This is a genomic window from Azospirillum sp. B510 (genome assembly GCF_000010725.1).
Classification (GTDB): domain Bacteria; phylum Pseudomonadota; class Alphaproteobacteria; order Azospirillales; family Azospirillaceae; genus Azospirillum; species Azospirillum lipoferum_B.
The window spans coordinates 135,344-247,332 of record NC_013859.1; the positions used below are offsets into that span (position 1 = coordinate 135,344).

Below are 111,989 nucleotides of genomic sequence, written 5' to 3' on the forward strand. Positions count from 1 at the left end.
CAGGAGATGGGCGTGCCGGTCAATGCCGGCTTCGACGGCACGACGATCAGCGTGCCGCAGGCCGACGTCTCCCGCGTCCGCATGGCGCTGGCGGAAAAGGGCCTGCCGTCGCGCGGCGGCGTCGGCTACGAGCTGTTCGATACCGACAAGCCGCTGGGCATCACCAGCTTCATGCAGCGCATCAACCGCCTGCGCGCCATGGAGGGGGAACTCGGCCGCACCATCGAGACGCTGTCCGGCGTCGAGGCCGCCCGCGTCCATATCGTTCTGCCCGAGCGCGAGGAGTTCTCGCGCAGCGCGCCCAAGCCGACCGCCTCGGTGGTGGTGCGCATGCGCGGCCGCGCCGCGATGGACCGCAAGCAGGCTTTGTCGATCCGCCATCTGGTGTCCGCCGCCGTACCCAACCTGAAGCCGAGCGCGGTGACGGTGATGGACTCCTCCGGCGAGCTGCTGCTGACCGAGGATGACGGGCCGGGGCTGGCGTCGGCGCGCACCGACGGTCTGCGTGTCGCGGCGGAAACCCGTGTCGCCCGCGCGGTGGAGCAGATGCTGACCGCCCGTCTCGGCGCCGGCAATGTCCGCGTCCAGGTCGCCGCCGAGGTGGAGACCAAGCGCGAGGTGGTGCGCAGCCAGAGCTTCGATCCCAACAGCCAGGTCGTCCGCTCCACCCAGACCGTGCAGGAGCAGGAGCGCAGCCAGGACAGCAACGGCGAGCCGCCGGTCACCGCCGAGCAGAATCTGCCGCAACGCGACGTGCGCGCCCAATCCCAGGGGCCGCAATCCTCCAACGACACCAAGCGGCAGGAGGAGACGGTCAATTACGAGATCTCCAACGTCAGCCGCGAAACGGTGATCGAGCCGGGCGACGTCCGCCGCCTCAGCGTCGCCGTGCTGGTCAACGGCACCTGGAAGACCGCTCCCGACGGCACCCGCCAGTATGAGCCGCGTTCGACCGAGGAGTTGCGGCGCCTGGGTGAGCTGGTCCGTTCCGCCATGGGCTTCAGCGAGGCGCGCGGCGACCGGGTGACGGTCGACAATCTGGAATTCGTCGATCTGGCGCCCGACCTGACGCCGCGCCCGCTGGGCGACGAGATCGCCGAGACGCTGACCCGCAACATCATGACGCTGATCCAGTGGGTGATCCTGCTGGTGCTGTCGGCCCTGGTGATCCTGGTCGGCCTGCGGCCGCTGATCCGCCGCGTCTTCCCGGCCCCCGGGCCGGTGGCGGCGGAGGCGTCCGCCCCGGCGCTGGCCGCCCCGGCCGGCGGGCCGATGCCGCAGCTGACCGGTCCGGCCATCGCGGGCGCCGGTGCCGCCGGTCTGGCGCCGGCCGATGCCGGGGAGGCGGAGGCCGCCGCCTTCGGGGCCGCGCCGATGGCGCCGCAGCTTGGCATCGAGGAGACGATGGACCAGCTGATCGAGTTGCGCACGGTGGAGGGCCGCGTCCGCGCCTCCTCCATCCGCCGGCTGGGCGAGCTGGTCGACCAGTATCCCGACGAGGCCATCGATATCCTGCGCTCCTGGCTCTATGAGGAGGTGGCGTGATGGCCGCCTACCCGCGCTACCGCTTCGACCACAGCTTCGGCGCCCCCGCCGCCGCGGTGGAGCCCGAGGAGGCCGCCGCCGTCGATCCGCTCGACCTGCCGAGCCTGTCCGAACGCGATCATCTCGCCGCGCTGGCGCGGACCCGCGAGGCCGCACTCGCCGAAGGGGCGGCCCAGGGCCGGCGCGAGGGCGAACTCTCCGCCGCCCGCCGGATCGAGGCGGAGCTTTCCGCCACGCTCGCCCTGTTGGCGCAGCGGATGGCGGCACTCGACACCGACCATGCCGCCCTGATGGAGCGGCTGGAGGCCCAGGGCGCGCTTGTGTTGGTGGCGCTGGTGCGCCGCATGGCGCCGCGCCTGCTCGATCAGGCCGCGCGGGCGGAGGTGGAGCGGCTGGCCGCCGACGCGCTGCGCGCCGCCGGGCGGGCCCCTCTCCTGACCTTGCGCCTGCACCCCTCGCTCCGCCGCCCGCTGGAGGAGCGGCTGGCCGGGCAGGGCCTGTTCCAGGGCCGTCTCGACATCCAGGGCGACCCGACGCTGGCCGTCGGTGCGCTGGAGGCGAGCTGGGGCGCCGGCTCCGTCCGCCGCGATCCCGCCGCCTTCGAGGCGATCATCGCCGACCTGACCGACCGCGCCGTCGCCGCCCTGGCGCCGGCGCTGTCCGCCGACCCGACTTAACCGATCCGGAGCGAGAACCCTCATGCCTCCCTTGAACCTCGACATCCTCGACGACGATTCCAAGCAGGCGGAAAAGGCCCCGGACAGGATTGGCGACAAGCCTTACGACGGGCCGATGAACGCCATCTACAACGTGCCGGTCGATGTGCAGGTCGTGCTCGGCCGCACCAGCATGCTGGTGGCGCAGTTGCTGAAGCTCGGCCGTGGCGCCGTGCTGGAGCTGGAGCGCAAGGTTGACGAGCCGGTCGAGGTGCTGGTCAACCATCGGCTGGTCGCCAGGGGCGAGGTGGTGATCGTCGAGGACCAGCGCCTGGGCGTCACCCTGACCGAGATCGTGCGGACGGAGCTGGAGATCGATTGAGGGGAGCGGTCGCCGCTGGAACCCCCACCCCATCCCTCCCCCGCCCGGCGAGGGAGGGATGGGGTGGGGCATTCGAAGCCGACATTCCTAGCCTCCCCGAAAGCCCCCCGCATGCGCCTGCGCACCCTCGCGATCCTCCTCGCCCTGACCCTTGCCGCCGGCCCCGCTGCGGCGGCGCCGCTCGACCTCAACCTCGGCGCCCTGGGCTCGCTGGCCGACGGGGCGAGCCTGTCCGGGCGCATCGTCCAGGGCATCGTGCTGCTGACGGTGCTGAGCGTGGCGCCGGGCCTGCTGATCATGGTGACCTGCTTCACCCGCATCATCGTCGTGCTGTCGCTGCTGCGCTCGGCGCTGGGGCTCCAGCAGTCGCCGCCGAACATGGTGCTGGTCAGCCTCGCCATGTTCCTGACCTTCCACATCATGGGACCGGTGATCGACAGCGCCTGGCAGGACGGCCTGCGCCCGCTGCTGAACGAGCAGGTGACGCAGGAACAGGGGCTGGAGCGCATGATCGAGCCCTTTCGCGGCTTCATGGCCTCCCATGTCCGCGAGCGCGATCTGGCCGCCTTCGCCGCCTTCACCGCCAAGCCGAAGCCGGCCGGCGAAGAGGCGGCGCAGCCTCCGGAGAAGGACGGGCGGCCGGTGACGGCGGAGAGCGTCGATCTGCGCCTGCTGATGCCGGCCTTCCTGCTGTCGGAGCTGCGCCGCGCCTTCGAGATCGGCTTCCTGCTGTTCCTGCCCTTCCTGGTGATCGACATGGTGGTCGCGGCGATCCTGATGGCGATGGGCATGATGATGCTGCCGCCCGTGATGATCGCGCTGCCCTTCAAGATCATCTTCTTCGTGCTGACCGACGGCTGGTTCCTGATCGCCGGCAGCCTGATCCGCTCCTATGGGGTGTGAGGCGATGGAGGATGCGCCCGCCGCCACCCTGGCCGCCGGTTTGGCCGACAGCCTGCTGGCGCTGGCCCGCCGCCGTGGGGTGGTGGTGGCGGAGGATGGCTCGGTCGCCGGCCTGCTGGCCGCCATCGACACCAACCCGCTGATCCCGCATCCGCTGCTGCTGGTGGCCGGCGCGGTGATGGCGGTGGCCTTCCGCCATGACCGCGCGCTGGGCCTGCCGCCGGCCGATGCCCCGCATGGCGGGGACAATGTCGCCCCGTCCTCCGCCCCCTCCGCCGATTTCTCCTTCTGAAGGTGCCGCCATGGGAACGCCGATCAAGATCCGCGAGAATTACAAGAGCCTGACCGGGGTGGAGAAGAGCGCCGTCATCTTCCTGGCGCTCGGCGAGGAACGCGGTTCGCGGCTGATGGAACGGCTGGACGAGGACGAGATCCGGCTGGTCAGCCGGGCGATGGCGACGCTCGGCAACGTCACCTCCAATCTGGTGGAGACGCTGATGCGCATCTTCACCGAACGCTTCGCCAATGCCGGCTCGGTCGTCGGCTCCTATGACAGCACGGAGCGGATGCTGAACCGTTTCCTGCCGGCCGACCGGGTGACGGAGATCATGGGCGAGATCCGCGGCCCCGCCGGCCGCACCATGTGGGAGAAGATGTCCAACGTGAACGAGGGGGTGCTCGCCAGCTATCTCGCCGGTGAATATCCCCAGACGGCGGCGGTCATCCTGTCCAAGATGCGGCCCGACCATGCGGCCAAGGTGCTGGTTCTGGTGCCCGCCGCCATCCGCATCGAGGTGATCGAGCGCATGATCCAGATCGAATCGGTCCAGCGCGAGGTGCTGCTGGACATCGAATCGATCCTGCACAACGAGTTCATGGCGAATTACGCCCGCACCCACGGCAATGATTCGCTGGAGCGGATGGCCGACATCTTCAATCGCATCGACCGCGAGACCCTGACCGAGATCTTCAGCGATCTCGAAACGGTGATGCCGGAGCCGACCCAGCGCATCAAGCAGCTGATGTTCACCTTCGAGGATCTGATGCGGCTGGACCGCGTGTCGTTGCAGTCGGTGATCCGCCGTTGCGACACCGGCCAGCTCGCCATCGCGCTGAAGGGGGCGGCGGCGGCCCAGCGCGATCATTTCCTGTCGGTGCTGTCGGAGCGGGCCCGCCTGATCCTGCTGGACGAGATCGAGAACATGGGGCCGCTGCGCATGCGCGACGTCAACGATGCCCAGGCGGAGATCGTCCGCGTCGCCAAGGCGATGGCGGAGGACGGCACCATCATCATCCCGCAGTCCGATGACGCCGACAGCGTCGTCTATTGAGCGGGACCGCGCCGAACGGGGACATCCTTTATGGGAACCATCCAAGAATGGCCGGGCGAATGACCGGGCGCGACCTCATCCCCCGGCATGTGCCGCCGCCGGAGCTGCTGGCGGCGCGGTTTTCCGCGACACCCCCGCCCGCCGCGCGGTCGCCGGAAAACACGTCGGAAAGCATGGAGGGGAGCGAGGCGGGGCGACTCGTCCATCGGCTGCTCGACCTTTTGGACTCGCTGTCGCCGGCCGAGGCGGCGCTGGCGCGGGGCTGCCTGCCGCGCTGCGATTCGACCTTCGGCGCCGCGCTCGCCCTGTTCCTGGCGGCGACGGCCGGCGGCTGCCGCGGCTGGCTGGGGCCGGATGCCGGGGCGAGGCTGGCGGATCTGGACGGTGGGCTGCTGCTCGACGAGTGCGACCGGGCGCTGGCCTCGCGCTTCCAGCCGGTCGATGGGCGGCTGTGGCGCCTGTCGCGCGTGCCGCTGCTGGACAGCGACGACGGGCTGCTCTGTGCCGTCGGGATCGAGGATGGCCTGTCCGACAGCGTCACGCTGGTGCTCCAGGCCCGTCCGCCGCGGCTTGGGCCGGTGCAGTTGATGGCGACGTTCGCCGGCCGCCGCCTGGATGTGACTTTGCGTCTGGCGATGGGGCTGCCGTCGTCCGCCCTGGCCGATCTGCATGACAGTTTCCTCGCCGTGCTGGGCGACTGCCGGCTTGACGGCGCGCTGACCGTCGGTCCGCTGGCCGACGCCTGGCTCGGGCTGGACCAGCCCCTCTCCTCCGATCTGGCGCTGTAGCGGCAGGCCTCGGCCCCCACCCTCAACTGTTTGAAATCGGCCAGACCGGAGTCGGCTGTCCTGGCGGCGGTGGTGGCGGCGGCGGTGGTGGCGGCAGCGAGCGCAGCGATGCGCCGGCCGCCTCGCGCAGCGGGGCGAAGCCGGTCTCAGGAAAACGGCGGATCAGCGTCTGGTAGGACGCCCGCGCCACTTCCGTGCAGTTCAAAATGCGGAACTGGTCGCCCTGGCGCAGCAGGGCCGCGGCCTCGTCGGTCTTCACATGGCCGGTGATGGTGGACGCCACGGCATACCACCGGTCATAGGCCGTCCACATGCCGCGCACCGCCGCACCATCGCACCGGCCGGCGGTCAGCGCATTTTCAAGAGCTTGGCGGTAATCGCCGTCGGGCGCTTGTGACATTTGCGCGCAGCCTTGCAGGACGAGCAGGCAAGCAGCGATTGCGGCCGTTGCAAGGACGGGCGCCTTCGTTCCGGACATGGAACCTCCTGAAACGCTCATGCCCGGCGACCCTAGGCCATCAAGGTTAAACCAGCGTTCATGTTTGTAAGCGCAGGCTTTCACCATTTTCACTGCCGTTAACCATAGATGGCAAACGAATTAATGGTAGTCCGGAGCGATCACTCAAGAATCGCTGCGATATTCTAAGTAAAACCCCACATGAATAAAAATTTATCCAGTCTTTAGTCGAACGAAACCATTAAAACCACGTAAAACGGCATGTCTGGCTATGTCTATCCGGGTAGCCCAATCTGTTGACATGCCACCTTTCGATAGGTTCTTTTGAGGCTGTGATAAGCATGAGACATGAGCGCAATTGCGTAAAAAACGATGCTTTATCTAAGCTTGCTCGATAATGGAGAATCCAATGCAGGCCCTGCTGATTGAGCCAGCCGACCTGATCGCCGAAGCCATCGGCAAGCAACTGGCCCTGAGTAAGGTTAACCATGATCGCCTTGACCTGAATGGTCTGCGCGATCTGGTGGGCGGTCATGGCGCGGTCGACCTCCCCCATGACGCGATCATCATCGGCGATGTCGGCGATACCGAAGCCTGCGTCGCCATGCTCCGCGCCCGCAACGTGACCGCCGCGATCATCTGCCTGATCGAACGCCGCTGCGCCAACACCACCGCCGGCATCCTGCGGGCGGGGGCGGACGACGTGCTGGTCAAGCCGATCGTCAGCACCGAAATCCGCGCCCGGCTGGAAGCGATCCGCCGCCGCTCCTACGGGCTGACCAGCAACGCGGTGACGGTCGGCCGCCTCACCGTCTTCCTCGACGGCCGCGATCCGGAGGTCGATGGCGAACGCCTGCGCCTCAGCCAGCGGGAACATGCGATCCTGTCGGTCCTGGCCCTCAACCACCGCCGCGTGGTGTCGAAGGAGCATATCTACGAGGAGGTCTACGGCCTGTCCGGCTCCGATCCGCTCGACAAGGTGATCGACGTCTATATCTGCAAGCTGCGCAAGAAGATCGACACGGCGACCGGCGGCGGCCGCTACATCGAGACCGTCTATGGCCGCGGCTACAAGTTCGAGGCGCCTCCCGATCACATCGCCGCCGACCGCGCCCAGCTGATGCTGGACCGCTGGTCCGCCGTCGGCGGGCTGGCGGCCGGCCGTGTCCCTTTCATCCCGCCGGTGGTGCCGAGCGCCGCCGCCCGTGCCACCGTCCGCGCCGTCGGCCGGTAAAGGCCGGGGAATGTTGAAAGCCGACCGCTGATCCCGTCCGCCCACCCCGTTTTTTCCGTCCCTCCCGAACGCCCGCGATTTTTTACCCCGGCTTAAACCGGCTCCGTCATCTTCGAATTTGCCGCTCGCGCCCCCGCAAACTCAGATCGGGAAGGCCGGCGCGAAGGGCCCCGGCGTCAGAAAGGCGCCATGCATCTCACGAATGGAGATACCCATGGCCTCGATTCTGACCAACGCCTCGGCGATGACCGCGTTGCAGACCCTGCGTCACGTCACCGGTGACCTGGCGACCACGCAGGACCGCATCTCGACCGGCCTGAAGGTCAACAACGCCAAGGACAACGCCGCCTACTGGTCGATCGCCACCACCATGAAGGCCGACGTCGCCGGCTTCAAGGCGGTCAAGGAGTCGCTGGAACTCGGCTCCGGCACCACCAACACCGCATCGGTGGCCGCCAAGAACATCGTCGAGAACCTGCAGACGCTGAAGGCCCGCGTCATCGCCGGCCAGACCAACGGCGTCGACAAGTCGCTGATCCAGAACGACGTCGACCAGCTGGTGAAGCTGATCAAGGGTGCCGCCGCCGACGCGTCCTTCAACGGCGACAACCTGCTGCGCGTCACCTATTCCAACGACGGCACGGCCAAGGACCAGAACGTCTCGATCCTGGCCTCGCTCAGCCGCGGCAACGGCACGGTCGATCCCAGCTACATCGATTTCCAGCGCCAGGACCTGCGCGTCGAATCGATCGTCGGCAAGGCCACCATCGAGCAGCAGATCAATTCGACGAACGCCAAGAAGGCGTCGGTCGACATCAAGTTCGGCGCCCCTGGCGACACCTTCATCAACGGCCAGAATCTCGGCCTCGGCGCCCTGTCGCTGACGGTCACCAAGGAGGACGGCACCAAGGTCGACGTGTCGGTCGATCTGTCGGCGCAGAAGTACGACACCAACCTCGCCACCACCCAGGGCAACATCGCCACGGCGGTCAACACCGCCCTGACCGCCGCCGGCGGCGACTTCCAGGTCGCCTTCACCGGCGACACGCTTTCCTTCACCGACCAGGACAAGAACGCCGACGGCAACTTCACCGCCCAGGTGTCCGGCCTGTGGGTCGGCTCGAAGGAAAGCGACGCGTTCGGCGGCCTCGCCGACCTGACCCAGGTCGATGTCGTCAACAACTCGAAGAAGTCGCTCGAGGTCATCAACAAGCTGCTCGACACCGCCATCGGCAAGGCGTCGGTCATCGGCTCGATCGAGAACCGCGTGTCGGTGCAGAACGACTTCGTCTCCAAGCTGACCGACTCGATGAACAAGGGCATCGGCGCGCTGGTCGACGCCGACATGAACGAGGAATCGAGCCGTTTGCAGGCCCTCCAGGTCCAGCAGCAGCTCGCCACCCAGGCCCTGTCGATCGCCAACCAGGGTCCGCAGAACATCCTGTCGCTGTTCCGCTAAGCCGCCCGCGCGGGCGGCGTCATCGTCCGGGGCGGTGCCAGCCCCTCCCGGACGGTGGCGCCGCCCCGTCGGCCATGCCCGCTCCGGTCACGCCCGTTCGCGCCGGCCGGAGCGGGCATCGCCGACGGATCGCCGGCCCGGCGCCGGCCCATCCTCCGTCTTCAAGACCCATCGCAGGGGTGCGCCCATGAGCATCGCCGCCTATCACCAGACCATTGCCGAGTGCGACGATCCGCGAAAGATCGAATACCGGGTGTTCCTGCGCATCACCCTGGCGCTGGAGCAGAACCGCGACGCCGACTGGCGCTCCGCCGCGCTGAAGGACGCGCTGTGGCGGAACCTGGAGCTGTGGAACGCCCTGCGCGCCGACCTGCTGGAGGACGGCAACGCCCTGCCGGAGGCGTTGCGCGCCGGCCTGGTCTCGCTGTCCTTCGCGGTGAACCGCAACACCCAGCGGGTGCTGCGCGGCGAGGGCGGCATCGACCTGCTGCTGCACATCAACCGGTCGGTGATGCAGGGGCTTCAAGGCCCGGCCGCACCGGCGGCGCGCGAGCTGGTGACGGAGGAGCTGTCCTATGGCACTTAAGCTGCGCCTGAAGCCGTGCGAGCGGGTGGTGATCAACGGCTGCGTCGTCCAGAACGAGAACCGCCGCTACACCCTGACGATCTCCAATTTCGCCCAGATCATCCGTGGCAGCGACATCCTCCAGGAGGAGGACGCGGTCACCCCGGTGCGCCGCGCCTATTTCCTGATCCAGAGCATGCTGCTCGACCCGGCCGTCGCCGCCGGCGGCGGCGGCACGGTCGCGGAGATGATGGCCCAGCTCTACACCACCTTCAACCGGCCCGACATCCAGGACCGCATCGCCCGCGCCATGGGCCATATCGGCGAACGCGACTATTACAAGGCGCTGTCCGCCCTGCGTCCGGTGATGGAGTATGAGGGCACGCTGCTGTCGGCGGTGTCCCCGGCTCCTGCGGCGGCTGCGGCCCGCTCCAGCGACGGCATCGGCCACCACGCGGGAGGGTGACGCCATGCCCACTCCCGTCACCGGCGTGACCGGTCCGACCGGCGAGCGCTCCACCGCCAGCGCCGACATCATCGCCGAGGCGCGCCAGCGTCAGGCCGACCGTCTTCGCGCCGCCCAGGCCGAAACCACCAAACCGACGGAGGTGGTGGAGCGGACCGCCAAGACCGACGCCGCCGAGACGGAGGCGAAGCACGCCTCCCAGCCCTACCGCGTCAATCTCGCCCCAGGCAGCTGCCGGCTCTACACCGAGGTGCTCGACACCGCGACGGGCGAGGTCATCATGCGCATCCCCGCCGGTTATGGCGCCGAAACCGACGCCGTGGACGAGAACCCCGCCATCCCGCCCGAGGGCAAGGGGACGGACGGGACAGGCGGTGTGGTGAAGGGCGGTGAGGTGAAGGCATGACGACGCTCGTCGATCTGCGGGTCGCCAACAAGAATCATGACCGCTATGACCAGGCGGTGCGCAGCCGGCCGGCGGTGCAGCGCGCCATCTCCTACTTCCAGGACAATATCGGTAAGATCACCAGCACCGAGGATTTCATGAAGGACGACAAGCTCTACCGCTTCGTCCTCGACGCCTTCGACCTCGGCAGCCAGGCCAGGTCGCGCGGCCTGATCCGCAAGGTGCTGGAGGAGGGGGTGGGCGACAAATCCTCCACCGCCAACCGGATGAGCGACAGCAAGTTCCGGGAAATGGCCACCATCCTGGGCTTTGCCGAGAACCAGGGCGACAATCTGAAGAAGCCGGCGGTCGTCCAGGCCATCATCGACCGCTACGTCGCGGTGACGCTGGAGGTCGAATCGGAGGACAGGAACCCGGCGGTGCGCCTCGGCCTTTATTTCCAGAGGCGGTCGGCCAACATCTCCAACTGGTATCAGGTGATGGCCGACAACGCCCTGCGCAAGGTGGTCTACACCGCGCTGGGGCTGCCGGAGCAGACGGCGCTTCTGGATGTCGACAAGCAGAAGGCCCTGTTGGAAAAGCGGATGGACATCGCCGACCTGAAGAAGCCGGACAAGGTCGCCAAGCTGCTCGACCGCTTCGCCGCGATGTACGACATGCGGAATGGCGATGCCGCCGCGGCCGCGGCCATCCCGTCGATCGGCCCGGTCTCCCGCCGTGGGCGGGCGTCGATCATCTCCATCGATCCATCCATCACCATGACGCTGATGCGATTCCCGCGCTTCTGATCGGCCGCGGGGCTCGGCCTAGCGGGAGGAGTGCCGCCGTGCAGCCCCCAGCCGGCACCCCGCCGGATTCCCCCCCTCCACAGGACCGCAGGCCGCGCGACCGCATCCGGCCGCCGGCCACCACCGGCGCCGCCGCGGTCCACCTCGCCCGTCTCCTGCCGATGGAGGAGGAGGATGGGCGCGACGCGCTGCATATCCTGCCCCTGTCGATCCTGCCGCTGGAAACGCCGGGACTGCGCCGCGCCCGGCTGATCAAGAATGTCCGGCTGCAAACGGTGGCGGAGCTGTTCAACGACGCCCAGACCGGCAGCGGCCAGATCGGCCTCAACCAGCTGCCGAAATGCTTTTCCGCCGATGGGCCGGGCTTCCGCCGCGACCTGCGCAAGATCTTGCGGATCGGCGAGGCCGCCAGCTTCGACGTCTACAGCCTGCGGCTGGAGCTGCGCCGCCTGAACATCGATGTCGAGGAGGCGGGCGCCCTGCGCCTGTCGGCGGCCAAGCGGGCGGAGCTGACCAGCTACATGCGCGTCTTCACCCGCCCTCTGGTCGAGCATGTCTATGGCGGGCAGGGGGCGGACATCGCCAGCATGGACGATCTGGTGCGCCTGTTCGCCCAGCCCGACGTGGAGGAGGCGCGGCGCCGGCTGCAACTGACCGCCGACCGGCTCGACATTCCCTTGCAGGAGATCCCGGCCTTCCTGGAGGAATATGCCGACATCTTCCTGTCCCTGGCCTATTTCAAGCGCTGCCTGGACGACATCGTGCCGGACGTGCAGGGCTTCCTCGGCTGGATGGCGGAGCTGTTCCAGGTCAGCGAGGTGCGCCGTGACGCCCGCCAGCGCCGCATGCTGGACGAGATCGGCCATGACCTGACCGACATCGCCACCTCGATCACCGGCCGCTTCGAGAGCTTCGACAACCGTTCCCGCGATTTCTGGCGCGACATCAACCCGGAGAGCTTCCGCAGCATCCGCGACCTGATCGTCACCCATCACCTGACCATCGGCGGGGTGCTGTGCGGTCTGGCGGTGAAGATGAATCTGTGGAAGCACCGCTTCGCCCGCGGCGGCGGCCCGGTGCGCCGGCTGGAATTCATCCGTTCGGAGATCCTGCCCGGCCTCGCCCACATCAAGACCATCGAGCAGGCGTCCCGCAACAATATGGGTCTGTGAGGAGCAGCTTGAGAGCGTGCCGGGCAACTCAGGCGAAGCGCCTCGCCCCGGCGACGCACAGCACGACGATGCCGGCGGCGGCCACCATCGTCCAGGCCACCGGCTCGTTCAGCAGCAGCCCGGCCAGCGCCAGTCCGAAGAAGGGTTGCAGCAGTTGCAATTGTCCGACCCCGGCGATGCCGCCCAGGGCCAGCCCGCGATACCAGAAGATGAAGCCGACCAGCATGCTGAAGACCGACACATAGGCCAGCCCCATCCAGGCCGTTCCGTCGATGCCGCTCCAGTCGGCGGGCATCGTCATCAGCGCTACCCCGGCCATTGGCGGCAGCGCCAGCAGCAGGGCCCAGGAGATCACCTGCCAGCCGCCGAGCCGGCGCGACAATGCCGCCCCCTCGGCATAGCCGAGGCCGCAGAGCAGGATCGCCGCCAGCATCAGCAGGTCGCCGGCCAGAGTCCCGCCGCCGCCGTTCAACAGCGCGAAACCGCCGATGCAGGCCGCCCCCAGACCGGAGAACAGCCAGAAGGCAGGCTTCGGCCTTTCACCGCCGCGCAGCACCGCGAAGATCGCGGTGGACAGCGGCAGCAGTCCGATGAAGACCATGGAATGCGCCGAGGTGACATGACGCAGCGCCAGCGCCGTCAGCAGCGGAAAGCCGACCACCACCCCCAGCGCCACGATGGCGAGCGGGCGGAGATCGGCGCGCGCCGGCCTGCTTTGGCGCAGGGCCCACAGAAGGGCCGCGCCGAGCAGGGCGGCGATCAGGGCGCGGGCCGAGGTCAGGAACAGCGGGGCGAATCCGCCGACGGCGACCCGCGTCGCCGGCAGCGACCCGCTGAAGATGATCACGCCGAGCAGTCCGCTTCCAAAGCCCCGTCCCATTCCCGTCTTCCCGTTCCTGTCTGTTTTACCGTCCGCTGGTGCCGCGATCCTAAGGAACGTCGGCCGCGGCCGACAGGGACAGTCCAATACAATCCGGCCAAACTGTATGGTAACGATGACCAATACGGATTGGGGGCAGGGCATGGAGACCGGCGGGAGGGATGGCGGGGCGACGCGCACCGGTGCGGTGATGGCGGCCATCCGGGCGAAGATGGCGGCCGGCGCCCTGGCCCCCGGCGACCGCCTGCCGTCGATCCGCCGCCTGGCTGGAACCATGGGGGTGTCGCCATCCACGGTGGTGGAGGCCTATGACCGCCTTGCCGCCGAGGGGCTGATCCGGGCCCGGCGGGGATCGGGCTTCTACGCGGTCGGCGGCGGCCTGCCGGCTGCGGCACTGGTTCCGGCCGGGCCGCAGCGCGACCGGGCGATCGACCCCTTCTGGGTGTCGCGCCAGTCGCTCGACGCCGCCGCGTCCGTTTTGAAGCCGGGCTGCGGCTGGCTGCCGGAGGATTGGATGCCGGTTCCGGCCCTGCGCCGTGGCTTGCGGTCGCTGGCCCGCGCCGCCGATGCCCTGCTCGTCGATTATGGCGGTACCCGTGGCTCGCCTGCATTGTGCCGCCTGCTGCTCGGCCGCTTCGCCGAGGAGGGGATCGAGGCGTCGCCCGATCACCTGCTGCTGACCGGATCGGGAACGCAGTCGGCCGATCTGGTCTGCCGCCTGCTGCTGCGGCCGGGCGACACCGTGCTGATCGACGATCCCTGCTATTTCAATTTCCAGGCCCTGCTGCGGGTCCATCGGGTGCGGGTCGTCGGCGTGCCCTACACGCCGTCCGGTCCCGATCCGGCGGCCTTCGCCGCGGTGCTGGCGGCGGAGCGGCCACGCCTCTACCTGACCAATTCCGCCCTGCACAACCCGACCGGGGCCAGCCTGTCGCCGCAGACCGCGCACCGGGTCCTCAGCCTCGCGGCGGCCCATGACCTGATCATCGTCGAGGATGATATCTTCGCCGATTTCGAACCGGAGCCGTCGCCGTGCCTAGCCGTGCTCGACGGCTTTGACCGGGTGGTCCGCATCGGCAGCTTTTCCAAGACGCTGTCCGCCTCGGTCCGCTGCGGCTACATCGCGGCAAGGGCCGACTGGATCGAGGCGTTGCTTGATCTCCAGGTCGCCATCGGCTTCGGCGGGCCCAGTCCGCTGGCGGCCGAACTGATTGCCGGCGTGCTGGCGGAAGGGGCCTATCGCCGGCATATGGCCGGACTGCGCCACCGTCTGGAGCGGGCACGGCGGGAGACGGCGAACCGTCTGGCGCCGCTCGGGATCCAGCCCTGGCTGATGCCGCGGGGCGGCTTCTATCTCTGGTGCCGCCTGCCGGACGGGGTGGATTCCGCCGACCTCGCCCGTGCCGCCGTGGCGGAGGACATCGTGCTGGCGCCCGGCAACGTGTTCAGCCTGTCCCGCAGCGCCGGGAACTTCCTGCGCTTCAACGTGACGCAATCGGGCGATCCGCGTGTCATCGACCTGCTGCGCCGGTCGCTCCCGACCACGGCATAAGGTGGTTTCGGGTGCGTGCCGCCTCATCCCGCCTTGCGCACCGTCCCCGCGGCGCCGGCCTTGGCCGTCGCCTCCAGGCTGTAGAGCTTCGCCAGCAGCTGCGGCGCCGGCTGTTCGCCCGCCGTCGCGGTGACGGGTGCCGCCGCCGCCCTCTCCGCCACCGGAGCGGCCTTGCGGCGCAGCGCCTCCGCCAGCGCCTGGGGGGAGGGCGGGGACGGATCGGCGCCGTCTCCGCCGCCGGCCATCCAGGGCAGCGCTGGCGTTGCCGAGCCGTCCGCCATCGCCGTTCCTTTGGCGTCGTCGCCCTCCTCCAGCAGGCTGCCGATATGGCCCAGCACGGTGTCGCCGGTGATCTCCTCGAAGGCGACCATGGCGGCGCTGCCGATCAGGCCGGGCAGGCCGCCGAACAGGAAACCGCCGGCCAGCCGGGCGGGAATCGAGATGGTCTCCCCCGTCGCCTCGCGATAGACCGATCCGACCACCGGCAATTGCTGGAGCGGGTTGACCACGTCGATCAGGTCGTCGAAGCCGACGCTCATCCTGTCAGCCAGCGTTTCCTCCGGCTCGGCGGGCGGTTTGCGCTGGGTGGTCGGCGGGGTGACGGCCTGGGCGGCCAGCCGTTTGTCGATGGCTGGGGAATTGACGCTCATGCAGGATCTCCGATGGCGGCGAGCAGCGACTCCAGCCGCGTGAAGCTGTCGGCGGAGGGGGAGGGATCGTCCTTGCCCTGGCGCAGGAACTCCTCCAACCGCGGGTGCAGGTCGATGGCGGCGTCGGTCTCCGGATCGGTGCCGCGCTTGTAGGCGCCGAGCCGGATCATCTCCTTCATGCCGTCATAGGTGGCGGCCAGCGCGCGGGTGCGGCCGACGATGCGGTTCTCTTCCACCCCATGGCAGCCGGGCAGGCTGCGCGACACGCTGCGCAGCAGGTTGACGGCGGGATAGCGCCCCTGCTCGGCGATCCCGCGGTCGAGCACCAGATGCCCGTCGAGGATGCCGCGCACCGCGTCGGCGATCGGTTCGTCATGGTCGTCGCCATCGACCAGGACGGTGAAGATGGCGGTGATGTCACCCTCTCCAACACCTTCCGGACCAGGTCCGGCGCGCTCCAGCAGGCGGGGCAGCTCGGCGAAGACGCTGGGCGGATAGCTCTTGGCGGTCGGCGGCTCGCCGGCGGCCAGCCCGATCTCGCGCTGGGCCATGGCGAAGCGGGTGACGCTGTCCATCAGGCAGAGGACATGTTTACCCTGATCGCGCATCTCCTCGGCCACCGTCATGGTGAGGAGCGCCGCCTGCCGGCGCATCAGCGGCGGCTCGTCCGAGGTGGCGACGATGACGACGGAGCGCGCCAACCCCTCCGGTCCCAGATCGTCCTGGATGAATTCGCGCACTTCGCGCCCGCGCTCGCCGATCAGGCCGATGACGATGGTGTCGGCCTCGGCATGGCGGGCGACCATCGCCAGCAGGGTCGATTTGCCGACCCCCGACCCGGCGAAGACGCCCAGCCGCTGGCCGCGGCAGAGCGGTACGAAACCGTCGATCACCCGGATGCCGCTGTCGATCCGCCGGCCCACCCGGCGCCGGGCGCAGGCGGCCGGCGGCGGCTGGCGCAAGGCCCGTGGATGCTCGCCATTCGCCAACGGACCCTTGCCGTCGATCGGCTCGCCCAGCGCGTTCACCACCCGGCCGAGCCAGCCCTGACCGGGCCTGAGCGTGAAGGCGCTGTCGTCGGTGACGGCGGCGCAGCCCTCCGCCACGCCGTCGAGACTGTCGAAGGCCATCAGCAGCGAGCGGCCGTTGCGGAAGCCGATGGTCTCGCACAGCACGCGGCCGCCGCGCAGCGTCTCCGCATGGCATTTGTCGCCGACCGACAGCACGCGTTGCAGCCCGTCCACCTCCAGCGTCATGCCGGCGGCGGAGCGGACTTCCCCGCGCCACTGGCGCGTCGGCAGCCGGTCGAGTTCGGCCGCCAGTGTGGCGAGTGCCGGCATCGGCGTCGTCTCCCTCATGCCCATCGATGAAGACAGCCTAGAGCAGGGAATTTAAATCCGGTTTTAAACGGCCCGCCTCATCGTCCCGTCCTGTGTCCTGCGGGAATTTGGTGGAACGAGGCCGCAATGGATTTGAGCAAAATCGGGTTCTTTCAGCTTGCCGGAACGCGCCTGGACTATCTGGCGCAGCGGCAGAAGCTGATCGCCGAGAATGTCGTGAACGCCAACACGCCCGACTACCAGGCGCGCGACCTGAAATCCTTCGACAGCCTGATGGACGGCATCCGCCCGGTGGAGGCCGCCCGCACCTCCGGCCTGCATCTGGCGAGCAGCCGCTCGACCGCCGGTTTCCGCGAGGAGGGCAAGGCCGCCCTGTGGGAATCGACGCCGTCGGGCAACGCGGTGTCGCTGGAGCAGGAGATGATCAAGGGCGGCGAGACCCGCGACGCCTTCGCGCTGACCACCAGCCTGTTCCAGCGCAATGTGCAGATGCTGCGCATGGCCTGGAAGAATGGTTAAGGACGGAGACCAGCCATGATGAACGATGTCCTCGGCGCCACGCTGAAGATCGCCGGAGCCGGGCTTCAGGCGCAATCGACCCGCCTGCGGGTGGTGGCGGAAAACCTCGCCAATGCCGACAGCACCGCCACCGCCAAGGGTGGCGACCCCTACCGCCGCAAGACGGTGTCCTTCGACAGCGTGATGGACCGCGGCGTCGGGGCGGAGCTGGTGCGGGTCAAGCAGATCGGCCGCGACCGCAGCGACTTCCAGCTGGCCTACGACCCCTCCCACCCGGCGGCCGATGACAAGGGCTATGTCAAGAAGCCGAACGTCCAGCCACTGGTCGAGATGATGGACATGCGCGAGGCCGGCCGCGCCTTCGAGGCCAGCATGAACGTCATCGAACAATCCCGCGCGATGATGACCCGCGTCGTCGACCTGCTGCGCAGCTGAGGAGCCGTTCCATGATCGAGATGTCCGTCGGCCGCGTCGCCGCCGCCTATGCCGCCAACCGCAGCCCCATCGCCAGCGGCGTCGCCGAGGCCCAGGCGGCGACCTCGCCGCTCTCCGCCGCCGGGCGGACCGACGCGGTGGCGGCCGGCGCTGAGAGCGACTTCGGCGGCTTCCTCGACAAGTCGATCTCCCAGGCGGTCGATACGCTGAAGGAGAGCGAACGCGTGTCGCTCGCCGCCGTGTCGGGCAAGGCCAGCGCCCAGGATGTGGTGCGCTCCGTCCTCGCCGCCGAGATGACGGTGCAGAGCGTCGTCGCCATCCGCGACAAGATGGTCCAGGCCTATCAGGAAATCATGCGCATCGCGGTGTGAGCGGGTGCGCATAAGGGCTTAAGGAGGAACCCCGCTCCATGAACCAGGCCGATGTGCTGGAAGTGCTGCGCGGCGGCATCTGGACGACGCTGCTGGTCGCCGCCCCGCCGCTGATCGTCGCGGTGGTGGTGGGTGTCGGCATCTCGCTGGTGCAGGCGCTGACCCAGGTGCAGGAGATGACGCTGACCTTCGTGCCGAAGATCGTCGCGATCCTGGTGGTGACGGTGCTGGCGCTGCCCTTCATGTATGGCGCGCTCGCCACCTACGCCGACCGTCTCAGCGACCTGATCGTCGCCATCGACTGACGCGCTCCCTTGGCGATCCGGCCCCCCCTGTCGCGAACGCTCCCTCTTCTCGTTGGGCTGCTCGCGGGTCCGGCCGGCGCCATGGCGGCCGGAGGTTCCCAGATCGGCGTCTGGAGCACGGCGCTCTACGCCGCCCCCAAGGCCCCGCCCCAGCCCGCGCGCAAGGCGTTGCCGGCGGAAGCGCAATGCATCGCCGCCATCCTCGACGCGGAGAAGGCGGCCGGCATCTCCGACCATCTGCTGCTGGCGATGGGCTTCACCGAATCCGGGCGGCGGACGGAGGACCGGCTGTTCACCGCCTGGCCCTGGACGGTCAACACCGAAGGGCAATCCCATTATTTCCCGACGCGCGACGACGCCATCGCCTTCGTGCGCGAGACCCAGGCGCGCGGCGTCCAGTCCATCGACGTCGGCTGTCTCCAGGTCAATCTGCGCTGGCACCCCGACGCCTTTCCCGACCTCGCCACCGCCTTCGATCCGGTCGCCAACGCCCGCTATGCCGCGTCCTTCCTGTCGGTCCTGCGGCGCGACCATGGATCGCTGGAGACCGCCATCGCCCGCTACCACTCCGCCCAGTCCGAGCGCGGCGAGGCCTATCGCCAGCGGGTGGTCGGCAACCTGCGCTGGGTCGCCGGCGCGCTCGGCTATCTGGAGACGCTGGCGGCGGGGCCGGGCAACGCCGCTCCGGTATGGAGTGCGGCGGAACGCGGGCGGCTGAGCTTCCTGTCCGGCCTGTTCGCCGACGGTCCGGCCCGGCCGCTGCTGCCGGTGGGGCAGAACTGATACGCGGTCAGAAAAGTTCTGACCGCTCCGCTCAAACAGTCGGGGGCCCGGCCCCGTGATGGTGGGCGCGGTGCTGGGCGAGGCTCACGTCGAAATGCGGGGCGCCGCCGCCGGCGACCTCGATGAAACGCCCCCGCACCCGGAACACTGTTTCGATCAGACCGCTGGCGGCGAGCGCCGCGGGCGGACCGTCGAACATCAGCGTCCCCTGCCGCAGCAGGGAAATCGCGTCGCACACCGCCATCGCCTGATTGATGTCGTGGATCGCCATGACGATGGCGACGCCGCGCTCCCGGCTCAGCCGGTGGACGAGGTCGAGCACCTCGACCTGATGGCCGATGTCGAGGAAGGAGGTCGGCTCGTCCAGCAGCAGGACCCGGGCCTGCTGGGCCAGCGCCGCCGCGATCCAGGCGCGCTGGCGCTCGCCGCCCGACAGCTCGCGCAGGCCGCGATCCGCCAGCGCGGTCAGGCCGGTGCTGCCCAGCGCCCAGCCGATCGCCTCCTCATCCTCGGGGGCGTAGCGGCGGAACAGCCCGACATGGGCGAAGCGGCCCTGGCGGACCAGTTGCCCGACGGTCATGTCCTCCGGTGCGGCGGGCTGCTGCGGCAGATAGGCCAGCCTCCGGGCCAGCGCGCGGCGGGGCAGGGCGTGGATGGGTCGTCCATCGATCTCCACCCGCCCGGCGGTCGGGCGGATCAGTCCGGCGATGCTTTGCAGCGCCGTGCTTTTGCCCGAGCCGTTCGGTCCGATCAGGCCGCGGATCTCGCCGGGCCGCAGCGACAGGCGGAAATCCGTCAGCGCCCGGCGGTTGCCATAGACGACGGACAGGTCGGAACAGAGAACCGGCATGGCACCCTCAGGGAGTTTTCCGAAGCAGGACGATCAGGACGGGAACGCCCAGCAGGGCGGTGACCACGCCGATGGGAATCTCGTCGGGACCACCGACCAGCCGTCCGGCCAGATCCCCGGCGGTGACCACCACCGCCCCCAGCAGGATCGTCACCGGCAGTAGAAGCCGCTGCCGCCGCCCCACCATATGGCGGGCCAGATGCGGCGTCAGCAACCCGACGAAGGCGATCGGCCCGACCGCCCCCACCGCGCTGGCGGCAAGGCCGCAGGCCAGGCAAAGAACCAGCGTGAAGTGCCGACGGTAGGACAGACCGAAGGATTGGGCGACGGCGGCGTCGAGGCTCAACAGGTCGAGCGGGCGCAGGATCGCCGGCAGCAACGCCAGCCCGGCCAGCGTGAAGGGGGTGAGGAAGGCGGCATGCTCCCAACTGCGGGCATAGAGGCTGCCCGCCAGCCATTCCAGCAGGATTTCGATCCGGGTGGAGCCCCAGCCGGCGATGATGCCCATCGCCAGCGCGTGCAGCAGCGCGCCGATGGCGACCCCGCACAGGGTGATGCGCATCGGGCCGAGATCATGGCGCAGCGCCAGAAGATGGACCAGCGCCGCGGCCCCCAGCCCGCCCAGCATGCCGACCGCCGGCAGCCAGGCGACCGGCAGTTCCGGCAGGGTGTTGCCGCCCGGCGCATGGCTGTAGACGCTGGCCAGCAGGAAGACCGCCACCGCCAGGGTGGCCCCCTGCGAAATGCCCAGGATCGACGGATCGGCCAGCGGATTGCGGGTGATCCGTTGCAGCAGCAGGCCGGCGACGGCGAAATTGATTCCGGCAAGGACGCCGGTGGCGACGCGCGGCAGGCGGAAATCGAGCAGGATGGAGCGCGCCATGGCGCTGCCCCCGCCACTCAGCGTGGCGAGGCTGTCGGACAGCGGAATGTCGGCGACGCCCAGCAGGACCGCCAGCGGCAGCGACAGGGCGACCGCCAGCAGGCAGCCGCCCATGACCAGCCACCCAGAGCCGGCGCGGGCGGAGGGGGAGCGGTGGAGCGCGGTCGTGGTGCCGTCCATTCTCAGACCCCGGTCCCGGAGGAGAAGCGGTGGCGGCGGACCAGATGGAGGAAGACCGGTCCGCCGATCAGCGCCGCGACGATGCTGACCGGGATTTCCCGCGGCAGGACGATGGTGCGCGCCACCAGATCGGCGGCCACCACCATGGTGCCGCCCAGGGCGGCGGTCAGCCCGATCAGCCAGCCGGGACCGGGGGGCTTCAGCAGCCGGGCGATGTGGGGTGCCGCCAGTCCGACGAAGGCGACATGCCCGGCGACCGGGGCGACCCCGGCGACCGGCAGAACCGCCAGCAGCAGCAGGACCGGCTTCCACAGGGCGAGGTTCAGGCCCATCCCGGCGGCGGCCTGCTCGCTGAGCGTGAACAGGGCGACGACGCGCAGGCAGGCGAGCGCGCCGACAAGCCCAATGGCGACCCAGGGCGTCATCGCCAGCAACTGCGGCCAGGATCCGCCTTGGAAACCGCCGGACAGCCAGAAGAACAGCGAGGTCGATTGCGGGCCGCTGAGCAGGATCAGATAGGTGGTGACGGCACCCAGGAACAGCGCCACGCTGATGCCGCCCAGCGCCAGGCGCATCGGGCCGCCACCCCCGCCGCCGCCCCGCGCGATCCAGGCGGTCGCTGCGGCGGCGGAAAGCCCGCCCACCAGCCCGACCAGCGGGTAATAGGCCGAGGAGAAGCCGGGCAGCAGCACGAAGCACAGCAGGATGGCGGTCACAGCACCCGAGGTGACACCGGTCAGCCCCGGCCCGGCCAGCGGATTGCGCGTCAGGATTTGCAGCAGCAGGCCGGACACCGCCAGCCCGACCCCGCCGACGAAGGCGCACAGGCTGCGCGGCAGCCGCAGGGTCCACACCAGGATGGAGTCGATGGCGTCGTTCGGGTGGAGCAGGACCGGCAGCAGCGCGTCGGGCCGCAGGGGCCGGCTGCCAAGCAGCAACCCCCAGACGCCGAGCAGCGCCGACGTCAGCAGCAGGAAGGCCGTCAGCATGGCGGGCGACGACAGGACGGACGGCGGGCGGCTCGCCATCGCGCTTACTTCTGGACGGCGGCGGGGATCAGCGTCGCCGCCTCCGCCTTGACGTCGATGGCCGGGAAGCGGTCGGGATAGAGGAAATGGGCGGCCTCGCGCAGAACCAGCTCGCGGGCGATCGGGCCGTTCGGCTCCACCCACTCGTCGCCGACATAATGGACCCGGCCATTCTTCACCGCCGACAGGCGGTTCCAGATCGGGTTGGACTGGTGCGGGCGTTCCGGGCCGGAATCATACACGAAGATCACCTCCGGATCCTTTTCCAGCATGGCCTCCAGGCTCATCTCCAGCCCGAAGCGGCCGCCCTGGACCATCGGGCCGGCGATGTTCTCGCCGCCGAGCTTGGTGACGATCCAGGCGGCCATGTTCTCGGTGTGGAAGGTGAAGGGGGTGTTTCCCGCCCACATGATCTGGAAGCGCGGATGCCTGTCTTTCGGCGCCTTGGCTGCATACTCCTCCAGACGCTTGCTGAAGGCGTCGTTCAGCTCCCCGCCGCGCTGCGGCTGGCCGAACAGGGCGGCGAGATCCGCCACCTCTTTGAAGCTCTCGCTGTACAGCTCCATGTTGTAGGCGAGGTAGGGGGCGATCTTGTCGAACTGGCCGGCGTTGCCCTGGGTGTAGCGCCGCATGGCGACGATCAGGTCGGGTTTGGCCTCGGCCAGCAGTTCCAGATTGGGCTTGGCCCGCTGCCCGATCTTCCTCATGCCGGCGGTCAGGCCCAGCAGATAATCCGGCTCGCGCCCGGCGGTCATGTAGGTGGTGGCGACCGGCATCACCCCGACCGCCAGCGCCACATCGACGCCGAGATAGGAGACCGCGGCGATGCGCTGTGGCCTGGCGGGAACCTGGACGGTGACGCCGCGGTCATCGACCACGCCGCGGATCGCGGCATCCTGCGCAAGCGCTGATCCGGCGGTCAGGGCGGCGACCATTCCCAGGGCGAGGCGGAGTTTCGGCAGGGTCCGGGTCATCTCAGCGTGCTTCCTTTGAAACGAGGGGCGGGGTCGCGATGCCCGTCAGGGGGCGAAGGTCGAGGAGAAAGCGCCGCCACAGCAGCAGGCTGGTGGCGCCGAAGCCGAGGCAGAGGCCGAACCAGACGCCATGGCCGCCCAGCCCCAGCGGATAGGCGCACAGCGCCATGGCGGGAATGCCGATCAGCCAATATCCGATCAGCGTGCCGGTCAGACCGGCCCTGGTGTTGCCCAGGCCGCGCAGCAGCCCGACGCAGACATTCTGCGATCCCTTGAAATATTGATGCGCGATGGCGAACCACAGCAGGGTGGTCGCGGTGGCGATCACGGCGGGATCGGCCTGCCCGCCGAGGAAGGGACGCAGCACGGCCGAGGGAGCCAGCGCGTAGAGCAGCCCGACCGCCGTCATGATCGACAGGGCGACGGTCATGGCGCGGCGGGCGATGCCGGCCACTTCATGGCCCAACCCCTTGCCGATGGCGCGGCTGACCAGGATGGAGGAGCCCTGCGACAGGCCGATGTTGACCTGATAGACGATGTAGGCCAGCTGGTTGACGATGTTGGAGGCGGCGAGCGCCACCGCGCCGAAGCTGCCCATCAACAGGCTGGCGATCGAGGTGATGGCGGCCTCCGACCCATAGGTCAGGGCGATCGGGGTTCCCATCCCGGCGATGGTCCTCACCGCCGCCCGATCGGCCCGCCAGGCGTCGAGCGCCAGCAGCGGACCCAGCAGCGGATCCCGCCCGACCGTGCGCAGATAGACCAGGAAGGTCCAGAGCTGTACCAGCGTGGTGGACAGGCCGACGCCGGCCAGTCCGAGCCGCGGCAGCCCCAGCCAGCCATAGATGAACACCGCGTTCAGCAGGGCGTTGACCGCGATGGAGACCAGCGTCACCCGCAGCAGCGATCCGGCCCGGCGCATGCCGACCGCGAATTGCCGCAGCACGTTCAGCCACAGCATCGGCAGCAGGCCGGGGGCCAGCGTCAGCATGATGCCCTGCGCCTGGGCTGCGACCTCCGGCGTCTGGCCGAGCAGTGGCAGCAACCGGCTGGCCAGCGCCAGCAGCAGGGCCGCCGCCGTCGCGGTCAGGGTGGCGACCAGCAGGGCGGCGCGCAGCAGGGCGCGGACCTCGGCATTCGCGTCGTCGTCGAGGTCCTTGACGCCGCTCCGCTTCTCCCCGCGCCCGACGGCACCGGCGACGAGGTTGCCGACGCCCGTCACCATGCCGACGGACATGGTGCGCAACTGGTTGTAGAGCAGCATGGCCAGCCCGCCGGCGGCCACCGCCTGGACCCCGAGAAGCCCCATCATCAGCAGGTCGGTGCTGGTCAGGGCGACCTGGGCGAATTGGATTCCGGCGATCGGGGCCGAGAGCGCGATGATGTCCCGGTAGGGATGCAGACGGGTATTCATGGTTCGATCAGGCCCGAAGCCCGGTATCGCCTGAGGCGGCCGGACGGATTGAGTCCCGACGGTGTCCGGCCTCTTTCGCCCGGATTCCCTCGGTCAGCGGATGGGTGGTGTCGCCAGGATCAATTCCGGATTGGACGCGCTCTCTGCATCCCGACCTCGGCGGCTATCTACAGCAGGGGCAAAATGGGAGTCAATGAGATTAATTATCAGTTTCATAAATTCCGGCTTTGCCGGCCGGCTTGAAGCGCCCCGCCCTTAAATCCCGGTTTTACCGCGGCCCCCTATCGTTGCCGGACCATCCCTCCTCCACAAACCCGCCGGGACCCCCATGACCCTCACGGATCACGTCCGCAGCCGGTTCGGCCTGATCGGCGACATCGGGCTGGCGAACCGCGACGTGCTGTTCGCGGTCGGCATCCTGCTGGTGCTGGCGGTGCTGTTCCTGCCGGTGCCGTCCTGGTTCCTCGATCTCGGGCTGGCGCTGTCCTTCTCGGTCGCGGTGCTGGTGCTCATGGTGTCGCTGTGGATCCCGCGTCCGCTCGACTTCTCCTCCTTCCCCACCGTGCTGCTGGTGGTGACGATGCTGCGGCTGGCGCTGAACATCGCCTCGACCCGGCTGATCCTTGCCGAGGGGCACAACGGCCAGGCCGCCGCCGGCCATGTGATCCAGGGCTTCAGCCAGTTCGTGATGGGCGGCAACTTCGTCATCGGCGTGGTGATCTTCTGCATCCTGGTGGTGATCAACTTCGTCGTCATCACCAAGGGCGCCACCCGCATCGCCGAGGTCGGCGCCCGCTTCACGCTCGACGCCATTCCCGGCAAGCAGATGGCGATCGACGCCGACCTTTCCGCCGGCATGATCGACGACAGCGAGGCGCGCCGCCGCCGCAAGGAGCTCGAGGACGAGAGCACCTTCTATGGCGCCATGGACGGCGCCTCGAAATTCGTGCGCGGCGACGCGGTGGCCGGTCTGGTCATCACCGTCATCAATGTGCTGGGCGGCATGGCCATCGGCATCGTCCAGAAGGGGATGAGCTTCGAGCATGCCGCGTCCATCTACACCACGCTGACGGTGGGCGACGGGCTGGCGACGCAGATCCCGGCGCTGGTGGTGTCGCTGGCCGCCGGCCTGCTGGTGACCAAGGGCGGCAACATCGGCTCGGCGGAAAAGGCGGTGATCGACCAGCTCGGCGCCTATCCCAAGGCGCTGCTGGTGGCGTCCGGTCTGCTGGTGGCGCTGGCGATCACCCCCGGCCTGCCGATGGCGCCCTTCCTCGCCATGGGGGCCGCCTTCGCCGCTCTCGGCTGGTACGCGCCGCGCCGCAAGGCCCGCGCCGCCGCACTCGCCAAGCTGGAGGAAAGCCGCAAGGCGCCCCCCGCCGCACCCGAGGAGGCGGTGGAGGACATGCTGAAGGTCGACGAGGTGAAGGTGGAGGTCGGCAACCACCTCGTCCCGCTGATCCTCAACAAGAACGGCCCGCTGACGACCAAGGTGAAGACTTTGCGCAAGCGCTTCGCCACCGAATTCGGCTTCGTCCTGCCCTCGGTCCGCATCAAGGATTCCAGCTTCTTGGCCCCCAAGAGCTATGTCATCAGCATCATGGGGGTGGAGGCGGCGAAGGGGGAGGTGCGGCCGAAGCATCTGCTCGCCATCGACCCGACCGGCGGCGCCGTTCCCGACATCGCCGGGGACGCGACGCGCGAGCCGACCTTCGGCCTGCAAGCCAAATGGATCGACCCGGCCCGCCATGAGGAGGCGGTGGCGAAGGGCTACACCGTCGTCGATCCGGAAAGCGTCATCACCACCCACCTGACCGAGGTCATCAAGGACAACCTCGCCACCCTGCTGACCTTCGCCGCCTTGCAGAAGCTGATCGACGGGCTGGGCCGCGAATACCAGAAGCTGATCAGCGACATGGTGCCGAGCCAGATCTCGCTGGTGGTGCTCCAGCGGGTGTTGCAGCAGCTTCTCTCCGAACGGGTGTCGATCCGCAACCTGCCGGCCATCGTCGAGGCGGTGGCCGAGGCGGTCGGCTGGACCCGCCACATCACCCTGATCACCGAACATGTCCGGATGCGGCTGGGCCAGCAGATCCATCAGGGGCTGGCCGGACCCGACGGCTTCGTCTCGGTGATCGCGCTCAGTCCGCGCTGGGAGCAGGCGCTGCTCGACAACATCGTCGTCGAGGGCGACGACCGCCGTTTCGTCATGCCGCCCAGCCTGGTCCAGGAGTTCCTGACCGCCGTGCGGCTGAAGATCCAGAAGCACGCCACCGCGCAGATATGGCCCGCCCTGCTGGTGGGGGCGGAGGCGCGCCCCTTCGTCCGTTCCCTGCTGGAGCGGGTCAGCCCGATGACGCCGGTGCTGAGCCATGCCGAGCTGCACCGCAAGGCGTCGCTCAAGACCATCGATCAGGTCTAGACGCCGATGGATGGCGCGATGGGGGATCTGAGCCAGTTCCTGACCCTGGAGATCTACCGCGGCTTCGTCGTGCTGGCGCGGGTGGCGGCGGCCATCGGGCTGCTGCCCGGCTTCGGCGAGGCGGCGGTGCCGATGCGGGTGCGCGCGGCGCTGGCCATCATCGTCACGCTGGTGCTGCTGCCGGGGGTGGACGGCCTGCCGGACCGCATGCCGGAACAGCCGGTGGAGATGTTGCGGATCCTGGCCGGGGAGACGCTGGTCGGCGCCTATCTCGGGCTCGGCGCCCGGCTGTTCATGGCGGCCTTGCAGACCACCGGCGCCCTGGCGGCGCAGGTGGTGGGGCTGAGCAACCCCTTCTCGATGGCGGCGGCGGGGTTCGAGGGCGGGTCGGTGCTGTCGGGCGTGCTGCTGATCGGCGGGCTGGCGCTGCTGTTCGCATCCGACGTGCATTACCTGATGATCGGGGCGCTGGCGCGCTCCTACGGCTCCTGGCCGGCGGCGGAGTTTCCGGATTTGGGTATGGTCGCCCAGCGTTTCGCCGAGCTGCTGGCGACCACCTTCCGCTTGGGCGTCGGGCTGGCGGCGCCCTTCATCCTCTATGGGCTGGTGATGAATCTGGCGCTGGGGCTGGTCAACCGGGTGATGCCGGCGATGCCGGTCTATTTCGTCGCGACGCCGGGCGTGCTGATGCTGGGGCTCGGCCTGTTCATGGCGACCGCCGGCGCCATGCTGACCGCCTTCGTCGCGGCACTCGGCGGCTGGCTTTCGGGTTCCTGAGCCATGGCGGAGCAGGACGACGAGCAGAAGACCGAGGAACCGACCGAGAAACGCCTGCGCGAGGCGGCGGAGAAGGGCGACGTCCCGCGCGCCCGCGACGTCGGCCTGCTGTCGGCGATGGTCGCCGCCTGGATGATCGTGCTGATGGCGGCCCCCGGAGTCGCCTCGAACCTGTCGGCCCTGCTGCTGCCGCTGATCGAGAATCCCGACGACATCCGCATCGACGGCGGCGCCATCGACGTCATCCACAGCCTCGCTTGGCTGATCGGCGGCGTCGCGGTGGCCCTGCTGCCGGTGCTGGGCATCCTGCTGGTCGGGGCGGTGGTGTCGGCGCTGGGGCAGGGGCCGTTCGTGGTGGCATCCGACCGCATCCGGCCGAAATGGTCGCATTTGTCGCCGGCCGCGGGCTGGAAGCGGATGGCCGGGCGGCCGGCGCTGGTCGAATTCGCCAAGAGCCTGGTCAAGCTCGCCATCATCAGCGCCGCCGCCTGGCGGGCGCTGGCGCCCTACATCGCATGGACGGAGGATACAGTGGGCATGGACGTCGCCGGATTGCCCAACCTGCTGCGGGACGTGACCTTGCGGCTGCTGCTGGCGGTCCTGCTGGCGACCGTGCTGATGGCGGCGGTGGATGTGCTGTGGAACCGCCTGGAATGGCGCCGCCGCCTGCGCATGAGTCCCCAGGAGATCAAGGACGAGTTCAAGCAGATCGAGGGCGACCCCAACGCCAAGGCCCGTCTGCGCGACATCCGCCGCTCGCGCTCGAAGAAGCGGATGATGGCGAACGTCCCGCGCGCCACGGTGGTCATCACCAACCCCACCCATTTCGCCGTGGCATTGGAATACGAGCGGGGACGGACCGCCGCCCCGATCTGCCTCGCCAAGGGGGCGGACCTGATCGCGCTGCGCATCCGCGCGCTGGCCCAGGAGCATGGCATCCCCATCGTCGAGAATCCGCCGCTGGCCCGTGCCCTCCACGCCCAGGCGGAGGTCGATGCCGCCATCCCGCTCCAGCATTATCAGGCGGTGGCGGAGGTCATCACCTATGTGCTGAAGCTGAAGGGCGGCCTGGCGCGGCGGTAACCCACCCCCTTGCCATCCCGCCGGGGGCGTGCCAGGAACGGTATCGTCAGCCCGTGACGTGAAGGGGATTCCCGATGCCGCCGCTCTCCGCAAGGCCCGCCGCCAAAGCCGCACCCAAATCGGCCGCCGGGTCGCTGGCCGGCTTCTGCCCCTGGGCGGGCGAGGACGGGGTGCGGGTCTATCTGCGGCCCACCGGGCTGATGCCCATCGCCGCCTGGGCCAAGGGGGCGGCGGTGCCGCTGGCCGGTGGGCGCTTCGCCTTCTCCACCGCCGAGCTGATCGTCCGCGACGGCGGCAGCCGCATCGACCGCGCCTTCGCTCCCCTGGCGGAGATCATGGCCTGGGGCTGGGAGCGCTCCCGCGCGGTGGCGGAGGCGCTGGACCGCCAGCTCGGCGCCCTGACCCGCGCCCGCGCTCCCTTCGCCGGGCTGGCGCTCGACCGGCCGCTGATCATGGGCATCGTCAATGTGACGCCGGACAGCTTCTCCGACGGCGGCGATTTCCTCGACCCCGCCGCCGCCATCGCCCATGGCGAGGCGATGCTGGCCGCCGGGGCCGACATCCTCGACATCGGCGGCGAATCCACCCGTCCCGGCGCCGACCCGGTCCCGCCGGCCGAGGAGGAGCGGCGCGTGCTGCCGGTCATCCGCCATTTCGCGGAGAGGGGGGCCGCCGTTTCGGTCGATACCCGCCATGCCCGGGTCATGGCGTCGGCGGCGATGGCCGGCGCCCGCATCGTCAACGACATCGCCGGGCTGGCCGATCCGCAGGCCCTGCCGGTGGTGGCGCGCGCCGGCATCCCGGTGGTGGTCATGCACATGCAGGGCGAACCCGGCACCATGCAGGCCAGCCCGGTCTACCGTGACGCCGCCCTCGACGTCTTCGACTGGCTGGAGGAACGGATCGCCCGCTGCGCCGCCGCCGGCTTGGCCCCGGAACGCATCGCCGTCGATCCCGGCATCGGCTTCGGCAAGACGATGGAGCATAATCTGGAGATCCTGCGCCACACCGCGCTGTATCACGCGCTGGGCTGCACCGTCCTGATCGGCCTGTCGCGCAAGACCTTCATCGGCCGCCTGTCGCGCGGGGAGCCGCCGAAGGAGCGGCTGGCCGGCTCGCTCGCCGCCGGGCTGGAGACGCTGAACCAGGGCGCCCAGATCCTGCGCGTCCACGATGTCGCCGAGACGGTCCAGGCCCGCGCCGTCTGGGAAGGGCTGCATCCCCGCCCGTAACCCTTTCGCGCAGCCGCCGATGGGGTCTTGACCCCGCCGGGCTGGCGGGCGAAGAAACATCCTGCGCTTGTGCTTACAGCCCCGCGCTCCGACATCCCGGGCTGGAGACGGTTTCCGTACGAGGTTCTCATGACGCGACATCTGTTTGGGACAGACGGCATCCGTGGCACCGCCAACATCGATCCGATGACCGCCGAAACGGCTCTGCGCGTGGCGATGGCGACCGCGCTCCAGTTCCGCCGCGGCGACCACCGCCACCGGGTGGTGATCGGCAAGGATACCCGCCTGTCCGGCTATCTGCTGGAACCGGCGCTGACCGCCGGCTTCATCTCGATGGGCATGGACGTGGTGCTGGTCGGGCCGCTGCCGACCCCGGCGGTCGCCATGCTGACCCGCTCGCTCCGCGCCGACATGGGCGTCGTGATCTCCGCCTCGCACAACCCCTATCAGGACAACGGCATCAAGCTGTTCGGCCCCGACGGCTACAAGCTGTCCGACAAGGTCGAGGCGGCGATCGAGGCGCGCATGGCGCTGCCCTTTGGCCCCGACCTCGCGGCGCCGGCGGCGCTTGGCCGCGCCAGCCGCCTCGACGACGCCACCGGCCGCTACATCGAATATGTGAAGAACACCTTCCCGCGCGGATTGCGGCTGGACGGGCTGAAGATCGTCGTCGATTGCGCCAACGGCGCCGCCTACAAGGTCGCGCCCAAGGTGCTGTACGAATTGGGGGCCGACGTGGTCCCGGTCGGCGTCACCCCGGACGGCACCAACATCAACAAGGGCTGCGGCGCCACCGCGACCCAGACCTTGCAGGAACAGGTCGTCGCCCATGGCGCCCATCTCGGCGTCGCGCTGGACGGCGACGCCGACCGCCTGATCATGGTGGACGAGGCCGGGCGGCCGATCGACGGCGACCAGCTGATGAGCCTGATCGCCACTTCCTGGGCGCACGCGCAGACCCTGCGTGGCGGCGGCGTCGTCGCCACCGTCATGTCCAACCTCGGCATGGAGCGCCATCTCGGCGGCCTCGGCCTGCATCTGGCCCGCACGCCGGTCGGCGACCGCTATGTCGTCGAGATGATGCGCGAGCGCGGCTACAATGTCGGCGGCGAGCAGTCGGGCCATGTCGTGCTGTCCGACTATTCCACCACCGGTGACGGGCTGATCGCGGCGTTGCAGGTGCTGGCGGTGCTGATCCAGGCCGATGGCCGGTCGGCCAGCGAGGTCTGCCGGGTGTTCGATCCGGTGCCGCAGAAGCTGACCAATGTCCGTTTCGCCACCGGAACGAAGCCGCTGGAGGATGTCGCCGTCCAGCAGGCGATCAAGGAGGGCGAGGGGCGTCTGGCGTCTGGCGGCCGCCTGCTGATCCGCAAGTCCGGCACCGAACCGCTCATCCGCGTGATGGCGGAGGGTGACGACGAGGTGCTGGTGCACAGCGTGGTCGGCGACATCGCCGACGCCATCCGGGCCAGCGCCGCCCGCAGCCTGGAGGCCGCGCAATGACTGAGAGCACCATCAACGGGCGTGTCCTGATCGTCGCCGGCTCCGATTCCGGTGGCGGCGCCGGCATCCAGGCTGACATCAAGGCGGTCAGCGCGCTCGGCGCCTACGCCATGACCGCCATCGCGGCGTTGACGGCGCAGAACACCACCGGCGTCTATGGCGTGGTGGCGGTCGACCCCGCCTTCGTCGCCTTGCAGATGAAGCTGGTGCTGGAGGATATCGGCGCCGACGCGGTGAAGATCGGCATGCTCGCCAACGCCCCGGTGATCGAGGCGGTGGCGGCGGAGTATGAGGCCCGCGCCGTCAATGTGCCGCTGGTGCTCGATCCCGTGATGATCGCCAAGAGCGGCCATCACCTGCTCGACCCCGACGCCGTGCTGACCCTGCGCCGGCGCCTGCTGCCGCTGGCCGAGGTGGTGACGCCCAACCTGCCGGAGGCGGAGGCGCTGACCGACCTGCCGATCCGCGACCTGGATGACATGCGCCGTGCCGCCGAACTGCTGCTCAGCTTCGGCCCGAAATCGGTGCTGCTGAAGGGCGGCCATCTCGAGGACGACACCCTCTACGACCTCCTGCTGACCGAGGAGGGCGAGACGGTTTTCCAGGGCCGGCGCGTCCACACCCCGCACACCCACGGCACCGGCTGCACCCTGTCCTCGGCCATCGCCGCCGGTCTGGCCCAGGGGCTGACCACCGGTGAGGCGGTGGCGCGGGCGCGCCGCTATGTCGAAACGGCGATCCTGACCGCGCCCGGCTTCGGCCACGGCCACGGCCCGCTCAACCACCTGCACACGGTGCGCGAGTTTTCGTGAGAAGGCACAGAAGCGGATGCCCGGTCACGGCACCCGCTTCTTCTCCAGCTTGCGGGCCAGCGTGCGCCGGTGCATGCCGAGCCGCCTTGCCGTCTCGGAAATGTTGAAGTTGGTCTCCACCAGCGTCTCGTGGATGCGCTCCCATTCCAGATTCTTGATCGAGGTGCTGCGGGCGGTGGGGGCGATGGAGGTGTCGCCCTCGATGCGGTCGAAGGCGGCCTCGATGTCGTCGGTGTTGGACGGCTTGGCCAGATAATGGCAGGCGCCCAGCTTGATCGCCTCCACTGCGGTGGCGATGCTGGCGAAGCCGGTCAGCACGACGATGCGGGTCTCCTCGTCCGCCTCGTGCAGTTCCTTCACGCATTCGAGGCCCGACCCGGTGGCCAGCTTCAGGTCGATCACCGCATAGTCCGGGTCCACCGTCCGCAGGATCTCCCGCATCTCCTCCAGCCCGGCGCAGACATGGACCTCGTAGCGGCGGCGCTCGAAGGACCGGCGCAGCGCGCGGGCGAAGGAGGCGTCATCCTCGACGATCAGCAGGGTGCGGACGACGTCCTCTTCCAACTCAGTCGTCTCCATCGGCGCCTCCCGGCGACAGGGCGGACAGCGGCAGGGTCAGCGTCACGGTGGCGCCGCCGCCGGGGCGGTTCTTGGCCGAGACGGTTCCGCCCAGCTTGCGCAGCACGTTCATCACCAGGAACAGGCCGAGCCCGCTGCCCGGCCGTTTCTTGGTCGAGCGGTAGGGCTTGCCCAGCTCCTCCAGGATGGCGGGGTCGAAGCCGGGGCCGGCATCATTGACCGCCACCACCAGATTGTCCCCCTGCCGCAATGCCGCGACGCCGATCCAGCCCGGCGACGCCTCCAGCGCGTTGTCCAGCACGTTGAACAGAACCTGCTTCAGGGCGAGGTCGGCGATCATCCGTTCCTGCGGGCCGACGGCATTGTCATAGTCGAAGCGGGCCGGCGAGCGGCTGGACAGCCAATCCTCGACCAGACCGTCGAGGAAGCTCTTCACCGTCGTGCGCACCGTCCCCTCGCCGCGCGCCTCGCCCGACGACATCAGGATGCCAGAGACGATGGTCTTGCAGCGGTCGATCTGGTTCTGCATCTCCGCCACCTCCTCCGACAGGTCGGGGTCGGCCATCAGCGTCGGCATATGGCGCCAGTCGTTGAGGATCACTGACAAGGTGGCGAGCGGCGTTCCCAGCTCATGCGCCGCGCCGGAGGCCAGCAGTCCCATGCGGACGATGTGCGCCTCCTCCATCGAACGCTGGCGCAACTCGGCCAGATAGGCGTCGCGGGCGCGCAGGTTGCGGTTGATCTGGGTGAGGAAGGGAACCAGCAGGCTCGCCGCCAGGACGAAGCAGATGAACATCCCCTGGATGTGCAGGCTGAACAGCTCGCCTTCATAGCCATGGGGAAGGGGAAGCGGCTGGTTGTTGCCGATCAGCCAGGTGAAGCCGGCGGTCGCCACCAGCACCAGCGCCCAGGCCGACCATGCCTCCAGCAGCACCGCCCCCAGCGCCACCTGGAGCAGATAGAGTGAGATGAACGGATTGGCGGCGCCGCCGCTGAGATAGAGCTGAAGGGTCAGCGCCCAGACATCGATCAGCAGTTCCAGGAACAGCTGGGTGTTGGAGATGGTGGAACTGCGGCGGATCTGGATCAGGCTGGCGATGTTCAGCGCGACCAGCACGAAGATCACCGCCGTCATCGGCAGCAGCGGCAACCGGATTCCCATCTGCGCATGGACGATCAGGATCGTCACGATCTGCCCGACGACGGCGAGCCAACGCAGTTGGACGAGCAGGAACAGGTTTTTGCGGTCGGTGGAATCACGCACGAAGGACGTCCTGTTCCTCACCCGGTTCATCAGTTCACCAACTTATATAGAGAGTTGGCGGCAGGTGGGGAGTTTTAGGAAGGTCTGTTTCAAGCCACCCGGCCCTTCAAACCGCCCGGCGGCGCCATTCGCTGCGGATCAGGACCAGCACCGCGCCGATCAGCATCACATCCAGCGCGAACCAGGTCAGCGCATAGCCGAGATGGCTGTTGGGGAAGCTGACCACCGTCAGGCCGCCGACCGGCCAGCCGCCGGGATTGCGGGTGGAATCGGCGTCCACAAAATAGGGTGCGGTCCGCCCCACCCCCGCCGATGCGGCGATGGCGGCGACGTCGCGGGAATACCAGCGGCCGGCGGCGGGATCGTTGCCGCGCAGGAAACCGCCCTTCGGCTCGCTGATGCGCAGAAGGCCGGTGACCGTCACCACCCCTTGCGGCTGCCCTTCGGCCCGGCTGGCGGGATCGCGTCTGTCGGGTGGAACGAAGCCGCGGTTGACCAGGACGGTGAAGCCGCCGTCGGTGACGAGGGGCGTCATCACCCAGAACCCGCCGCCGAGATCGGTGACGGCCTGGACCAGGGATTCGCGGTCGTTGAGGAGCCGGCCGGTCACGCTGACCCGGCGGTATTCGTCCGAGGCCGCCGTCACCGCCGGCCAGAACTCCGGACCCGGAGCGGGAGCGGGGGCGGCATGGATGCGGGCATCCACCCGCTCGATCAGATCGAGTTTCCACACCCGGCGTTCGAGCTGCCAGATGCCGAGGGCGGTCAGGCCGGCAATACCGGCCAGGGCCAGAAGGCCGAAGAGGGCCAGCACCCACAGCGGGCGGGCCCTCCCGGCGGTGCCGCCCGCGATGGGCGCGGACGGCAGTCCGGTCACGGCATCTTGCTCATGTCGTTGGTCATGCCCGGCATCATGTTGTGGTTCAGGTGATACATCACCCAGAGCGAACCGGAGAACATGATGACGACGACGATGATGGTGAAGATCATCGCGAGCATCGACCAGCCGCCTTCGGCCCGGCCGTTCATGTGCAGGAAATACACCATGTGGACGATGATCTGGACCACGGCCAGGGCCAGGACCACGACCGTGGTGGTCACATTGTCCAGCGTGCCGTTCATCACCAGCCAGAACGGAATCACCGTCAGGATCACCGACAGGACGAACCCGATCATGTAGCTGCCGAAGGTGCCGTGGGCGCCCGCGGGGTGACCGTGATCGCCGTGACCGCCATGGTGATGGTCATCATGGCCGTGATGGGCGTGGTGGTCGCTATGCGCGTGGGTGCTCATCGCAGCGCTCCCATCAGATAGACGTAGGTGAAGACGCCGATCCAGATGACGTCCAGGAAGTGCCAGAACATGCTGAGGCACATCAGGCGGCGGCGGTTGGCCGGGATCAGCCCGCGGCGGGCGACCTGGATCATCAGCGTCACCAGCCACACGCTGCCGAAGGTGACGTGCAGCCCGTGGGTGCCGACCAGCGTGAAGAAGGACGACAGGAAGGCGCTGCGCCAGGGGCCGGCGCCCTCATGGATCAGGTGGGCGAACTCGAACAGCTCGATGCCCAGGAAGGCGAGGCCGAACAGCAGGGTGATGAAGAGCCAGCCCTGGGTCTGTCCGGTGCGGCCCTTCTCCATCGCCAGCATGGCGAAGCCATAGGTGATGGAGGAGAACAGCAGCATCGAGGTGTTCAGCGCGACCAGCTTCAGGTCGAACAGCTCCTTCGGCGTCGGGCCGCCGGCATAGCTGGTGCCGAGAACCCCGTAGGTGGCGAACAGGACCGCGAAGATGAGGCAGTCGCTCATCAGGTAGATCCAGAAGCCGAGCGCGGTGCTGGCTCCCTCGTGGGCGTGCTCGTCCTTCACATGGAAGACGGGCGGGGCGGCGTCGCGCGGGGCATCATGCCCTGCGTGACGGCCGTGCATGGCATCAACGGTCGTCGTCATGCTTACACCTGTCCGGAGAGCAGACGGGTCCGCTCGGTCTCGGTCCGCACCACTTCATCCACCGGGATGTGGAAGTCGCGGTTGTAGTTGAAGGTATGGTTGATGGCGACCGCCAGCAGCCCGACGAAGCTCAGCGCCGCCAGCCACCAGATGTGCCAGATCATCCCAAAGCCCAGCGCCGTGCTGATGCCGGCCAGGATGATGCCGGTGCCGGTGTTGCTCGGCATGTGGATCGGGCGGAAGCCGTCGAGCGGACGGGCATAGCCGCGCTTCTTCATGTCCCACCACGCGTCATTGTCGTGGATGACCGGCGTGAAGGCGAAGTTGTAGTCCGGCGGCGGCGAGGAGGTCGCCCATTCCAGGGTGCGGCCACCCCAGGGGTCGCCGCTGACGTCGACCAGTTGGCGGCGCTTCAGGATGCTGACGGCGATCTGGATCAGGAAGGACCCGATGCCGAGCGCGATCAGGACGGCGCCGAAGGCGGCGATCTGGAACCAGATCTGAAGCGACGGATCCTCGAACACGCGCAGGCGGCGGGTGACGCCCATCAGGCCCAGGACATAGAGCGGCATGAAGGCGAAATAGAAGCCGATCACCCAGAACCAGAAGGACATCTTGCCCCAGAACGGATCCAGGCGGAAGCCGAAGGCCTTCGGCCACCAGTAATAGATGCCGGCGAACAGGCCGAACAGCACGCCGCCGATGATCACGTTGTGGAAGTGGGCGATCAGGAACAGGCTGTTGTGCAGGACGAAGTCGGCCGGCGGAACCGCCAGCAGCACGCCGGTCATGCCGCCGATGACGAAGGTCAGCATGAAGGCCACCGTCCACATCATCGGCAGCTCGAACCGGATGCGGCCGCGGTACATGGTGAACAGCCAGTTGAAGATCTTCGCGCCCGTCGGGATCGAGATGATCATCGTCGTGATGCCGAAGAAGGAGTTCACGCTGGCGCCGGAGCCCATGGTGAAGAAATGGTGCAGCCACACCAGATAGGACAGGATGGTGATGACGACGGTCGCATAGACCATCGAGGTGTAGCCGAACAGCTTCTTGCCGCAGAAGGTGGCCGTCACTTCGGAGAAGATGCCGAAGCACGGCAGGATCAGGATGTAGACTTCCGGATGGCCCCAGATCCAGATCAGGTTCACGTACATCATGGGGTTGCCGCCCATGTCGTTCGTGAAGAAATGCGTGCCGACATAACGGTCCAGCGACAGCAGGACCAGCACGGCGGTCAGGATCGGGAAGGAGGCGACGATCAGGACGTTGGTGCAGAGCGAGGTCCAGGTGAAGACCGGCATCTTCATCATGGTCATGCCGGGGGCGCGCATCTTGATGATCGTGCAGATCAGGTTGATGCCCGACAGCGTCGTTCCGACGCCGGCCACCTGCAAGGCCCAGATGTAATAGTCGACGCCGACGTCCGGGCTGGCCTCCAGCCCCGACAGCGGCGGGTAGGCCAGCCAGCCGGTGCGCGCGAACTCGCCGATGAACAGCGAGGCCATGATCAGCACGGCGCCGCCGACGGTCATCCAGAAGCTGAAATTGTTCAGGAACGGGAAGGACACGTCGCGGGCGCCGATCTGAAGCGGCACCACATAGTTCATCAGCCCCGTCACGAAGGGCATCGCGACGAAGAAGATCATGATCACACCGTGGGCGGTGAAGACCTGATCGAAATGGTGGGAATTGAGGTAGCCCTCGCTCCCGTTGAAGGCCATCGCCTGCTGGGCGCGCATCATGATGGCGTCGGCGAAGCCGCGCAGCAGCATGATCAGGCCCAGGATCATGTACATGATGCCGATGCGCTTGTGGTCGACGGTGGTGAACCACTCCTTCCACAAATAGCCCCACAGCTTGAAATAGCTGAGGGCGGCGACCAGCGCGATGCCGCCCAGCATCACCGCGAAGAAGGTCGCGACGACGATGGGCTCGTGATAGGGGAAGGACTCCAGGCTGAGGCGCCCGAAGAGGAAGGTCGTCAGTGTCTCAAGCATGCCGGTGTGCCCGATCAGGGATTGGCCAGCCGCTGCGGTCCGGCCAGGGTGGCGGACGCGCTGATCGGCGTGACGGTGGGGCGCCGCACGGCGCCCGCGTTTGCGGCGGCGTCCGACGTCGCGGCCTGGACGGCCTCGGCGACGGTGCACAGGCCGGTCTGCTGGGTGTCCGGGAAACCGGCCAGCGTGTTGGCCCGCAGGATCGCGTCGGCGGCGGCCTTGCCGCCGGCGTTCAGTCCGCCCGCGCGGTCGATGGCGGCCATGTCGCTCATGCAGATGGTGCCGGGACGCACGCACATGTTGACGACGGCCTGGAACAGCTTCGGATCGATGGTGCCGAAATGCTGGACCGGAACCGCTTCGCTCGGCTTCTCCAGCGCCATGTAGGCGTTGCGGTCGAGCGGGGCGCCGGCCGACTTCACCTTGGCGACCCAGCCGTCGAAATCCTGGTTCGACAGGCCGAGGAAGGCGAAGCGCATGTGCGAGAAGCCCGCACCGCTGTAGTTGGACGAGAAGCCCTTGTAGGTTCCCGGCTGATTGATCACGGCGTGGAGTTTCGTCTCCATGCCCGGCATGGTGTAGATCATGCCGGCCAGCGCCGGGACGTAGAAGGCGTTCATCACCGTCGAGGCGGTCAGGCTGAAGCGGATCGGCCGGTCGACCGGGGCCGCCATCTCGTTCACCGAGGCGATGCCGTATTCCGGATAGACGAACAGCCACTTCCAGTCGAGCGCCACCACCTGCACCTCCAGCGGCTTGGCGCCGGCGGGCAGCGGCTTGTCGGCCGCGATGCGGTCGAGCGGCCGGAAGGGGTCGAGCTTGTGGGTGGTCACCCAGGTGATGGCACCCAGGCAGATGATGATCAGCAGCGGGGCGGCCCAGATCACCAGTTCAAGCTGCGTCGAATGGTCCCAGTCCGGTTCGTAGCGGGCCGTGTTATTGGACTGACGGTAACGCCAGGCGAACAGCACGGTAAGCGCCATGACGGGGACGATGATCAGCAGCATCAGCAGGGTGGAGATGACCACAAGGTCACCCTGCTGGCTGGCAACGTCGCCGGCCGGGTTCAGCACGACCAGGTTGCAGCCACTCAACGCCGCCATGAATGGCAGCAGGGCGATTGCGCGATAACGGCTCAAGGCAGGACCTGTATCAAAGGTTTGCTTTGGGGAGACAGCTAGCGTCCATGCCCCAGCGGCGACATTGGACAATTTGTCCAATGCCCCACTCCTGCGCGCTTGACAGATCACCGACTATTGAGGTGACATATTGTATGATCCACGGATCATCGCAAGCGAAATTACGCAGCCGGAGCCGACATGATGACTTCATCGATCGCGGCGGTTGAACGGGATGCGAGGCTGGTGAACGCGCGGCATCACGGGGTGAACCCCGGAGAGATCGCCATCGGCGTGATCATCGGCAGGACGTCCGAATTCTTTGACTTTTTCGTCTACGCCATTGCTTCCGTGATCGTCTTCCCGAAGCTGGTGTTTCCCTATGTCGATCCGTTGACCGGGACGCTCTGGTCCTTCGCGATCTTCGCGCTGGCCTTCGTCGCGCGACCGATCGGCACCTTCATCTTCATGGCCGTCGACGACCGCTACGGGCGCAGCGCCAAGCTGACCATCGCCCTGTTCCTGCTGGGCGGGTCGACGGTGTCGCTGGCCTTCCTGCCGGGATACGAGACCATCGGCGTGGCGTCGGCCTGGCTGCTGGCGCTGTCGCGCGTCGGGCAGGGTGTGGCGCTGGGCGGCACCTGGGACGGGCTGGCCTCGCTTCTGGCGATGAACGCGCCGGAGAACCGGCGCGGCTGGTACGCGATGATCCCGCAGCTGGGCGCGCCCATCGGCCTGATCGTGGCCAGCGGCCTGTTCGCCTACATGGTCAACAGCCTGTCGGCGGAGGATTTCTTCGACTGGGGCTGGCGCTATCCCTTCTTCGTGGCCTTCGCCATCAATGTGGTCGCCCTGTTCTCCCGCCTGCGGCTGGTGCAGACGCCGGAGTTCGAACGCCTGTTCCTGAACCGCGAACTCCAGCCGGCGCCGGTGCTGGAAACCTTGCAGATGGAAGGCAGGCGCGTGGTGATCGGGGCCTTCGCCCCGCTGGCGAGCTTCGCCCTGTTCCACATGGTGACCGTCTTCCCGCTGTCCTGGATCTTCCTCTATGCCCGACAGGAGACCGGGGTCTTCCTGATGATCGAGGTGATCGCCGCCGTCTTCGGTACGTTCGCCATCATCGCCTCGGGCTTCATCGCCGACCGGGTCGGGCGGCGGACGCTTCTCGGCACCTGCGCCGCGGCGATCGCGGTGTTCAGCGGCTTCGCCCCGATGCTGCTCGACGCCGGCAAGATCGGCGAACTGGTGTTCATGGTGCTGGGCTTCGTCATCCTCGGCCTGTCCTTCGGCCAGTCTTCGGGGTCGGTGGCGTCGGGTTTCAGCCAGCAATACCGCTACACCGGGTCGGCGATGACGTCCGATCTGGCCTGGCTGTTCGGGGCCGGCTTCGCCCCCTTCGTCGCCTTGTTCCTGTCCAGCCATTTCGGGCTGATCGCGTCCGGCCTCTATCTGCTGTCGGGCGCGGTCTGCACGCTGGTGGCGCTCAGGATCAACAAGACGTTGTCCTCCTGACGGCTCCCGCCGCCCGCCCGCCATGCTTACGGCGGGCGGGCGGCGGTCAGGAAGCCGGGGACTGGAACCGCAGACACTGGGCCGCGGCCTGCCAGCCGGTGGGGAAGATGTCGCCCAGGAACAGGACCTGTTCGTCGGTCAACCCGTCGGGAATCTTGATATGGGTGCGGTCGGCGAAGGGCACCCGCACATAGTCGGCCTGCCCGCCGGCATAGCCGCCGGTCAGGTGGGTATAGCCGAACAGCCCGGCGGTGGTGTGGCCGAAGACCTTGTCGGCCAGCGCCTTGTTGCGGTTGGTGCGTTCGCAGACCGAATAGTTGCCGCGCCGGCACTGGTCGCAGTCGCCGCACCAGATGGTGAAGGGAACCACCACCCGCTCGCCGGTCCTCAGCGCGCTTCTGGCCTCGGCCCCGACCTCCACCACCTCGCCCATGAATTCATGGCCGATGATGTCGCCCTTCTCCATGCCCGGCATGACATGGTCGTGCAGATGCAGGTCGGACCCGCAGATGGCGCAGGTCGTCACCTTGACGATGGCGTCGCGCGGATGCTCGATCACCGGATCCGGAACCGTGTCGTAGCGGATGTCATTGGCGCCATGCCAGACCAGTGCTCTCATCGATGCGTTTCCCTGTCAGCCGTGTGTATGGTGATCTTCGGCAACAGGGCCGGCGGCCGGAGCGTTCCGCCTCACTCCAGCCCCTGGTCGGAAGGGGGGAGGGGTCAGAGGATCAGCGCCTTTTCGCGGGCGACGCCGCCGGACATGCGGGCGGTCTGGCCGTCGTCGAGGCTGTTGCGCAGGGCGGGGAAGTCGATCTCCTCCTCCTGCCGGACATGGCCGTCGATGATGCGCTTGAGGTCCAGCGCCACGGCGAGCCAGCGCGGATCGTCCTTCGGCGTCTGTTCCAGGGCGAACAGATGCATCTTGATCTCGGCATGCTCGCCATAGAGATGCCTGGCGTCCTCCTCCTTCCGCGCCTGGTCGTGCAGCAGCGGATAGACGACGTCCTCCTCCGCCATGGCGTGGGCGGCGAGCCGGCGCTTCAGGCGCAGCAGCAGCTGGGTGCGGCGGCCCGGCGCATCCATCGGGGTCTGCACCATCTCGGCCAGCAGGGACTGGATGTTGCGGTGGTCGTCGATCAGCGCGTCGATGCCGTCGCGGCCGGCGGCATGGCGGGCGGTCCCCGCCAATTGCGCAACCACCGGCGGCAGCAGCCGGCTCGCCACCAGCGCCAGCGCCGCTCCGCCGGCCATCATCGCCAGCCCGCGCGCCGACAGCCAGCCCGTATCCTCTTCATTCCAATGGTCTGCTTCAGAACCGCGTGCCATTTCGTGGGTCCTTCCCGTTGGTTGGCTTCTCCGGCTCCCCAACAGGCGCGCAGGACCGGCGTTCCGGCCGCGGGCGGACGGTCGTCACCAGCAGGTGGAGCCGCATCAGGGCGATGAAGAACAGGCGCGATCGCGGGATTTTGCGGGAGCCGTCGGCAAGCGCGCCCAAGGGAGGAGGAAATCGTCGCTCGGCATCGCACCGTTGACGAACGCATGGAGGTTATGCGTTTTGGGAATCCCTCGGTTCCGCCAGGATTATTGTTCTGGAGGCGGAGAGTATTCTAAGGTCAGGCTACCCCTATTGCGGGCATGGCGCAGGCGCCATCCCGGCAGAGACCAGCTTCAGGCCCCCCGGTGACCCGACGGTGATGGCGTCCTCTCACATAATCGTCGGTGGCGCCACCTGGTTCTACCTGTCGAGCCGGTATGGGATGACCTTCGACGCGGTCGCCTTCGGCGCGGCGATTCTGGGAGCGCTGGCGCCGGACATCGACCACCCGAAATCGACGCTGGGACAGATGGTTAGGCCACTGTCCACCGCGATCTCCGGCATCTTCGGCCATCGCGGCGTCACCCATTCCGCCCTTGCCATCGCCGGCTGCCTGTGGATCCTGCACGAGCATGCGGCCTATCAGCGTCTGCTGATCCCCTTCATCGTCGGCTATCTCACCCATCTGGCCGGCGATCTGCTGACCCCGGCCGGCTTGCCGCTGCTGTGGCCGATCAAGCGGCGGCGCAATTTCGCGCTGCCGATCCTGAAGACCGGCGGTTTTTCCGAACAGCTGGCGGTCACGCTGATGGCGGGCTGGATGATCTCCGGACTGTTCGCCGGAGGCTGGTCGGACCTGCCGTTGCAGAAGTCCCTGAGTTCGGTCGTCGCCGCCGCCCAGACCTATCTGGGGGAGGGCGGCACGGAAAAGGCGGCCCCGCCGGTCCCCTTGCGCAAGCCGTCGGAAGGCGGCCGGACGAAGCCGTTGAAGGGTTGAATCCCGGCTTTTCGGGCCGCTGGCCCGCCCTTCCGTAAATCCGTTGGAAGATGGCGCTCCATCCTTGGAGATCATCGGCGATTGCCCAGGATTTCCGTTTTTCATTCCGGAAATCCGGGATCGATGAATCCGCGCGGCCAGAAACCGGCCGTAAGTTCTGAAATCATGCTGTATGACCAGTATAATATTCGATAAAACTGTTATTCATAAGAATAATATTCCGTAAAATCGTAGAAATACCAGATGGAAAAGATCCGGGACTATCGGTTAGCCTGACAGGCGTCGGAGCGGCCCGCCAGACCGCCGGACACCGCTTTCCAAAGCCTCCGACCCCGCCCCCCGACCGGAGCCAGCCGCCATGAGCCAGATGGCCATCCCCCCGATGATCGACCCGAGCGTCTCCCCCGCTGCCGAATTTTCTCCGGACAGCGGGACCGGCCCCTTCGCCGCCTTCGCTCCCGTCGTTCGCCCGGCCAGCCCGTTGCGTCAGGCGATCACCGCCGCCTATCGCCGGCCGGAGCCGGACTGCGTGGCCTGGCTGGTGGAACAGGCGGCGTTGCCGGCCGAGGTGACCGCTGCCGCGGCCCGGACCGCGCGTTCACTGATCGCGGCCTTGCGCGCCAGGCCGCAGGGGCGTGGGGTCGAGGGGCTGATCCACGAATACAGCCTGTCCAGCCAGGAGGGCGTGGCGCTGATGTGCCTGGCGGAGGCGCTGCTGCGCATCCCCGATCGCGCCACCCGCGACGCGCTGATCCGCGACAAGATCGCCGGCGGCGACTGGCGCGCCCATCTCGGCAACAGCCCGTCGCTGTTCGTCAACGCCGCGACCTGGGGGCTGCTGGTCACCGGCAAGGTCACCGGTGTGCTGGGCGACCATTTCGGCGGCGAACAGGCGCTGTCCTCGGCGCTGACCAAGCTGATCCTGCGCGGTGGCGAGCCGCTGATCCGCCGTGGCGTCGATTTCGCCATGCGGATGATGGGCGAGCAGTTCGTTACCGGCCAGACCATCGACGAGGCGCTGGCCAACAGCCGCGGGATGGAGGCCGAGGGTTTCCGCTATTCCTACGACATGCTGGGCGAGGCGGCGACCACCGCCGCCGATGCCGACCGCTATTACGCCGATTATGAAAAGGCCATCCACGCCATCGGCAAGGCGTCGGCCGGGCGCGGCATCCATGACGGCCCCGGCATCTCGATCAAGCTGTCGGCCCTGCACCCGCGCTATTCCCGCGCTCAAGGACAGCGCGTGATGGCGGAGCTGCTGCCGCGCGTCACCGAACTGGCCCGGCTGGCCCGCCGCTACGACATCGGCCTGAACATCGACGCCGAGGAGGCCGACCGGCTGGAGCTGTCGCTCGACCTTCTGGAATCGCTCTGTTTCGATCCGGATCTGGCGGGCTGGAACGGCATCGGCTTCGTCGTCCAGGCCTATGGCAAGCGCTGCCCCTACGTCATCGACTTCGTCGTCGATCTCGCCCGGCGCAGCGGCCATCGTCTGATGATCCGGCTGGTCAAGGGCGCCTATTGGGACAGCGAGATCAAGCGCGCCCAGGTCGACGGGCTGGAGGATTTCCCGGTCTACACCCGCAAGCTGCACACCGACGTGTCCTATGTCGCCTGCGCCCGCCGGCTGCTCGGCGCCCCCGACGCGGTGTTCCCGCAATTCGCCACCCACAACGCCCAGACGCTGGCGACCATCCACCGCATGGCCGAGCATCTGAATCCCGCCGGTTTCCAGGTCGGCCAGTACGAGTTCCAGTGCCTGCACGGCATGGGCGAGCCGCTCTACAAGGAAGTCGTCGGCCCGTTGAAGCGGCCCTGCCGCGTCTATGCCCCGGTCGGTACCCATGAGACGCTGCTGGCCTATCTGGTCCGCCGCCTGCTGGAGAACGGCGCCAACAGCTCCTTCGTCAACCGCATCGCCGACAAGAGCGTGTCGATCGACGATCTGGTCGCCGATCCCGTGGCGCAGGCGAGCGCCACCCTGCCGCTGGGCGAACGGAATCCGCTGATCGCCCTGCCGAAGGATCTCTTCGGGGCGGAGCGGGCGAACTCCGCCGGGCTCGACCTGTCGAACGAGACCACGCTGGCCGGGCTGTCCGCCGCGTTGCGCGACAGTGCCGCCATCGCCTGGACCGCCGCCCCGCTGCTGGCGGACGGCGAGCGCCGAGGGGAGCATCCCGGCAAGGCCCGGCCGGTGCTGAACCCGGCCGACCGTCGCGACATCGTCGGCCGCCGCGTCGATGCCGGCCCGGCCGACATCGCCGACGCCTTCCTGTTCGCCGAGGCGGCGGCGCCGGTCTGGGCTGCAACCCCGCCGGCCGAACGCGCCGCCTGCCTGTTCCGCGCCGCCGACGCGATGCAGGCGCGCCTGCCGACCCTGCTCGGCCTGATCATCCGCGAGGCCGGCAAATCCACCGCCAACGCCATCGCCGAGCTGCGCGAGGCCATCGACTTCCTGCGCTATTACGGCGCCCAGGTCCGCGACCGCTTCGCCAACGACACCCATCTGCCGCTGGGGCCGGTGGTCTGCATCAGCCCGTGGAACTTCCCGCTCGCCATCTTCACCGGTCAGGTCGCCGCGGCGCTGGCCGCCGGCAATCCGGTGCTGGCCAAGCCGGCGGAGGAAACCCCGCTGGTCGCGACGGAGGCCGTGCGCATCCTGCGCGCCGCCGGGGTGCCCGCCGGCGCGGTGCAGCTTCTGCCCGGTGCCGGGGAGGTCGGTGCCGCCCTGGTCGGCCATGCCGGCACCCGCGCGGTGATGTTCACCGGTTCCACCGAGGTCGCCCGCCTGATCCAGCGCCAACTGGCCGAGCGGCTGTCGCCCGACGGCGCGCCGATCCCGCTGATCGCCGAGACCGGCGGCCAGAACGCCATGATCGTCGACAGCTCGGCCCTGGCCGAGCAGGTGGTGGCCGACGTCATCGCCTCGGCCTTCGACAGCGCCGGCCAGCGCTGCTCCGCCCTGCGCATCCTCTGCCTACAGGAGGATGTCGCGGACCGCACCCTGACCATGCTGAAGGGCGCGATGCGCGAGCTGGGCATCGGCAGCCCCGACCGTCTGGCGGTCGATGTCGGCCCGGTGATCACGGCGGAGGCGCGCGACGGCATCCTGCGCCATATCGAGGCGATGCGGGCCAAGGGCCGCCGGGTGGAGTCGCTGCCGCTGCCGGCGGAGACCGGCCATGGCACCTTCGTCGCGCCGACCATCATCGAGATCGACCGCATCGCCGATCTGGAGCGCGAGGTGTTCGGGCCGGTCCTGCATGTGCTGCGCTTCCGCCGTGACGATCTCGACCGGCTGGTCGACGCCATCAACGGCACCGGTTATGGCCTGACCTTCGGCCTGCACACCCGCATCGACGCCACCATCGACCGGGTGACCAGCCGGATCGAGGCCGGCAACCTGTATGTCAACCGCAACACCATCGGTGCGGTGGTGGGCGTCCAGCCCTTCGGCGGCCATGGCCTGTCCGGCACCGGACCGAAGGCCGGCGGCCCGCTGTACCTGTCGCGCCTGCTGTCCGTCCGTCCGCTTCCTGATCTCGGCGTTCGCGGCGGCACCGAGCGAGCGCTCGCTCACAATTTCGCCGGCTGGCTCGCCGACCAGGGCAAGGCGGCGATCGCCACCGAGGTCCGGGCGCTGGCGAAGCACTCCCCCGTCGGCGGCCGCACCGAACTGGCCGGTCCGGTGGGGGAAAGCAATGTCTACAGCCTGATGCCGCGTGGCCGCATCCTGCTGCTGCCGCGGACGGAGGACGGGCTGTACCGCCTGTTGGGAGCGGCACTCGCAACCGGCAACGAGGTGGTGGTGGATGGCGACACCGCCGTCACCGCCGGGTTGACGCGCCTGCCGCCGGAGGTCGCCGCCCGTGTCCGGGTGAGCCCGAGCTGGACATCGTTCGGACCGCTGGCCGGCGCGCTGGTGGAAGGCGAGTCCGAGCGTCTGCTCGCCGCCAATCGCCGCATCGCCGAGCTGCCCGGCCCCATCGTCCTGACCCAGGGGGTACCCACCGGCGGCAAGGGGGTGGAGATCGCCTGGCTGATGAACGAGCGCTCCGTCAGCACCAACACCACGGCGGCCGGTGGCAACGCCAGCCTGGTGGCGATGAGCTGAACGGGCTGCGCCAGAGGAGCTGAACCGGCCATGCGCGTGCGGCGGCAAGAGCGCCCGCTCCACGCGCATGCCTGCCATCCTCGCCGCCGTGCGGTACGCCTACGGACGATGCGGTTAAGGTTCCGAACCGTCACCGTTGCCGTTCGGATTCCCGATGCGCCTGATCTTCCTGCTTGGCCTCGCCGGCTTCGCCAGCGCCTTCTCCCTGCGCACCACCGATCCGATGCTGACACTGATCGCCGATGATCTCGACGTGACGGTGCGGCAGGCGGCCCTGCTCGCCTCCGCCTACACGCTGCCCTATGCCCTGATGCAGGTCGTGCTGGGGCCGGTGGGCGACGCCATCGGCAAGTCGCGGCTGGTCCGGCTGGCCCTGTCGGTGCTGACCGTCGGTCTGGTGCTGTCCACCATCGCGCCGAGCTACGGCACGGTGATGGCCGGGCGTATCCTGGCCGGCGCCTTCGCCGGCGGCATCATCCCGGCCTCCATGGCGCTGATCGGCGACCGCGTGCCCTATGAGGAGCGCCAGATCGCCATCAGCCGTTTCCTGCTGGCGGTGATCTTCGGGCAGATGTCGGGTTCCGCCGTGTCGGGGGCGCTGGCCGAGGCCTTCGGCTGGCGGGCGGTGTTCGGCCTGTCCGCCGGCGTGACGGCGCTGATCTGCGCCGCCGCCCTGATCGGGCTGGCGCGCGAGGTGGAACCCCGCTCCCCCCTGTCGGTCGCCGACGCGCGGCGGCGCTATGCCACCGTGCTGACGAACCCGGCCTCGCTGTTCGTCTTCGCCACCGTGGCGGGGGAGGGGTTGCTGATCTTCGGCGTCTTCCCCTTCGTGGCCCCGGTGCTGATCGAACATGGCGCCGCCGGCGCCTTCCAGGCCGGGCTGACCATCGCCGCCTTCGCCATCGGCGGCGTGGTCTACAGCACGGTGGTCCGGCGGCTGATCGCCTCGCTCGGCCAATGGGGCATGATGAAGGCCGGCGGTCTGGCCGCCGGCCTGGCCTATCTGGTCATCGCCTTCCCGGTGCCCTGGCCGGTGGTGAGCCTCGCCTTCCTGGTCGCCGGCTTCGGCTTCTACATGCTGCACAACACCATGCAGACCCAGGCGACGGAGCTGGCCCCGACCGCCCGCGGCTCGGCGCTGGCCCTGTTCGCGTCGAGCTTCTTCCTGGGGCAGGGGATCGGGCCGGTGCTCTATGGATACATCTCCACCCACACCGGCTTCGGCCCGCTGTTCCTCGGCGTCGGCCTGCTCACCGCCGGGCTGGGCTTCGCCTCGGTCCGGCTGATCCGGCGGGGGCGGGCATAGCGACGGTCACAGGCAGGCCCGGATGTAGGGCCGGTTCGCCTCCCACAGCTCATCCAGGATGGCGGCGGCGGCGGCGCTGGAATTCACGACGGGATCGATCAGCAGCGCCTGCAAGGCCAGCTCCTTCGATCCGCGCAGCGCCGCCTCCACCGACAGTTGCTGCACGTTGGCCTGGACCGACAGCAGCTTCAGGATGCCGTCGGGCAGCCGTCCGAGCGAGACCGGATGGACACCGGCGGCGTCGGCCACCAGCGGCACCTCCACCGCCAGCTCGTCGGGCAGGCCGGGGATGACGCCGCGGTTGATGACGATGCCGCTTTCGATGAAGCGCTTCTGGTTGTGCAGCTGGCCCGCGATCACCGCCACCGCCCGCTCGCCCCAGGACGGTCTGGTCCAATCATCTGGGATCGGCCTGCTGCCGTCGATGACGCCATCCATCAGGTCGCGCAAGATGACGCGCCCCTCCTCGTCATGTTTGAAGTCGAAGCCGTGTTCCCCGGCCTCCCAGCCATAGGGCAGGAATTCGCCGGTGTGGTCGTCGCTGGGGGTGACCCACAGGCCGAAGGCATGGAACAGGCGGCGCGCCAGCGGAGTGAAGGACGGATCGTGCGTCGCCTCCCTCTCGCGAAGCAGGGGATAGAGGTCGCGGCCCGTCGCCTTCTCGCGGATCGCGGTCAGCCATTGGAAATGGTTCAGCCCGGCGCCCCAGACATCGACCTCCTTCTCCGCCATGCCCAGGATCTGGCAGATGAACCAGCGCGCCAGGAAGATGCCGTGGCAGAGCCCGAGCGTCCGCACATTGGTGCAGCGCGACAGGCCCAGCACGATGCGGCTTTCCGGATTCGACAGGTTGATGAACAGGGCGTCGGGGCAGATCGCTTCGACGTCGCGGGCGATGTCGACGATCAGCGGCAGGGTGCGGAGCGTGAAGAACAGCCCGCCGGGGCCGCCATTCTCGCCCAGCGTGTGGCGGATGCCATGCTTCCTCGGCACCTCGAAATCCAGCTTCCACAGCCGGTTGCGGTCGATGGCGATGGCGCACAGCACGAAACCGGCGCCCTGGAGGGCGGCCTTGCGGTCGGTGGTCTTCTCGATGGTGAGGCCGGCATTCCCGTGGCGGTTCAGCACATCCGCCAGCGCCGCCATGCGGTCGAGCGCTTCCACATTGGTGTCGACCAGCGTCAGGGTGCTGCCGGCCAGCTCCGTGGTGGAGAACAGATCCTGGAACAGGCTGAGGCCGAAGGCGGCGCTGCCGGCGCCGATGAAGACGATCTTGGTGGTGTTGGGCATGGTGGGTTTCCTCCGCAAACGGAGCGGCTGACCGCCGTCTTGTGGACACAAGGCTACGCCCTTCGGACGGCGCCGCCCATAGGCTGCGCCACCGCGTCGCGCCCGGACCATTCGTGTGCTTGTCCCATGGCGCCGGGCGGCCGGCTGCGGCATGCTGGGGAAAACGAACCAATCCCTTGGGAGGACGACAATGGACAGCTTCAGCCAGCCCGTGTCCCTGGCCGACGATGCCAAGCCGCTGAGTTTCCCGCCGGATTTCCGCTGGGGCGCCTCGACCGCCTCCTACCAGATCGAAGGGGCGGTGGAGGCCGACGGGCGTGGGCCCTGCGTGTGGGACACCTTCACCGCCCAGGGCCGCATCATGGACGGCAGCAGTGCGGCGGTGGCCTGCGACCATTACCACCGCTATCCGGAAGACATCGCGCTGATGAAGGCGGCCGGCTTCGACAGCTACCGCTTCTCCATCGCCTGGCCGCGCATCCTGCCGACGGGCACCGGGGCGGTGGAGACGCGCGGCCTCGATTTCTACGACCGGCTGGTCGATGGGCTGCTGGAGGCGGGAATCACGCCGATGGCCTGCCTCTATCATTGGGATCTGCCGCAGCCGCTGGAGGATGCCGGCGGCTGGCAGGGGCGGGAGATCATCGGACCCTTCGCCGACTACGCCCGCATCGTCACCGCCCGGCTGGCCGACCGGGTCAAGACCTGGATGATGCTGAACGAACCCAATGTCGTCGCGATCTTCGGCTATGGCGTCGGCGAGCACGCCCCCGGCCACAGGCTGGGCGAACAGGGCATCCTGCGGGCCCTGCATCACCAGAATCTGGCTCAAGGGGCGGCGCTGCGCGCCATCGCGGCGGAGCATTCCGGCCTGACGCTGGGCACCGTCCTGAACCTGCAACCCGCCGTTCCCGACAGCGACCGTCCGGAGGACATCGCCGCCGCCGCCCGCTGGGATGCGGTGTGGAACCGGGTGACGCTGGACGGGCTGATGCGCGGACGGATCCCGGCGTTGCTGGCCGACAAGATGGCCGGCTTCGTGCTGCCCGGCGACGAGGAGGCGATCCGCTATCCCATCGACCTGCTGGGCATCAACTACTACTCCCGCATGACGATGAAGCATGAGGCGGGACGGCCCTTCGAGGTCGGCTGGGGCGAAGCGCGCTGCCGGCGCTGGACCGGCATGGCCTGGCCGGTGCAGCCGGAGGGGCTGTACGAGCTGCTGAGCGAATTCCGCACCGACTACGGCAATCCCGCCGTCTTCATCGCCGAAAATGGCTGCGCCTATGACGACGTGGTGACGCCGGACGGCCAGATCCACGATGCCGAGCGGGTGCTGTTCTACCGCGAGCACCTGGAATCGGTGGCGCTGGCGCTGGCCGACGGCTGCAACGTCACGGGCTATCTGTGCTGGAGCTTGCTGGACAATTTCGAGTGGGCCTTCGGCCTGTCGAAACGGTTCGGCATCGTGCGCGTCGATTACGACACGCTGGAGCGCACGCCGAAGGACAGCTACCGCTTCCTGGCCGAGGTTGTGAGAACCGGAAGACTTTGACCGATATCTTCCCGCCGCCCCTGTACTTTCGGCATGTCGCACCCTATTCGTTAGTCATACGGACGGTGATGGATCAAGGGCGGAGGCCCGGATGGGCGGCATGACCGACAAGACAGGCGGCGGCGGGCGCGCCGGAAATGACGGTATGAGGACGGGTGGCGAGGCGCCCAGCTTCGCCCGCCGTTTCCTGCGGCTGGCCGGCGGCTATTGGCAGGGACGGTCGCGGGTGACCGTCTGGGCGCTGACCGTGGCGCTGGTGGTGCTGACCATCGGACAGGTCTCGGTCCCCGTCCTGATCAATCTGTGGAGCGAGCGGCTGTTCGACGCGCTCGAACAGCGCTCCATGGACCGTTTCCTCACCATGATCGGCTTCGTCGGGCTGATCATCCTCTACAACATCGTCATCGTCGTGCTGCATCTGCGGGTGAAGCGGCGGTTGCAGATGGGCTGGCGCGACTGGCTGACCCGCAAGCTGCTGGAGGATTGGCTGCGCCGGGGCCGCCATCACCAGATCGCCTATATGCCGGGGGAGCACGACAACCCCGACGGCCGCATCGCCGAGGACATCCGCATCACCGCCGAGATGGCGATCGAGCTGGGCCATTCGCTGACCTATTGCGCCCTGCTGCTGATCAGCTTCACCAACATCCTGTGGATGCTGTCCGGCACCCTGCCGGTCACGCTGTTCGGAACGGAGCTGGCGGTGCCGGGCCATCTGCTGTTCGTGGCTCTGCTCTATGCCGCGGTGGGCACCACCATCGCCATGCTGATCGGCCAGCCGCTGGTCAATGCCGTCAACCGCCGTCAGGGTTACGAGGCCGATTTCCGCTTCGCGTTGGCCCGCATCCGCGAGAACGGCCAGACCATCGCCCTGCTGCATGGGGAATCGGCCGAGCGCGGCCATCTCGCCAGCCTGTTCGGCGGGGTGGTGCGGGGCTGGACCGGGCAGACCCGCGCGCTCAGCCACATGATGGTGTTCAGCGCCAGCTATTCCGTGCTGTCCGCCGCCTTTCCGACCCTGGTCGCCGCCCCGCGCTACATCGCCGGCACCATCTCGCTGGGGGTGCTGATGCAGACGGCGCAGGCCTTCCAGCAGACGGTGGGGGCGCTGTCCTGGCCGATCGACAATCTGCCGCGCGCCGCCGAATGGCGGGCGTCGGTGGAGCGCGTGCTGAACCTGCATGACGCGCTGCTGCGGCTGGACCGCGAGGTCTGCGACGTGCCGGATGCCCATATCCAGGTCGTGCGCGCGGACGAACACAGCACCCTGACCTTCGCCGGTGTTGCCATCGACGAGCCGAACGGCACGGCCGTCGTCCATCCCTTCGACCTGGAGGTGCGGCCGGGCGACCGCGTGCTGATCGGCGGCGATCCGTCGGCGACCATCCGCCTGTTCCGCGCCGTGGCCGGCGTCTGGCCCTGGGGCCGTGGCCGGATCACCCTGCCGGCCCACACCCGCGTGTTCTTCATGCCGGAACGCCCCTATCTGCCCCATGCCAGCCTGCGCGCCGTTCTGGCCTATCCCGGAGCCGCCTCCTCGGTCGGCGACGAGCAGGCGGTGGCGGCGCTGCTCAGTGTCGGATTGCCCGATCTCGTCGGACGGCTGGACGATCTGGACCATTGGGACGAGGCGTTGTCGGTGCCCGAACGCCAGCGCCTGGGCTTCGCCCGGCTGCTGATCCGCCGTCCCGACTGGATTTTCCTGGAGGACGCCACCGACAGCCTCGACCCCCCGGCGGAGGAGGAGCTCTTGTCGCTGATGGAGCGGGAGTTGCCGCACGCCACCTTGCTGACCATCGGCCACCATGCCGCCTTGGACGCCCACCATGGCCGCAAGCTGGTGCTGGAGCGGACCAACGGCGCCGTCACCCTGCGGGAGGAGGCGCGGGATGCCCAGCCGGTGGCGGAGAGTGCCGCGTAACAGTCGTTCCGGTGTCCCGGAACCTTGGAACGCCTTCCAAAAGCTGCCACACTGCGCGGCGGACACCGTTCGTACCCACAGCATCGCCGCCCGCCAACCATGGATATGAGCGTGAAGAAGACCAGCATCAACGCGGCATGGCGGGGGCTGGCGAATTGTCGGGGATGCGGGATCCGGGACTCCGCGCTGTTCGCCGATCTGACGGAACCCGATTTCAACCTGATCCATCTGCCGATCGACGAGATGACGGTGGCGCCGGGATCGGCGCTCTACCATGTCGGTGACGAGCCGGCGGCGCTGTTCACGGTCCGCAGCGGGCTGGTGAAGCTGGTCCAATATCTGCCGAACGGCGGCCAGCGCATCGTCCGGCTCTTACGCACCGGGGACACCGCCGGGCTCGAGGCGGCGCTGGGCGAACCCTATCGCCATACCGCCATCGCCATCCATCCCGTCCTGACCTGCCGCATCCCCCGCGCCGTGATCCAGCGCCTGTCGGAGGAGACCCAGCATCTGCACCAGCAGCTGATGCGGCGCTGGCATCAGGCGGTCGAGCGGGCCGACGCCTTCCTGGTCGAACTCGGCACCGGCAGCGCCAGGGCGCGGGTCGCTCGGCTGTTCCTGACCCTGGTGGACGATCTCGGCGAATGCGATTTCTTCGGGCGGGAGGATGTCGGCGCCGTGCTGGGCATCACCACCGAGACCGCCAGCCGCGTCGTCGCCGAGCTGAAGCGGCAGGGCCTGCTGGAGGAACAGCGGCCCAACCGCTTCCGCTGCGACACCGCCGCCCTGCGCGAACTGGCGGACGGGCCGTAGCCCGCGCCCTGTCCGGCGGAGGGGCGGGCGCCGTCAAGCCGCCCGCATCTCCCGCACCAGCCCGTCGACCTGACCGGCCAGAGTCCGCAGCTGGTCCTGCACGGTGGAGGAGGCGGTCAGCACGCGGTTGGCCGAATCCCCCGACTCCCGCGCCGCGTCGGCGACGGAATCGATGTTGCCACGCACATGCTGGGTGCTGTTCGCCGCCTCGCCGACATTGCGGGCGATCTCGCGGGTGGCGGCGCTCTGCTGTTCCACCGCGGCGGCGATGGTGGCGGCGATCTCGTTCACCTCACGGATGGTGCCGGCGATGGAGCGGATGGCGTCCACCGCATCCTGGGTCACCGACTGCATGGCGGCGATCTGGGCGGAGATGTCCTCCGTCGCCTTGGCGGTCTGGGTGGCGAGGCCCTTCACCTCGCTGGCCACCACGGCGAAGCCCTTGCCGGCCTCCCCGGCGCGGGCCGCCTCGATGGTGGCGTTCAAGGCCAGCAGGTTGGTCTGGCCGGCGATGGACTGGATCAGCCCGACCACCTCGCCGATGCGGCCGGCGGTCTGGGCCAGCCCCTCGACCGTGCGGTCGGTTCGTTCGGCCTCGTCGGCGGCCTTGCGGGCGATCCGGCTGGAGACCTGGACCTGGCCGCCGATCTCCTGGATGGAGGCCGACAATTCCTCCGTCGCGGCGGCGACCGCCTTGACGTTGCCTTCCGCCTGAAGGGAGCTGCCGGCGGCGGTCGTCGCCTCCCCGGCGGTAAGGTCGGCGCTCCGGGTCATGCGCTCGGCCATGTCCTGCATCTCGCCGGCGGCCTGCGCGACGCGGTCCAGCACGGTGCGGACGCCGCTCTCGAAATTCTCCGCCATCTCGACCATGGCGCGGCGGCGTTCGCCGGCGGCGCGGCCGCGTTCCGCCTCGGCGCGGGCGTTGGCGGCCCTGGCCTCGTCGGCGGTGTCGCGGAAGACGCTCAGGGCGCGGGTCATGTCGCCGATCTCGTCGGCGCCGGCGGCGGGGATCGGCGCGTTCAGATCGCCGGCGGCGATCGCCCGCATGGCGTCGGACAGGGCGCTCAGCCGGGCGACGATGTGGCGGCCCACCACCAGCCAGGCCAGCGCCACGGCGCCGACCAGGCTGCCGGCGGCGAACAGGACCAGCATGTTCCGGCCGGCGGCGATGACGCCTTCGGTCCCGGTGACCGCCGTCTTCGCCTCCTCGCGCATCGCGGCGATCTCGCGGTCGACGGTGGCTGAGAAGCGCTGGGCCAGTTGGCGGCTCTCGGCGAGCATCCGCTTGGTATCGGCCGTCGAGGTCAATTCGGCGCGGCGCAGGGCGATGACCCCTTCCTCCCCCCGGCCGAATCCGATCAGCGCCTTCACCAGGGCGGCCAGCACCTCGGTCCCCGCGGCATTGTCGCCGGTTTGCCCGCGCAATTTGCCGATGCGCTCATAGAGCGACGAGGAGGCGGTGGCGAAGCGCTTTTCCAGAAGGTCCAGCCGGGCGGCATCGGGGGCCTGGGCCGCCTCGTTCAACGCGCCGGTCAGGGCGGTGCCGTAGGTCGACAGTTCCAGGTTGGTGCGGAATTGTTCCAGCCCCTGGCCGAGCAGATCCTGGATGGCCTCCTGGACCTGGGAACGGATGTCGAAATTGGCGCGCTTGATGTCGCTCTGCACCTTGCGCAACGGCGGCGCCAGCCCGTCGATCAGTTGGGCGGCCTGCGTCCGGGCGGCGGCCAGCCGCTCGGCCAGCCGCCTGTCCGACCCGGCGCCGCCGGTCCCATCCAACGCCGCGCGGCGCAGGTCGAAGACATTGTCCTGGCCATAGCCGAACAGGAACAGCGCCTCGATCTTGCCGGCGGTGTCGGCGGGCAGACGGTCGCCCAGCGTACCGAGCGTTCCGGTCACCTGCGACGACGCCTCCAGATAGGCCTGCTGCCGATCTCCGATCTCCTTGGCGTCCTGTGCCGTGCCGGAGCGGTTCATGGCGTCGAGCGCGCGGGCGATCCCGCCGCGCAGGTCGTAGAGCGCGATCATCGAGCGCACGGCGTCCGACAGCGTTCCCATGTCGCGGTCGGTGCCGCCGTCGAGCGCCATGCCCTTTTGTTGCAGGGACTCCCCGGCGCCATCGACGAGCGGGGCCAGCGTCTTGAGGAAGCCGTCATAGGTCTGGGCGAGGCGGGTGGAGGCCGCCTCGCGCCGATCATGCAGGGACAGGCGGCGGGCAACGGCGTCGTTGATCCGGTCGAGCGTGGCGATCAGCGCATTGCCGGTCTCGCGCACCTCCGACAGCAGCGGGTCCTGCGGCCGGCGCCCGGCCATTTCGTCCACCAGCGACAGGAAGCCGCGGGCATGGTCCCGAGCCTCGGCCTGGAGCCGTTCCCGCTCCTCCTGGCTGTCGACGCCGTCCAGCGCGGGAGCCGCCGAGGCGATGCCGCCGCTCTCGGCGGCCAGCCGGGTGGCCAGTTCCATCTCCGGCAGGCTGGTGTCGGCGATCTGGGCCATGGGCCGCTCGACCGCGGAGAAGGACATCAACCCGACGGCGCTGGCCGCCACCGTCATCGCCGCCATGCCGGCGAAGGCCAGCATCAGCTTGGCCCGCACGCCGAGACGACGGTGGCGACCGTGGCGGTCGGCGCCGGGCTGCGGATTGACGGGTGCGGCGGTGGTCATGGCGTCGGGTTCCCCTTGGGAGCGGGTGTGGTCGCTGGTCGTCCGGCACGAAACTGGTCCGGGCGCCGGCGGCTTTTCCCGGGCCGCAAGTCCGCATTGTGCGCAATCAAGGTTTCATGGACTGCGGGATGTGCTTGCGACCATCGGTCGCGCCGGCCTTTCCATGCTTTTCAACGGAAGGAGGCGTCGTCAATGAATTTTCCGCTGATAAGAAAAGATAGTTACGATTATTCCGATATTCGGAAGATATACGCCAAAAGGGCAGAAAATTTTCTGATTGTCGAAGGTTGTTGCGCATCCATGGGCCTGGGCCGGACGGTGGGAGGGCGGGAAGCCCGCCCCGCCGGTGGACCGTCACGCCCAGGCCTATGCATCCGGGTCATGGCCATAGCGGGCAGCACCAAAGGCACCACGGCCATCGACCGACCCCATCCCTGTGCTTACCCCCACCGGCGAAAAAGCCATCACTTGGATAGCGGCGCGGCCATACCGATGCCGAGTGGAAGCGCCGTGGTGGCGTGGCTAGCTTGGGGTCAGCACCGTTTCCAAAGGATTTTCGACAATGCCGCAGGATGCCAGCCCGCCCTTCGCCGCTCCGTCCGCCGTTCCGTCCTTTGCGGGCCCCATGACCGCGGCCAGCCCGCCTTCCGCAACCGCCGGGGCTGACGACGGGATGGTCGCCGGCATCCGCTCCGTCCTGGCGGAATGCGGCGGGCTCGCGGTCGATGCCGGGACGCTCGCCATCGATGACGACCTTTATGCCGCTGGCCTGACCTCGCATGGCTGTGTCGGGCTGATGCTGGGGCTGGAGGAGCAGTTCGACGTCGAGTTTCCCGACAGGTTGCTGAACCGCCGCACCTTTGAAAGCATCGCCGCCATCCGCGATGCGGTGCGCGGCCTGATCGACGGGGGCGAGGCGTGACCGCCGCCCTGGCCGCTTTGGCCGAGCCGGTGTCGGCCCCGGTCAACGTCGCGGCCCGCGCGCGCGCCATCGGTGCGGACATCGCCGCGCGCCATGCCGAGGCCGTCGACCGCGACGGCCGCTTCCCCAGCGAAGCCTTCGACGCCTTGCGGGAGCAGAAGCTGCTGGGTGCCATGGTGCCGGCCGACCTTGGTGGCGGCGGAGCCTCCCTGTTCGAGGTGGCGGCCGCCTGCCATGCGCTGGCCCGCGGCTGCGCCGCCACCGGCATGATCTATGCCATGCACCAGATCCAAGTCGCCTGTCTGCTCGACCACGGCGGCAACGGCTGGCATCGCGCCCTGATGTCGCGCATCGCCGCCGAACAGCTCCTCCTCGGCTCGGCCACGACGGAGGCGGAGACCGGCGGCGACATCCGTAACAGCGTCTGTGCCGTCCATGCGGAGGACGAGCGCTTCACCCTGGCGAAGAACGCGTCGGTGATCTCCTACGGCGACCAGTCGGACGTCATCCTGGTCACCGCCCGCAGCAATCCCGACGCCCCGTCGTCGGATCAGGTGCTGGTGGTGGTGACGAAGGACGATTATCGGCTGGAGAAGACGACGCGCTGGGACGCGATGGGCATGCGCGGCACCTGCTCCGACGGCTACCGGCTGGAGGCGGCGGGCGTTCTCGACCAGATCCTGCCGCTGCCCTACGCCGACCTGTCGGCCCGGACCATGCTGCCGGTGACCCATATCCTGTGGAGCAGCTGCTGGCTCGGCATCGCCGCCGACGCGGTCAGCCGCGCCCGCGCCTTCGTCCGCTCGGAGGCCAAGCGCAAGCCGGGCACCACCCCGGCCTCGGCGGTGCGGCTGGCCGAGGCGACGGCGAAGCTCCAGCAGATGAAGGCCGTCATCCTCGCCGCCATCCGCCGGTACGAGCTGGCCAGCGGCTCGCCGGAGCAGCTCACCGCCCTGTCCTTCGCCACCGCCATGGCCACGCTGAAGGTCACCACCTCGGAGCTGGTGCGCGAGGTGGTGGAGGCGGCGATCCGCACCTGCGGGCTCGCCGGCTACCGCAACGACACACCCTACAGCCTGGGCCGCCATCTGCGCGACGCCCAGTCCGCCGCGCTCATGATCGGCAACGACCGCATCATGGCGCACATCTCCACCCAGCTTCTCGTCCAGCGGGACGGATCGGGGCCATTCGAATGAACATGGTCGACATCACGGCCGCCCAGGCCGCCTATCGTGACGAGCTGGTGAAAGCCGGCCTGCTGATCCCCACCGGGGTGGACGGTCTCTATGGCCGCAGCGGCGTCTTCGAGGATGTGGTGGAGCGCTTCGACGCGCTGGTCACCCGCTGGGGCGGCCGGGACGGGGCGGAGGTGATGCGCTTCCCGCCGGCCCTGAACCGCCGCTATTTCGAGGAAAGCGAATATCTGAAGAGCTTTCCCCATCTGGCCGGCACCATCCACAGCTTCGGCGGCGACGAGAAGGCGCACCGTACCCTGTTGCGCCGGCTGGAGGAGGGGCAGGACTGGACCGAGGATCAGGTGGCGACCGACGTGGTGATGACGCCGGCCGCCTGCTATCCGGTCTATCCGACCATCGCCCGGCGCGGCGCGCTGCCCGGCGAGGGCAGGCTGATCGACGTTTTCTCCTACTGTTTCCGGCATGAGCCGTCGATCGACCCCGCCCGCATGCAGCTGTTCCGCATGCGCGAGTACATCCGTATCGGCACCCCCGATCAGGTGGTCGAGTTCCGCGAGCTGTGGCTGGAGCGTGGCCGCGCGATGATGGGCTCGCTGGAGGTGCCGCTCGATGTCGATGTCGCCAACGACCCCTTCTTCGGACGGGCCGGCGCCATGCTGTCGAACAGCCAGCGCGAGCAGAAGCTGAAGTTCGAACTGCTGATCCCGATCACCAGCCATGAGAAGCCGACCGCCTGCCTCAGCTTCAACTATCACCAGGACCATTTCGGCCATCTGTGGGACATCCGCACCGACGACGACGGCGTCGCCCACACCGCCTGCGTCGGCTTCGGCATGGAGCGGGTGGCGCTGGCGCTGTTCCGCCACCATGGCTTCGACACCGCGCGGTGGCCGGCGTCGGTGCGCAAGGTGCTGTGGGGGTGAGCGGCGCCATGTGGACGCGGCACCCGCCCGACGGCTACGACCCCCACCCCCTGCATCGGGGTGAGCGCATCTGGCCGGAGACCAACTGCTACGTCGATCTGTGGATCGAGGCGCTGCACGCCCGCGGGCTGGAGCCGCGGGCGATGCTGGGCTTCACCGTCACCCAGGATTTCGAAGGCGACCAGTTCACCTTCTTCAAGGTGCCGCTGGAGGATCTGGAGACGCTGTACGGCCTGCGCGTCCAGGAGTTGGCGATCTATGACGGCGTCGAGGCCCATGTGGCGGAGCAGTTGCGGCGAAGCGCTCATGGCGGGCTGGTGCTGGTGGAGGTCGACGGCTTCCACCTGCCGGACACCCGTGGCACCTCCTACGGCACCACCCATGTCAAGACCACGGTCGGCATCGTCCGTATCGACCCGGCCGCACGGGTGATGGAGTATTTCCACAATGCCGGCTTCCATCGGCTGGAGGGAGCCGATTACGAGGGTGTCATGGCGGCGGCGGCCGGGCCGCTCTTCCCCTATGTCGAGTTCGTGAAGCCCGGCCGGCCGGCGCTGGAAGGCGGGGCGCTGGTCACCGCGTCGCTCGACCTGCTGCGCCGCCACCTCGCCCGCCGGCCGGCCGGCAATCCGATGGCGGCCTACCGCGCCGCGTTTCCGGAGCATCTGGAGCGGCTTCTCGCCCGCTGGTCGGTGGGCGATCCGATGGCGTATTTCCACCTCTACGCCTTCAATCTGCTGCGCCAGTTCGGCGCCAATTTCGAACTGCTGGGCGCCCATCTCCGCTGGCTCGACGGCCCGGCCGACGCGGTGGAGGGGTGCCGATCGATCGCGGAAGCCGCCAAGGCCATGCAGTTCCAGCTTGCCCGCACCGTGGCCCGGCGCAAGCTGCCCGACCTCACCGATGGCTTCGACCGGCTGGAGCGCGACTACGACACCGTCCTGGGCGGTCTGGCCCGCCGATACGGGTAGCGCCATGGCCCGCATCCGATCGGTCACCGGACAGCGCCGGACCCCTCTGGATCGGGGATGGACGCTGACCGTCTCGCCGCCCGGCGGACAAGCCGATGGCGGAGGAGGCATTCCCGCCCCGGTGCCCGGCACCGCCGCGCTGGCGCTCCAGGCGGCCGGATCGTGGTCGGCCGACGATCCGGCCCCGCTTCATGACAAGGATGTCGTCTACCGCACCCGCCTGAGCGGCCATGGTCCCGGCATCCTGCGGTTCCACGGCCTCGCCACCATCGCGGAGGTGTGGCTGGACGGCGACCGCATCCTGACCGCCGACAGCATGTATCTCGCTCATGAGGTGCCGGTGACGCTGAAGGGCGAGGCCGAGCTGTCGATCCGCTTCCACGCCCTGCATCCGGTGCTGGCGGCGAAGAAGGGCCGCGCCCGCTGGCGGCCCCGACTGGCCGAGCCGGCGGGTCTGCGCTTCGTCCGCACCACCCTGCTGGGCCATATGCCGGGCTGGTGTCCGCCGATCCACGCCGTCGGTCCCTATCGCCTGGTGGAACTGGTGGAGGAGACCGGTCCCTTGCATGTGCGCGCCGCCGACCTGCGCAGCGGCTATGACGGGCGGGACGGCCGCCTCTCGCTGCGCCTGACGGTGGAGGGCGCCGCGGCCGGTGCCGGCGGGGTGGTGGAGGTCGCGGGGCGGACGGCGCCGCTTCTCTTCGACGGTGCCGGCGGCTTCCATGCCGACCTGACCCTGCCGGACGTCGAGCCCTGGTGGCCGCACACCCATGGCGAGCCGGCCCTGCATGGCGTGACCGCCCGGATTGGATCGGTCGAAATCGATCTCGGCCGTGTCGGCTTCCGCTCGCTGGCCGTCGACCATGGGCCGGATGGCAACGGCTTCGCCTTGCTGGTGAATGGTGTCCGCGTGTTCTGCCGTGGCGGCTGCTGGGTGCCGGTCGATCTGGTCGGGCTGTCGTCGGATCGCGCGGTCTATGAGCCGGAATTGCGGCGGATGCGCGACGCCGGCGCCAACATGGTCCGGGTCGGCGGCACCATGCTGTATGAGGGTGACGCCTTCTTCGAGCTGTGCGACGAGCTCGGCATCCTGGTCTGGCAGGACGCCATGTTCGCCAATTTCGACTATCCGGCCGACGCCGTTTTCCTCGACAGCGCGCGGGCGGAGATCGCGCAGCTTCTCGACCGGACCCAGGCATCACCCTCCCTGGCGGTGCTCTGCGGCGGCAGCGAGATGGAGCAGCAGGCGGCCATGCTCGGCCTGCCCCGCGCCGCCTGGACCCAACCGGCGCTGACCGCAGTGATCGCCGAGGAATCGGCGGCCCGGCGGCCCGACCTGATCCTGGTGGCGAACTCCCCGAGCGGCGGGGCGCTGCCCTTCGTCGCCAATGCCGGGGTGACCCATTATTACGGCGTCGGCGCCTATCTTAGGCCGCTGGAGGATGCCCGGCGGGCGGATGTGCGTTTCGCCAGCGAATGCCTCGCCTTCGCCAACCTGCCGGAGGATGAGCCGCTCGGCGTTCCGGCGCTGCATCATCCGCGCTGGAAGGCGCGGGTGCCGCGCGATCCCGGCGCCTCCTGGGATTTCGAGGATGTGCGGGAGCATTATCTGGAGGCGCTCCATGGCGTCGATCCGCGCCGCCTGCGCTATGAGGATCCCGACCGCTACCGCCGCCTGTCGCGGGCGGTGACCGGAGAGGTGATGCAGGCGGTGTTCGACGAGTGGCGGCGGGCCGGTTCGGGCTGCGCCGGCGGCCTGGTCTGGCAATGGCGCGACCCCTGGCCCGGTGCCGGCTGGGGCGTGGTCGGCGCCGACGGTACGCCGAAGCCGGCCTGGCACGCCCTGAAGCGCGCCTTCCGCCCGCTGCGGGTGATCCTGACCGACGAGGGCGTCAACGGGCTGGCCGTCCATCTGGTCAACGACACCGCCCGGCCGGTCGAGGCGCTGCTGCGGGTGACGGCATGGCGTGAGGGGGCGGTGCCGGTCCTGACGGCGGAGCGGCCGGTGACGCTGCCGGTGCGGGGGGCGGTGATGCTGGCGGGGGCGGAACTGGGCGACCGCTTCTTCGACCTGACCTACGCCTACCGGTTCGGGCCGCTTCCGCATGATGTGGTGACGGCGTCGCTGCTGCTGGTCGAAGGGGGCGGGGAACCAATGGACGAGTCCCATTATTTCCCAAGGGGACGCGCGCTTGCGCGGGCGGAGCTGGGGCTGGGGGCGATGGTGGAAGAGCAGGGGGACGGCTGGGTTCTGCGGCTCTCCACGCGGCGCTTCGCCTGTTCGGTGCATGTGGAGGACGAGCGGTTCCAGGCGGACGACGGCTGGTTCCATCTGCCTCCCGGTGTCGAGCGGGTCGTCCGTTTGCGGCCGAGGACCGGCTTGGGAAGCGGGAACGACGCACGGATGCCGCCGGATGGTGAGGTCCACGCGGTGAACGCGCTGGCGCCCATCCGCTACAGGGGGAATGCATGAAGCCGATGCCGGTGGTGTTCGAGGGGTGTTTCGGATGGCTGCACCCGGCGCCGGGCCTGCGCGGGGTGGTCCTGTGCGGCCCCTATGGCCATGAGGAGCTGTGCGTCCACCGCGCCTGGAAAGGCTTCGCCGAACGGCTGGCGGCGGCCGGCTTGCCGACGCTGCGCTTCGACTATCCCGGTTCCGGCGATTCGGCCGGGGATGATGGCGAGCCGGACCGGCTGCGCGCCTGGCTCGACGGTATCAAGGCGGCGGTTCGCCGCCTGCGCGAGGACACCGGCGTCACCGAGCTGGTCCTGGTCGGCCAACGACAGGGGGCTCTGCTCGCCACGGCGGCGGCGCGGGAGCTGGCGGCGGAGGGGCTGGGCGTCGATATGCTGGTCCTGCTGTCGCCGATCACCTCGGGGCGCAAGGCCCTGCGCGAACTCCAGGCGCTGTCGAGCATGGTGCAGCGCCCGGTCTGCAACCCGGAACCGCCGGAGCGCGCCTCCTGGCTGAATGTGGTCGGCATACCGGTGACGCCGGAAACGGCGCTGTCGCTCGGCGGTCTCGACCCCTGCGACGGGCCGGCCCCGCCGGCCCCGCGCATTCTGATCGTCGACCGGCCCGCGGCCAAGGCGCCGGTGACGCTGGCGGCCCGCTGGCGCGCCATGGGGGCGGAGGCGGAGGCGATGGGGGTCAGCGGCGTTCTCGAATTGACCCAGCAGCCCCAGGGCGCCCAGGCCGCGTCGGTGCTGGACCCGGTCCTGAACTGGATCGCCGCCGGCGAGGTCGCCGGCGGGGCGATGCCGCCGCCGGAGCGGCCGGCCGGCCTGATGATGCCGACCGCCGTCGAACGGCCGGTCTTCTTCGGCGGCGCGCCGGAGTTGTTCGGCATCCACTGCATGCCAGTGCTGGCTGACCCCGCCGGCAAGCGGCCAGCCATCCTGTTCCTGAACAGCGGCGCCACCCACCATGTCGGCTCCGGCCGCGCCACCGTGGTGCAGGCGCGGCGGCTGGCGGCGCGCGGCTATTGCTCGCTGCGGATCGATGCGGCCGGCATCGGCGACAGTCCCGAGCGGCCGGGCCTGCCCGACAACCTGCTATACAACCGGGAGGTGGTCAGAGATGTCCGCGCCGCGCTGAACTGGCTGGAGAGTCAGGGGCACCAGCGCGTGGTCGTCATCGGCCTGTGTGCCGGCGGCACGCCCGCCTTGTATGCCGGCCTGGGTGACGGGCGGGTGGTCGGGCAGATCGTGCTCAATCCCGGCCGGTTCGAGCTGGGCGGCGGCATCACCGTGTCGGAGCTGATGCGGACGGTCGCCTTCCGCTCCACCCGCGATTACCTGCGGGAGGCGCTGAAGCCGTCCCGGCTGCGCGCCAGCCTGCGCAAGCCCGCCCGGATGACCGGGCTGGCCAAGCGTCTTACCGGCCGCCTCGTCCGCAAGCTGCTGATCCGCACCGGCCTGACCCGCCATGCGCTGCGCCTGTTCCGCCGGCTGTCGGCCGAGGGCCGCCGGGTGCTGGTGATCTACAGCAGCGACGACATTACGCTGGCCGAATTCTACCTGCATCTGGGCGAGGGCGGCCGCGTCCTGGAGGGGCTGCCCGGCATCGAGGTGGCCTATCTCGACCGTTCCGACCACAGCCTGACGGTGTGGGAGGCGCGCGACCGGCTGGACCGCATGATCGACCGCCATCTGGCCGGTGTGGACAGCGTCGCGCAGACGGACCCCGCCGGTTCGGAACTGACCGGCTGGCCTCTTGGACTTTCCTCCGGCGAGCGGGTGGGGTAAGGCGTGAGGCCTGTTCCGGCGGGTGTTCCCTCCGCAGGCCGGATAATCGCCGGAAAAATTGGGCGAAGTGCCGACCGGCGCCCGAGATGAGGTCGATTCGCTCCGGCACCGGCAGGCGCATCGAAGCGCGGCCCGGCCTTGTGAGGCGATGATTGTTATTTCTCTCTGCATAACGAAACCTCTGATATCCGCAGCTGGTTAAAAATTTCCCGCCTGTGATGTCTCCTGAAGGTTGGTGCGACCTTGGGCAGCAAGGCGGCTGCGCGCATCTTGTCAAATGAGATTTTCGCTCATTAATATGTGCATCATGGTTGTGCCGGAAAAAGCGTGGAGGCTCAGTCAATGAAGAAGCTGGAATACAAAACAATCTCAGACTATACGAAAATTATCATTATGGCTGTTGGCGCTCTTGTGTCGCTTGCCCAGAATTACGGTGATTTGACGAAGATGCTATTCAGCGGCGTCGTCACAACATGTGCGGCGTGTCTTACGATCATGCTGATGCTTGATAAGCTTTACGATGCGATAATGGCTAGAACTGACAAAATTCACGAAGAAATTGCGAATAAATTATTGTCTACACAGGCCATGATTAGCGATCTCAACGAGAGGATAAAGGTAAATTTTGAATATCATGGGCTGATTGACTCACCAAAAGACGCGTTTACCGGGATAGAAATGGCGGAAATATGGAAAGTTCTGTCATTCAGGGTTCGCAAGGACTTCGTTGGAGTGAATTATCTTTCCTATGAATCGTGGAAATATAACAAGGGAGACGAGTTGACCAGATTTCTTGGTTCCAGAAAGCATCTGGATGACATCAGCATCCGCCGCATATTTGTCGTCGATTCAAAAGATGAGTTATCGCAATGGCTTGAAGTGGCGAAGATACATCAGAATTTCGCGATACCCGTAAGATTCATTCTGAAAGCGGAATATGATAAAGTCCGGGACGAGCATGCGAAGGACAATCCCTCTCTAAGCAAAACAAATGGATTCAACGTGATCGATAAGGATATGCCCGGAATATCCATCGACTGGACGTATAAGAACGACAGGACAACGGACGGGGCCAAGCTCAGGCGCGGAGGTGAGTCAGCCAATGTTTATCTGAGGTTGTTCGACCATCTGTGGGCGCGTTCCAGTCAATTCGAAGCCGGCTCCGTCACTCCCCATTTCGTGAGCGTGAATTAGCCGGGAAAATTCATGAGGGTTGGCGGGTGTAGCGGCATCCGTTGAGCGGCCGTAGGATTTGGGTGCTGACGCCAACTCCTGCCGTTTCCGGAGCGCCCACCCGCCATGGTTGATCATACCCTGCCGCTGCCCGGCCTGTCACCCGTTGCTGGAAAGCCGGTGATCGGGCGCTTTGATGGCGGCCGCCTGTCCTCCGATGGCGGGCTGCTGGTGCTGCGGGAGGTGGCGAAGCGGCTGCGGATTGCCGATCGGCTGGCCGCCTGTATTGAGGACCCGCGCGATCCAACGCGCACCGTGCATTCGCTGGCCGACATCATCGGCTTTCGCCTGCTGGCCATCGCGGCGGGCTACGAGGACGGCAACGACGCCGGCAGCCTACGCTCCGACCCGCTGTTCAAGATGGCCCTGGAACGCCTGCCGTCCGAGCGTGACCTTTGCTCGCAAGCCACCATCTCGCGCCTGGAGAACCTGCCGGATACCCGCGCACTGCTGCGCATGGGCCGAGCCATGGTCGATCTCTACTGCGCGTCCTTTCGCCAGGTGCCCAAGCGCATCGTGCTGGATGTAGACGACACCTTCGACACGGTGCATGGCGGTCAGCAGTTGCGCCTGTTCAACGCCCATTATGACGAGTACGGCTTCCAGCCCATCGTTGTCTTCGACGGCAACGGCCGCTTTGTCACCGCTGTGCTGCGCCCAGCCAAGCGGCCCAAGGGGACGGAGATCCGGACCTTCCTGCGTCGCCTGCTCCGCGCCATTCGGGCAAACTGGCCCAAGACCGAGATCCTGCTGCGCGCCGACGGCCATTACGCCTGCCCGGAGGTGCTGGACTGGTGCGAGGCGGAGGGGCTCGACTACGTGCTCGGTCTGCCGACCAGCAGCACACTGCGCCGTCACGTCACCACGCTGGAGGCCAGCACCGCGGCGCGCTTCCAGGCCATGCCCGGAGCCGACAAGGTGCGCCGCTTCAAGGAATTCTATGACGGGGCCAGCACCTGGAGCCGGGTCCGCCGCATCGTCGCGCGCGTCGAGGCAGGAGACCAGGGCACCGACAGCCGCTTCATCGTCACCAACCTACGCCACGGCACGGGTCGCTGGCTGTATGCCGGCCTGTATTGCGCGAGGGGACAGGCGGAAAATCATATAAAAGCCTGGAAATCCCACCTTGCCGCAGACCGGACCTCCTGCACCAAGGCGACGGCCAACCAGTTCCGCCTGTTCCTGCACGCCGGGGCGTACTGGCTGCTGTGGAGCCTGCGCTCGCTGATGCCGAAACGCTCCCGCTGGCGCACGGTGCAATTCGACACCTTGCGGCTGCGCTTGGTGAAGACCGCCGCGCGTATCGTGGAGATGAAGACGCAGATCAAGGTGCACCTGCCGACCAGCGCGCCTGATCAGGCGATCATCCACCTCGCCCTCGGCCGCATGCCCCGGCTCATCTGCTGAGCACCGGGGCAGCGTGCCCCAGCCGTCACCCAATCCCCTCCACCACCAACTCCGACACCGTCACGCCGCCGTCAGCGCGGCGGCCGACGACGCGCGCCCATACAGCCCAACGTTGATCATCTCAACGCGGCGACCAGACCGCTCGCCACCCTGGTGAATAAAGGCGGTTAGGCGGTTGAGCCCCGGTGGTTCGACGCGGCTCACCGCGAAAACGGGAGGCGCATTGACACGTCTCCAATCGTGGAGGAACGTCGGCGGGGTTGGCGTGGCCAGGGAGATCGCTTCGATGCAACGGATTGAGATTTAAGAGATTTCTGCCGAATCCCCGCTGTATCCGCTGCTCCCGGCCGCGGATTTCCACGATTGTTACCGATTTCCCGTCCCCAAGCCCGATCTGTCCGCGCCGGAGATCCTCGTCGGGGTGCTGGCGGCCAGCCCCGCCTGGATCGAGTGGATGATGTGGCTGCGGAACAAGGCCGTCCGGATCGTCGGGCTGAAGGATCTGGGGGCGCTCGGCGCCATCGATCCGGCGAAGCCGCCCGCATCCTACCGTCCCGGCGACAGGATCGGCATTTTCACGCTGGTCGAAAGCCATGACGCCGAGGTCGTCGTGTGTGACCGTGACAGGCATCTCGACGTCTGGCTATCGGTCCGCAAGCTGCCGCCTGATGGCGAGGGGGCGGGCGGCGGCGGGCGGCGGGCCACGGTCGCCACGCTGGTCAGGACCAAGAACCGGCTGGGCAGGCTGTACATGGTCCCGGTCAAGCCGATGCACCGGTTGATCGTCCCGGCCTCGCTTCGGAGCTATCTCGCCCGCAAGGCCGGGTGATCCCGCCGCTCCTTACCCCAGCAACTCCGCCAGCGACCGCGCCACCACCTGGGTCGCCTTGCGCAGGTCCTCCAGCACCAGCTTCTCGTCGGCGCGGTGGCCGTTGGCCTCCAGCAGGTCGCGCGGGCCGGCGCCATAGAGGATGGTGGGGATGCCGGCTTCCGAATAATGGCGGGCGTCGGTGTAGAGCGGGATGCCGTTCTGGCCGACCGGCACGCCCAACACCTCCCGGGCCTGACGGGCGAACAGGGCCGCCAGACGCGGGGCGTCGCCGACCGAGCGGAAGGGGCGGGCCAGCAGGATGCGGCGGATGGTGACGCGGATTCCCTCGCGCCCGGCCGCGGCGCCTTCGATCAGGGCGCGCAGTTCGGCCTCCACCTCCGCCGGATTCTCCTCCGGGATCATGCGGCGGTCGAGGCGGAAGGTGACGCGGTCGGGGACGACGTTGGTGTTGATGCCGCCCTGGATCAGCCCGACGGTCAGCGACGGGTGGGTGATGCCGGTGACGCCGGAACGGCGCGCCGCCAAGTCGGGCCGGTGGGCGTAGAGCGCGGCCAGGATGCCGGCCGCCGCCTCCAGCGCGTCATGACCGGTGTCGGGGCGGGCGGCATGGGCGGACTTGCCGTCGACCTGCACCTCCAGATGCAGGCAGCCATTGTGCCCGGTCACCACCGAATAGGCGAAGCTGGCCGACACCGCGTAATCCGGCTTGGAAATCCCCTGGTCGAGCAGCCATTTCGGCCCGATCTCGCCGCCGGCCTCCTCGTCATAGGTCAGGTGCAGCTCGACGGCGCCGGTCAGCGGCGCGTTCGCCGCCATCAGCGCCCGCAGGGCGAAGGCATAGGTCGCGAAGTCGGATTTCGACACCGCGACGCCGCGGCCATACATCACCCCGTCGCGGATCTCGGCGCCATAGGGATCGCTCGACCAGCCTTCGCCGGGCGGCACCACGTCGCCATGGGCGTTCAGCGCCACCGTCGGGCCGCTGGGGCCGAAGCGGTGGCGGATCACCAGATTGGTGGCGCTGATCATGCCGTTGGCCCGCACCAGTTCGGCCGGCACCGGATGGCGCTCCACGGTGAAGCCCATCGCCTCCAGCAATTCGGCGGCGCGGACGGCATGGGGGGCGCAGTCGCCGGCCGGGTTGTCGGAGGCGACCTTCACCAGCTCCGCCAGGAAACGGACCTCCTCGTCGAAGCGGGCGTTCACCGCCTCGTCCAGCGTTTTGGCGAGCGTGGCGGCGAGGGAGGGGGACAGGTCGGTCATGGCGGGCGGTCCGTCAGAGGGTTGCGGGTGTGAAGTTTTCGACGAAGCGGGCGAGCACGCGGACCCCGGCCTCGGCATCGGCGGCGGTGATGCGTTCGGCCGGGTTGTGCGAGATGCCGCGCTCGCAGCGCACGAACAGCATGGCGATGCCGGTCAGCGCCGCCACCGCCATGGCGTCGTGGCCGGCGCCGCTCGGCAGTTCCGGCGCGTCCAGCCCCTCGGCCGCCGCGGCGGCGGCGAATTGCGCCATCAGCGCCGGGTGGCAGGCGACGGCCGGGCTCTCATGCAGGGTCTCGAAGCCGATGGCGACGCCGCGGGCGTCGGCGATGGCCTCCAGCCGGGCGCGGACGGCGCCGACCCGCTCCAGCCGCAGGGGATCGCGGTCGGCGCGCAGGTCGATGGTGAAGCGGACCTTGCCGGGAATGACGTTGGTGGCGCCGGGCGACGCCTCGATCCGGCCGACCGTGCCGACCAGCCGCTCCTGGCCGGAGCAGAGCTGCTCCACCGCCAGGATCATCTCGGCCGACGCCGCCAGCGCGTCGCGGCGCAGGGTCATCGGCACGGTGCCGGCATGGCCGGCCATCCCGTCCACCGTCACCGCCAGACGGGTGGCGCCGGCGATGGCGGTGACGATGCCGACCGGTCGGCCCAGCGCCTCCAGCACCGGCCCCTGTTCGATGTGCAGCTCGGCATAGGCCAGCACCTCGTCTGGCTTGTGGGCGGCGGTCGCCCAGGCGGCGGGGTCGAGCCCGAAGGCGGTCATGGCGTCGGCCAGCCGGGTGCCGGCGGCGTCGCGGCTGTCCAGCACGGCGGGGTCGAAGGTACCGGCGATGGCGCGGCTGCCGATCAGGGTCGACTGGAAGCGGGTGCCCTCCTCGTCGCCGAAGCCGATCACCTCGACGGCGAAGGGTAGGCGCCGGCCGCGGGCGTTCAGGTCGGCGACCACGGCGATGCCGCTCAGCACTCCCAGCATGCCGTCATAGCGCCCGGCGTCGCGCACGGTGTCGAGGTGGGAGCCGATCAGCAGCGCCGGCAGGCCGGGGCGCTCCCCCTCATAGCGGCCAATGATGTTGCCGACCGCATCCTCGCGCACGCTCATTCCGGCCTCGCGCATCCAGCCGGCGACGAGGTCGTTGGCGCGGCGGTGTTCCGGCGTCAGGTAGAGGCGCGACAGCCGCCCCTCCTCGGCGCTGATCGCCGCCAGCGCGTCGATGCGATCGAGCAGGGCGGGGCCGGACAGCGGCGACGGCAGGGACGGGGAAACGGGCATCGGCGGATCCGGCAGCACGGAAAGGGTCGGAAGGATGGCATCGGTTATACGCCGAAGCCACCGCCCCGCCCTAGCCCCCGGCCGGCGAATTCAGTTTCAAAGAATCCCGGAAAGGGGGCGATCCATCCGCCGCCCGGCGATTCCGCAGTGCAAAAAGACGGGAAAAAGATCGCCAAGCCTGCCGAATAACGCTTCCCTAACTCTGGAAGACGGGCGCAGGATTGATAAATGATAATGAACAAAAATACGGAGAGATCGCGGGTATTTGCTGCGAGTGCGAAAGAAACAGCCGAGGGGGATGCGTTCATGACCTCGTTCGATCCCGACATGCCTTTCGAAAACGCGACGCCGATTGGCCGACCGGTCAACAGGGGGGGTAACAGGAGCGGTGGCGGCCTTTGGTTCAACGACCGGACCGAGCTGGTCCAGGCCCGAACGTTGGCGGGTTGGATCCTGCTGCTGGCGGAGGATCGCGCGCTGGATGACCGGCAGCTGGCCGTCGCCACCGGTCTCGATCCGGAGGATGTGCGGGCGGTGCGGGATGGCGCGGTGGCGATGCTGCCGCCCCGGCTGCTGAACCGCGCGCTCGCCCGGCTGGAGGGCCGGAACGACGACGGGCGGCTGCAATAGCTGCAAGCCGCCCGTTCGGACGCAACGAAACCGTGACGCCGTGTCAGGCGACGGACAGGACATCCACATACATGTTGGCCGGAGCCGACAGGTGGATGCGGTACAGCATGCCGGACTGGTCGACGATGATGTCGGCGACCGGGTTCTTGGACGACAGGTCGGTGACCGCGGCGCGGACGTTGCGCGGCAGTTGGTCCAGGGCGACGTCGCGGTAACCGCCCTTGTCGGAAAGCTTGATGGTCTTGTTGCCCATGATGGCAGATGCTCTGTTCCAGAAGGCTTGCGAGGGGATACTCTGTTAGCCGCGGGACAATGGTCCCAGCCGGTTAACCAACGGTTAAGCACCCTCTCAGGCATTCCGGTCGGCGGCGCAGGGCAGCAGCGCTCGGCGCGCAAGGCGCCCTCTGCCCGCTCCTAGCGCTTGCCGTCTCCTGGTTCTCCGTCGGTCAACAGGGGCCGTGCCCTCCCGTTCCGGGTCTTTGTTGCCGGAAGGGCGACCCGCCAAGGGGGGAAAGCGCGGGGGGAAAGGCGGTATTGAGGCCGCGATGCCGCAACCTTGGCCGTTTCAGACTGTTCGGTCTGAAAAACTCTCGGTCGAGGTGCGCGTGATGAAACATTCCGAACGCGGCATCGCCCTTTGGGCGATGATCATCCTGCTGGCGATTCTCGGTCTCGGATCGCTGGGCGGCGGGGTCTGGCTGATCCTGCTGGGCGGGTCCTGGTATTACGCCGTCGCCGGCCTGCTGTTCCTCGCGACCGCCGCGCTGCTGGCGAAGCGGTCGGCGGCGGCGCTGTCGGTCTATGCGCTGCTGGTGATCGGCACGCTGGTCTGGGCGCTGTGGGAGGTCGGGCTGGACTGGTGGCCGCTGTCGGCGCGCGGCGACGTGATCGCCGTGGTCGGCGCCCTGCTGCTGCCGCCGTGGATCACCCGGCGCCTGGGCGAGCGTGAGCCGGTTGCCGGCGAGCGGGCGCCGGGCGCCCATGCCGTCGGCGCCTTCCGGGGCACCGGCATGCCGCTGACCGCCTCTCTGGTCATCGTGCTGCTGGCCGCCGTCGCCTCCTGGTTCACCGACCCGCATCGGATCGACGGGACGGTGCCGCAAGGCCGGCAGAGCGCATCCGCCGCGGGAGCGGCGGGCGCCATCCCTGATGGGGAGTGGCAGGCCTATGGCCGCACCGGCCATGGCCAGCGCTATTCGCCGCTGAGCGGCATCACGCCGGAGAATGTGGACAGGCTCCAGGTCGCCTGGAGCTATCAGACCGGCGACCTGCGCGGCCGGCCCGGCGATCCCAAGGAAACCACCTTCGAGGCGACGCCGCTGAAAATCGGCAATCGGCTGTTCCTGTGTTCTCCCCACCAGCAGGTCATCGCGCTGGACGCCACCACCGGGAAGGAGGTCTGGCGCCGCGACCTTCAGGTCGACCCCAGGCAGCTGGCGTTGCAGCATCTGACCTGCCGCGGCCTGTCCTATCGCCCGGCACCGCAAGGGGCGTTGCGGGGAGCGCCGCCGCAAGCCGCCGCTCCCGCTGGCGTCGGGGCCTGCGCCGCCCGGCTGTTCATGCCGACCGCCGACGGCCGTCTGGTCGCGCTGAATCCGGAGGACGGGTCGATCTGCACCGGCTTCGGCGACAACGGGCAGGTCGATCTGTGGGCCAACATGCCGAATGTCAGGCCCGGTGCCTATTATTCGACCTCGCCGCCGGTGGTGACGGCCAACCTCGTCATCGTCGGCGGCACGGTGCTGGACAATGTGTCGACCAAGGAGCAGTCGGGCGTCATCCGCGCCTTCGACGTGAATGACGGTCATCTGGTCTGGAACTGGGATTCGGCCAAACCGGACCGGACCACGCCGATCGCCGGCGGCCAGACCTATACCGTCAACTCGCCCAACAGCTGGTCGATCGCCAGCGTCGACGAGGCGCTGGGCATGGTCTATTTGCCGATGGGCAACCAGCCGCCCGACCAGTTCGGCGCCGGCCGCAGCCCGGCGGTGGAGCGCTTCTCCTCCTCCGTCGTGGCGCTTGATCTGGCGACGGGACAGGTGCGCTGGGTGTTCCAGACCGTGCATCACGATCTGTGGGACTATGACGTGCCAGCGCAGCCCAGCCTGATCGATCTGACCATCAATGGCCAGACCGTTCCGGCGCTGGTCCAGCCGACCAAGCAGGGCGAGCTGTTCGTGCTCGACCGCCGCAGCGGTCAGCCGATCCTGCCGGTGACCGAGAAACCGGCGCCGCAGGGGGCGGCGGAGGGCGACCACAGCGCCCCGACCCAGCCGGTCTCGGCCTTGTCCTACGACCCGCCGCCGCTGACCGGGGCCGACATGTGGGGGGCGACGATGTTCGATCAGCTCGCCTGCCGCATCGCGCTGAAGCGTCTGCGCTACGAGGGACGCTTCACCCCGCCGTCGTTGCAGGGGTCCCTGATCTATCCCGGCAATTTCGGCGTGTTCAACTGGGGCGGTGTCGCCGTCGATCCCCAGCGCGGAATCGCCTTCACCACCCCGACATATCTCGCCTTCGTCTCGCAGCTGGTGCCACGCGAGAATGACAGGGATCTGTATGTCCAGGGCGGGGAACGGCCGCAATTCAGCCTGCCGGCGCTGAACGAGAATTTCGGCGCGCCCTATGCCGTGAAGCTCGGCCCCTTCGTTTCGGCGCTGGGACTGCCCTGCCAGGCGCCACCCTGGGGCTATGTCGCCGCCGCCGACCTGACGACCGGCAAGCTGGCGTGGAAGCACAAGAACGGCACCACCCGCGACGCCTCGCCGCTGCCGCTGCCCTTCCGCATGGGGGTGCCCAACCTGGGCGGCCCGATCATGACCGCCGGTGGCGTCGCCTTCCTGTCCGGCACCATCGATGACTATGTGCGGGCCTATGACGTGTCGACCGGCAAGCAGCTGTGGGAAAGCCGGTTGCCGGCCGGCGGCCAGGCGACGCCGATGACTTACCAGGGCGGGGATGGACGCCAATATGTGCTGGTGGTCGCCGGCGGGCATGGCTCGCTGGGGACCAAGGGCGGCGATTCGGTGATCGCCTACGCGCTGCCGAAGTGACGCCTGTCCAGGGGAGCGGCCGGTGTAGGATCGCCGCTCTCCACGATGCAACCGATCCCGAGAGGGTAGTGAATGACCATCATCGTCCATCATCTCAACAACAGCCGCTCGCAGCGGATTCTCTGGCTTCTGGAGGAGCTGGAGCTTCCCTACGAGATCCGCTTCCATCAGCGCGACAGGGTGACCAATCTCGCCCCGCCTGAGTTGAAGGCGGTGCATCCGCTGGGAAAATCGCCGCTGCTGGAGATCGACGGACGGATCATCATGGAATCCGCCGCCATCGTGCAGCATCTGTGTGAGAATTTCGGCGATGGCCGTTTTCTGCCGGCGGCCGGCTCCGATGACGCGCTGCGCCACCTGCAACTGATGCATTTCGCCGAAGGGTCGGTGATGACCCCGGTCCTGCTCGACCTCTATGTCGGCCGGCTCGGTGCGGCGGGCGCGCCGCTGCATCCGCGCATCCAGGAGCAGTTGGGCAGCCATTTCGATTACCTGGAGTCCGAACTGCGCCCGTCCGGCCATTTCGTCGGCGATGGGCTGACCGGCGCCGACATCATGCTGAGCTTCCCGATCGAATTGGCGATGCTGAAGGGCAATCGGGGCCGCTGGCCGAAGCTGGCCGCCTTCGCCGACGCCATGCATGCCCGCCCGGCCTGGCAGCGTGCCCTGGCCAAGGGGGGCGCTTACTTCCAGTGACGAGCAAAAGCAAAGCCCGCCCTGGTTCCCCGGGGCGGGCTTTCCTCCTGAAGACAATCCGTGCGGCGCGTCAGCGCGTCGGCACCGGCGGGGTCTGCGAATAGTCGTAGAAGCCGCGGCCGTATTTCTTGCCGATCCAGCCGGCCTCGACATATTTCACCAGCAGCGGGCAGGGGCGGTATTTGCTGTCGGCCAAGCCTTCATACAGGACCTGCATCACCGCCAGACAGGTGTCCAGCCCGATGAAGTCGGCCAGCTCCAGCGGGCCCATCGGGTGGTTGGCGCCCAGCTTCATCGCGGTGTCGATGGCCTCGACGCCGCCGACGCCCTCATAGAGCGTGTAGACGGCCTCGTTGATCATCGGCAGCAGGATGCGGTTGACGATGAAGGCCGGGAAATCCTCGGCCACCGCGGCGGTCTTGCCGATGGCGAGGGTCAGTTCCTTGATGGCGTTGAAGGTCGGCTCGTCGGTGGCGATGCCGCGGATCAGCTCGACCAGCTGCATCACCGGCACCGGGTTCATGAAGTGCATGCCCATGAACTTGGCCGGACGGTCGGTCGCCGCCGCCAGACGGGTGATCGAGATCGACGAGGTATTCGTCGCGATCAGCGCGTCGGGCTTCAGATGCGGGACCAGCTTCTTCAGCAGGTCGCGCTTCAGCGCCTCGTTCTCGGTCGCGGCCTCGATCACCAGATCGGCGTCGCCGAACACCGACAGGTCGGTGCCGGTGCCGATGCGGGCGAGGGCGGCGGCCTTGGCCTCCTCCTCCAGCTTGCCCTTCTGGATCTGGCGGTCGTAATTGCGGCCGATGGAGGCGAGCGCCTTCTCCAGGACCGCGTCGCTGATGTCGGACAGGACGACATCATGGCCAGCCTGGGCGCAGACCTGGGCGATGCCGCTGCCCATCTGGCCGGCGCCGATGATGCCAATCTTCTTGATCGTGGTCATGGGGAGCTGTCCCGCGCAGGATAGGGGTAACAGGGGGCCGCCAGGGCGGGGACCGGTTCCGGCCGGCTCCCGCCACGGCATCCGGATCAGCGCGCCTTTTCGAGTTCGGCCGTCAGGTCCGGCACCGCCTTGAACAGGTCGGCGACGAGACCGTAATCGGCGACCTGGAAGATCGGCGCCTCCTCATCCTTGTTGATGGCGACGATGACCTTGCTGTCCTTCATGCCGGCGAGATGCTGGATCGCACCGGAGATGCCGACGGCGATGTAGAGATCCGGCGCCACGATCTTGCCGGTCTGGCCGACCTGATAATCGTTCGGCACGAAGCCGGCATCGACGGCGGCGCGGCTGGCGCCGACGGCGGCGCCCAGCTTGTCGGCCAGCGCCTCCAGCAGCAGGAAATTCTCGCCCGACTGCATGCCGCGGCCACCCGACACCACGACGCGGGCGGCGGTCAGCTCCGGCCGCTCCGACTTGGTCAGCTCGGCCGAGACGAAGCTCGACAGGCCGGCGGCACCGGTGCCCGCGACCGGTTCGACGGCGGCCGAACCGCCTTCGGATGCTGCGGTCTCGAAGGCGGTGGCGCGGACGGTGACGACCTTCACCGGGTCGGCCGACTGCACGGTGGCGATGGCGTTGCCGGCATAGATCGGCCGCTCGAAGCTATCGGCGGAGACCACGGCGGTGATGTCGGAGATGGCGGCGACGTCGAGCAGCGCCGCGACGCGCGGCAGCAGATTCTTGCCGGCCGAGGTGGCGCCGGCCAGCACATGGCCGTAGCCGCCCTTGGTGATGGTCACCACCAGCGGGGCGACGTCCTCCGGCAGCTGATGCTCGTAGGCGGCATCGTCGGCCAGCAACACCTTGGCGACGCCGGCGACCTTGGCGGCGGAGGAAGCGGCACCTTGCGCGCCCTTGCCGGCGACCAGAATATGGATGTCGCCCCCATTTCCGCTGGCAATCCTGGACGCCGCGGTGACGGCGTTCAGGGTGGCGGGCTTCAGCGAGGCGCCGTCATGTTCGGCGATGACGAGAATGTTGGCCATGATCAGTTCATCCCCCCTCAGATCACCCGCGCTTCGGTCTTCAGCTTGGTCACCAGGGTGGCGACGTCCGGCACCTTGACGCCGGCCTGGCGCTTGGCCGGCTCGGCCACCTTCAGCGTCTTCAAGCGCGGCGTCACATCGACGCCCAGCGCGTCGGGGGTCACGGTCTCCAGCGGCTTCTTCTTCGCCTTCATGATGTTGGGCAGCGAAGCATAGCGCGGCTCGTTCAGGCGCAGGTCGGCGGTCACCACAGCCGGCAGCTTCAACTCCACCGTCTCCAGCCCGCCGTCGATCTCGCGGGTGACGGCGACCGTGCCGTCTCCGGCGGCGATCTTGGAGGCGAAGGTGCCCTGGCCCCAGCCGAGCAGGGCGGCCAGCATCTGGCCGGTCTGGTTGCAGTCGTCGTCGATCGCCTGCTTGCCGAGGATGACGAGGCCGGGGCCCTCCTTCTCGACCAGCGCCTTCAGCACCTTGGCGACGGCCAGCGGTTCGGTGGCGACGTCGGTCTGCACCAGGATGGCGCGGTCGGCCCCCATCGCGAGCGCGGTGCGCAGGGTCTCCTGGGCCTGGGTCGGGCCGACGGACACGACGACGATCTCGGTCGCCTTGCCGGCCTCCTTCAGGCGCACAGCCTCCTCGACGGCGATCTCGTCGAAGGGGTTCATGCTCATCTTCACGTTGGCGGTCTCGACGCCGCTGCCATCCGCCTTGACGCGGATCTTCACATTGTAGTCGACCACTCGCTTAACGGGGACGAGGACTTTCATAACTCACCCTGGCTGCTGAGCGTGCGCCTTATTACGGCGAACACCGCGAAAATTGCTGTGGTTGCGAACGGACCATAGGATCTGGCAATACCACTGTCAATGACGCGCCCCACGCGCGCGGCGCACCATGTGGCGGCCAAAGGCCGGCGGTTGGCGCTCAGCGGTTGGCGCCGGGCACCCACAACACATCGTCCGCCCCGTTGCGGTTGACCACCCGGCTCAGCACGAACAGATGGTCGGACAGCCGATTGACGTATTTCAGCGCCGCCGCCGTCACCGGTTCGTGCCGGGCGAGGTCGGTCATCAGCCGTTCCGCCCGGCGCACCACCGTGCGCGCCAGATGCAGATGCGCCGCGGCGGGGGAGCCGCCGGGCAGGATGAAGGAGGTCAGCGGGGCGAGACCGGCGTTCATCGCGTCGATCTCCGCCTCCAGCCGGTCGACCTGGGCCTGGACGATGCGCAGCGGCGGATATTTGGGCGCCTCCTCCTCCGGCGTGCAGAGGTCGGCGCCGAGATCGAACAGGTCGTTCTGGATGCGGCCCAGCATCGCGTCGGCGTCCGGCCGGTCGGCGGTGTGCAGGCGCGCCATGCCGATGACGGCGTTCGCCTCGTCCACCGTGCCATAGGCGGCGACGCGGCGGTCATGCTTGGGCACCCGGCTGCCGTCGCCGAGCGAGGTTTCGCCGGCGTCGCCGCCGCGCGTGTATATCTTGGTCAGCTTTACCATGGGGAAGCCGTCAGCCTTGGGTCAGGATGGCGAGGATGAACAGCAGCAAGGCCACACCCTGAAGCATGACGCGCAGCCGCATCGCCTTGTTGGAGCGGCGGGGATCGCCCTGGCCGCCCCGGGCCATGAAGAAGAGGCCGACGAACAGCGAGCCGACGACCGCCAGCATCGCCATGACCATCAGGATGGGGAAAAGAGTCTGCATCGCGACACTATATCCCAGCGGTCCCGCCGCGCCTACGGCGACGCGGCCCGTCGTGGTCGGCGGCGATGGCCCGGCGGAAATGCCGTTCCGGGTAATCCCTCGGTTGCCAAAGCCGTTGGACTGCATAGAGTGCGCGGCGGCGGGCCTCCGTCGTCGCGGTTGGCGACGGGGCCGGTGGAAGAGTGGAGATGCGGGCGATGCTGCGGCGGACTTTCCTGAAGACGGCCTTGAAGGCGACCGCGGTCACCGCGGCCGGAACCGGCGCCCTGGCTGCGCTGAGCCGCGAGACCGTCCAGGCGGCCCCCGGAACGGTGGTTCCGTCGACGCCCTTCCCCGGTGATTTCCTGTGGGGCGTCTCCACCTCCAGCTATCAGATCGAAGGCGCCGTCGCCGAGGACGGGCGCGGCCCCAGCGTCTGGGATACTTACAGCCACTCCTTTGGCCGAATCGCCAATGGCGACACCGGCGACGTGGCCTGCGACCATTACCATCGCCATGCCGAGGATGTGGCGTTGATGGCGCGGGCCGGGATGAAGGCCTACCGCTTCTCCATCGCCTGGCCGCGCATCATGCCGCAGGGCGTCGGAGCGGTGAATGCCAAGGGGCTGGACTTCTATGACCGGCTGACCGATTCGCTGCTGGCGCAGGGGATCCAGCCCTGGCCCTGCCTGTTCCATTGGGATTTGCCGCAGGCGTTGCAGGACAGGGGCGGCTGGACCAACCGCGACATCGCCGGCTGGTTCACCGACTACGCGCTGGCGGTCACCGCCCGGCTGGGCGACCGCGCCAGGAACTGGGTGATGCTGAACGAGCCGTCGGTGGTCGCCATCTTCGGCCACGGCACCGGCGGCCATGCGCCGGGGATGACCGGCCGGGAAAACTGCCTGAAGGCGATCCACCACCAGAATCTCGCCCAGGGCAGCGCGCTGGCCGCCCTGCGCAAGGCGGGTGGCAAGGATTGGCGGCTCGGCACCGTGCTGTCGCTCCAGCCGTCCTGGCCGGTCGGCGGACTCGATTCCAACTATCCGGCGTCGCTGATGTGGGATGCGGTGTGGAACCGCTCCTGCCTCGATCCGCTGTTCAAGGGCCGCTATCCGGAACTGCTGGAGGCCGACTTCACCCGCATCGCCAAGCCCGACGATCTGGGGGTGATCAAGCAGCCGGTCGATTTCCTCGGCGTCAATTACTACAGCCGCATGCACCAGCAGCCTGATCCGCAGGGTCTGTTCGGCACCGGATACGGCTCCGCCCCCGAGGGCACGCGCAAGACCGGCATGGAATGGCCGGTGGAGCCGGACGGGCTGAGTGAAATCCTGGCCGAATTGCAGGAGACGTATGGCAATCCTCCCGTCTATGTGACGGAGAACGGCGCCGACTATCCCGACACCCCCGGTTCCGGTGGACGCGTCGAGGATCACGACCGCATCGCCTATCTGCGCGACCATCTGCTGGCCGCAGCCAAGTCGCTCGACGAGGGCTGCAACCTGAAGGGTTACATGGTCTGGACCCTGCTGGACAATTTCGAATGGTCGGAGGGCTACCGTCGCCATTTCGGCCTGGTCCAGGTCGACCGCAAGACGCTGGTCCGCACGCCCAAGGCCAGCTACGACTGGTATGCCTCGGTCATCCGCAACAACGCCGTTCCCCTGGCCTGAGCAACGGCGGTAGAGTGCGGCCATGCCGTCCCCCCGCCCGCCCCAGCCGACCCGTTTCGCCATCCAGAAAGCGCGTGGCAAGGGGTGGAAGACGCTGGAGGTGGGCGAGGAGCTGGGCCACGCCAAGGCGCGTTTCGACCAGATGGTCGGCATCAACCCGCGGGCCTATTTCCGGCTGATCCAGCTCGATTACAACGCCGACTCCGGCTATGAGGGCATGGAGTTCAACTGGACGCTGGTCGAGCTCTACGACCCGACCCGGGGAAGACCGCCCGCAGCCGTGTCGCGCGGGAACCGCGGAGGGAAGCCGGCGTCCCGGGCGGGAATGGCCGCGAACCCGGCCAGGAAGGACGGGCGGCGGGGCAGGGGTGAGGAACCCGTGATTCTGCCGTTCGGCGTCTATCTGGCGGTGATCCTGATCGGCACGCTGGCCGGCGCGCTCGCCTATCTGTATCTGGCTGGCGGCCGCTGAGCCGGCCGGTCCGGTGAAACGCCGTGGAGGGGCCGGTCATTGGCGTTGTCGCCGCCGGCATCGCCGGTCGCATCGCCGGTCGCATCGATGGCGGCGTGGCGATTCGCGCATCGCCGTGCCGCCTCCTATGATTGTACAGTCTGGCGCCCTCCCCCTTCGGAAACGTGAAGGGTGGAGGCTCATATTTATCATGCCGATGCTTGCGATGCCGTTATATCTTTGTTAGCGTTTTCGCAGTAATGATTTCAGACATGGATTGCGGGCCGCGAATAAATTTTAACAAATTTTATGTAATGGTGCGTAAAGTTACCGTCCTGACATTAATGACGTGCTGTAAATCTCCCTGGGCAACGAACCAATAGTTCTGATCACCCCCTTTCTAATAGGAGGCGGGAATGGCCTTGTCTGGCCTTAACATTTCTGAATTGGCGAGGCTTGCCGACATGGTGAGGGGTGATGCCCCCGCGCTCATGTCGCTGCCGCTTGAACCGGATGGCAAATACCAGACCCGGCCCCTGTTGCTGGGCCAACTGGCCTGCGATGTGGTCGGTGCGCTGTCGGCGGTTTTCCGCCGGATTCCGCCGGAGGAGTTTCCGGACCTCCATTGCGCCTGGGGCCGGGCGCGGGTCGGGTCGACCGCGCTCGCGAACCTGTTCGGGATGGTGGGGCTGCCGGCCTATTACCAGCCGGTCAAGGCCGTGCTGCGCAACGCCCTGACCGGAACCCGGCCGGACAGCTGGACGCCCCGCTCCGGCGACGGTCCCCTGTTCATCAAGGATGTCGCCGGGCCCTATCTGATCGCCGAATGCCTGTATGTTCCGCTCGAGATCCTGCTGCAGGCCGGTTACCCGGCCGACCGGCTGCATCTGATCATCCTCGACCGCGACCCGGTGCAGTCGCTGGCCTCCTGGTTGGAGAAATGGTCGGAGAGGGTGTCGCATGACCGGCTGCTGGGCAACTTCATCCTCGCCACGCTCAATGTCATCCGGGTCGAGGCCTGCGCCCGCCGCTGCGGCGTTCCCGTCACCCATTACGTCCATGAGGCGAGCCGCCGGCCCGTCGTTGCGGCGGAGGCCCTGTTCCGGCATCTGGGGCTGGGCGACCGCTTCACCGCCACGGCGGTGACGGACTGGCGGACCATCGACGCCCTGGATGGCGAGACATCCCAGGTGATCTTTCCCGATGAGCCGGACGTCTATCATGTTCCCGGTCTGCACAAGACCGAACCGGAATACCGCTATCGCCATCGCGACACGCAAGGATTGACCGACGCGGATCTCGACCTTCTCGATCGCTTCAGCCTTCCCGAACTCTACCGCAGCTCGGTCAGCCACTGCGCGCAGGATCTGGGGCTGTCCTGGGTCGGCGCGGAGAGGGCAGAGCCGGCCTGCGTCCATTGAGGGCATGCCCGACGCATCCCATTCCGGAATTATCCTGTCACAGAATAGTCTCTTTCATGGATAGTCAGCAATCTTAATAGTCCTGCCCGGACACCCGCTCCCGTCCCGTCCGCCGCACTTCCAAGAGGCTTCGCCATGTTCGCCAGGCTCCGCATCACGCATCGCCTCATGCTGTTCATTCCGGTTCTGGTTCTGGCCTTGGCGTCCATCGTCGGGCTGTGCCTGTCCGTGCTCAGCGACAATCTGATCGACAGCCGCAAGGAAGAGTTGCGACAGATCGTCGCGGTCGCCCGCGGCATGGTCGAATCCTGGCAGGCCAAGGAGAAGGCCGGCCAGTTGACCCGCGAGCAGGCCCAGGCCGCCGCCCGTGACGAGTTGCGGGGGCTGCGCTTCGGCAATGGCGAGTATTTCTTCGCGCATAATTTCGACGGCGTGACCGTCGTCCATGTGAAGACCCAGTTCGAAGGCCAGAACCGCATGGCCTTCAAGGATGCCGACGGCGTCCCGACGGTTCGCTTGCAGGTCGAGGCGGCCAAGCGCGGCGGCGATTTCTTCCAGTACCGCTTCCCGCGTCCCGGCGCGACCGAACCGGTGGACAAGCTCGGCTTCGCCGCCGGCTTCGAGCCGTGGCAATGGGCGATCGGCACCGCGATCTATGTCGACGACATCGAGGCGATCCGCCAGAAGATGCTGACCGAGCTGATCGGCGTCGCGCTGGCGATCCTCGTCGTCGGCTGCGCTCTCGCCTATGGCATCGCCCGCAGCATCAGCCGGCCGCTGCTCGACATGACCGGGCGGATGGACCGGCTGGCCAGCGGCGACCACGGCATCGACATCCCCCATCTCTCCGACCGTCACGAGCTGGGCCGGCTCGCCCGGGCGCTGGAGGTGTTCAAGGGCAATTTGCGGAAGGCCGACACGCTCGCCGCCGAACAGCGGGTGGAGCGGGAGGCCAAGGAGCGCCGGCAGGTGGCGATCGAGCAGTCGCTCACCGACTTCCACGAACGCACCGCCCAGGTGGTGGCCGAGGTGGTCAAGGCGGCGGAGCATGTGCGCTCCCATGCCGGCCAGCTGGCGGACATGGCGAAGGACAGCCGGTCGATGGTGGACGCGGTGAACCATGCCGCCGACGACACCACCGGCAATGTCGAGACCATCGCCGGTGCCGCGGAGGAGCTGTCGGCGGCGGTGGCCGAGGTCAACCATCAGGTCGGCCGTTCCGCCGAGGTGGCGCAGAAGGCGGTCGAGGAGGCGGAGCGGACCAACGTCACCATGCGCGGGCTGACCGAGGCGGCGCGGCGGATCGGCACCATCGTCCAGGTCATCCAGGAGATCGCGACGCAGACCAACCTGCTGGCGCTGAACGCCACCATCGAGGCGGCGCGGGCGGGCGAGGCCGGCAAGGGCTTCGCCGTGGTGGCGAGCGAGGTGAAGACGCTGGCCAACCAGACCACCAAGGCGACGGAGGAAATCCAGACCTATGTCGCCGGCATCCAGGGCGAGACCGAACATGCCGCCGCGGCGATCTCCAGCATCGGCACCATCGTCGCCGACATGCGGGTGATCGCCACCGGCATCGCCTCGGCGATGGAGCAGCAGGGGGTCACCACGCGGGAGATCGCCCGCAACATCGGTCAGGCCGCCGACGGCACCAAGGAGGTCTCCACCAACATCGCCGGTGTCGCCCAAGCCGCCGAGACCACCAGCCAGGCCGCCGGCTCGCTGCATGGAGCGTCGGAGGATCTGCGGCGTCAGGCCACCGCCCTCGACGAGGACGTGACCGGCTTCTTCAAGCGGCTGCGTTCGATCTGACGATCAGCGTTTTCCTCCAGGCCCCCAACCGCGACGAGGGTGAGCCCGATGTCTTTCCGTCCCGACGATACGCAGGGCAGCGGGCCGCATGAGGGTCCGCATGAGGGGAAGCCGGCGCCGCTTCCCCGCCCGCCCGACGTTCATTTCGACGCCGCCCTGCATCTGCGCCTGCTGCTGCGCGTTGACCGCACCGAGACCATCCGGCGCGCCCTGCGCGGGGCGATCCGCGGCGGGGACCGGGTTCTCGACGCCGGTTGCGGCTCGGGCCTGCTGTCCTTCCTGGCGCTGGAGGCCGGTGCCGGGGAGGTGGTGGCGGTCGACCGCGACAATGTCGATCTGGCGCGCGATCTGGCGCGGGCCAACGGCCTGTCCGACCGCATCCGCTTCATCGAAGGCGACCTGAACGCGCTGGCGGAGGGGGGCGGCGACGGGAACGGGTTGGGGCGGTTCGATGCGCTGCTGGCCTTCATCTATGCCAATCACATCATCATCGACGAGCCGCGGTCGCGGCTGGTCTGCGCCCTGCGGCGGCGCTTCGGCGGCGACGGCTGCCGTATGGTGCCCGACCGCGTCCGCTACCTCGCCATTCCCTGCGACTGGCCGGGACTCGATCCGCGGACGGAGCTGGCCGATCTGCGACGGTCGGTCGAGGAGATCGAGACCCGCTATGGCCTGCGGCTCGGGCCGCTGCTCGACGCGGTTGCCGGGCAGATCGGCTTCGAGCGGTCGCGGCCGGACAATTCGGGCGATTACGGCTGGTCGCCGGGGGCCGGCAGCGGCGGCTACCGCCACCGGCGGGCGGGGCGCTTCCTCGGCGACCGGCATCTGGTCGCCGACATCCGTTATGGCGACGGGGCGGCGTTCGACCGGTTGCCATCCACCCTGACGCTGACGGCCGAAGCCGATGGGCTGCTGAACGCCGTGATGTGGGTGCAGGAATTGTGGTTCGGCGACATGCTGATCTGGGTGGCGGACTCTTTCAGCCCGGCCGAAAGTCCGCTGGCGGTGGCCGCCGGAAGCCGGGTGACGGTGCCGCTCGACGAGTCCTGGCGGAGGACCAACCGGATCAGGCCGTCGCGGTGAGGCGGCCTGGATAAGGTGTCACTCCGCCGTGTAGCCCTTGCGCCGCATGCACTGGGCGAAGATTTCCTTGCGGTAGCCATATTGCGGCGTTTCCGGCAGCGGGCGCAGCGGATATCCGCGCAGCCGCATGGCGCTGTCGACCTGCTCGTTGCATTCGTCAAAGGCGACGGTCGGCACGTCCGGGCTGGCCGTCCATTCGCGGTAGGAGGGCGGGCCGCCGCAGCCGGACAGCAGGGCCAGGACGGACAGGAGGGCCGGTACCGGCATCGCCGGTCCGATCCGCGGGCGGTCGCTGTTGGAACCGGTCATGGCGTGTCGCGCGCTCCTTTTTCGCCTCCGATTTGACGCTACCACGGCCGGGGCTTTCCGATCCATTTTCGCGCGCTATTTTCGGGAACGCGCTTTTTCGGCAACGCTGCGCGGCGGACATCGCAGGGGCACGAAAATCGCCGCCGGGAAAGCGACGCAATCTGGTAACACGATGCTGGCCCGCCGATCGGTGGCGGAAATGTCGTGGCTTCCGAAAGCGGTCTGGCGTCACGGACGGAGGGGAAAGGCGATGTCGGGGTTCGCGCGGCGGGCGCATGGTGGCGCCGCGATTGCGGCTGTGATGGTTGTGTCGGCTCTGACGGTGGGAACGCCCGGTTCGGCCAGGGCGGAAGCGTCGGTCGCCGACATCCAGTGGGCGCAGACCATCCTGAAGGACAAGGGCTATAACATCGGTGGCCGGGCCAAGGGCCAGATGACACCGGAAACCCGCTCCGCCCTCAGCGCCTATCAGAAGTCGGCCGGCCTGCCCGCCACCGGCAACCTCGATCAGGCCACCATCAACAAGATGATGAGCGAGCGCGAGAGCAAGGCCGCGCCGACCATGGGCAGCCTGTCCAAGAGCCAGGTCGGTCAGACCCGCCACGAGAAGGAGGTCGCACCGCGCGCGGCCCCGACCGGCCGGGTCGAATCCGGCAACGAGAGCGTCGGCGGAATGGCCGAATTCGGGGGCGCCCCGGTGTCGTCCTCCTCCTCCTCCTCCGCATCGTCTTCGGCCAGCCCAAGCGTACCCGCCGCGCGGCCGACAGCCTCCGCGCCGGCTTCGGGTGCGGCCACCTCCGGTTCCGCGCCGCGCCCGTCGGCCAGTGCGTCGGCCAGTTCGTCGGAGGGCCCTGTTCCCCAGGCGGCCCCCCGCGGGGCGGTGTCGGCGACCACGGCCGACGGCAAGCCGGCTCCGGTGGAGGAGCCGGCGGCGGTCGGAGCAGGCCCCGCGATCTGGCAATCCAACGCGGCGCGCGCCGGTGTCGCCGGGCTGATCGCGGCGACGCTGGGCGGCATCGGCTTCGCCTGGTGGCGCAGCGGACGGGGTGTCGATCCGCTCGGCCGGGCGCCGGCCGGCGACGATGACCGGCCGCGCGAGAACCGCGTCGAGCCGAGCTTCGGCTCCCCCCGCCGGCGGGAGGAGCTGACCACCGGACCACGGCTGGGTGCTGGGGCACGGCGGCGCTAGGCGCCGCCCGGCTTACCTCGGTTCCCGGTCACATCATCATCGGACAGCCGCCCCCGCCGCAGCCGCCGGGGACGCAGGCGGGGGTCGGAGCCGGCTGGGCCTTGCCGACGCGCGGCGCCATGATCGCCTTGGCGACCTCGGTGCCGCCACAGGACGGGCAGGGGATGCCGGCGGCCTTCTTCGCGTCGTAGTCGGCCATATTGTCGAACCACTGGTCGAAATCATGGCCGCAGGCGCAATGCAGGGCGTAGACGATCATTACGGAGCCTCGAAAAGCGGAATACCGACCGCTCTTCTAGCCAGGCCCGCGCCGCCTTGCCAGGATCTGCATCAATTGGCGAGGCCGGCGCCGCTTCGGTTCACAGCGCCTTGATCTGCATCTTGATCGGACCGTCCGCCCGGCCATGGACGAACTGGTCGACATAGGCGTTGCCGGAATTGTCGATATCGCGGGCGTGGCCGGTCCAGATGATCCGGCCCTGATAGATCATGGCGATGCGGTCGGCGATCTTGCGGGCCGAGGCCATGTCGTGGGTGATGGTGACGGCGGTGGCGCCGAGATCCTTCACGCACTGCACGATCAGCTCGTTGATGACGTCGGCCATGATCGGGTCGAGGCCGGTCGTCGGCTCGTCGAAGAAGATGATCTCCGGCTCGTCGGCGATGGCGCGGGCGAGGCCGACGCGCTTCTGCATGCCGCCCGACAGTTCGGCCGGCGACAGTTCGGCCACGTCGGGGCCGAGGCCGACGGCGCCCAGCTTGGCGACGGCGATCTCCTTGGCCTGGGCCCGCGGCATATGCTCGCCCTGGATCAGGCCGAAGGCGACATTCTCCCACACCGTCAGGCTGTCGAACAGGGCGGCGCCCTGGAACAGCATGCCGAACTTGTGCAGCAGCTTCTCGCGCTCGCGCGCGCGCAGCCGGGTCGTCTCGACGCCATCGACCTGGATCGAGCCGGAATCGGGGGACAGCAGGCCGAGGATGCTTTTCAGCATCACCGACTTGCCGGTGCCCGATCCGCCGATGACCACCAGCGACTCGCCCTTGGCGACCTCCAGGTCGATGCCGTTCAGCACCTTCTTCGGACCGAAATGCTTGGTGACGCCCTTGAGCGCGATCTTCGGGACAGAGGTCATGCGATGGCGCTCACTTGGTCGAGAAGAAGAGGCCGGTGATCAGGTAGTTCCACACCAGGATCATGATCGAGGCCGACACCACGGCGTTGGTGGTCGCAGCACCGACGCCCTGGGCGCCGCCCTTGGAGTGGTAGCCGTGGTAGCAGCCCATCAGCGCGATCAGGAAACCGAAGATCGCCGCCTTGACCAGACCGGAGATGACGTCGACCGGTTGCAGGAATTCCCAGGTGCGGTTGATGTAGCTGGCGGCGTTGAAGTCCAGCCGGTAGACGCCGACCAGGAAGCCGCCGAACACGCCGATGATGTCGGCGACGACCACCAGAAGCGGCACCATGGTCAGCCCGGCGATCAGGCGCGGCGCCACCAGATATTTGTAGGGGTTGGTCGACAGGGTCGACAGCGCGTCGATCTGCTCGGTCACCCGCATGGTGCCGATCTCCGCCGCCATGGCGGCGCCGATGCGTCCCGCCACCATCAGGCCGGCCAGCACCGGCCCCAATTCGCGCGTGATCGACAGCACGACGACGGTGGCGATGGCGCCCTCCGCCTGGAAGCGGGAGAAGCCGCTGTAGCTTTGCAGGGCCAGCACCATGCCGGTGAACAGCGCCGTCAGCCCGACCACCGGCAGCGAGTAATAGCCGATGTCGATCATCTGCCGCAGGATCTGGCGTGGATAGAGCGGCGGGCGCACGCAGTGCGACAGGGCGGATCCGGTGAACAGGGCGAGGCGGCCGGTCGCTTCCAGGAAGATCAGGAAGGCCCGGCCGGTGGCGGCGAGGAAACCCATCAGTCGGCCCGCATCCTTGGTTTGAATCTCATTTGGGCGAAGCGGTCATAGCACCGATGAGCGTCGCGGTCATCCTTGGACTTCGCGGGGGACTTCGCAGGGGGAGGGGCGTGGCGTCGCCCCCTCCCGCCCCGGAAGAGGGACTTCAAAGTCACGCCCCGACATAAACCCGGTGATAGCGGCGGCCGAGCGAGGTCATGATCTCGTAGCCGATGGTGCCGGCCTCTTCCGCCACCCGGTCGACCGGGCGGTTGGGGCCGATCAGCTCGACCATCCGGCCGGCATGGGCCACCGACTCCGGCAGGCCGGTGACGTCGATGGTGATCAGGTCCATGGAGATGCGTCCGACGATCGGCGCGGCGACGCCGTCGACGAAGACATGCCCCTTGCCGCCGAGCGACCGCATGTAGCCGTCGGCATAGCCGATGCCGATGGTGGCGATCCGCACCGGGCCGGTGACTTTATGGGCGGCGGCATAGCCGACGGTCATCGGGGAGGCGCAGTTGCGCACCTGAAGCAGCCTCGCATCCAGCCGCACGGTGCCGCGCATCGGGTTGGGCAGTCGCGGCGTCGGGTTGACGCCGTAAAGGGCGCAGCCCGGCCGGGCGAGGTCGAAGTGATAATCCTTGCCATGGAAGATGCCCGACGAGTTGGCGAAGCTGGCCTTCGCCTTCGGCAGCCGGGCCAGGGCGTCGCGGAAACGGTCGAGCTGCTCGCCGTTCATCGGATTGTCGAAATCCTCGGCACAGGCGAGGTGGGTCATCCAATAGCGGACATCGATCCCCTCCAGCCATTCCGGATGGGCGGCGAGGTCGTCCAGCTCGTCGGGGCCGAGGCCCAGGCGGTTCATGCCGGTGTCGATGTGGACCACCGCCGGCAGAACCTCTCCCCGCGAGGCGGCGAAGGCCCGCCAGGAGGCGATCCCGCTCAGATGGTTCAACACCGGCAGGATGCGGTTGGCGAGGAACTCCCCTTCGCAGCCCGGCGGCATACCGCCCAGCGAGAAGACCTGGGCCTGGGGAGCCACCGGCTCCAGCGCCCGGCGGACGGCCAGCGCCTCCTCGAACTGGGCGACGACGAAGGTCCGGCAGCCGGCGGCGGCCAGCGCCGGCACTACCCGCGCGACCCCGAGGCCATAGGCGTCGGCCTTGACCACGGCGGAGCATTCGGCGGGGGCGACGCGGTCGCGCAGTTGGGCCCAGTTGGCGACAACGGCGCCCAGATCCACGGTGAGGAAGGAATCGGCGCGCGGGGTCAGGTCGCTCGTCACGTTGGTCACTCGTCGCTCTGGTGGTGTTGGTCGAGATCGCCGAACTTGGTGAACTGGCCGTCGAAGTAGAGACGGACGGTGCCGATCGGACCGTGACGCTGCTTGGCGATGATCACCTCGGCGGTGTTGTGCACCTCGCCCAGGCGCTGCTGCCAGCGCTGGTAACGGTCGTTGAACTTGTCGTCGCTCTCGTCGGGCCGGCGCGAGGGCTCGGCGCGCTCAAGATAATATTGTTCGCGGAAAACGAACATCACGACGTCGGCGTCCTGCTCGATCGAGCCCGATTCGCGCAGGTCGGCCAGTTGCGGGCGCTTGTCCTCGCGCAGCTCCACCGCGCGGCTCAGCTGCGACAGCGCCACCACCGGCACGTCCAGCTCCTTGGCGATGGCCTTCAGGCCGCGGGTGATCTCCGAGATTTCCTGCACCCGGTTCTCCGACCCGCGCGACGACGAGCCGCGCAGAAGCTGGAGGTAATCGACCACCACCATGCTGAGGCCGGACGTGCGCTTCAGCCGGCGGCAGCGCGTGCGCACCGCGGCGACCGACAGCGCCGGCGTGTCGTCGACATAAAAGGGGCAGCGGGCCAAATCCTGGCTGGCCTGGACGAATTTCGGGAAGTCGGTGTCGCGGATCTCGCCGCGGCGGATCTTGTCGCCCGGCACCTGCACCTCGTCGGCGAGGATACGGGTGGCGAGCTGTTCCGCCGACATTTCCAGCGAGAAGAAGCCGACGACGCCGCCTTCCTGGCCGGAGGAGCGCATGTGCGCCTTGGCGGCGTTGAAGGCGATGTTGGTGGCGAGCGCCGTCTTGCCCATCGACGGGCGTCCGGCGAGGATGATCAGGTCCGACGGGTGCAGGCCGCCCAGCTTGCGGTCGATGTCGATCAGGCCGGTGGTGACGCCGGTGACGTGGCTGGAGCGGCGGAAGGCCACCTCCGCCGTGGCGATGGCGTGCTTGACCGACTCGCCGAACGCCACGAAGCCGCCCTGGACGTCGCCGGTGGAGGCGAGATCGAACAGCTGCTTCTCCGCCTCGCCGATCTGGTCGAGCGCCGTGACGTCGAGGTCGTGGCGGTACGCCTCGTTCACCATGTCGGTGCCGACCTCGATCAGCTGCCGGCGGATGAACAGGTCGTGGATGGTCTTGCCGTAATCGGCGGCGTTCACCACCGTCACCACATTGGCCGCCAGCTCGGCCAGATAGGCGCTGCCGCCCTCCACCGCCAGTTCGGGGTCGTTGTCGAACAGCGACTTCAGCGTCACCGGATTGGCGATCTGGCCGCGGTCGATCATCTTGTTGATGGCGGCGAAGATGCGCTGGTGGGCCGGGTCGTAGAAATGCTCCGGCCGCAGGAACTCGCCGACCTTCTCATAGGCCTTGTTGTTGACCAGGATCGCGCCCAGCAGCGCCTGCTCCGCCTCCTCGTTGTTGGGGGGCGTGCGGTATTCCGCCGTCGGCTTGACCGCGGATGAGGGGCGGGGATCGAACAGCGAGGAGGTCTGGTTGCTCATGGCGGAACACAATAGCAGAAACGGAACGGGAACGCTCGGTGAAGGGCGGGGTGCTCTTCACAAAAGCTGTGCACAGAAGTTATCCACAGGCTGGGAAGTCCGGGGATAACCGCGGGAGGGGCCTGATATCGCCTCAAAGCTTCTTCGGTTGGGCCGGGTGGGCGGCGTCCGGCATCGCCTCCAGCGCCGCGAAGACGCCGTCGACATGATCGGCTACGCGGTAGAGGGTGGAGCGGTCGATACGGGCGAAGCCCTGGGCGACCATATGGTCGATCAGGCCGAGCAGCGGACGCCAATAGCCGTCGACGTCGGCGATGACGATCGGCTTGTCATGCAGCTGCAACTGTTTCCAGGTCAGGATCTCGAAGGCCTCGTCCAGCGTGCCCAGGCCGCCTGGCAGGATGACGAAGGCGTCCGACCGCTCCACCATCATGCGCTTGCGGGTGTGCATGCTGTCGACGACATGCAGCTCGGTCAGGCCGGTGTGCTCCACCTCCGCCGACTGGATGTGTTCGGGGATGATGCCGACCACCTCGCCGCCGGCGGCGATGGCGGCATCCGCGGCGATGCCCATCAGCCCGACCCGCCCGCCGCCATAGACCATGCGGATGCCGCGCCGCGCCAGCCCGTCGCCCAGCGCGTGGGCGGCTTCCTTGTGGACATCGGCGACACGGGCGGAGGCGCCGCAATAGACGCAGACGGACGACAGGCTCTTCATCGCGGGTCAACCTTTCTCGCCACCGCCAGCCATCGGGAGCGGGGCCGTAAAAAATCCGGTCGAGGCCATGGAATATCGGGTGGGGGCGGCGCGTCAACAGCGGCACAGGCACCGTTAAGCCATGGCATCATCGGGAGGGAGACCACATGAGCAACCGGGTCGTCAATGTCCTTGCGGCGGCGTCCGTCGCCGGTCTGATGTTCACGCTGTTCGGCATGTCGGCGGGCAGCGCCGGGGCCGCCGATCCGGCGGAACAGGTGAAGGACCGGCAGCAGACCATGAAGAAGCTGGGCGGCGGCATGGGCGCCGTCGCCAAATTCGTCAAGAACGAGGGCGCCACCGCCGAGGACGCGGCCAAGGGGGCGGAGGCCGTGCTGGCGGTCTCGAAGATGGACCCGAAGATGATCTTCCCCGAAGGCACCGCCGTCGGCGTGGCCGACAGCGCCGCCAAGCCGGAGCTGTGGAAGAATTGGCCCGAGGCGCAGAAATACTGGAGCGCCGTCCAGCCGGCGGCCGAGAAGCTGAACGCCGCCATCAAGACCGGCGACCGCGCGCAGATCGCCCAGGCGCTCGGCGCCACCTCCAAGACCTGCGGGAGCTGCCACGAGGATTTCCGCGTCAAGAAGAATTGAGCGATGCGGCGCCTCCTGACCGCCGCCGCGATCCTGCTGCCGCTTGCCGTCGCGGGCGGCGGCGCGCGTGCCGCCGGGGAGACGGACGGCGGCCCGGTGGGCGGCACGATGGGCGGCCCGGTGGAGCGGGGCGCCTACCTCTTCAACGCCGCCGGCTGCCTCGGTTGCCACACCGATGAGAAGGGCGGCGGTCAACCGCTGGCCGGCGGGCGGGCGCTGGTCACGCCCTTCGGCACCTTCCACACCCCCAACATCACGCCGGATCCGCAGACCGGCATCGGCCGCTGGAGCGACGCCGACTTCATCCGCGCCGTCCGCGAGGGGGTACGGCCGGACGGCGCGGCGCTGTTCCCGGCCTTCCCCTATGCCAGCTACACGCGGATGACCGACCGCGACCTGCTGGATCTGAAGGCGTACCTGTTCAGCCGGCCGGCGGTCGCCGCCGCCAACAAGCCGCATGAGCTGTCGCCGCCCTTCTCCTGGCGCTTCCTGCTGCCGGCCTGGCAATGGATGTATCTGACCCCCGGCCCGGTGCCCGATGATCCGGCCCGGCCGGCGGCCTGGAACCGCGGGCGCTACCTGGTCGATGCGCTGGGCCATTGCGCCGAATGCCACAGCCCGCGCGGCCCGCTCGGCGGGTTGGACGCCGACCGCTATCTGGCCGGCAACCCGGACGGCCCCGACGGCGACAAGGTGCCGGGCATCACCGGCGCCACCGCCAAGGGCAAGGGGATCGGCGGCTGGTCGGATGGCGACCTGACGCTGTTCCTGGAGGCCGGCCTGACCCCGGACGGCGACGTCGTCGGCGGGGCGATGGGGGAGGTCGTGCGCAACACCACCTCCAAGCTGACCGCCGACGACCGGGCCGCCATCGCCGCCTATCTGAAGACGGTCGCGGCCAAGGAGTGACGCCGTGATGATCCGAAGGGGCGATCCAGCCCGTTCGGAGGATGCTTTCGCGGCAACGGCGCCATTCTTTTGGGACCTCTCCTTCTGGTATAGTCAGGCATCCTGCCATGGTGGCGGGCGGCCGGATGGGTGTTCAGGTGAAGCGAAACTTGCTGCTCGCCGCGGTGGGCGTGGTGCTGATGGGGGGGGCGGCGCTGGTCGCCCTGTGGCCAGCCGGCAAGCCGGAGGCCGACAAATCCGCCGCGGCGCCGGTGAAGCAGGCATCCGCCCCGGCCCCAACCCTTTCCCCAACCCCTGCCCCGGCTCCGGTTGGGGCGTCCGCCGCGGTGCGGGCTGCGCCACCCGCTGCCGCCCCGGCCAACCCGGCCGTTGTCAACCCAACCGCTGCCAGCCCAACCGCTGCCAGCTCCGCCGCCCCCAGCTTCGACGTGGTGCGGGTGGCGCCGGACGGGGCGACGGTGATCGCCGGCCGCGCGGCTCCCGGCTCGCAGGTGACGGTCACCGATGGCGCCATCCCGGTCGCCTCGGCCAAGGCCGACCAGCGCGGCGAATGGGTGATGCTGCCCGACAAGCCGCTGGCCCCCGGTACCCGCGAACTGAACCTGACCGAAACCCGTCCCGGCGCCGCCGCTCCGGTCCCCGCCGACAAGGTGGTCGTGGTGATGGTGCCGGAACCGGCGGCGAAGACGGCCGGCGCCCCGGCCTCTGCTTCTGCTTCCGCCGCTCCGTCCGCCGCGGTCGCGGTGGCGGTGCCGCGCGAGGGTCTGGCCGGCACGCCGCCGGCCATGGGTGGCAGTTCGGTGTTGCAGGCACCGCCGGTGCCCGACACCGGGGCGCCGGCCCCGCCGGGCGGCGTGTCGGTGGAGACGATGGATTACGATCCCGCCGGCCGGGTGGCTCTGGGCGGGCGGGCGGCGCCCAACAGCGCGGTGCAGCTCTATCTCGACAACATCCTGGTCGGACGGGCGCACAGCGATCCCAAGGGCAACTGGCGCCTGACCCCGGAAAAGCTGATCGATCCCGGCATCTACACCCTGCGCGCCGATCAGGTCACGCTGTCGGGCAAGGTGGTGGCGCGGGCCGAACTGCCGGTCCAGGTCTCCGCCATGCCGGCCGCCACCGACGGCCGCAACGTCGTCGTCCAGCCCGGCAACAGCCTGTGGCGGCTGGCGCGCCGCACCTATGGCGACGGCATGCTCTATACCACCATCTACACCGCCAACCGCGACCAGATCCGCGATCCCGACCTGATCTATCCCGGCCAGATCTTCGCCCTGCCGCAGGTGAACTGAGGGCCGCGGGTGAACCGAGGGGACGGCCCCAATCCGGTGCCTTCGAACCGCCGGCGCCGTCAGCCCGGCGGCGTCCGGCCGATGGCGGCCCAGCCGAGCGGGGCGAGCCGCAGCATTTCCGGCCCCTCGCCGGCCGGATTGGGGTCCAGCGTCACCAGTTCGCGATTCTCGAACCAGGCCCAGCGCGCCACCTCGGCGGTGGTGCCGGGCCAGCCATCGGCCAGACGTTTCAGAATCTCGAGGTCGGCCGCGGCGATGGGGAAACGCGGCTTCGCCACCGCCGGTTTCACCGCCGGTGCGGGGGTCGCCGCGGGCATCGGCGGGGCATCGGCCCCGGCGCGCGCACGGATCCAATCGGTCTGGTAGCCGCGCAGCGCCTGCTCCAGCTCCATGCGCGCCGCCTCCACCGGGCAGCGCAGATAGGCGTCGAGCAGGGTGTGCAGCGTGGTCGTCGCGTCGGTCATGTCCGTCACCAAAGTTCAAGCGGAACGCCCCAACGGGAGCGCCGTCACAGCCATCCCATCCGCCGGAAGCGGACATAGAGCCCCACGCAGACCGTGACGATCACCGCCAGGGCCCCCGGATAGCCGTAGCGCCAGTGAAGCTCCGGCATATGCTCGAAGTTCATGCCGTAGAGGCCGGCGATGGCCGTCGGCACGGCGAGGATGGCGGCCCAGGCGGCCAGCTTGCGCGTCACGTCGTTCTGTCGCGCGGCGGCCAGGATCATACTGGTTTCGAAGGCGAAGGACAGCACCTCGCGCAGCGAGCCGATCTGTTCGTTGACGCGGATCACATGGTCCTGGACGTCGCGGTAATAGGGCCGGATCGCCGGGTCGATCATCGGCAGGTCGAAGCGCTCCAGCCGCGAGCAGACCTCCAGCAACGGCGAGGCGTTGCGGCGCAGCCGCTCCAGGTCGCGGCGCAGCTGGTGGATGCGCTCGATCTCCGCCATGCTGGGCGGACGGGCGATCAGCAGGGCGTCCAGCTCGTCCACCGTGGCGGCCATCTGGTCGAGCACGGGGAAATAGCAGTCCACCACGTAATCCATGATGGTGTAGACGATGAAGTCCTCGCCATGCTTCAGCAGATGCGGCGCGCTTTCCGCCCGAGCCCGCACCGGCGAATAGCTGGTGGATGCGCCGTGCCGCACGGTGACGACATAGCCGCGGCCGGCGAAGACATGGGTCTCGCCCAGAACCAGCTCGCCCTTCTCCAGCCGGGCGGTGCGCAGGACCATGAACAGGCTGTCGCCATAGACGTCCAGCTTGGGGCGCTGATGGGCATGCAGCGCATCCTCCACCGCCAGCTCATGCAGGCCGAACTGGCGTTTGACCTCCATCAGCAGAGGCTCGTCCGGCTCCCACAGCCCGATCCAGACGAAGTGGTTTTCCCTGGCGGCCCAGGCGCCGGCCTCGGCGACCGGCAGGTCGGCGACGCGCCGGCCGTCGCAATAGGCAGCACTCGCCACCACGGGGTTATTGGCGGGGTTATGGGTGGTGCCCTGGGTGGAATGGCGGGAGTCTGTCGGGTCTGGTGGCAGCGTCATGGATGGGAGAACCGGATCAAGGGCGGCGGGTCGGCGCCACTCTAAAGAGGTTCCCCTGCAGCGTCGACCGATCCGCCGCGGCCGTCCGGGCTGACCGGCCGCCCCATGCGTTGTCTGTGCCAGGGGCCGGCCTGGGCGGAGGAGAGCGGGGCGATGTTCCAATCGGTGACGCGCTGGATGTATGTGCTGGCGGCGGCGACGCTCAGCCTGTTCGCCCTGCTGTTTGTCGGCCTGTCCGTCGTGACGGTGGTGGAAGGCGTGGCGGCGCTCGACGGCGGCGCCCTGACCGCCGCCATGCTCGACGGGGTGGGGATGATCGTGCTGGCCATCGCCGTGTTCGAGATCGCCAAATATCTCTACGAGGAGGAGATCGTCCGCGAGCGCGAGCTGCGCCGCGCCGACGAGGCCCGCCGCACCCTGACCAAGTTCCTGACCACCATCATCATCGCCGCCAGCCTGGAGGGACTGGTGCTGGTGTTCGAGGCGCGCACCGGCGAGATCGCCGCGATGATCTATCCGGTGATGCTGCTGGGGGTGGTGGTGTCGATGGTGGTCGGGTTGGGCGCCTTCCAATGGCTCGCCCGCAAGGCGGAGAGCATTCCGGTCGATCCCCAGTCATCCGAGGCGGACGAGGCCGACGGAGATCGGGACTGACGGGGTGACAGGGCGGGAGGGAGGGGACCCGGCTGTCCGCCTTTCGCCATGGTTGACCGCCCCGCGCCGGCTGCGCCAAGCTTGTTGCCGTCGAAAGTGGCAAAGGGGGATGGGCTATGGCCCGCAATACGGGCGGCCGGGAAGAGAGCTTCCATACCGGTGTCTGCGGTTTTCCGGAATCGGCCGACGCCGCGCGCCGTCTGGCCGCGGCACTGGGCATTCCCTGCCACATCGCCGAGCTTCACCGCTTTCCCGATGGGGAAAGTCTGGTCCGTCTGCCGGAGCCGGTGGAACGCGCCATCGTCTACCGATCGCTCGACCGGCCGAACGACAAGCTGGTCGAATTGACGCTCGCCGCCTCCGTCCTGCGGCGCCAGGGGGCGACCGACCTCTGCCTGGTGGCGCCCTATATGGCCTATATGCGGCAGGATGCCATCTTCAGGCCGGGCGAACCGGTCAGCCAGACGGTGGTCGGTGACTGGCTCGGCCGCTGTTTCGACCGTTTCGTCTGCGTCGAGCCGCATCTGCACCGCACCCACAGGCTGGACGAGGTGTTCGTCGGCCGCCCCTCCGTCGCGCTGAGCGGAGCGGCGCCGATCGCCGATCATCTGCGGGCCGCCGGCGTGACACCCGACACCGTCATCGTCGGGCCCGACGAGGAATCCGCTCCGCTGGTCGAGGCGGTGGCCGGACCGCTGGGCCTGACCGGCATCGTCGGGCGCAAGGAGCGGCGCGGCGACCGTGACGTGACGGTGGCGCTGCCCCCGGACGCGCCGATCCATGGCCGGCCGGTGGTGATCGTCGACGACGTCATCAGTTCCGGCGAGACGATCTTCTCCTGCGCACGGGCGGCGCGGATTCTCGGGGCCGATGAGCTGCGGGTGTATGGCGTCCATGCCCTGTTCGGAGAGGCCGTCGCCGGCCGGTTCGCGGCGGAGGGGCTTGAACCGCCACTGTCCTGCGACGGCGTGCCGCATCCGACCAACGCCCTGTCGCTGAGCGGTCTGATCGCCGACGCCATACGCTCCCTTTCCGCGGTTTGATGGCTTTCCGGGAGAGGGGCCGAAGGGATGAGGGGGGCCTTTTTCTCCCTCATGCCGGTAGCCCCAGGTTGCCGGGTCCGAAAATTCGGGCCTAGGCTTCAGTCGATCAGAGAACGTGGCGTGAGAAACGGCCATGCGTCGCGAAAACAGCGCGATGGATGAAGACATGCCTGATGGGGCTGCCGGTCGGCGGACGGACGGGTTGGCTTTCGGTCTGGAGCGGGAGGAGCTTGTCCTGCCGGCCGGCTTTGGCCATCCGGCCGATGACCATGGCAATACCGCCCGCATGCTGACCGAGCTGGCGGAGGTGGGGCGTGCGTCCGCCGTGGGATTCTGATCGTCATGCCGGTAATACTAACGTTTGGCATAGGAACTGGTGTAGCCTTGCCGAAGGCGGCTGGTACCGGCGTGCCCGTGCCGATGATGCGCGAGGGTGGGCGCGAGGATGATCCGTTGAGCGGAGGCGTTTGATGTCGAAGGTAACGGACGTCGTGCTTCGGATGGCCCGCAAGCTGACCGATGACATCGCAGCGTTGGGCCGCCTGCGGGCCGCGGGAAAGCCCAAGACCTTTCCCCGCTTCCGCGAAATCCGCGCGGCCTATCTCGATATCCAGGGACTGGTCTTCTCGATCCAGGAAAGGCTGGAGACCGCCGGAAGGGAGCTGCCACCGAACTTCCCGCAATGGGTTCTGCGGCAGAAGTTGAGCGCCATCGCCATCTTCACCGACATCAGCCATTCCTTCGTCAGCGACCCGCCGCTGGCGTTGACCGCCTCGCTGGGGGCCTTCGACGTTCTGGTGGCCGAGCAGAAGGCCTTCAACGAGACGCTGCATACCTTCGATACCATGCTGATGGAAGCCGGCATCGACGACAAGACGGCGGACGAACTGGACGCCACCCGCACCAAGATCGAGCAGATCCTGGGCATGATCGAAAAACTCCTGCTGACCAGTCCGAAGATCCTAGAGGAGTTCTGATGCCGGAAACGGCGGCCGACCCCACCTCGGACAGCACGCCGGCCTCCGGCCCGGACCATGCCTTTCGCCGTATCCTGCGCAATCTGCGCTTGCCGGTCGCCATTCCCGTTCTGGCCCTGGTTGTCGGCGTGGGGTTATCCCTGCTGTTCATGGTCCATTCCGAACGCTTGCTGTACCGGGAAGTGGAGCATCGCTTTGGCACGCGGGTCGAGGAGATCCATGGACAGCTGACGGACCGGCTGCGCGGATACGAACAGGTGGCGCGCGGCGCCGCCTCGCTGATGATGACCTTTCCCGACCTGCACTGGACGCAGTGGAACCGTTTCGTCGAAGCGCTGGACGTGCCGGAGCGTTACCCCGGCATCATCTCCATCGGCTATGCCCGCGCCGTTGCGGCCGATCGGGCCGGCGACCTGGTGGCATCGATGCGGGCGGCCGGCCTCTCGACCTTCCGGATCTGGCCCGAGACGGCCGGAGGAGCGGCCGGGGCGGAGCGGGTGGTCACCCTCTTCAACGCCCCGGTCAACGAGGCGACTGTGCGGCTCATCGGCTTCGACATGGCTTCGGAGGCGAGCAGGCGATCCACCATCGACCGCGCGCGCGACAGCGGCGAGCCGGCGGCCACCCGGGCGATCACGCTGAAGACCGACGAGTTGGCCGGCGCCAAGCCCGCCTTCATCCTGTATCAGGCCACATATCGCGGCGACCCGTTGCCGCCGTCCCTGGAGGCCCGGCGTGCCTCCTTCACCGGAGCGGTACTGACCCCGGTCAGGATAGCCCCGCTGCTGGACGGGCTGATCGACGAGAACCGGCCCGACACCGGGCTGGAGATCTACGATGCGCCGCCGGCCGAGGCTGAAATCCCCCTCTACCGCAGCCGTCGCCCACCGGAGGTCAAGCCCGGCCCGCACCTGATCCGGGAACTGCCGGTCGGCGGGCGGATCTGGACTGTCCGCTACGACAGTCTTCCCAATGGCCGGTTCGGCGCGCATGAGTGGGTGCCGGGAGCGGTCCTGGCCGGCGGTACCGGGCTCAGCATCGCGCTGGCGCTGATCCTGCGGATGGGGTTGGTCACCCATTCCCGCGCGCTCGAACTGGCTGGCGTGATGACGGCGTCGCTCCGCTTGCGGGAGGAGGAACGCCAGCAGCTTCTCACCCAGGCGCCGCTGGGCATCGCGCTGGTCGGCGCCGACGGGGTGCTGATGGAATGCAACCCGGCCTTCGCCGCCGCGGCCGGCCGGCCGCCGCGGGACCTGCTGGGCACCGACGCGCGGCTTCGCTTCGGGGATCAGGCGGCGGTCTTCGCGCTGGAGGCGGCGTTGCAGGGGGAAAGCGGCAAGCTCGAATCCGACCAGCCGCTGGTCCTGGGTGGCCGGCGCAGCCATTTCAGCCTGCATTTCCAGCCGGTCACCTCGGACGGGGTGCTCAAGTTCGTCCTGGCCTTCGCCGAGGACATCGGCGAGAAGCGCCGGGCTGAACAGCACATCCAGTATCTGGCTCATTTCGACGCGCTGACCAGCCTGCCCAACCGGGTGCTGCTCTATGACCGCATCGCCCAGGCCCTGCGCGAGGCACGACGCGACGGCACCAAGGTGGCGGTCCTGTTCATCGATCTCGACCGTTTCAAGATCATCAACGACAGTCTGGGCCACAGCTTCGGCGACGAGGTGTTGCGCTCGGTCGCGCGCCGGTTGCAGGCGGGTTTGCGCGACTCCGACACGGTCGGCCGGCTGGGCGGCGACGAGTTCCTGATCGTCCTGCGCCGGGTGACGGAGCCGGCCGACGCCGCCCGCGTCGCGGAAAAGGTGGTGGCGCATCTGGCCAGCCCCTTCCCGGTCGGCGGCCAGAGTTTCGTGGTGACGCCCAGCATCGGCATCAGCCTCTATCCCGATGACGCCGACGACGCGGAAGAACTGATCCGCTGCGCCGACATCGCCATGTATCATGCCAAGGAACAGGGTCGGAACGGCTTCCGCTTCGTCACCCGGGAGATGGGGGCCAAGTCGCGCGAGCGCATGGATCTGGAAGGCAGTCTGCGCCGGGCCATCCGCGAGGGGCAGCTGTTCCTGGTCTATCAGCCCCAGGTCGACACCCTGACCGGCCGCATCGTCGGGCTGGAGGCGCTGATCCGCTGGCGCCATCCCGAGGAGGGGCTGATCCTGCCCGGCCGTTTCCTGCCGGTGGCGGAGGAGACCGGGCTGGTCGTGGCGATGGGCGACTGGGTGCTGTTCGAGGCTTGCGCCCAGATCCGGCGCTGGCGCCAGCGCTTCGACCTGTCCGTCCCGGTGGCGGTCAACATCTCGGGCGCGCAGTTCCGTGACGGGCAGTTGCCGGCCAAGATCGCCCATGCCCTCGACGTCCACGGGCTGAGCGGGCCGGAACTGGAGATCGAGGTGACGGAAAGCACGCTGATCGGCGATGTCGAGGCGGCGGCGGCGACCCTGATGGCGTTGAAGGAGCGCGGCGTGCTGATCGCGCTGGACGATTTCGGCACCGGCTATTCCAGCCTCAGCTACCTGCATCGCCTGCCGATCGACAAGCTGAAGATCGACCGCTCCTTCATCCGCGACCTGGCGACCGGCGACAGCGACGCGTCCGTTCCGCGCGCCATCGTCGGGCTGGGCCGCAGCCTGGGCCTGTCGGTGATCGCCGAGGGGGTGGAGACCCAGGAGCAGTTGCAGCTTCTGCGCGATCTCGCCTGTGAAAGCTACCAGGGCTTCCTGTTCAGCCGCCCCATTCCGGCGGACGAGGTGGAGCGGCTGTTGGGCGGAAAGACCCTCGCCCCGATGCCGGCGGGCTGAAGCCGGCGGCCTTCTCAGAAGCGCGACCCGCCGTCGCCCTCCAGCAGCCCCAGTGTCGCCAGCGCCATCACCTGCGCCGCCTTGACCATGTCGTCGATGCCGACCCACTCGTCGGGCTGGTGGGCGAGGTCGAGGATGCCGGGGCCGTAGGCGATGCAGTCCTTCAGGTTGCCGATCCGCACCACATGCTTCTGGTCATAGGTGCCGGGGGAAACCACCTGCCTGGCCGGGCGGCCGAGCACCGTCTCGATGGCGGCGGCCACCGCGCGGACGACGGGGGCGTCGGCGTCGGTCATGGTCGGCAGGAAGGCCAGCACCTCCCGCAGTTCATAGTCGAAGCCGGGACGGTTGCGGCGCAGATCCTCCAGGATGGCGACGATCTCGCCGCGGACCGCCTCGGGATCCTCCTCGATCAGGTATCGGCGGTCGATCACCATGCGGCAGCGGTCGGGCACCATCGGGCTGGGCAGCCCGTCATGGTCCTCGCGCTGGCCGCCATGGATGGCGTTGATGTTGATGGTGGATTGGCGCGCGCCCTCCGGCACCACCGGCATGGCGGTGCGCTTGACGGCGAGGCGGGGCAGCAGCTCCGTTTCGATCCGGTGCAGCACGGCGCCCATGTGGCGTACCGCGCAGTTGCCGAGGAAGGGCATGGAGCCGTGGGCGACGCGGCCCCTGGTCTCGATCTCCGCCCACCAGACGCCGCGATGGCCGATGCAGACGCGGTCGACGTTCAGCGGTTCCGGAATGATGACATGGTCCACCCTTGGCCGCGAGAAATAGCCAAGCGTCGCCAGATGGCCGACACCGCCATAGCCGCCGGATTCCTCGTCCACCGTGCCGGAGATCTCCAGGGCGCCGGCGGTGAGCAGACCTTCCTCCAGCAGCGATTCCACGGCGACGATCGACGCGGCGATGCCGCCCTTCATGTCGCAGGCGCCGCGGCCATAGACCCGGCCATCCTTCACCACCCCGGCGAAGGGATCGACGGTCCAGCCCTGGCCGGCGGGCACCACGTCGATATGGCCGTTGAAATGGACGCAAGGCCCCGGCCGGGGGCCTTCGATGCGGGCGACGATGTTGGTGCGGGGATAGCGGTCGCTGTCGCCGGCCGCCCCCTCCGCCCGCACATATTCCACGGTGAAGCCGCGCGCCGCCAGCCGCCGGCCGATCAACAGGGCGCAGTCGGTGTAGGCGTCGCCGGGCGGGTTGACGGTCGGAATGCGGATCAGCGCCTGCGTCAGCGCGACCAGATCGTCGCGCTTCGCCTCGATACGGCCGAACAGTTGGCCGGTGGCGGTGTTGGCGGTGTCGGAGTGCATGGCCTCTCCCACGGGCAAGGACGCCCCCAGTGTCGCCCCAAGCGGATGGTCCGTCCACCCCGCCTTTCGCGGCGCGACCCGGCGCGGCGCGCTTTCGCGGGCGGGCCGGGGCCGTTACAGTCGGCCCTCCCCTCAGTGGAGAGTTCTTGTCATGACCGTCACGCATCCCATCGGGCTGAGCGCCCCGACCCTGGCCGATCCGGTGATCGCCGAGATCGCGGCCGGCTTCGTCGCCGCCCGCCGCGGCGCCATCGGCCTCGCCGACTTCCCCGGCCCGCTGCCGGCCGATCTCGCCACCGCCTACGCCGTCCAGGCGACGGCGACCGCCGCCTGGCCCGACGAGGTCGCCGGCTGGAAGGTGGCGCGGGTTCCCCCGGCCCTGGAAGAGGCGCTGGGCGCCATGCGCTACATCGGCCCGGTCTTCGCCGGCACGGTGACGAAGGCCGATGGCGGACCGTTGAGCTTCCCGGTCATCCCCGGCGGCTTTGGCGCGGTCGAGGCGGAGTTCGCGGTGCGCGTCGCCGCCGACGCCCCGGCCGACAAGCTGGACTACAGCCCGGCCGAGGCCGCCGCCTTCATCGCCGCCATCCATGCCGTGATCGAGGTGGCCGGCGGCCCGCTGGCCCCGGTCAACCAGTTGGGGCCGACCGCCGCGACCTCCGTCTTCGGCAACAACACCGCCCTGATCATCGGCGAGGAGATCGCCGGCGGGGTCGAGGGCGCCGACGCGCTCAGGGCCGAGGTGCTGATCGACGGCCAGAGCGTCGGCGTCGGCGGCAGCGCCAAGCTGCCGGGCGGCATCCAGGCGGCGCTGGCGGTGGCGCTGGGCATGGCGGCGCGGCTCGGCCGGCCGCTGAAGGCCGGGCAGTGGGTGTCCACCGGCGCCCTGACCGGCGTGCATGCCATCGCCATCGGCCAGCAGGCGCGGATCGCCTTCACCGGCCTGGAGCCGATGTCCGGCACCGCCGTCGCCGCCCGCGCGGCGGATGGGGCCGCCGGCTGAGCCGGCGACCGGCCATCCCTCTCCTGCGGGATGGCCGGTCTCCCCCGCCGGGTTCGGATGGTTGCGTCTTTACCGGCCCGGCTCGGCTCGGCCCGGCCCGGCCGGCGGCCGGAAGCTCCGCGACCGCCTGTCATACCAGAGCCGGAAACTTCTGACTCGCCGGGTCTGTGGCTTGCGGTTCAGCGCCGGTAGTGATTCCCTGTGCCAGGTCTCACCATTGAGCGAAGCACAGCCATGTCCGCCCTGCCGATCCGCCCCGACCTGAGCTCGGAAGACCTGCGCCGCCTCGCCCGCGGCGAGAGCGATGGGCGGGTGTGCCGGCGCCTGCTGGCGATCGCCATGGCGCTGGACGGCGTCAGCCGGGCGGAAGCGGCGCGGCAAGCCGGCATGGACCGGCAAGCGCTGCGCGACTGGGTCGTGCGCTACAACGCCGAAGGGGTGGACGGCTTGCGGGATCGGGCGCGCTGCGGCCGGCCGCCGCTGCTCGCCGACGCCCTGGAGCCGGAATTGGCTGACCTGATCGCCGCCGGCCCCGAGGTCGAACGGGACGGCGTCGTCGAGTACCGGGTTCGCCACATCCGCGACTTGGCCCTGCGGCATTTCGGGGCGGACTACAGCCGCACCGGCATGCAGGACCGCTTGCACCGCATGAAGCTGTCCTTCCTGACGCCGCGCCCGATCCATCCCAAGGCCGACGCACCGGCCCAGGAGGCGTTTAAAAAAACTTCGCCGAACGCCTCGCCGCCATCGGAGAGGACCACCCCGAGGCGAGCGCCGTGGAGGTCTGGTTCCAGGACGAGGCCCGCATCGGCCAGAAAGGCACCCTGACCCGGCGCTGGGCGCCGCGCGGCAGCCGGCCGCGCGCCGTGCGCGATCATCGTTTCAAGTCGGCCTATCTCTTCGGCGCGGTCTGTCCTGAGCGCGACACCGGAGCCGCCATCGTCATGACGCGCGCCAACACCGAGGCGATGAACCTCATGCTGGAGGAGATCAGCCGCACCGTCACCCCCGGCGCCCATGCCGCCGTGGTGATCGACGGGGCGGGATGGCACACCAGCGGCGATCTCGCCGTGCCGGCCAACATCACCCTCGTGCCGCTCCCGCCCTACAGCCCGGAACTCAACGCCATCGAAAGGCTCTGGCAGGTCATGCGCGACACCCTGCTGTCCCACCGGCTCTTCACCGACCTCAACGCCATCCTCGACGTCTGCTGTCGCGTCTGGAACCGCATCCTCGCCGAACCCGGCCGCATCCGCTCCACATGCGGTTACCCGTGGGCCTTACAGGTCAAAATTTAACGGCTTTGGTATCACACGCCGTTGCGGACGTCCTCCTGGTCCGGCGATCAGCCGGCCGGAGAGGAAGGCGCGGCCTGGACTGCGAATTTCCAAGCAAAAACATAAGCAAAACCCGGATCCATCGGGATCTAAGTATTTCCCTGCGGGTGATGCCAAGAGAATTCCCAAAGGGCCGCGACGTGGTTTCCTGGGATTGACGCGCGGCTATACAGGGGAACTCAAGCGCAGCCGACCCGTGTCCCTGCGATTGATTCTTGACTCGATCCGGTCCGCGGACCTATCTTTGACACGCATAGGATGCTTTGCATCGTCGTGGTGCATTCTTCGGTATGCGCATTCCGCCATGCGTCGCCCGGTTCCGGATGGCTGGGAGAGGGTGCGGACGCACTGGGCGTGTTCTTATAATAAACAATATGGAGTGTTGCAGGATGCGTGCGACCAACCGTTTTTCGCGGCTCAAGACTTGCGCTTTTCTTGCCGGCGCCCTGACCATCGGAACCGCCGGCGCCGCCCAGGCCGCGACCGTGCAGTTCCAGATCGTCAACAATTACGGGGCGACCATCACCCTCGATTCGGCGAGCTGCACCAGCGGCAGCATCTCCGCGCCGTTCTCGATCTCCAACGGCGCCACGGCGTCCTTCATTGGTTCGACGACCGATCCGAGCACCCTGTGCACCGTCCGCTATCAGCAGGGTGCCAATGGCTGCCAGTTCCAGGTCCAGGTGAGCAGCGTCGGCGGCTTCGCCTCGACCAACGCTTATAAGGGCGCGGCCGGGCGACCCAGGTGCGATCAGTCGGGGCCAGGGATCCCCGGCTCCAGCTCTTACACGGGTCAGTTCGTCATGCGGTGAGTGTCAGGCGTCGCGGCGGAGATCCCGCCGCGACGCCGGCGGCGATGAGGTGGCGGACATGGGGCGAGAGAACCCGACAGTCGCCGTCTGTCGTTGGGAATCATACGGGATTGTTGGTTGGAGACCGCGCAACCCGATGGGAGGGAAGGAATCATGAGCATCATCAGCGCCGCCGGTTCACCAGTTGGCAACCTCGTGTCCGCCCGGTCGACGCCGGTCGCGGCGGCGGACGTTTCCGCGAAGAAGTCGGCTCCCGGCGCGGATGGCGGTGGTTTCAGCCCGTCCACTAAGGTCGATTTGTCCGACCGCGCCAAGGCGATGCTGGCGAGCGCGGAAAAGGGGCGAGCCGCCGCGAACCAGCTTGCGGCGCAACTGTTGGGGGGCGGGCGTTCGCCCAACCCAGAGATGCCGGGGGCCGTGAAGCAAGAGGCGGAGGACGCCCTGCTGTCGCTGAAGGCGGGTGGATCTTCGGGACAGGCGGCGGACGGCGTCGCCGCAGTGAAGGAATGGGCGAAGTCGGACATATTCCGCAATGCCGCCAAGGGGGTCGCCGACGATCAGGTCCGCGCCCTGGTTCGCGATGGGAAGCTTCCCGAATTGCCGGAACTCTCTGACAAGCAATATGCCCAGTTGAGCGAGGAGGAGAGGAACATCTACGGCACCGTGAGTACTCTCCAGAGAGTTTACAGCGCCATGCCGAAGACGCTGGATCAAGCCCTGGCCGATCACAAGAAGGTGGTTCTCGAAAGCTATCCGGACAGTATCAGCCGTATGAGGAGCGGTCTCGCCTCCGGCACGCTGAAGAAGGAGGATGGCTGGGAAGACGCCATCGCCAAGCAGGAGGCGGAACTGACCGCCGCGATGCAAGGCAAGATGAAGATACATGCCGTCAATGATCCAACGCTTGTGCGGACGACAGGTGAAGTCACGGTTTCCGGTGGCGATCAGGGCTGGAGTGGGAATGGCAAGTCGATAAATATCAACGCCCCCGCCTTGGAAAAGATGTTCGGCACCAAGAATTTTGGTGTGTCGTCTAGTGACTATACCGGGGATTACGTGATCACCTGGTAGCTGATGGCAGAGGGTAGGACCATGAGCATTATCAGCGCCGCTGGTTTACCGGTTGGCAACCTCGCATCCGCCCGGTCGACGCCGGGCACGACTGCGGACATGTTCGTGAAGAAGCCCGCTCCCGGCGCGGATGGCGGTGGTTTCAGTCCATCCACCAAGGTCGATTTGTCCGACCGCGCCAAGGCGATGCTGGCGAGCGCGGAAAAGGGGCGAGCCGCCGCGAACCAGCTTGCGGCGCAACTGTTGGGGGGCGGGCGTTCGCCCAACCCGGAGATGCCGGGGGCCGTGAAGCAAGGGGCGGAGGACGCCCTGCTGTCGCTGAAGGCTGGCGGGTCCTCGGGGCAGGCGGCGGACGCCGTCGCGGCGGTGAGGGAATGGGCGAAGTCGGATGTGTTCCGCAATGCCGCCAAGGGGGTCGCCGACGATCAGGTCCGCGCCCTGGTTCGCGATGGGAAGCTTCCCGAATTGCCGAAGCTCACTGACAAGCAATATGCCCAGTTGAGCGAGGAGGAGAGGAACATCTACGGCACCGTGAGTACCCTTCAGGGGCTTTACAGCGCCATGCCGAAGACGTTGGACCAGGCCCTGGCCGATCGCAAGAAGGTGGTTCTCGAAAGCTATCCGGATGATATCAGCCGGATGAGAAGCGGTCTCGCCTCCGGCGCGCTGAAGAAGGAGGATGGCTGGGAAGACGTCATCGCCGGTCGTGAAGCCGAACTGACCGCCGCGATGCAGGGCAAGATGAAGATACATGCCGTCAACGATCCGGCTCTTGTGCAGTCGAAAGGCGAATTCACGGTTTCCCGGAATGCCTACGGTTGGAGTGGCAGCGGCATGACGGTGAATGGCAACGGCTCCGCCTTGGAGAAGACGTTCGGTACCAAGAATTTTGACGTAGGGTCCAGCCCCTACACCGGCGATTACGTGATCACCTGGTAGGAGCGTCGGGGCCCAAGCCGGTTGGTGGCGTGTGGCATCGGGGTTTGTGGCATCGGGAGTGTCGGGTATAGAACGTCCCGATGCCGCACAAGACCATAGTGGGCGACCGCGTCGCCATTCCATCGCCCGGCCCGTCTTCCGATGCCGTCCCCTTCGAGGCCAGGGGAACGCGCCCGCTGCCGCCCGTCCATGTCCTGGCCGGGTTGGGGCTTGCCGTGGCGGGGGTGGTCGCCTTTTCGCTGCGGCCGGTCATCATCAAGCTGGCCTACCGTTACGATGTCGATCCGGTCACGCTGATCATGCTGCGCATGGTCTTCGCGCTGCCCTTCTTCCTCGGCATGGCGCTGTGGCCGCAACTCGGAAAGGCGGCGGGAAAGGCGGCGGCGGAGCGGGCGCCGGTCGCCGGGCGCGACCTCGCCCTGACGGTCGCGCTGGGCGTCACTGGCTATTACGCCGCCAGCTTCTGCGATTTCCTGGGGTTGCGCTATGTCACCGCCGGGATGGGGCGGCTTCTGCTGTTCCTCTACCCGACCATCGTCGTGGTTCTGTCGGCCCTGTTCCTGGGCAAGCGGATCGGCCTGCGCGAGGTGGTGGCGCTGGTGGTCTCCTATGCCGGCGTCGCGCTGGTGGTGTGGTCGGAGATCGGTACCGGCCATCCCGACTTCATGACCGGGGCGGCGCTGGTCTTCATGGGCGCCTTTCTCTATTCGGTCTATCTGGTCGGCAGCAGCCGGGTGGTGCAACGGGTCGGCTCGATGCGCTTCACCGCCCATGCGATGACGGCGGCCTGCCTGTGCTGCATCCTGCAATTCCTGCTGCTGCGCCCGTTGTCGGCGCTCGACCAGCCGCTGCCGGTCTATGGGCTGTCGGCGGTGATGGCGGTGGCGTGCACCGTGCTGCCGGTGCTGATGACGGCGGAGGCGCTGCGGCGGGTCGGTCCCAATCTGGTGGCGCTGTGCGGCGCCATCGGCCCGGTCGCCGCCGCCATCTTCGGCTACCTGCTGCTGGCGGAGCCGATGGGGTGGCTGCAACTGGCCGGTGCCGCCCTGACGGTGGCCGGCGTCATGATCATCAGCCTGTGGAGGACGGCCTGACGCCGCTTTCTGGCGTCCGGCCGATTATCTTCGGGAATAACCTCCCACCCGCCGCCGTCCCACATCCGAAGCAACGGGTCGAAGGGACTTATGTGATGACCGATCATGCGACCACATCGGCCGGATACGGAGCCGATGCCGGTATGGCCAGCGCCGGGCGGGATGCGCTGCTGCTGGCGGCCCGCGTCCTGCTGGGCGCCATCTTCGTGCAGAGCGGCTTCGGCAAGCTGCTGGCGCTCAGTGGCTTCATCGCCGGGATGGAAAGCCAGGGCGTACCGATGGCCACGATCGTCGCCCCGATCGGCGCGCTGGTCGAAGCGGTCGGCGGTCTCGCCATCGTGCTGGGCGCCTGGACCCGGCTGGCGGCGCTGCTGGTCGCCGCCTTCACCGTCGTCGCGACCCTGATCGCCCACCGCTATTGGGACGCCGCCCCCGACGCCATGAAGATGCAGCAGATCCAGTTCATGAAGAATCTCGCCATCATCGGCGGCTTCCTGTCGCTGGTCGCCTCGGGGGGCGGGCGCTTCGGCCTTGACGGCTGGCGCGCCCGGCGCTGACGTCAGGACTCGTACGCCATCAGCGAGATGCTGGGCACGTCGATGCGGTCGCGTCCGTTGAGGAAGGTCAGCTCGACCAGGAAGGCGGCGGCACGGACGTCGGCGCCGACCTGGCGCAGCAGGCTGATGGCGGCGGCCATGGTGCCGCCGGTCGCCAGCAGGTCGTCCAGCACCACGACGCGCTGGCCGGGCGTCACCGCGTCGGACTGCACCTCGATGGTGTCGGTGCCATATTCCAGATCATAGGAATGGGCGATCTTGTCGCCCGGCAGCTTGCCATGCTTGCGCACCATGATGAAGCCGATGCCCAGCGCCAGCGCCAGCGGGGCGGCGACCAGGAAGCCGCGCGACTCGATCCCGACCAGCAGGTCCGGCTTATGCGGGCGCACCGCCTCGGCCAGCTGGTCGATGGTCGCCTTCCAGGCGGCGCCATTCGCCAGCAGCGGCGAGACGTCATAGAACAGGATGCCGGGTTTGGGGAAATCCGCGATGCCGCGGATATAGTCTTTCAGGTTCATCGAAGGTCTTGTCCGTGGAAAAATCCTGCGGCGGTGCGAAAAGCCCGGCCCGTTTCCCGGCACTCTACCGGCAGTCCATCCCGCCGCAAAGACGGGAATGGGTAGCCCGGCGCGACCGGCCATGCGCCCGATGGGGTTGACCATCCGGCCGGGCTCCGCCACGTTCCACACGCACCGGTCGGTGTGCGGATGCGTGCGGCGGAACCAGTGGCAGTGATTTTGACGCAAGGCGGGACAGCGAAGACGGATGCGGCATCGGCCGCGCCGCGGATCGAGGCCGATCCGGCGGAGGACGGGTGGCGGATCGCCGCCGCCGGGCGCTGGACGCTGGAGGTCGCCGCCGCGGCGTCGGATGCGCTCGACCATGCGGCTCCTCCCAGGGATGGCGCCGCCTTGCGGCTCGACCTGTCGGGGGTGGAGGCGCTCGACACCGTCGGCGCCTATCTGCTGAGCCGGCAGGCCGACCGGATGGCGGCGGACGGCCGCGCGGTGGAGGTGGTCGGGGTGCGGCCCGAGCATGCCGCCCTGTTCGACGCGGTGCGCGATGCCGGCAAGGCGCCGCCCCATCCGATCGAGCGCGAGCATCACCCGATCCACGACATGGTGGTGCGCACCGGCGAGACGACGGTGCATGCCGCCAGGGAGGTTCTCGACCTCGTCGGCTTCCTCGGTCTGGTCACCGTCACCTTCGTCCGGCTGATCCTGCGCCCGTCGCGCCTGCGCCTGACCTCCGTCCTGTTCCATATCGAGCAGACCGGGCTGAACGCCCTGCCGATCCTGGGGCTGCTGTCCTTCCTGATCGGCGTGGTGCTGGCCTTCCAGGGGGCCGACCAGTTGAAGCGCTTCGGCGCGGAGCTGTATGTGGTCAATCTGCTGGGCATCTCCGTCCTGCGCGAGATCGGCATCCTGATGACGGCGATCATCGTCGCCGGCCGCTCCGGCTCCGCCTTCACCGCGCAGATCGGCACCATGAAGGTGAACCAGGAGGTTGACGCCATCGGCACCATGGGCCTCGACCCGGTGGAGCTTCTGGTGGTGCCGCGGGCGCTGGCGCTGGTGATCACCCTGCCGCTGCTGGCCTTCTACGCCGACGTGATGGGGCTGTTCGGCGGCGCGGTGATGGCCTATGCCACGCTCGACATCACCTTCGGCCAGTTCATCCGCCAGTTGCACAGCGCCATCGGCATCAACACGGTGCTGGCCGGGCTGATCAAGGCGCCGGTCTTCGCCCTGGTGATCGCCATGGTCGGCTGT

106 protein-coding genes and 1 pseudogene (2 of these 107 running past the window's edge) are annotated in these 111,989 nt (G+C 68.4%); 67 read left to right on the forward strand and 40 right to left on the reverse strand.

Annotated features, from left to right (window positions below):
• The 7 genes from fliF to AZL_RS30595 form a co-directional block, all read left to right on the forward strand.
• A protein-coding gene (gene fliF, locus AZL_RS30565) for a flagellar basal-body MS-ring/collar protein FliF (RefSeq protein WP_042446558.1) crosses the window boundary here: on the forward strand, window positions 1–1,545 show its 3' portion. It extends 183 nt beyond the left edge of the window; the window shows 1,545 of its 1,728 coding nt (coding positions 184–1,728); the start codon falls outside the window, past its left edge; its stop codon occupies window positions 1,543–1,545.
• Window positions 1,545–2,222 (forward strand): flagellar assembly protein FliH, encoded by a 678-nt coding sequence (locus tag AZL_RS30570; RefSeq protein WP_042446561.1) that lies wholly within the window; start codon window positions 1,545–1,547, stop codon window positions 2,220–2,222. Before fliF ends, AZL_RS30570 begins: the two co-directional genes overlap by 1 nt.
• A gap of 22 nt (window positions 2,223–2,244) precedes the next feature.
• A complete protein-coding gene (fliN, locus tag AZL_RS30575) occupies window positions 2,245–2,583 on the forward strand; it encodes a flagellar motor switch protein FliN (RefSeq protein WP_012978236.1) in 339 nt (112 codons plus the stop codon).
• Window positions 2,584–2,694: 111 nt separating this feature from the next.
• Entirely contained in the window at window positions 2,695–3,486 is a 792-nt protein-coding gene (gene fliP, locus AZL_RS30580) for a flagellar type III secretion system pore protein FliP (RefSeq protein WP_042446564.1), read from the forward strand.
• Between the two features lie 4 nt (window positions 3,487–3,490).
• Window positions 3,491–3,778 (forward strand): hypothetical protein, encoded by a 288-nt coding sequence (locus AZL_RS30585; protein WP_148219771.1) that lies wholly within the window; start codon window positions 3,491–3,493, stop codon window positions 3,776–3,778.
• 10 nt (window positions 3,779–3,788) lie between these two features.
• On the forward strand, window positions 3,789–4,817 hold the full coding sequence (locus AZL_RS30590) for a flagellar motor switch protein FliG (protein WP_012978239.1): 1,029 nt from the start codon (window positions 3,789–3,791) through the stop codon (window positions 4,815–4,817).
• A gap of 59 nt (window positions 4,818–4,876) precedes the next feature.
• Entirely contained in the window at window positions 4,877–5,605 is a 729-nt protein-coding gene (locus AZL_RS30595; RefSeq protein ID WP_148219772.1) for a hypothetical protein, read from the forward strand.
• 22 nt (window positions 5,606–5,627) lie between these two features.
• On the opposite strand, the gene AZL_RS30600 is transcribed toward AZL_RS30595, so the two are convergent.
• Window positions 5,628–6,005, reverse strand: coding sequence for a hypothetical protein (locus AZL_RS30600; RefSeq protein WP_247894570.1), 378 nt, complete (start codon window positions 6,003–6,005; stop codon window positions 5,628–5,630).
• 466 nt (window positions 6,006–6,471) lie between these two features.
• Between AZL_RS30600 and AZL_RS30605 the strand changes: the two genes are divergently transcribed.
• The 7 genes from AZL_RS30605 (at window position 6,472) to AZL_RS30635 (ending at window position 12,152) form a co-directional block, all read left to right on the forward strand.
• The gene (locus AZL_RS30605) at window positions 6,472–7,296 is read left to right on the forward strand and encodes a winged helix-turn-helix domain-containing protein (protein WP_012978242.1); all 825 of its coding nucleotides are present in this window, start codon (window positions 6,472–6,474) and stop codon (window positions 7,294–7,296) included.
• A 214-nt stretch (window positions 7,297–7,510) separates the two neighbouring features.
• The gene (locus AZL_RS37580; RefSeq protein ID WP_012978243.1) at window positions 7,511–8,755 is read left to right on the forward strand and encodes a flagellin; all 1,245 of its coding nucleotides are present in this window, start codon (window positions 7,511–7,513) and stop codon (window positions 8,753–8,755) included.
• A gap of 187 nt (window positions 8,756–8,942) precedes the next feature.
• Complete coding sequence (locus AZL_RS30615; protein ID WP_012978244.1) at window positions 8,943–9,341, forward strand: flagellar biosynthesis regulator FlaF; 399 nt, start codon at window positions 8,943–8,945, stop codon at window positions 9,339–9,341.
• Window positions 9,331–9,786 carry a flagellar biosynthesis repressor FlbT gene (locus AZL_RS30620; RefSeq protein WP_012978245.1) on the forward strand — a complete coding sequence of 152 codons (456 nt, stop codon included), beginning with the start codon at window positions 9,331–9,333 and terminating at the stop codon, window positions 9,784–9,786. The genes AZL_RS30615 and AZL_RS30620 overlap by 11 nt, the downstream gene beginning before the upstream one ends.
• 4 nt (window positions 9,787–9,790) lie before the next feature.
• Entirely contained in the window at window positions 9,791–10,192 is a 402-nt protein-coding gene (locus AZL_RS30625; protein WP_042446567.1) for a hypothetical protein, read from the forward strand.
• Window positions 10,189–10,980: a DUF1217 domain-containing protein gene (locus AZL_RS30630; RefSeq protein WP_012978246.1), complete on the forward strand. Its 792-nt coding sequence runs from the start codon at window positions 10,189–10,191 to the stop codon at window positions 10,978–10,980. Before AZL_RS30625 ends, AZL_RS30630 begins: the two co-directional genes overlap by 4 nt.
• A gap of 38 nt (window positions 10,981–11,018) precedes the next feature.
• Complete coding sequence (locus AZL_RS30635) at window positions 11,019–12,152, forward strand: hypothetical protein (protein ID WP_012978247.1); 1,134 nt, start codon at window positions 11,019–11,021, stop codon at window positions 12,150–12,152.
• A gap of 28 nt (window positions 12,153–12,180) precedes the next feature.
• Here the strand turns inward: AZL_RS30635 and AZL_RS30640 are convergent, their stop codons facing one another.
• Window positions 12,181–13,032 carry a DMT family transporter gene (locus AZL_RS30640; protein ID WP_012978248.1) on the reverse strand — a complete coding sequence of 284 codons (852 nt, stop codon included), beginning with the start codon at window positions 13,030–13,032 and terminating at the stop codon, window positions 12,181–12,183.
• A gap of 142 nt (window positions 13,033–13,174) precedes the next feature.
• Here AZL_RS30640 and AZL_RS30645 point away from each other — a divergent pair, with 142 nt between their 5' ends.
• Window positions 13,175–14,584 (forward strand): PLP-dependent aminotransferase family protein, encoded by a 1,410-nt coding sequence (locus tag AZL_RS30645; RefSeq protein ID WP_012978249.1) that lies wholly within the window; start codon window positions 13,175–13,177, stop codon window positions 14,582–14,584.
• Between the two features lie 23 nt (window positions 14,585–14,607).
• Here AZL_RS30645 and AZL_RS30650 read toward each other — a convergent pair whose 3' ends face one another.
• Entirely contained in the window at window positions 14,608–15,234 is a 627-nt protein-coding gene (locus AZL_RS30650; RefSeq protein WP_012978250.1) for a hypothetical protein, read from the reverse strand.
• Window positions 15,231–16,574, reverse strand: a complete 1,344-nt coding sequence (gene fliI / locus AZL_RS30655) for a flagellar protein export ATPase FliI (RefSeq protein ID WP_012978251.1) — start codon at window positions 16,572–16,574, stop codon at window positions 15,231–15,233. The genes AZL_RS30650 and fliI overlap by 4 nt, the downstream gene beginning before the upstream one ends.
• 126 nt (window positions 16,575–16,700) lie before the next feature.
• Here fliI and AZL_RS30660 point away from each other — a divergent pair, with 126 nt between their 5' ends.
• The 5 genes from AZL_RS30660 to AZL_RS30680 all read left to right on the forward strand — a co-directional run bounded on the left by AZL_RS30660 (window position 16,701) and on the right by AZL_RS30680 (window position 18,987).
• Entirely contained in the window at window positions 16,701–17,093 is a 393-nt protein-coding gene (locus tag AZL_RS30660; RefSeq protein ID WP_012978252.1) for a flagellar basal body rod protein FlgG, read from the forward strand.
• Between the two features lie 15 nt (window positions 17,094–17,108).
• A complete protein-coding gene (gene flgC / locus AZL_RS30665; protein WP_012978253.1) occupies window positions 17,109–17,528 on the forward strand; it encodes a flagellar basal body rod protein FlgC in 420 nt (139 codons plus the stop codon).
• 11 nt (window positions 17,529–17,539) lie between these two features.
• Entirely contained in the window at window positions 17,540–17,899 is a 360-nt protein-coding gene (locus AZL_RS30670; RefSeq protein WP_012978254.1) for a flagellar hook-basal body complex protein FliE, read from the forward strand.
• A 38-nt stretch (window positions 17,900–17,937) separates the two neighbouring features.
• Complete coding sequence (gene fliQ / locus AZL_RS30675; RefSeq protein WP_012978255.1) at window positions 17,938–18,204, forward strand: flagellar biosynthesis protein FliQ; 267 nt, start codon at window positions 17,938–17,940, stop codon at window positions 18,202–18,204.
• An 81-nt stretch (window positions 18,205–18,285) separates the two neighbouring features.
• Window positions 18,286–18,987 carry a transglycosylase gene (locus AZL_RS30680; RefSeq protein ID WP_012978256.1) on the forward strand — a complete coding sequence of 234 codons (702 nt, stop codon included), beginning with the start codon at window positions 18,286–18,288 and terminating at the stop codon, window positions 18,985–18,987.
• Window positions 18,988–19,018: 31 nt separating this feature from the next.
• Here the strand turns inward: AZL_RS30680 and AZL_RS30685 are convergent, their stop codons facing one another.
• From AZL_RS30685 to AZL_RS30705, 5 genes are all read right to left on the reverse strand, one after another.
• Entirely contained in the window at window positions 19,019–19,837 is an 819-nt protein-coding gene (locus AZL_RS30685; protein ID WP_012978257.1) for an ABC transporter ATP-binding protein, read from the reverse strand.
• Window positions 19,838–19,844: 7 nt separating this feature from the next.
• Complete coding sequence (locus AZL_RS30690) at window positions 19,845–20,834, reverse strand: FecCD family ABC transporter permease (protein ID WP_012978258.1); 990 nt, start codon at window positions 20,832–20,834, stop codon at window positions 19,845–19,847.
• A 68-nt stretch (window positions 20,835–20,902) separates the two neighbouring features.
• Complete coding sequence (locus AZL_RS30695) at window positions 20,903–21,928, reverse strand: FecCD family ABC transporter permease (protein ID WP_012978259.1); 1,026 nt, start codon at window positions 21,926–21,928, stop codon at window positions 20,903–20,905.
• A gap of 5 nt (window positions 21,929–21,933) precedes the next feature.
• Window positions 21,934–22,902: an ABC transporter substrate-binding protein gene (locus AZL_RS30700; RefSeq protein ID WP_012978260.1), complete on the reverse strand. Its 969-nt coding sequence runs from the start codon at window positions 22,900–22,902 to the stop codon at window positions 21,934–21,936.
• Between the two features lies 1 nt (window position 22,903).
• The gene (locus tag AZL_RS30705; RefSeq protein WP_012978261.1) at window positions 22,904–24,316 is read right to left on the reverse strand and encodes an MATE family efflux transporter; all 1,413 of its coding nucleotides are present in this window, start codon (window positions 24,314–24,316) and stop codon (window positions 22,904–22,906) included.
• A 328-nt stretch (window positions 24,317–24,644) separates the two neighbouring features.
• Between AZL_RS30705 and flhA the strand changes: the two genes are divergently transcribed.
• The 6 genes from flhA (at window position 24,645) to thiD (ending at window position 32,145) form a co-directional block, all read left to right on the forward strand.
• The gene (flhA, locus tag AZL_RS30710) at window positions 24,645–26,738 is read left to right on the forward strand and encodes a flagellar biosynthesis protein FlhA (protein ID WP_012978262.1); all 2,094 of its coding nucleotides are present in this window, start codon (window positions 24,645–24,647) and stop codon (window positions 26,736–26,738) included.
• Window positions 26,739–26,756: 18 nt separating this feature from the next.
• Window positions 26,757–27,515 (forward strand): flagellar biosynthetic protein FliR, encoded by a 759-nt coding sequence (locus AZL_RS30715; RefSeq protein ID WP_042446572.1) that lies wholly within the window; start codon window positions 26,757–26,759, stop codon window positions 27,513–27,515.
• Between the two features lie 3 nt (window positions 27,516–27,518).
• Window positions 27,519–28,598, forward strand: coding sequence for a flagellar biosynthesis protein FlhB (flhB, locus tag AZL_RS30720; RefSeq protein WP_012978264.1), 1,080 nt, complete (start codon window positions 27,519–27,521; stop codon window positions 28,596–28,598).
• Between the two features lie 74 nt (window positions 28,599–28,672).
• On the forward strand, window positions 28,673–29,830 hold the full coding sequence (gene folP / locus AZL_RS30725) for a dihydropteroate synthase (protein ID WP_012978265.1): 1,158 nt from the start codon (window positions 28,673–28,675) through the stop codon (window positions 29,828–29,830).
• A gap of 129 nt (window positions 29,831–29,959) precedes the next feature.
• The gene (glmM, locus tag AZL_RS30730) at window positions 29,960–31,333 is read left to right on the forward strand and encodes a phosphoglucosamine mutase (RefSeq protein WP_012978266.1); all 1,374 of its coding nucleotides are present in this window, start codon (window positions 29,960–29,962) and stop codon (window positions 31,331–31,333) included.
• Window positions 31,330–32,145, forward strand: a complete 816-nt coding sequence (gene thiD, locus AZL_RS30735; protein ID WP_012978267.1) for a bifunctional hydroxymethylpyrimidine kinase/phosphomethylpyrimidine kinase — start codon at window positions 31,330–31,332, stop codon at window positions 32,143–32,145. Before glmM ends, thiD begins: the two co-directional genes overlap by 4 nt.
• A gap of 24 nt (window positions 32,146–32,169) precedes the next feature.
• Here thiD and AZL_RS30740 read toward each other — a convergent pair whose 3' ends face one another.
• The 7 genes from AZL_RS30740 to cyoA form a co-directional block, all read right to left on the reverse strand.
• Window positions 32,170–32,724, reverse strand: coding sequence for a response regulator transcription factor (locus tag AZL_RS30740; RefSeq protein ID WP_012978268.1), 555 nt, complete (start codon window positions 32,722–32,724; stop codon window positions 32,170–32,172).
• On the reverse strand, window positions 32,711–34,018 hold the full coding sequence (locus AZL_RS30745; protein ID WP_012978269.1) for an ATP-binding protein: 1,308 nt from the start codon (window positions 34,016–34,018) through the stop codon (window positions 32,711–32,713). Before AZL_RS30745 ends, AZL_RS30740 begins: the two co-directional genes overlap by 14 nt.
• A 76-nt stretch (window positions 34,019–34,094) precedes the next feature.
• On the reverse strand, window positions 34,095–34,865 hold the full coding sequence (locus tag AZL_RS30750) for an SURF1 family protein (protein WP_012978270.1): 771 nt from the start codon (window positions 34,863–34,865) through the stop codon (window positions 34,095–34,097).
• Window positions 34,862–35,281, reverse strand: a complete 420-nt coding sequence (gene cyoD / locus AZL_RS30755) for a cytochrome o ubiquinol oxidase subunit IV (RefSeq protein WP_012978271.1) — start codon at window positions 35,279–35,281, stop codon at window positions 34,862–34,864. The genes AZL_RS30750 and cyoD overlap by 4 nt, the downstream gene beginning before the upstream one ends.
• Entirely contained in the window at window positions 35,278–35,916 is a 639-nt protein-coding gene (gene cyoC / locus AZL_RS30760) for a cytochrome o ubiquinol oxidase subunit III (RefSeq protein ID WP_012978272.1), read from the reverse strand. The genes cyoD and cyoC overlap by 4 nt, the downstream gene beginning before the upstream one ends.
• Before the next feature lie 23 nt (window positions 35,917–35,939).
• A complete protein-coding gene (cyoB, locus tag AZL_RS30765; protein WP_012978273.1) occupies window positions 35,940–37,937 on the reverse strand; it encodes a cytochrome o ubiquinol oxidase subunit I in 1,998 nt (665 codons plus the stop codon).
• A 14-nt stretch (window positions 37,938–37,951) separates the two neighbouring features.
• Entirely contained in the window at window positions 37,952–39,076 is a 1,125-nt protein-coding gene (gene cyoA, locus AZL_RS30770) for a ubiquinol oxidase subunit II (protein ID WP_012978274.1), read from the reverse strand.
• A gap of 180 nt (window positions 39,077–39,256) precedes the next feature.
• Between cyoA and AZL_RS30775 the strand changes: the two genes are divergently transcribed.
• On the forward strand, window positions 39,257–40,567 hold the full coding sequence (locus AZL_RS30775) for an MFS transporter (protein WP_012978275.1): 1,311 nt from the start codon (window positions 39,257–39,259) through the stop codon (window positions 40,565–40,567).
• A 73-nt stretch (window positions 40,568–40,640) separates the two neighbouring features.
• Here the strand turns inward: AZL_RS30775 and AZL_RS30780 are convergent.
• Both AZL_RS30780 and AZL_RS30785 read right to left on the reverse strand, forming a co-directional pair.
• A pseudogene (locus tag AZL_RS30780) lies at window positions 40,641–41,186 on the reverse strand (alcohol dehydrogenase catalytic domain-containing protein); the annotation flags it as partial.
• 104 nt (window positions 41,187–41,290) lie between these two features.
• On the reverse strand, window positions 41,291–41,896 hold the full coding sequence (locus AZL_RS30785; protein ID WP_012978277.1) for a hemerythrin domain-containing protein: 606 nt from the start codon (window positions 41,894–41,896) through the stop codon (window positions 41,291–41,293).
• 368 nt (window positions 41,897–42,264) lie between these two features.
• On the opposite strand from AZL_RS30785, the gene AZL_RS30795 reads away from it, so the two are divergent.
• The 3 genes from AZL_RS30795 to AZL_RS30805 all read left to right on the forward strand — a co-directional run bounded on the left by AZL_RS30795 (window position 42,265) and on the right by AZL_RS30805 (window position 48,305).
• Window positions 42,265–42,882, forward strand: a complete 618-nt coding sequence (locus tag AZL_RS30795; protein WP_086935512.1) for a metal-dependent hydrolase — start codon at window positions 42,265–42,267, stop codon at window positions 42,880–42,882.
• A 382-nt stretch (window positions 42,883–43,264) separates the two neighbouring features.
• The gene (putA, locus tag AZL_RS30800; protein WP_012978279.1) at window positions 43,265–46,999 is read left to right on the forward strand and encodes a trifunctional transcriptional regulator/proline dehydrogenase/L-glutamate gamma-semialdehyde dehydrogenase; all 3,735 of its coding nucleotides are present in this window, start codon (window positions 43,265–43,267) and stop codon (window positions 46,997–46,999) included.
• A gap of 154 nt (window positions 47,000–47,153) precedes the next feature.
• Window positions 47,154–48,305, forward strand: coding sequence for an MFS transporter (locus tag AZL_RS30805; protein WP_012978280.1), 1,152 nt, complete (start codon window positions 47,154–47,156; stop codon window positions 48,303–48,305).
• 6 nt (window positions 48,306–48,311) lie between these two features.
• Here AZL_RS30805 and AZL_RS30810 read toward each other — a convergent pair whose 3' ends face one another.
• Entirely contained in the window at window positions 48,312–49,595 is a 1,284-nt protein-coding gene (locus tag AZL_RS30810) for an alpha-galactosidase (RefSeq protein WP_012978281.1), read from the reverse strand.
• 190 nt (window positions 49,596–49,785) lie between these two features.
• On the opposite strand from AZL_RS30810, the gene AZL_RS30815 reads away from it, so the two are divergent.
• The 3 genes from AZL_RS30815 to AZL_RS30825 all read left to right on the forward strand — a co-directional run bounded on the left by AZL_RS30815 (window position 49,786) and on the right by AZL_RS30825 (window position 53,884).
• Window positions 49,786–51,150 (forward strand): GH1 family beta-glucosidase, encoded by a 1,365-nt coding sequence (locus AZL_RS30815; protein WP_042446577.1) that lies wholly within the window; start codon window positions 49,786–49,788, stop codon window positions 51,148–51,150.
• 100 nt (window positions 51,151–51,250) lie between these two features.
• Complete coding sequence (locus AZL_RS30820; protein ID WP_247894572.1) at window positions 51,251–53,071, forward strand: ABC transporter ATP-binding protein/permease; 1,821 nt, start codon at window positions 51,251–51,253, stop codon at window positions 53,069–53,071.
• Between the two features lie 105 nt (window positions 53,072–53,176).
• Complete coding sequence (locus tag AZL_RS30825) at window positions 53,177–53,884, forward strand: Crp/Fnr family transcriptional regulator (protein ID WP_247894573.1); 708 nt, start codon at window positions 53,177–53,179, stop codon at window positions 53,882–53,884.
• 33 nt (window positions 53,885–53,917) lie between these two features.
• On the opposite strand, the gene AZL_RS30830 is transcribed toward AZL_RS30825, so the two are convergent.
• Window positions 53,918–56,545 carry a methyl-accepting chemotaxis protein gene (locus AZL_RS30830; protein ID WP_012978285.1) on the reverse strand — a complete coding sequence of 876 codons (2,628 nt, stop codon included), beginning with the start codon at window positions 56,543–56,545 and terminating at the stop codon, window positions 53,918–53,920.
• A gap of 673 nt (window positions 56,546–57,218) precedes the next feature.
• Between AZL_RS30830 and AZL_RS30835 the strand changes: the two genes are divergently transcribed.
• The 9 genes from AZL_RS30835 to AZL_RS30875 all read left to right on the forward strand — a co-directional run bounded on the left by AZL_RS30835 (window position 57,219) and on the right by AZL_RS30875 (window position 68,274).
• On the forward strand, window positions 57,219–57,467 hold the full coding sequence (locus AZL_RS30835; RefSeq protein WP_012978286.1) for an acyl carrier protein: 249 nt from the start codon (window positions 57,219–57,221) through the stop codon (window positions 57,465–57,467).
• Complete coding sequence (locus AZL_RS30840; RefSeq protein WP_012978287.1) at window positions 57,464–58,663, forward strand: acyl-CoA dehydrogenase family protein; 1,200 nt, start codon at window positions 57,464–57,466, stop codon at window positions 58,661–58,663. The genes AZL_RS30835 and AZL_RS30840 overlap by 4 nt, the downstream gene beginning before the upstream one ends.
• The gene (locus AZL_RS30845) at window positions 58,660–59,586 is read left to right on the forward strand and encodes an amino acid--[acyl-carrier-protein] ligase (RefSeq protein WP_012978288.1); all 927 of its coding nucleotides are present in this window, start codon (window positions 58,660–58,662) and stop codon (window positions 59,584–59,586) included. Before AZL_RS30840 ends, AZL_RS30845 begins: the two co-directional genes overlap by 4 nt.
• Before the next feature lie 8 nt (window positions 59,587–59,594).
• Complete coding sequence (locus tag AZL_RS30850) at window positions 59,595–60,557, forward strand: DUF1839 family protein (protein WP_012978289.1); 963 nt, start codon at window positions 59,595–59,597, stop codon at window positions 60,555–60,557.
• 4 nt (window positions 60,558–60,561) lie between these two features.
• Window positions 60,562–63,030: a glycoside hydrolase family 2 protein gene (locus AZL_RS36720; protein ID WP_012978290.1), complete on the forward strand. Its 2,469-nt coding sequence runs from the start codon at window positions 60,562–60,564 to the stop codon at window positions 63,028–63,030.
• Complete coding sequence (locus AZL_RS30860; protein WP_012978291.1) at window positions 63,027–64,805, forward strand: alpha/beta fold hydrolase; 1,779 nt, start codon at window positions 63,027–63,029, stop codon at window positions 64,803–64,805. Before AZL_RS36720 ends, AZL_RS30860 begins: the two co-directional genes overlap by 4 nt.
• Window positions 64,806–65,147: 342 nt before the next feature.
• Entirely contained in the window at window positions 65,148–65,999 is an 852-nt protein-coding gene (locus tag AZL_RS30865) for a hypothetical protein (RefSeq protein ID WP_042446583.1), read from the forward strand.
• 105 nt (window positions 66,000–66,104) lie between these two features.
• The gene (locus tag AZL_RS30870; protein ID WP_012973088.1) at window positions 66,105–67,445 is read left to right on the forward strand and encodes an IS1380-like element ISAzs3 family transposase; all 1,341 of its coding nucleotides are present in this window, start codon (window positions 66,105–66,107) and stop codon (window positions 67,443–67,445) included.
• Window positions 67,446–67,782: 337 nt separating this feature from the next.
• Window positions 67,783–68,274, forward strand: coding sequence for a DUF2867 domain-containing protein (locus AZL_RS30875; protein WP_086935513.1), 492 nt, complete (start codon window positions 67,783–67,785; stop codon window positions 68,272–68,274).
• A 12-nt stretch (window positions 68,275–68,286) separates the two neighbouring features.
• Here the strand turns inward: AZL_RS30875 and AZL_RS30880 are convergent, their stop codons facing one another.
• From AZL_RS30880 to AZL_RS36055, 3 genes are read right to left on the reverse strand one after another with little or no spacing between them, the layout of a single operon-like run.
• Complete coding sequence (locus AZL_RS30880; RefSeq protein ID WP_012978293.1) at window positions 68,287–69,540, reverse strand: M20/M25/M40 family metallo-hydrolase; 1,254 nt, start codon at window positions 69,538–69,540, stop codon at window positions 68,287–68,289.
• 13 nt (window positions 69,541–69,553) lie between these two features.
• Window positions 69,554–70,810, reverse strand: a complete 1,257-nt coding sequence (locus AZL_RS30885) for an allantoate amidohydrolase (protein WP_042446589.1) — start codon at window positions 70,808–70,810, stop codon at window positions 69,554–69,556.
• A 44-nt stretch (window positions 70,811–70,854) separates the two neighbouring features.
• Window positions 70,855–71,118 (reverse strand): hypothetical protein, encoded by a 264-nt coding sequence (locus tag AZL_RS36055; protein ID WP_148219776.1) that lies wholly within the window; start codon window positions 71,116–71,118, stop codon window positions 70,855–70,857.
• Here AZL_RS36055 and AZL_RS30890 point away from each other — a divergent pair.
• On the forward strand, window positions 71,117–71,440 hold the full coding sequence (locus AZL_RS30890) for a hypothetical protein (protein WP_148219777.1): 324 nt from the start codon (window positions 71,117–71,119) through the stop codon (window positions 71,438–71,440). The two genes, AZL_RS36055 and AZL_RS30890, sit on opposite strands and share 2 nt — an antisense overlap.
• A gap of 43 nt (window positions 71,441–71,483) precedes the next feature.
• Here AZL_RS30890 and AZL_RS30895 read toward each other — a convergent pair whose 3' ends face one another.
• Window positions 71,484–71,693, reverse strand: a complete 210-nt coding sequence (locus AZL_RS30895) for a hypothetical protein (RefSeq protein WP_042446591.1) — start codon at window positions 71,691–71,693, stop codon at window positions 71,484–71,486.
• Window positions 71,694–72,048: 355 nt separating this feature from the next.
• Here AZL_RS30895 and AZL_RS30900 point away from each other — a divergent pair, with 355 nt between their 5' ends.
• Together AZL_RS30900 and AZL_RS30905 are read left to right on the forward strand one after the other, a co-directional pair.
• Complete coding sequence (locus AZL_RS30900) at window positions 72,049–74,496, forward strand: glucose/quinate/shikimate family membrane-bound PQQ-dependent dehydrogenase (protein ID WP_012978296.1); 2,448 nt, start codon at window positions 72,049–72,051, stop codon at window positions 74,494–74,496.
• A 72-nt stretch (window positions 74,497–74,568) separates the two neighbouring features.
• Complete coding sequence (locus AZL_RS30905; RefSeq protein ID WP_012978297.1) at window positions 74,569–75,192, forward strand: glutathione S-transferase family protein; 624 nt, start codon at window positions 74,569–74,571, stop codon at window positions 75,190–75,192.
• A 70-nt stretch (window positions 75,193–75,262) separates the two neighbouring features.
• Here the strand turns inward: AZL_RS30905 and AZL_RS30910 are convergent, their stop codons facing one another.
• The 5 genes from AZL_RS30910 to AZL_RS30930 form a co-directional block, all read right to left on the reverse strand.
• The gene (locus AZL_RS30910; RefSeq protein ID WP_012978298.1) at window positions 75,263–76,141 is read right to left on the reverse strand and encodes a 3-hydroxybutyryl-CoA dehydrogenase; all 879 of its coding nucleotides are present in this window, start codon (window positions 76,139–76,141) and stop codon (window positions 75,263–75,265) included.
• A gap of 86 nt (window positions 76,142–76,227) precedes the next feature.
• Complete coding sequence (locus AZL_RS30915; RefSeq protein WP_012978299.1) at window positions 76,228–77,187, reverse strand: electron transfer flavoprotein subunit alpha/FixB family protein; 960 nt, start codon at window positions 77,185–77,187, stop codon at window positions 76,228–76,230.
• Window positions 77,188–77,204: 17 nt separating this feature from the next.
• Entirely contained in the window at window positions 77,205–77,954 is a 750-nt protein-coding gene (locus AZL_RS30920; RefSeq protein ID WP_012978300.1) for an electron transfer flavoprotein subunit beta/FixA family protein, read from the reverse strand.
• A 157-nt stretch (window positions 77,955–78,111) separates the two neighbouring features.
• On the reverse strand, window positions 78,112–78,681 hold the full coding sequence (locus tag AZL_RS30925) for a cob(I)yrinic acid a,c-diamide adenosyltransferase (RefSeq protein ID WP_012978301.1): 570 nt from the start codon (window positions 78,679–78,681) through the stop codon (window positions 78,112–78,114).
• Window positions 78,682–78,691: 10 nt separating this feature from the next.
• Window positions 78,692–78,886, reverse strand: coding sequence for a twin transmembrane helix small protein (locus AZL_RS30930; protein ID WP_012978302.1), 195 nt, complete (start codon window positions 78,884–78,886; stop codon window positions 78,692–78,694).
• Window positions 78,887–79,083: 197 nt separating this feature from the next.
• Here AZL_RS30930 and AZL_RS30935 point away from each other — a divergent pair, with 197 nt between their 5' ends.
• From AZL_RS30935 to AZL_RS33750, 5 genes are all read left to right on the forward strand, one after another.
• On the forward strand, window positions 79,084–80,541 hold the full coding sequence (locus AZL_RS30935) for a GH1 family beta-glucosidase (RefSeq protein WP_042446812.1): 1,458 nt from the start codon (window positions 79,084–79,086) through the stop codon (window positions 80,539–80,541).
• 22 nt (window positions 80,542–80,563) lie between these two features.
• A complete protein-coding gene (locus AZL_RS30940; RefSeq protein ID WP_012978304.1) occupies window positions 80,564–81,013 on the forward strand; it encodes a hypothetical protein in 450 nt (149 codons plus the stop codon).
• 470 nt (window positions 81,014–81,483) lie between these two features.
• Entirely contained in the window at window positions 81,484–82,413 is a 930-nt protein-coding gene (locus AZL_RS30945; RefSeq protein ID WP_247894574.1) for a sulfotransferase family protein, read from the forward strand.
• Between the two features lie 135 nt (window positions 82,414–82,548).
• A complete protein-coding gene (locus tag AZL_RS30950) occupies window positions 82,549–84,225 on the forward strand; it encodes a methyl-accepting chemotaxis protein (RefSeq protein ID WP_012978306.1) in 1,677 nt (558 codons plus the stop codon).
• A gap of 48 nt (window positions 84,226–84,273) precedes the next feature.
• On the forward strand, window positions 84,274–85,308 hold the full coding sequence (locus AZL_RS33750; protein WP_052293822.1) for a 50S ribosomal protein L11 methyltransferase: 1,035 nt from the start codon (window positions 84,274–84,276) through the stop codon (window positions 85,306–85,308).
• 18 nt (window positions 85,309–85,326) lie between these two features.
• Here the strand turns inward: AZL_RS33750 and AZL_RS30960 are convergent, their stop codons facing one another.
• Window positions 85,327–85,617, reverse strand: a complete 291-nt coding sequence (locus AZL_RS30960) for a hypothetical protein (RefSeq protein ID WP_042446596.1) — start codon at window positions 85,615–85,617, stop codon at window positions 85,327–85,329.
• Between the two features lie 301 nt (window positions 85,618–85,918).
• Between AZL_RS30960 and AZL_RS30965 the strand changes: the two genes are divergently transcribed.
• On the forward strand, window positions 85,919–86,806 hold the full coding sequence (locus AZL_RS30965) for a peptidoglycan-binding domain-containing protein (protein WP_247894575.1): 888 nt from the start codon (window positions 85,919–85,921) through the stop codon (window positions 86,804–86,806).
• 28 nt (window positions 86,807–86,834) lie between these two features.
• Here AZL_RS30965 and AZL_RS30970 read toward each other — a convergent pair whose 3' ends face one another.
• The 6 genes from AZL_RS30970 to AZL_RS30995 all read right to left on the reverse strand — a co-directional run bounded on the left by AZL_RS30970 (window position 86,835) and on the right by AZL_RS30995 (window position 92,228).
• A complete protein-coding gene (locus AZL_RS30970; protein WP_012978309.1) occupies window positions 86,835–87,065 on the reverse strand; it encodes a DUF1178 family protein in 231 nt (76 codons plus the stop codon).
• 100 nt (window positions 87,066–87,165) lie between these two features.
• Window positions 87,166–87,942 (reverse strand): ABC transporter ATP-binding protein, encoded by a 777-nt coding sequence (locus AZL_RS30975; RefSeq protein WP_012978310.1) that lies wholly within the window; start codon window positions 87,940–87,942, stop codon window positions 87,166–87,168.
• Window positions 87,943–87,952: 10 nt separating this feature from the next.
• On the reverse strand, window positions 87,953–88,729 hold the full coding sequence (locus AZL_RS30980) for an MlaE family ABC transporter permease (RefSeq protein WP_012978311.1): 777 nt from the start codon (window positions 88,727–88,729) through the stop codon (window positions 87,953–87,955).
• Between the two features lie 151 nt (window positions 88,730–88,880).
• Window positions 88,881–90,008, reverse strand: coding sequence for an alanine racemase (gene alr, locus AZL_RS30985; protein WP_012978312.1), 1,128 nt, complete (start codon window positions 90,006–90,008; stop codon window positions 88,881–88,883).
• The gene (locus tag AZL_RS30990; protein ID WP_012978313.1) at window positions 90,005–91,510 is read right to left on the reverse strand and encodes a replicative DNA helicase; all 1,506 of its coding nucleotides are present in this window, start codon (window positions 91,508–91,510) and stop codon (window positions 90,005–90,007) included. The genes alr and AZL_RS30990 overlap by 4 nt, the downstream gene beginning before the upstream one ends.
• A gap of 133 nt (window positions 91,511–91,643) precedes the next feature.
• Entirely contained in the window at window positions 91,644–92,228 is a 585-nt protein-coding gene (locus tag AZL_RS30995) for a TIGR00730 family Rossman fold protein (protein WP_012978314.1), read from the reverse strand.
• 146 nt (window positions 92,229–92,374) lie between these two features.
• Between AZL_RS30995 and AZL_RS36465 the strand changes: the two genes are divergently transcribed.
• The 3 genes from AZL_RS36465 (at window position 92,375) to AZL_RS31010 (ending at window position 95,061) form a co-directional block, all read left to right on the forward strand.
• Window positions 92,375–92,860: a c-type cytochrome gene (locus AZL_RS36465; protein ID WP_012978315.1), complete on the forward strand. Its 486-nt coding sequence runs from the start codon at window positions 92,375–92,377 to the stop codon at window positions 92,858–92,860.
• A gap of 3 nt (window positions 92,861–92,863) precedes the next feature.
• Window positions 92,864–93,769: a c-type cytochrome gene (locus tag AZL_RS31005; protein WP_012978316.1), complete on the forward strand. Its 906-nt coding sequence runs from the start codon at window positions 92,864–92,866 to the stop codon at window positions 93,767–93,769.
• A 137-nt stretch (window positions 93,770–93,906) separates the two neighbouring features.
• Window positions 93,907–95,061, forward strand: coding sequence for a LysM peptidoglycan-binding domain-containing protein (locus AZL_RS31010; protein WP_247894576.1), 1,155 nt, complete (start codon window positions 93,907–93,909; stop codon window positions 95,059–95,061).
• Between the two features lie 59 nt (window positions 95,062–95,120).
• Here the strand turns inward: AZL_RS31010 and AZL_RS31015 are convergent, their stop codons facing one another.
• Both AZL_RS31015 and corA read right to left on the reverse strand, forming a co-directional pair.
• On the reverse strand, window positions 95,121–95,525 hold the full coding sequence (locus tag AZL_RS31015) for a hypothetical protein (RefSeq protein ID WP_042446606.1): 405 nt from the start codon (window positions 95,523–95,525) through the stop codon (window positions 95,121–95,123).
• Window positions 95,526–95,569: 44 nt separating this feature from the next.
• Window positions 95,570–96,607, reverse strand: coding sequence for a magnesium/cobalt transporter CorA (corA, locus tag AZL_RS31020; protein ID WP_012978318.1), 1,038 nt, complete (start codon window positions 96,605–96,607; stop codon window positions 95,570–95,572).
• A gap of 105 nt (window positions 96,608–96,712) precedes the next feature.
• Here corA and AZL_RS31025 point away from each other — a divergent pair, with 105 nt between their 5' ends.
• From AZL_RS31025 to AZL_RS31040, 5 genes are all read left to right on the forward strand, one after another.
• Window positions 96,713–97,261, forward strand: a complete 549-nt coding sequence (locus AZL_RS31025) for a hypothetical protein (RefSeq protein ID WP_012978319.1) — start codon at window positions 96,713–96,715, stop codon at window positions 97,259–97,261.
• Between the two features lie 116 nt (window positions 97,262–97,377).
• Complete coding sequence (gene prs, locus AZL_RS31030; RefSeq protein ID WP_012978320.1) at window positions 97,378–98,304, forward strand: ribose-phosphate diphosphokinase; 927 nt, start codon at window positions 97,378–97,380, stop codon at window positions 98,302–98,304.
• 166 nt (window positions 98,305–98,470) lie between these two features.
• Window positions 98,471–98,641, forward strand: a complete 171-nt coding sequence (locus tag AZL_RS36470; protein ID WP_158306030.1) for a hypothetical protein — start codon at window positions 98,471–98,473, stop codon at window positions 98,639–98,641.
• Window positions 98,642–98,774: 133 nt separating this feature from the next.
• On the forward strand, window positions 98,775–99,281 hold the full coding sequence (locus tag AZL_RS31035; protein ID WP_012978322.1) for a hypothetical protein: 507 nt from the start codon (window positions 98,775–98,777) through the stop codon (window positions 99,279–99,281).
• A complete protein-coding gene (locus AZL_RS31040) occupies window positions 99,281–102,082 on the forward strand; it encodes a bifunctional diguanylate cyclase/phosphodiesterase (RefSeq protein ID WP_063828259.1) in 2,802 nt (933 codons plus the stop codon). The genes AZL_RS31035 and AZL_RS31040 overlap by 1 nt, the downstream gene beginning before the upstream one ends.
• 14 nt (window positions 102,083–102,096) lie before the next feature.
• Here AZL_RS31040 and AZL_RS31045 read toward each other — a convergent pair whose 3' ends face one another.
• The gene (locus AZL_RS31045) at window positions 102,097–103,404 is read right to left on the reverse strand and encodes an acetylornithine deacetylase/succinyl-diaminopimelate desuccinylase family protein (RefSeq protein WP_012978324.1); all 1,308 of its coding nucleotides are present in this window, start codon (window positions 103,402–103,404) and stop codon (window positions 102,097–102,099) included.
• A gap of 151 nt (window positions 103,405–103,555) precedes the next feature.
• On the opposite strand from AZL_RS31045, the gene AZL_RS31050 reads away from it, so the two are divergent.
• From AZL_RS31050 to AZL_RS31085, 7 genes are all read left to right on the forward strand, one after another.
• On the forward strand, window positions 103,556–104,407 hold the full coding sequence (locus AZL_RS31050) for a 2-keto-4-pentenoate hydratase (protein WP_012978325.1): 852 nt from the start codon (window positions 103,556–103,558) through the stop codon (window positions 104,405–104,407).
• 201 nt (window positions 104,408–104,608) lie between these two features.
• Window positions 104,609–105,705 (forward strand): IS630-like element ISAzs14 family transposase gene (locus AZL_RS35065; protein WP_148219284.1). Its coding sequence is split into 2 segments (ribosomal slippage): window positions 104,609–105,125 and window positions 105,125–105,705, totalling 1,098 coding nucleotides; the frame shifts between segments, so codons are not numbered across the junction.
• A gap of 428 nt (window positions 105,706–106,133) precedes the next feature.
• Window positions 106,134–106,556 carry a hypothetical protein gene (locus tag AZL_RS31065; protein ID WP_042446612.1) on the forward strand — a complete coding sequence of 141 codons (423 nt, stop codon included), beginning with the start codon at window positions 106,134–106,136 and terminating at the stop codon, window positions 106,554–106,556.
• 153 nt (window positions 106,557–106,709) lie between these two features.
• Window positions 106,710–107,627 carry a hypothetical protein gene (locus AZL_RS31070; RefSeq protein ID WP_012978327.1) on the forward strand — a complete coding sequence of 306 codons (918 nt, stop codon included), beginning with the start codon at window positions 106,710–106,712 and terminating at the stop codon, window positions 107,625–107,627.
• A 21-nt stretch (window positions 107,628–107,648) separates the two neighbouring features.
• A complete protein-coding gene (locus AZL_RS31075) occupies window positions 107,649–108,566 on the forward strand; it encodes a hypothetical protein (RefSeq protein WP_148219780.1) in 918 nt (305 codons plus the stop codon).
• 80 nt (window positions 108,567–108,646) lie between these two features.
• Window positions 108,647–109,660 carry a DMT family transporter gene (locus AZL_RS31080; protein WP_012978329.1) on the forward strand — a complete coding sequence of 338 codons (1,014 nt, stop codon included), beginning with the start codon at window positions 108,647–108,649 and terminating at the stop codon, window positions 109,658–109,660.
• A 95-nt stretch (window positions 109,661–109,755) separates the two neighbouring features.
• A complete protein-coding gene (locus AZL_RS31085) occupies window positions 109,756–110,217 on the forward strand; it encodes a DoxX family protein (RefSeq protein ID WP_042446615.1) in 462 nt (153 codons plus the stop codon).
• A gap of 2 nt (window positions 110,218–110,219) precedes the next feature.
• Here the strand turns inward: AZL_RS31085 and AZL_RS31090 are convergent, their stop codons facing one another.
• Window positions 110,220–110,735 carry an adenine phosphoribosyltransferase gene (locus tag AZL_RS31090; protein ID WP_012978331.1) on the reverse strand — a complete coding sequence of 172 codons (516 nt, stop codon included), beginning with the start codon at window positions 110,733–110,735 and terminating at the stop codon, window positions 110,220–110,222.
• A 213-nt stretch (window positions 110,736–110,948) separates the two neighbouring features.
• On the opposite strand from AZL_RS31090, the gene AZL_RS31095 reads away from it, so the two are divergent.
• On the forward strand, window positions 110,949–111,989 hold the 5' portion of the coding sequence (locus AZL_RS31095; RefSeq protein WP_247894577.1) for an ABC transporter permease. 135 nt of this gene lie beyond the right edge of the window; the window shows 1,041 of its 1,176 coding nt (coding positions 1–1,041); its start codon is at window positions 110,949–110,951; its stop codon lies beyond the right edge, outside the window.

Excerpts from the sequence above, each read along its gene's own strand:
- AZL_RS30570 (WP_042446561.1), top strand. The coding sequence starts at position 1,545 with ATGGCCGCCTACCCGCGCTACCGCTTCGACCACAGCTTCGGCGCCCCC.
- fliN (WP_012978236.1), top strand. The coding sequence starts at position 2,245 with ATGCCTCCCTTGAACCTCGACATCCTCGACGACGATTCCAAGCAGGCG.
- fliP (WP_042446564.1), top strand. The coding sequence starts at position 2,695 with ATGCGCCTGCGCACCCTCGCGATCCTCCTCGCCCTGACCCTTGCCGCC.
- AZL_RS30585 (WP_148219771.1), top strand. The coding sequence starts at position 3,491 with ATGGAGGATGCGCCCGCCGCCACCCTGGCCGCCGGTTTGGCCGACAGC.
- AZL_RS30590 (WP_012978239.1), top strand. The coding sequence starts at position 3,789 with ATGGGAACGCCGATCAAGATCCGCGAGAATTACAAGAGCCTGACCGGG.
- AZL_RS30595 (WP_148219772.1), top strand. The coding sequence starts at position 4,877 with ATGACCGGGCGCGACCTCATCCCCCGGCATGTGCCGCCGCCGGAGCTG.
- AZL_RS30600 (WP_247894570.1), bottom strand. The coding sequence starts at position 6,005 with ATGTCACAAGCGCCCGACGGCGATTACCGCCAAGCTCTTGAAAATGCG.
- AZL_RS30605 (WP_012978242.1), top strand. The coding sequence starts at position 6,472 with ATGCAGGCCCTGCTGATTGAGCCAGCCGACCTGATCGCCGAAGCCATC.
- AZL_RS37580 (WP_012978243.1), top strand. The coding sequence starts at position 7,511 with ATGGCCTCGATTCTGACCAACGCCTCGGCGATGACCGCGTTGCAGACC.
- AZL_RS30615 (WP_012978244.1), top strand. The coding sequence starts at position 8,943 with ATGAGCATCGCCGCCTATCACCAGACCATTGCCGAGTGCGACGATCCG.
- AZL_RS30620 (WP_012978245.1), top strand. The coding sequence starts at position 9,331 with ATGGCACTTAAGCTGCGCCTGAAGCCGTGCGAGCGGGTGGTGATCAAC.
- AZL_RS30625 (WP_042446567.1), top strand. The coding sequence starts at position 9,791 with ATGCCCACTCCCGTCACCGGCGTGACCGGTCCGACCGGCGAGCGCTCC.
- AZL_RS30630 (WP_012978246.1), top strand. The coding sequence starts at position 10,189 with ATGACGACGCTCGTCGATCTGCGGGTCGCCAACAAGAATCATGACCGC.
- AZL_RS30640 (WP_012978248.1), bottom strand. The coding sequence starts at position 13,032 with ATGGGACGGGGCTTTGGAAGCGGACTGCTCGGCGTGATCATCTTCAGC.
- AZL_RS30645 (WP_012978249.1), top strand. The coding sequence starts at position 13,175 with ATGGAGACCGGCGGGAGGGATGGCGGGGCGACGCGCACCGGTGCGGTG.
- AZL_RS30650 (WP_012978250.1), bottom strand. The coding sequence starts at position 15,234 with ATGAGCGTCAATTCCCCAGCCATCGACAAACGGCTGGCCGCCCAGGCC.
- fliI (WP_012978251.1), bottom strand. The coding sequence starts at position 16,574 with ATGCCGGCACTCGCCACACTGGCGGCCGAACTCGACCGGCTGCCGACG.
- AZL_RS30660 (WP_012978252.1), top strand. The coding sequence starts at position 16,701 with ATGGATTTGAGCAAAATCGGGTTCTTTCAGCTTGCCGGAACGCGCCTG.
- flgC (WP_012978253.1), top strand. The coding sequence starts at position 17,109 with ATGATGAACGATGTCCTCGGCGCCACGCTGAAGATCGCCGGAGCCGGG.
- AZL_RS30670 (WP_012978254.1), top strand. The coding sequence starts at position 17,540 with ATGATCGAGATGTCCGTCGGCCGCGTCGCCGCCGCCTATGCCGCCAAC.
- fliQ (WP_012978255.1), top strand. The coding sequence starts at position 17,938 with ATGAACCAGGCCGATGTGCTGGAAGTGCTGCGCGGCGGCATCTGGACG.
- AZL_RS30680 (WP_012978256.1), top strand. The coding sequence starts at position 18,286 with ATGGCGGCCGGAGGTTCCCAGATCGGCGTCTGGAGCACGGCGCTCTAC.
- AZL_RS30685 (WP_012978257.1), bottom strand. The coding sequence starts at position 19,837 with ATGCCGGTTCTCTGTTCCGACCTGTCCGTCGTCTATGGCAACCGCCGG.
- AZL_RS30690 (WP_012978258.1), bottom strand. The coding sequence starts at position 20,834 with ATGGGCGGCTGCCTGCTGGCGGTCGCCCTGTCGCTGCCGCTGGCGGTC.
- AZL_RS30695 (WP_012978259.1), bottom strand. The coding sequence starts at position 21,928 with ATGGCGAGCCGCCCGCCGTCCGTCCTGTCGTCGCCCGCCATGCTGACG.
- AZL_RS30700 (WP_012978260.1), bottom strand. The coding sequence starts at position 22,902 with ATGACCCGGACCCTGCCGAAACTCCGCCTCGCCCTGGGAATGGTCGCC.
- AZL_RS30705 (WP_012978261.1), bottom strand. The coding sequence starts at position 24,316 with ATGAATACCCGTCTGCATCCCTACCGGGACATCATCGCGCTCTCGGCC.
- flhA (WP_012978262.1), top strand. The coding sequence starts at position 24,645 with ATGACCCTCACGGATCACGTCCGCAGCCGGTTCGGCCTGATCGGCGAC.
- AZL_RS30715 (WP_042446572.1), top strand. The coding sequence starts at position 26,757 with ATGGGGGATCTGAGCCAGTTCCTGACCCTGGAGATCTACCGCGGCTTC.
- flhB (WP_012978264.1), top strand. The coding sequence starts at position 27,519 with ATGGCGGAGCAGGACGACGAGCAGAAGACCGAGGAACCGACCGAGAAA.
- folP (WP_012978265.1), top strand. The coding sequence starts at position 28,673 with ATGCCGCCGCTCTCCGCAAGGCCCGCCGCCAAAGCCGCACCCAAATCG.
- glmM (WP_012978266.1), top strand. The coding sequence starts at position 29,960 with ATGACGCGACATCTGTTTGGGACAGACGGCATCCGTGGCACCGCCAAC.
- thiD (WP_012978267.1), top strand. The coding sequence starts at position 31,330 with ATGACTGAGAGCACCATCAACGGGCGTGTCCTGATCGTCGCCGGCTCC.
- AZL_RS30740 (WP_012978268.1), bottom strand. The coding sequence starts at position 32,724 with ATGGAGACGACTGAGTTGGAAGAGGACGTCGTCCGCACCCTGCTGATC.
- AZL_RS30745 (WP_012978269.1), bottom strand. The coding sequence starts at position 34,018 with ATGAACCGGGTGAGGAACAGGACGTCCTTCGTGCGTGATTCCACCGAC.
- cyoD (WP_012978271.1), bottom strand. The coding sequence starts at position 35,281 with ATGAGCACCCACGCGCATAGCGACCACCACGCCCATCACGGCCATGAT.
- cyoC (WP_012978272.1), bottom strand. The coding sequence starts at position 35,916 with ATGCACGGCCGTCACGCAGGGCATGATGCCCCGCGCGACGCCGCCCCG.
- cyoB (WP_012978273.1), bottom strand. The coding sequence starts at position 37,937 with ATGCTTGAGACACTGACGACCTTCCTCTTCGGGCGCCTCAGCCTGGAG.
- AZL_RS30775 (WP_012978275.1), top strand. The coding sequence starts at position 39,257 with ATGATGACTTCATCGATCGCGGCGGTTGAACGGGATGCGAGGCTGGTG.
- AZL_RS30785 (WP_012978277.1), bottom strand. The coding sequence starts at position 41,896 with ATGGCACGCGGTTCTGAAGCAGACCATTGGAATGAAGAGGATACGGGC.
- AZL_RS30795 (WP_086935512.1), top strand. The coding sequence starts at position 42,265 with ATGGCGTCCTCTCACATAATCGTCGGTGGCGCCACCTGGTTCTACCTG.
- putA (WP_012978279.1), top strand. The coding sequence starts at position 43,265 with ATGATCGACCCGAGCGTCTCCCCCGCTGCCGAATTTTCTCCGGACAGC.
- AZL_RS30805 (WP_012978280.1), top strand. The coding sequence starts at position 47,154 with ATGCGCCTGATCTTCCTGCTTGGCCTCGCCGGCTTCGCCAGCGCCTTC.
- AZL_RS30810 (WP_012978281.1), bottom strand. The coding sequence starts at position 49,595 with ATGCCCAACACCACCAAGATCGTCTTCATCGGCGCCGGCAGCGCCGCC.
- AZL_RS30815 (WP_042446577.1), top strand. The coding sequence starts at position 49,786 with ATGGACAGCTTCAGCCAGCCCGTGTCCCTGGCCGACGATGCCAAGCCG.
- AZL_RS30820 (WP_247894572.1), top strand. The coding sequence starts at position 51,251 with ATGACCGACAAGACAGGCGGCGGCGGGCGCGCCGGAAATGACGGTATG.
- AZL_RS30825 (WP_247894573.1), top strand. The coding sequence starts at position 53,177 with ATGAGCGTGAAGAAGACCAGCATCAACGCGGCATGGCGGGGGCTGGCG.
- AZL_RS30830 (WP_012978285.1), bottom strand. The coding sequence starts at position 56,545 with ATGACCACCGCCGCACCCGTCAATCCGCAGCCCGGCGCCGACCGCCAC.
- AZL_RS30835 (WP_012978286.1), top strand. The coding sequence starts at position 57,219 with ATGGTCGCCGGCATCCGCTCCGTCCTGGCGGAATGCGGCGGGCTCGCG.
- AZL_RS30845 (WP_012978288.1), top strand. The coding sequence starts at position 58,660 with ATGAACATGGTCGACATCACGGCCGCCCAGGCCGCCTATCGTGACGAG.
- AZL_RS30850 (WP_012978289.1), top strand. The coding sequence starts at position 59,595 with ATGTGGACGCGGCACCCGCCCGACGGCTACGACCCCCACCCCCTGCAT.
- AZL_RS36720 (WP_012978290.1), top strand. The coding sequence starts at position 60,562 with ATGGCCCGCATCCGATCGGTCACCGGACAGCGCCGGACCCCTCTGGAT.
- AZL_RS30860 (WP_012978291.1), top strand. The coding sequence starts at position 63,027 with ATGAAGCCGATGCCGGTGGTGTTCGAGGGGTGTTTCGGATGGCTGCAC.
- AZL_RS30865 (WP_042446583.1), top strand. The coding sequence starts at position 65,148 with ATGAAGAAGCTGGAATACAAAACAATCTCAGACTATACGAAAATTATC.
- AZL_RS30870 (WP_012973088.1), top strand. The coding sequence starts at position 66,105 with ATGGTTGATCATACCCTGCCGCTGCCCGGCCTGTCACCCGTTGCTGGA.
- AZL_RS30880 (WP_012978293.1), bottom strand. The coding sequence starts at position 69,540 with ATGACCGACCTGTCCCCCTCCCTCGCCGCCACGCTCGCCAAAACGCTG.
- AZL_RS30885 (WP_042446589.1), bottom strand. The coding sequence starts at position 70,810 with ATGCCCGTTTCCCCGTCCCTGCCGTCGCCGCTGTCCGGCCCCGCCCTG.
- AZL_RS30890 (WP_148219777.1), top strand. The coding sequence starts at position 71,117 with ATGACCTCGTTCGATCCCGACATGCCTTTCGAAAACGCGACGCCGATT.
- AZL_RS36055 (WP_148219776.1), bottom strand. The coding sequence starts at position 71,118 with ATGAACGCATCCCCCTCGGCTGTTTCTTTCGCACTCGCAGCAAATACC.
- AZL_RS30895 (WP_042446591.1), bottom strand. The coding sequence starts at position 71,693 with ATGGGCAACAAGACCATCAAGCTTTCCGACAAGGGCGGTTACCGCGAC.
- AZL_RS30900 (WP_012978296.1), top strand. The coding sequence starts at position 72,049 with ATGAAACATTCCGAACGCGGCATCGCCCTTTGGGCGATGATCATCCTG.
- AZL_RS30905 (WP_012978297.1), top strand. The coding sequence starts at position 74,569 with ATGACCATCATCGTCCATCATCTCAACAACAGCCGCTCGCAGCGGATT.
- AZL_RS30910 (WP_012978298.1), bottom strand. The coding sequence starts at position 76,141 with ATGACCACGATCAAGAAGATTGGCATCATCGGCGCCGGCCAGATGGGC.
- AZL_RS30915 (WP_012978299.1), bottom strand. The coding sequence starts at position 77,187 with ATGGCCAACATTCTCGTCATCGCCGAACATGACGGCGCCTCGCTGAAG.
- AZL_RS30920 (WP_012978300.1), bottom strand. The coding sequence starts at position 77,954 with ATGAAAGTCCTCGTCCCCGTTAAGCGAGTGGTCGACTACAATGTGAAG.
- AZL_RS30925 (WP_012978301.1), bottom strand. The coding sequence starts at position 78,681 with ATGGTAAAGCTGACCAAGATATACACGCGCGGCGGCGACGCCGGCGAA.
- AZL_RS30930 (WP_012978302.1), bottom strand. The coding sequence starts at position 78,886 with ATGCAGACTCTTTTCCCCATCCTGATGGTCATGGCGATGCTGGCGGTC.
- AZL_RS30935 (WP_042446812.1), top strand. The coding sequence starts at position 79,084 with ATGCTGCGGCGGACTTTCCTGAAGACGGCCTTGAAGGCGACCGCGGTC.
- AZL_RS30940 (WP_012978304.1), top strand. The coding sequence starts at position 80,564 with ATGCCGTCCCCCCGCCCGCCCCAGCCGACCCGTTTCGCCATCCAGAAA.
- AZL_RS30945 (WP_247894574.1), top strand. The coding sequence starts at position 81,484 with ATGTCGCTGCCGCTTGAACCGGATGGCAAATACCAGACCCGGCCCCTG.
- AZL_RS30950 (WP_012978306.1), top strand. The coding sequence starts at position 82,549 with ATGTTCGCCAGGCTCCGCATCACGCATCGCCTCATGCTGTTCATTCCG.
- AZL_RS33750 (WP_052293822.1), top strand. The coding sequence starts at position 84,274 with ATGTCTTTCCGTCCCGACGATACGCAGGGCAGCGGGCCGCATGAGGGT.
- AZL_RS30960 (WP_042446596.1), bottom strand. The coding sequence starts at position 85,617 with ATGACCGGTTCCAACAGCGACCGCCCGCGGATCGGACCGGCGATGCCG.
- AZL_RS30965 (WP_247894575.1), top strand. The coding sequence starts at position 85,919 with ATGGTTGTGTCGGCTCTGACGGTGGGAACGCCCGGTTCGGCCAGGGCG.
- AZL_RS30970 (WP_012978309.1), bottom strand. The coding sequence starts at position 87,065 with ATGATCGTCTACGCCCTGCATTGCGCCTGCGGCCATGATTTCGACCAG.
- AZL_RS30975 (WP_012978310.1), bottom strand. The coding sequence starts at position 87,942 with ATGACCTCTGTCCCGAAGATCGCGCTCAAGGGCGTCACCAAGCATTTC.
- AZL_RS30980 (WP_012978311.1), bottom strand. The coding sequence starts at position 88,729 with ATGGGTTTCCTCGCCGCCACCGGCCGGGCCTTCCTGATCTTCCTGGAA.
- AZL_RS30990 (WP_012978313.1), bottom strand. The coding sequence starts at position 91,510 with ATGAGCAACCAGACCTCCTCGCTGTTCGATCCCCGCCCCTCATCCGCG.
- AZL_RS30995 (WP_012978314.1), bottom strand. The coding sequence starts at position 92,228 with ATGAAGAGCCTGTCGTCCGTCTGCGTCTATTGCGGCGCCTCCGCCCGT.
- AZL_RS36465 (WP_012978315.1), top strand. The coding sequence starts at position 92,375 with ATGAGCAACCGGGTCGTCAATGTCCTTGCGGCGGCGTCCGTCGCCGGT.
- AZL_RS31005 (WP_012978316.1), top strand. The coding sequence starts at position 92,864 with ATGCGGCGCCTCCTGACCGCCGCCGCGATCCTGCTGCCGCTTGCCGTC.
- AZL_RS31015 (WP_042446606.1), bottom strand. The coding sequence starts at position 95,525 with ATGACCGACGCGACGACCACGCTGCACACCCTGCTCGACGCCTATCTG.
- corA (WP_012978318.1), bottom strand. The coding sequence starts at position 96,607 with ATGACGCTGCCACCAGACCCGACAGACTCCCGCCATTCCACCCAGGGC.
- AZL_RS31025 (WP_012978319.1), top strand. The coding sequence starts at position 96,713 with ATGCGTTGTCTGTGCCAGGGGCCGGCCTGGGCGGAGGAGAGCGGGGCG.
- prs (WP_012978320.1), top strand. The coding sequence starts at position 97,378 with ATGGCCCGCAATACGGGCGGCCGGGAAGAGAGCTTCCATACCGGTGTC.
- AZL_RS36470 (WP_158306030.1), top strand. The coding sequence starts at position 98,471 with ATGCCTGATGGGGCTGCCGGTCGGCGGACGGACGGGTTGGCTTTCGGT.
- AZL_RS31035 (WP_012978322.1), top strand. The coding sequence starts at position 98,775 with ATGTCGAAGGTAACGGACGTCGTGCTTCGGATGGCCCGCAAGCTGACC.
- AZL_RS31040 (WP_063828259.1), top strand. The coding sequence starts at position 99,281 with ATGCCGGAAACGGCGGCCGACCCCACCTCGGACAGCACGCCGGCCTCC.
- AZL_RS31045 (WP_012978324.1), bottom strand. The coding sequence starts at position 103,404 with ATGCACTCCGACACCGCCAACACCGCCACCGGCCAACTGTTCGGCCGT.
- AZL_RS31050 (WP_012978325.1), top strand. The coding sequence starts at position 103,556 with ATGACCGTCACGCATCCCATCGGGCTGAGCGCCCCGACCCTGGCCGAT.
- AZL_RS31065 (WP_042446612.1), top strand. The coding sequence starts at position 106,134 with ATGCGTGCGACCAACCGTTTTTCGCGGCTCAAGACTTGCGCTTTTCTT.
- AZL_RS31070 (WP_012978327.1), top strand. The coding sequence starts at position 106,710 with ATGAGCATCATCAGCGCCGCCGGTTCACCAGTTGGCAACCTCGTGTCC.
- AZL_RS31075 (WP_148219780.1), top strand. The coding sequence starts at position 107,649 with ATGAGCATTATCAGCGCCGCTGGTTTACCGGTTGGCAACCTCGCATCC.
- AZL_RS31080 (WP_012978329.1), top strand. The coding sequence starts at position 108,647 with ATGCCGCACAAGACCATAGTGGGCGACCGCGTCGCCATTCCATCGCCC.
- AZL_RS31085 (WP_042446615.1), top strand. The coding sequence starts at position 109,756 with ATGACCGATCATGCGACCACATCGGCCGGATACGGAGCCGATGCCGGT.
- AZL_RS31090 (WP_012978331.1), bottom strand. The coding sequence starts at position 110,735 with ATGAACCTGAAAGACTATATCCGCGGCATCGCGGATTTCCCCAAACCC.